Annotated in this window: 88 protein-coding genes (1 of these 88 running past the window's edge); 34 read left to right on the top strand and 54 right to left on the bottom strand. The window is 70.1% G+C overall.

The features are described from left to right. A protein-coding gene (locus D187_RS24370) for a M50 family metallopeptidase (RefSeq protein WP_002623985.1) crosses the window boundary here: on the top strand, positions 1-689 show its 3' portion. Its footprint begins 112 nt before the window's first position; only the last 689 of its 801 coding nucleotides appear in the window; the start codon falls outside the window, past its left edge; its stop codon occupies positions 687-689. On the opposite strand, the gene D187_RS24365 is transcribed toward D187_RS24370, so the two are convergent. Next, on the bottom strand, positions 676-1,209 hold the full coding sequence (locus tag D187_RS24365) for a TspO/MBR family protein (RefSeq protein WP_002623984.1): 534 nt from the start codon (positions 1,207-1,209) through the stop codon (positions 676-678). The two genes, D187_RS24370 and D187_RS24365, sit on opposite strands and share 14 nt — an antisense overlap. 106 nt (positions 1,210-1,315) lie before the next feature. On the opposite strand from D187_RS24365, the gene D187_RS24360 reads away from it, so the two are divergent. Further along, entirely contained in the window at positions 1,316-1,894 is a 579-nt protein-coding gene (locus D187_RS24360) for a DUF924 family protein (protein WP_002623983.1), read from the top strand. A gap of 9 nt (positions 1,895-1,903) precedes the next feature. On the opposite strand, the gene D187_RS24355 is transcribed toward D187_RS24360, so the two are convergent. From D187_RS24355 to D187_RS24330, 6 genes are all read right to left on the bottom strand, one after another. After that, a complete protein-coding gene (locus tag D187_RS24355) occupies positions 1,904-2,659 on the bottom strand; it encodes a ferritin-like domain-containing protein (RefSeq protein WP_002623982.1) in 756 nt (251 codons plus the stop codon). Then, a complete protein-coding gene (locus D187_RS24350) occupies positions 2,659-3,855 on the bottom strand; it encodes a hypothetical protein (protein ID WP_002623981.1) in 1,197 nt (398 codons plus the stop codon). Before D187_RS24350 ends, D187_RS24355 begins: the two co-directional genes overlap by 1 nt. A 239-nt stretch (positions 3,856-4,094) precedes the next feature. Continuing rightward, positions 4,095-5,210, bottom strand: coding sequence for a hypothetical protein (locus D187_RS24345; RefSeq protein WP_002623980.1), 1,116 nt, complete (start codon positions 5,208-5,210; stop codon positions 4,095-4,097). A 32-nt stretch (positions 5,211-5,242) separates the two neighbouring features. Next, positions 5,243-6,202: a ParA family protein gene (locus tag D187_RS24340; protein ID WP_002623979.1), complete on the bottom strand. Its 960-nt coding sequence runs from the start codon at positions 6,200-6,202 to the stop codon at positions 5,243-5,245. Positions 6,203-6,244: 42 nt separating this feature from the next. Further along, the gene (locus tag D187_RS24335; protein WP_002623978.1) at positions 6,245-7,888 is read right to left on the bottom strand and encodes a HEAT repeat domain-containing protein; all 1,644 of its coding nucleotides are present in this window, start codon (positions 7,886-7,888) and stop codon (positions 6,245-6,247) included. Between the two features lie 249 nt (positions 7,889-8,137). Next, entirely contained in the window at positions 8,138-9,022 is an 885-nt protein-coding gene (locus D187_RS24330; protein WP_002623977.1) for a lytic transglycosylase domain-containing protein, read from the bottom strand. A gap of 350 nt (positions 9,023-9,372) precedes the next feature. Here D187_RS24330 and D187_RS24325 point away from each other — a divergent pair, with 350 nt between their 5' ends. The 3 genes from D187_RS24325 (at position 9,373) to D187_RS24315 (ending at position 11,463) form a co-directional block, all read left to right on the top strand. Beyond that, positions 9,373-9,960: an NYN domain-containing protein gene (locus tag D187_RS24325; RefSeq protein ID WP_002623976.1), complete on the top strand. Its 588-nt coding sequence runs from the start codon at positions 9,373-9,375 to the stop codon at positions 9,958-9,960. A 165-nt stretch (positions 9,961-10,125) separates the two neighbouring features. Beyond that, positions 10,126-10,590, top strand: a complete 465-nt coding sequence (locus tag D187_RS24320) for a helix-turn-helix transcriptional regulator (protein WP_081713834.1) — start codon at positions 10,126-10,128, stop codon at positions 10,588-10,590. A gap of 42 nt (positions 10,591-10,632) precedes the next feature. Further along, the gene (locus tag D187_RS24315) at positions 10,633-11,463 is read left to right on the top strand and encodes a helix-turn-helix domain-containing protein (protein WP_002623974.1); all 831 of its coding nucleotides are present in this window, start codon (positions 10,633-10,635) and stop codon (positions 11,461-11,463) included. A gap of 23 nt (positions 11,464-11,486) precedes the next feature. Here D187_RS24315 and D187_RS24310 read toward each other — a convergent pair whose 3' ends face one another. Together D187_RS24310 and D187_RS24305 are read right to left on the bottom strand one after the other, a co-directional pair. Next, positions 11,487-12,821, bottom strand: coding sequence for a sensor histidine kinase (locus D187_RS24310; protein WP_245591815.1), 1,335 nt, complete (start codon positions 12,819-12,821; stop codon positions 11,487-11,489). Between the two features lie 48 nt (positions 12,822-12,869). Then, positions 12,870-13,496: a phospholipase D-like domain-containing protein gene (locus D187_RS24305; protein WP_002623972.1), complete on the bottom strand. Its 627-nt coding sequence runs from the start codon at positions 13,494-13,496 to the stop codon at positions 12,870-12,872. A 143-nt stretch (positions 13,497-13,639) separates the two neighbouring features. On the opposite strand from D187_RS24305, the gene D187_RS24300 reads away from it, so the two are divergent. The 3 genes from D187_RS24300 to D187_RS24290 are packed head-to-tail and all read left to right on the top strand — an operon-like array spanning position 13,640 to position 16,834. Continuing rightward, positions 13,640-15,079 carry an aldehyde dehydrogenase family protein gene (locus tag D187_RS24300; protein ID WP_002623971.1) on the top strand — a complete coding sequence of 480 codons (1,440 nt, stop codon included), beginning with the start codon at positions 13,640-13,642 and terminating at the stop codon, positions 15,077-15,079. 10 nt (positions 15,080-15,089) lie between these two features. Continuing rightward, positions 15,090-15,716 (top strand): phenylalanine--tRNA ligase beta subunit-related protein, encoded by a 627-nt coding sequence (locus tag D187_RS24295; RefSeq protein WP_002623970.1) that lies wholly within the window; start codon positions 15,090-15,092, stop codon positions 15,714-15,716. Positions 15,717-15,742: 26 nt separating this feature from the next. Beyond that, entirely contained in the window at positions 15,743-16,834 is a 1,092-nt protein-coding gene (locus D187_RS24290) for a hypothetical protein (RefSeq protein WP_002623969.1), read from the top strand. Here D187_RS24290 and D187_RS24285 read toward each other — a convergent pair. Beyond that, positions 16,819-17,316: a gluconokinase gene (locus D187_RS24285; RefSeq protein ID WP_002623968.1), complete on the bottom strand. Its 498-nt coding sequence runs from the start codon at positions 17,314-17,316 to the stop codon at positions 16,819-16,821. The two genes, D187_RS24290 and D187_RS24285, sit on opposite strands and share 16 nt — an antisense overlap. Positions 17,317-17,627: 311 nt before the next feature. On the opposite strand from D187_RS24285, the gene D187_RS24280 reads away from it, so the two are divergent. Together D187_RS24280 and D187_RS24275 are read left to right on the top strand one after the other, a co-directional pair. Continuing rightward, entirely contained in the window at positions 17,628-18,989 is a 1,362-nt protein-coding gene (locus tag D187_RS24280) for a serine/threonine-protein kinase (protein WP_245591805.1), read from the top strand. 166 nt (positions 18,990-19,155) lie between these two features. Continuing rightward, positions 19,156-19,926 carry a hypothetical protein gene (locus D187_RS24275; protein WP_155893550.1) on the top strand — a complete coding sequence of 257 codons (771 nt, stop codon included), beginning with the start codon at positions 19,156-19,158 and terminating at the stop codon, positions 19,924-19,926. Between the two features lie 54 nt (positions 19,927-19,980). Here D187_RS24275 and D187_RS24270 read toward each other — a convergent pair whose 3' ends face one another. The 3 genes from D187_RS24270 to D187_RS24260 all read right to left on the bottom strand — a co-directional run bounded on the left by D187_RS24270 (position 19,981) and on the right by D187_RS24260 (position 22,813). Continuing rightward, positions 19,981-21,162 carry a two-component system sensor histidine kinase NtrB gene (locus tag D187_RS24270; protein ID WP_081713833.1) on the bottom strand — a complete coding sequence of 394 codons (1,182 nt, stop codon included), beginning with the start codon at positions 21,160-21,162 and terminating at the stop codon, positions 19,981-19,983. Positions 21,163-21,380: 218 nt separating this feature from the next. Further along, positions 21,381-21,974, bottom strand: coding sequence for an acyltransferase (locus tag D187_RS24265; RefSeq protein WP_081713856.1), 594 nt, complete (start codon positions 21,972-21,974; stop codon positions 21,381-21,383). 101 nt (positions 21,975-22,075) lie between these two features. Continuing rightward, the gene (locus D187_RS24260; RefSeq protein ID WP_043431336.1) at positions 22,076-22,813 is read right to left on the bottom strand and encodes a phosphatase PAP2 family protein; all 738 of its coding nucleotides are present in this window, start codon (positions 22,811-22,813) and stop codon (positions 22,076-22,078) included. A gap of 260 nt (positions 22,814-23,073) precedes the next feature. On the opposite strand from D187_RS24260, the gene D187_RS24255 reads away from it, so the two are divergent. Continuing rightward, the gene (locus tag D187_RS24255) at positions 23,074-23,559 is read left to right on the top strand and encodes a hypothetical protein (protein WP_063725019.1); all 486 of its coding nucleotides are present in this window, start codon (positions 23,074-23,076) and stop codon (positions 23,557-23,559) included. A gap of 37 nt (positions 23,560-23,596) precedes the next feature. Here the strand turns inward: D187_RS24255 and D187_RS24250 are convergent, their stop codons facing one another. Further along, on the bottom strand, positions 23,597-24,295 hold the full coding sequence (locus D187_RS24250; RefSeq protein ID WP_002623961.1) for a class I SAM-dependent DNA methyltransferase: 699 nt from the start codon (positions 24,293-24,295) through the stop codon (positions 23,597-23,599). 197 nt (positions 24,296-24,492) lie between these two features. Beyond that, complete coding sequence (locus D187_RS24245) at positions 24,493-25,905, bottom strand: hypothetical protein (protein WP_002623960.1); 1,413 nt, start codon at positions 25,903-25,905, stop codon at positions 24,493-24,495. A gap of 429 nt (positions 25,906-26,334) precedes the next feature. Between D187_RS24245 and D187_RS24240 the strand changes: the two genes are divergently transcribed. Then, positions 26,335-27,735, top strand: coding sequence for an NAD-dependent succinate-semialdehyde dehydrogenase (locus D187_RS24240; RefSeq protein WP_043431335.1), 1,401 nt, complete (start codon positions 26,335-26,337; stop codon positions 27,733-27,735). Here D187_RS24240 and D187_RS24235 read toward each other — a convergent pair. After that, positions 27,725-28,936, bottom strand: a complete 1,212-nt coding sequence (locus D187_RS24235; protein ID WP_002623956.1) for a hypothetical protein — start codon at positions 28,934-28,936, stop codon at positions 27,725-27,727. The genes D187_RS24240 and D187_RS24235 overlap by 11 nt on opposite strands. A gap of 392 nt (positions 28,937-29,328) precedes the next feature. On the opposite strand from D187_RS24235, the gene D187_RS24230 reads away from it, so the two are divergent. Continuing rightward, complete coding sequence (locus D187_RS24230) at positions 29,329-30,294, top strand: COX15/CtaA family protein (RefSeq protein ID WP_002623955.1); 966 nt, start codon at positions 29,329-29,331, stop codon at positions 30,292-30,294. Between the two features lie 12 nt (positions 30,295-30,306). Here D187_RS24230 and D187_RS24225 read toward each other — a convergent pair whose 3' ends face one another. Beyond that, complete coding sequence (locus D187_RS24225) at positions 30,307-31,134, bottom strand: SIR2 family NAD-dependent protein deacylase (RefSeq protein ID WP_002623954.1); 828 nt, start codon at positions 31,132-31,134, stop codon at positions 30,307-30,309. Positions 31,135-31,233: 99 nt separating this feature from the next. Here D187_RS24225 and D187_RS24220 point away from each other — a divergent pair, with 99 nt between their 5' ends. The 3 genes from D187_RS24220 to D187_RS24210 all read left to right on the top strand — a co-directional run bounded on the left by D187_RS24220 (position 31,234) and on the right by D187_RS24210 (position 35,505). Further along, the gene (locus D187_RS24220; protein WP_002623953.1) at positions 31,234-31,812 is read left to right on the top strand and encodes a hypothetical protein; all 579 of its coding nucleotides are present in this window, start codon (positions 31,234-31,236) and stop codon (positions 31,810-31,812) included. Between the two features lie 268 nt (positions 31,813-32,080). After that, positions 32,081-34,420, top strand: coding sequence for an immune inhibitor A domain-containing protein (locus D187_RS24215; RefSeq protein ID WP_002623952.1), 2,340 nt, complete (start codon positions 32,081-32,083; stop codon positions 34,418-34,420). Between the two features lie 557 nt (positions 34,421-34,977). Beyond that, positions 34,978-35,505, top strand: a complete 528-nt coding sequence (locus D187_RS24210; protein WP_081713832.1) for a cupin domain-containing protein — start codon at positions 34,978-34,980, stop codon at positions 35,503-35,505. Between the two features lie 40 nt (positions 35,506-35,545). On the opposite strand, the gene D187_RS24205 is transcribed toward D187_RS24210, so the two are convergent. Next, positions 35,546-36,163: a TIGR02265 family protein gene (locus D187_RS24205; RefSeq protein ID WP_162159685.1), complete on the bottom strand. Its 618-nt coding sequence runs from the start codon at positions 36,161-36,163 to the stop codon at positions 35,546-35,548. A gap of 153 nt (positions 36,164-36,316) precedes the next feature. Here D187_RS24205 and D187_RS52590 point away from each other — a divergent pair, with 153 nt between their 5' ends. Beyond that, positions 36,317-36,970, top strand: a complete 654-nt coding sequence (locus tag D187_RS52590; protein WP_076606214.1) for a 3'-5' exonuclease — start codon at positions 36,317-36,319, stop codon at positions 36,968-36,970. On the opposite strand, the gene D187_RS24195 is transcribed toward D187_RS52590, so the two are convergent. The 7 genes from D187_RS24195 to D187_RS24165 all read right to left on the bottom strand — a co-directional run bounded on the left by D187_RS24195 (position 36,912) and on the right by D187_RS24165 (position 45,676). Beyond that, a complete protein-coding gene (locus D187_RS24195) occupies positions 36,912-38,396 on the bottom strand; it encodes an ABC transporter permease/substrate-binding protein (protein ID WP_002623949.1) in 1,485 nt (494 codons plus the stop codon). The two genes, D187_RS52590 and D187_RS24195, sit on opposite strands and share 59 nt — an antisense overlap. Beyond that, entirely contained in the window at positions 38,393-39,136 is a 744-nt protein-coding gene (locus D187_RS24190; RefSeq protein WP_002623948.1) for an ATP-binding cassette domain-containing protein, read from the bottom strand. The genes D187_RS24195 and D187_RS24190 overlap by 4 nt, the downstream gene beginning before the upstream one ends. Before the next feature lie 43 nt (positions 39,137-39,179). Beyond that, positions 39,180-40,832 (bottom strand): mechanosensitive ion channel family protein, encoded by a 1,653-nt coding sequence (locus tag D187_RS24185; protein WP_002623947.1) that lies wholly within the window; start codon positions 40,830-40,832, stop codon positions 39,180-39,182. Positions 40,833-40,988: 156 nt separating this feature from the next. Then, a complete protein-coding gene (locus tag D187_RS24180) occupies positions 40,989-41,486 on the bottom strand; it encodes a thermonuclease family protein (RefSeq protein WP_002623946.1) in 498 nt (165 codons plus the stop codon). Beyond that, a complete protein-coding gene (locus D187_RS24175) occupies positions 41,474-42,652 on the bottom strand; it encodes a lamin tail domain-containing protein (protein ID WP_002623945.1) in 1,179 nt (392 codons plus the stop codon). The genes D187_RS24180 and D187_RS24175 overlap by 13 nt, the downstream gene beginning before the upstream one ends. After that, entirely contained in the window at positions 42,652-44,829 is a 2,178-nt protein-coding gene (locus tag D187_RS24170; protein ID WP_002623944.1) for a hypothetical protein, read from the bottom strand. Before D187_RS24170 ends, D187_RS24175 begins: the two co-directional genes overlap by 1 nt. Positions 44,830-44,911: 82 nt before the next feature. Next, positions 44,912-45,676, bottom strand: a complete 765-nt coding sequence (locus tag D187_RS24165; protein WP_245591804.1) for a TVP38/TMEM64 family protein — start codon at positions 45,674-45,676, stop codon at positions 44,912-44,914. Positions 45,677-45,888: 212 nt separating this feature from the next. On the opposite strand from D187_RS24165, the gene D187_RS24160 reads away from it, so the two are divergent. Then, positions 45,889-46,638 (top strand): alpha/beta hydrolase, encoded by a 750-nt coding sequence (locus D187_RS24160; protein ID WP_002623942.1) that lies wholly within the window; start codon positions 45,889-45,891, stop codon positions 46,636-46,638. Between the two features lie 19 nt (positions 46,639-46,657). Here D187_RS24160 and D187_RS24155 read toward each other — a convergent pair whose 3' ends face one another. From D187_RS24155 to D187_RS24145, 3 genes are all read right to left on the bottom strand, one after another. Then, the gene (locus D187_RS24155; RefSeq protein ID WP_002623941.1) at positions 46,658-47,821 is read right to left on the bottom strand and encodes an ATP-grasp domain-containing protein; all 1,164 of its coding nucleotides are present in this window, start codon (positions 47,819-47,821) and stop codon (positions 46,658-46,660) included. Positions 47,822-47,920: 99 nt separating this feature from the next. Then, positions 47,921-49,261, bottom strand: a complete 1,341-nt coding sequence (locus D187_RS24150) for a hypothetical protein (protein ID WP_002623940.1) — start codon at positions 49,259-49,261, stop codon at positions 47,921-47,923. Then, positions 49,258-51,447 (bottom strand): hypothetical protein, encoded by a 2,190-nt coding sequence (locus tag D187_RS24145; RefSeq protein ID WP_002623939.1) that lies wholly within the window; start codon positions 51,445-51,447, stop codon positions 49,258-49,260. The genes D187_RS24150 and D187_RS24145 overlap by 4 nt, the downstream gene beginning before the upstream one ends. Before the next feature lie 258 nt (positions 51,448-51,705). On the opposite strand from D187_RS24145, the gene D187_RS24140 reads away from it, so the two are divergent. Continuing rightward, positions 51,706-53,442 (top strand): S53 family peptidase, encoded by a 1,737-nt coding sequence (locus D187_RS24140; RefSeq protein WP_002623938.1) that lies wholly within the window; start codon positions 51,706-51,708, stop codon positions 53,440-53,442. 1 nt (position 53,443) lies between these two features. Here the strand turns inward: D187_RS24140 and lanM are convergent, their stop codons facing one another. From lanM to D187_RS24115, 5 genes are all read right to left on the bottom strand, one after another. After that, complete coding sequence (lanM, locus tag D187_RS24135; protein WP_002623937.1) at positions 53,444-56,221, bottom strand: type 2 lanthipeptide synthetase LanM; 2,778 nt, start codon at positions 56,219-56,221, stop codon at positions 53,444-53,446. Next, complete coding sequence (locus D187_RS24130; protein ID WP_162159684.1) at positions 56,218-60,015, bottom strand: protein kinase domain-containing protein; 3,798 nt, start codon at positions 60,013-60,015, stop codon at positions 56,218-56,220. The genes lanM and D187_RS24130 overlap by 4 nt, the downstream gene beginning before the upstream one ends. A 73-nt stretch (positions 60,016-60,088) precedes the next feature. After that, positions 60,089-61,534 (bottom strand): SagB family peptide dehydrogenase, encoded by a 1,446-nt coding sequence (locus tag D187_RS24125; protein ID WP_051256500.1) that lies wholly within the window; start codon positions 61,532-61,534, stop codon positions 60,089-60,091. A 37-nt stretch (positions 61,535-61,571) separates the two neighbouring features. Beyond that, positions 61,572-63,821, bottom strand: a complete 2,250-nt coding sequence (locus D187_RS24120) for a TOMM precursor leader peptide-binding protein (RefSeq protein ID WP_002623934.1) — start codon at positions 63,819-63,821, stop codon at positions 61,572-61,574. Positions 63,822-63,849: 28 nt separating this feature from the next. Beyond that, complete coding sequence (locus D187_RS24115; RefSeq protein ID WP_002623933.1) at positions 63,850-64,071, bottom strand: hypothetical protein; 222 nt, start codon at positions 64,069-64,071, stop codon at positions 63,850-63,852. Between the two features lie 203 nt (positions 64,072-64,274). Here D187_RS24115 and D187_RS24110 point away from each other — a divergent pair, with 203 nt between their 5' ends. Further along, complete coding sequence (locus D187_RS24110) at positions 64,275-65,501, top strand: amidohydrolase family protein (RefSeq protein WP_002623932.1); 1,227 nt, start codon at positions 64,275-64,277, stop codon at positions 65,499-65,501. 359 nt (positions 65,502-65,860) lie between these two features. On the opposite strand, the gene D187_RS24100 is transcribed toward D187_RS24110, so the two are convergent. The 3 genes from D187_RS24100 to ettA form a co-directional block, all read right to left on the bottom strand. Continuing rightward, on the bottom strand, positions 65,861-66,463 hold the full coding sequence (locus tag D187_RS24100) for a hypothetical protein (RefSeq protein ID WP_155893548.1): 603 nt from the start codon (positions 66,461-66,463) through the stop codon (positions 65,861-65,863). A 160-nt stretch (positions 66,464-66,623) separates the two neighbouring features. Further along, positions 66,624-67,790 (bottom strand): AAA family ATPase, encoded by a 1,167-nt coding sequence (locus D187_RS54065; RefSeq protein WP_162159683.1) that lies wholly within the window; start codon positions 67,788-67,790, stop codon positions 66,624-66,626. A gap of 78 nt (positions 67,791-67,868) precedes the next feature. Next, complete coding sequence (gene ettA / locus D187_RS24090) at positions 67,869-69,548, bottom strand: energy-dependent translational throttle protein EttA (protein WP_002623929.1); 1,680 nt, start codon at positions 69,546-69,548, stop codon at positions 67,869-67,871. Positions 69,549-69,700: 152 nt separating this feature from the next. Here ettA and D187_RS24085 point away from each other — a divergent pair, with 152 nt between their 5' ends. From D187_RS24085 to D187_RS24075, 3 genes are all read left to right on the top strand, one after another. Beyond that, a complete protein-coding gene (locus D187_RS24085) occupies positions 69,701-70,678 on the top strand; it encodes an ABC transporter ATP-binding protein (RefSeq protein ID WP_002623928.1) in 978 nt (325 codons plus the stop codon). 11 nt (positions 70,679-70,689) lie between these two features. Beyond that, complete coding sequence (locus tag D187_RS24080; RefSeq protein ID WP_002623927.1) at positions 70,690-71,439, top strand: ABC transporter permease; 750 nt, start codon at positions 70,690-70,692, stop codon at positions 71,437-71,439. Positions 71,440-71,532: 93 nt separating this feature from the next. Continuing rightward, positions 71,533-73,086: a serine/threonine protein kinase gene (locus D187_RS24075; protein ID WP_043431331.1), complete on the top strand. Its 1,554-nt coding sequence runs from the start codon at positions 71,533-71,535 to the stop codon at positions 73,084-73,086. Between the two features lie 14 nt (positions 73,087-73,100). On the opposite strand, the gene D187_RS24070 is transcribed toward D187_RS24075, so the two are convergent. The 3 genes from D187_RS24070 to treZ all read right to left on the bottom strand — a co-directional run bounded on the left by D187_RS24070 (position 73,101) and on the right by treZ (position 77,596). Further along, a complete protein-coding gene (locus tag D187_RS24070) occupies positions 73,101-74,171 on the bottom strand; it encodes an ATP-binding response regulator (protein WP_002623925.1) in 1,071 nt (356 codons plus the stop codon). Continuing rightward, positions 74,168-75,643: an ATPase domain-containing protein gene (locus D187_RS24065; protein WP_043431330.1), complete on the bottom strand. Its 1,476-nt coding sequence runs from the start codon at positions 75,641-75,643 to the stop codon at positions 74,168-74,170. The genes D187_RS24070 and D187_RS24065 overlap by 4 nt, the downstream gene beginning before the upstream one ends. A gap of 108 nt (positions 75,644-75,751) precedes the next feature. Continuing rightward, positions 75,752-77,596 carry a malto-oligosyltrehalose trehalohydrolase gene (gene treZ, locus D187_RS24060; protein WP_043431329.1) on the bottom strand — a complete coding sequence of 615 codons (1,845 nt, stop codon included), beginning with the start codon at positions 77,594-77,596 and terminating at the stop codon, positions 75,752-75,754. Between the two features lie 187 nt (positions 77,597-77,783). Here treZ and D187_RS24055 point away from each other — a divergent pair, with 187 nt between their 5' ends. Next, entirely contained in the window at positions 77,784-78,923 is a 1,140-nt protein-coding gene (locus D187_RS24055; protein ID WP_002623921.1) for an AAA family ATPase, read from the top strand. A gap of 116 nt (positions 78,924-79,039) precedes the next feature. Here the strand turns inward: D187_RS24055 and D187_RS24050 are convergent, their stop codons facing one another. The 4 genes from D187_RS24050 to D187_RS24035 all read right to left on the bottom strand — a co-directional run bounded on the left by D187_RS24050 (position 79,040) and on the right by D187_RS24035 (position 86,147). Beyond that, entirely contained in the window at positions 79,040-79,750 is a 711-nt protein-coding gene (locus D187_RS24050; protein ID WP_002623920.1) for a C40 family peptidase, read from the bottom strand. Between the two features lie 255 nt (positions 79,751-80,005). Continuing rightward, entirely contained in the window at positions 80,006-80,800 is a 795-nt protein-coding gene (locus D187_RS24045) for a M57 family metalloprotease (RefSeq protein WP_002623919.1), read from the bottom strand. Positions 80,801-81,099: 299 nt separating this feature from the next. Then, a complete protein-coding gene (locus D187_RS24040; RefSeq protein ID WP_002623918.1) occupies positions 81,100-81,675 on the bottom strand; it encodes a DUF2378 family protein in 576 nt (191 codons plus the stop codon). A 164-nt stretch (positions 81,676-81,839) separates the two neighbouring features. Then, positions 81,840-86,147 (bottom strand): DNA topoisomerase 3, encoded by a 4,308-nt coding sequence (locus tag D187_RS24035; protein WP_043431407.1) that lies wholly within the window; start codon positions 86,145-86,147, stop codon positions 81,840-81,842. Between the two features lie 421 nt (positions 86,148-86,568). Between D187_RS24035 and D187_RS24030 the strand changes: the two genes are divergently transcribed. Beyond that, a complete protein-coding gene (locus tag D187_RS24030) occupies positions 86,569-86,889 on the top strand; it encodes a hypothetical protein (RefSeq protein WP_002623914.1) in 321 nt (106 codons plus the stop codon). A 198-nt stretch (positions 86,890-87,087) separates the two neighbouring features. Here the strand turns inward: D187_RS24030 and D187_RS24025 are convergent, their stop codons facing one another. Further along, a complete protein-coding gene (locus tag D187_RS24025; RefSeq protein WP_002623913.1) occupies positions 87,088-88,377 on the bottom strand; it encodes a pyridoxal phosphate-dependent aminotransferase in 1,290 nt (429 codons plus the stop codon). 223 nt (positions 88,378-88,600) lie between these two features. On the opposite strand from D187_RS24025, the gene D187_RS56415 reads away from it, so the two are divergent. Beyond that, positions 88,601-89,071, top strand: a complete 471-nt coding sequence (locus D187_RS56415; RefSeq protein WP_002623911.1) for a CHRD domain-containing protein — start codon at positions 88,601-88,603, stop codon at positions 89,069-89,071. Between the two features lie 116 nt (positions 89,072-89,187). Then, the gene (locus tag D187_RS24015; RefSeq protein ID WP_002623909.1) at positions 89,188-89,850 is read left to right on the top strand and encodes an AMIN-like domain-containing (lipo)protein; all 663 of its coding nucleotides are present in this window, start codon (positions 89,188-89,190) and stop codon (positions 89,848-89,850) included. A gap of 12 nt (positions 89,851-89,862) precedes the next feature. On the opposite strand, the gene D187_RS24010 is transcribed toward D187_RS24015, so the two are convergent. From D187_RS24010 to D187_RS24000, 3 genes are read right to left on the bottom strand one after another with little or no spacing between them, the layout of a single operon-like run. Continuing rightward, positions 89,863-91,818 (bottom strand): 4-alpha-glucanotransferase, encoded by a 1,956-nt coding sequence (locus D187_RS24010; protein ID WP_043431327.1) that lies wholly within the window; start codon positions 91,816-91,818, stop codon positions 89,863-89,865. Between the two features lie 25 nt (positions 91,819-91,843). After that, positions 91,844-92,173 carry a DMT family transporter gene (locus D187_RS24005; RefSeq protein WP_043431403.1) on the bottom strand — a complete coding sequence of 110 codons (330 nt, stop codon included), beginning with the start codon at positions 92,171-92,173 and terminating at the stop codon, positions 91,844-91,846. 11 nt (positions 92,174-92,184) lie between these two features. Then, on the bottom strand, positions 92,185-93,384 hold the full coding sequence (locus D187_RS24000) for an oxygenase MpaB family protein (protein ID WP_002623902.1): 1,200 nt from the start codon (positions 93,382-93,384) through the stop codon (positions 92,185-92,187). Positions 93,385-93,675: 291 nt separating this feature from the next. Between D187_RS24000 and D187_RS23995 the strand changes: the two genes are divergently transcribed. The 3 genes from D187_RS23995 to D187_RS23985 all read left to right on the top strand — a co-directional run bounded on the left by D187_RS23995 (position 93,676) and on the right by D187_RS23985 (position 96,797). After that, the gene (locus D187_RS23995) at positions 93,676-94,350 is read left to right on the top strand and encodes a response regulator transcription factor (protein ID WP_002623900.1); all 675 of its coding nucleotides are present in this window, start codon (positions 93,676-93,678) and stop codon (positions 94,348-94,350) included. Then, positions 94,347-95,828 (top strand): sensor histidine kinase, encoded by a 1,482-nt coding sequence (locus D187_RS23990; protein WP_002623899.1) that lies wholly within the window; start codon positions 94,347-94,349, stop codon positions 95,826-95,828. Before D187_RS23995 ends, D187_RS23990 begins: the two co-directional genes overlap by 4 nt. Positions 95,829-95,891: 63 nt before the next feature. Next, on the top strand, positions 95,892-96,797 hold the full coding sequence (locus D187_RS23985; protein ID WP_002623898.1) for an SMP-30/gluconolactonase/LRE family protein: 906 nt from the start codon (positions 95,892-95,894) through the stop codon (positions 96,795-96,797). Between the two features lie 59 nt (positions 96,798-96,856). Here the strand turns inward: D187_RS23985 and D187_RS23980 are convergent, their stop codons facing one another. Next, positions 96,857-97,303 (bottom strand): hypothetical protein, encoded by a 447-nt coding sequence (locus tag D187_RS23980; protein WP_155893546.1) that lies wholly within the window; start codon positions 97,301-97,303, stop codon positions 96,857-96,859. An 896-nt stretch (positions 97,304-98,199) separates the two neighbouring features. Between D187_RS23980 and D187_RS23975 the strand changes: the two genes are divergently transcribed. Beyond that, the gene (locus tag D187_RS23975; protein ID WP_281171786.1) at positions 98,200-99,144 is read left to right on the top strand and encodes a DUF2381 family protein; all 945 of its coding nucleotides are present in this window, start codon (positions 98,200-98,202) and stop codon (positions 99,142-99,144) included. 12 nt (positions 99,145-99,156) lie between these two features. Next, complete coding sequence (locus D187_RS23970) at positions 99,157-101,028, top strand: serine/threonine protein kinase (protein WP_002623896.1); 1,872 nt, start codon at positions 99,157-99,159, stop codon at positions 101,026-101,028. A 38-nt stretch (positions 101,029-101,066) separates the two neighbouring features. On the opposite strand, the gene D187_RS23965 is transcribed toward D187_RS23970, so the two are convergent. The 5 genes from D187_RS23965 to D187_RS23945 form a co-directional block, all read right to left on the bottom strand. After that, positions 101,067-101,300, bottom strand: a complete 234-nt coding sequence (locus D187_RS23965; protein ID WP_081713828.1) for an OB-fold protein — start codon at positions 101,298-101,300, stop codon at positions 101,067-101,069. Between the two features lie 84 nt (positions 101,301-101,384). Then, the gene (locus tag D187_RS23960; protein WP_002623894.1) at positions 101,385-103,577 is read right to left on the bottom strand and encodes a DUF4132 domain-containing protein; all 2,193 of its coding nucleotides are present in this window, start codon (positions 103,575-103,577) and stop codon (positions 101,385-101,387) included. A 101-nt stretch (positions 103,578-103,678) separates the two neighbouring features. Further along, entirely contained in the window at positions 103,679-107,473 is a 3,795-nt protein-coding gene (locus D187_RS23955) for a bifunctional serine/threonine-protein kinase/formylglycine-generating enzyme family protein (protein WP_002623893.1), read from the bottom strand. Between the two features lie 39 nt (positions 107,474-107,512). Further along, positions 107,513-107,920 (bottom strand): response regulator, encoded by a 408-nt coding sequence (locus D187_RS23950; RefSeq protein WP_002623892.1) that lies wholly within the window; start codon positions 107,918-107,920, stop codon positions 107,513-107,515. Between the two features lie 199 nt (positions 107,921-108,119). After that, positions 108,120-109,769, bottom strand: a complete 1,650-nt coding sequence (locus D187_RS23945; protein ID WP_162159682.1) for a carboxypeptidase-like regulatory domain-containing protein — start codon at positions 109,767-109,769, stop codon at positions 108,120-108,122. 125 nt (positions 109,770-109,894) lie between these two features. On the opposite strand from D187_RS23945, the gene D187_RS23940 reads away from it, so the two are divergent. Continuing rightward, positions 109,895-110,338, top strand: coding sequence for an HIT family protein (locus tag D187_RS23940; RefSeq protein ID WP_002623889.1), 444 nt, complete (start codon positions 109,895-109,897; stop codon positions 110,336-110,338). Positions 110,339-110,359: 21 nt separating this feature from the next. After that, a complete protein-coding gene (locus tag D187_RS23935) occupies positions 110,360-113,230 on the top strand; it encodes a TonB-dependent receptor domain-containing protein (protein ID WP_002623888.1) in 2,871 nt (956 codons plus the stop codon). A gap of 3 nt (positions 113,231-113,233) precedes the next feature. Here the strand turns inward: D187_RS23935 and D187_RS58075 are convergent, their stop codons facing one another. Further along, positions 113,234-115,135, bottom strand: coding sequence for a serine/threonine protein kinase (locus D187_RS58075; protein WP_245591803.1), 1,902 nt, complete (start codon positions 115,133-115,135; stop codon positions 113,234-113,236). Positions 115,136-115,343: the final 208 nt, after the last annotated feature.

The following is a 115,343-nucleotide window of genomic DNA, read 5'->3' as shown; positions in this document are numbered from 1 at the left end:
TGAGGCTGCTCGTCACGCTCATGCACGAGAGCGGACACGCCCTCACCGCCTGGGCCCTGGGCTCGCACGTGAGCAGCGTCACCATCAGCCCCGCTACCGGCGGCCTCACCTACCACTCCCTCACCGGCTCGCGCTGGAAGGAGATGCTCATCGCCTCGGGCGGCTACGTGGGCTCCTCCGTCGCCGGCGCCCTGTTGCTCGTGGCCGCCGGGCGCATGCGCAGCGGACGGTTGCTGCTCTGGGGTCTCGTCGCGTGGATGGTGGGCGTCGCCGTGCTCTGGGTGCCCCTGCTCCCGCCGGATCCCGGCGGCACCTACGCGCACTTCACCGGCTCCTCGCGCTCGGACGGCCTTTTCACGCTCGGCTTCATCGCCGGCATGGCCGCCCTGCTGGGACTCATCGCGTGGAAGGGGCCGGTGTGGCTGCGGCGCGGCGTGGTGCTGTGGATCGCCGCGCTGTCGTGTCTGCTGGCACTCCAGGACATCAAGGGTCTGTTTGGCTTTGGCCTGGAGGTGGGCGTCTCGGATGCCCACGCCATGGCCCAGCTCACCTGGCTGCCCGCGCCCTTCTGGGCGGCGGTGTGGATGGCGCTGTCGCTCGTGGCCATGGGGCTCGGGCTGCGCTCCATCCTCCGGCGGCGCGAGCGGGTGCGCTCGCGCATGCCGTTCGGTCAGTTCAGCGGGGGTTGAGCCGGACGATCTCCTCGTTGAGCGCGCTGGCGAAGCCCACCCACGCGAGATAGGGCACCATCATCCACGAGGCCCCCCGGTCCACCTGGCGCGCCGCGCCGGTGTACGCGGCGAGGCTCACCCCGAGCGCCGCGATGTCCAGGAGCGCCGTGCGCGGGCGGTGCTTTCCGAAGAAGAGGGGCGACCACAGGGCGTTGAAGCCCAGCTGCACGCCCCACAGCGCGAGCGCCCAGGAGCGCCGGGGTCCCGCGGGCCGGTTCCACACCCGCCACGCCGACAGGGACATGAGGCCGTAGAGCGTCGTCCACACCGGGCCGAACACCCACGCGGGCGGCTGGAAGCGCGGCTTGCGCAGGCTCCGGTACCACACCTGGGTGCTGCTGGAGGAGCGCGCGCCCAGCAGGGCCGCCCCCGCGGTGAGTGCCCCGAAGGTCCCCAGGGCCGCGAGGGACTCGTTGCGCAGCGTCGGGTTGCTCAGCGTCGACAGCGAGGGGCTGTTGAGTGCGTGGTGCTCCGTCATTGTCCACCTCCAGTGTGCAGTGCCGCGCAAAGGTGCGGATGCTGCCTCCCGGGGGCCACCCCCACGCGGGCGGGGTGCTAGAAAGGAGTCCCTTCCAGGAGGCTGCATGGCCCGCGTGGATGACGTTCTCGGCTTCTGGTTCGGCCCGCCGTCGGAGCCCGCCCACCTTCGGCCGAGAGGCTCGTGGTTCGAGCGCGACGAGTCCTTCGACGCCGAGTGCACCCGCCGCTTCCGGGAAGCGTGCGAGCAGGCGGCCGCCGGGGAGCTCGACTCCTGGCGCGACGAGCCCCGGGGCGCCCTCGCCCTGCTGCTCTTGTTGGATCAACTCCCGCGCAATGTCTTCCGGGGTTCACCCCGGGCCTACGCCACGGATGAGCGGGCGCGCGAGGTGGCGCGGCGGGCGCTCGCGCGCGGGCTCGACGTTCCCCTGCCTCCGGTGTGGCGGTGGTTCTTCTACCTGCCCTTCATGCACAGCGAGGACCTCCAGGACCAGCGGCGGTGCGTGGCGCTGACCGAGCCGCTCACCTGGGAGAACGCGGACAGCGTCATCACGTACGAAAGCGCCCGGCGCCACCACGACATCGTGGCGCGCTTCGGGCGCTTCCCCCACCGCAACGCCGCGCTGGGCCGGGAGTCGACTCCGGAGGAAGTGGCCTTCCTCCAGGAGCCGGACTCCGCGTTCTAGCGGGGCTGGCTACGCCGGGGCGCCGGCGGCCTCCTCGCCGACGCGCGCCTCCAGCATCGTGCCCGTGGAGATCCAGCTGCGCACCAGCGCCAGGTGCTCCTGCTCCACGTCGAGCGCCCGCTGGAACTGCTCGGCGATCTCCGTGTGCCCCAGTTGCTCCGCCAGCTCGATGAGCAGCTCCCAGCTCGCGTTGTCCACGAGCTCGGCCGTCAGCAGACCCTCGAGCGACTGCAGCAGGTTGACGTGCGGATCCACCAGCATCCGGGGCACGCCCTCGGACATGTTGGCCTGCAGCTCCGCGGCGGGCGTGAGCGCCGTGGCGTCGCCACCGAGCTGCTCGATGGTGCGCACGACGAGCGCGAAGTGCGCCAGCTCATCCAGGCGGATCTTCTCCAGCTCGACGCGCGAGGGTCCCCCCTCCCACGTGCCGAACACGTCCAGCTTGGACAGCGCCGCCTCGTACAGCCGCACGCCGGTGCGCTCGAAGCCGGCGCGCTGGCCCAGCTTGTCGATGAAGACGGTGGCCCGCCCGCCCTTGAGCAGGTCCACCGCCGCCTTCACCATGCCCTTGGCCGTGGGGGGCGGCACCGAGCCGAAGTTGCCCACCTCGCGGGCGAACTCCTGGCGCACCCGGGCGATGGCCGTGGCATCTCCGATGCTCGTGGCCCCGCGCTTCTCCGCGCCCTCGATCTCCTTGGCGCTCTCCACCGGAGAGGTCTTGATGCCGGTCCGGTTCATCCCCATCTCACTCGCCTTGCGTTCCATTACTGAATCCTCCCTTCGGACACGACACCCTCACGCCTGGCCTCGACAGACAGCTCGGTCCCCGGACGCCAGATGTAGCCGGCGGAGGCGATGTCGGACGGCGAGCCGTCCATGTTGAGCTGCTCGCGGTAGAGCAGCGTGCGCTCGGCCTCCTCGGCGCGCGGCACGAACTCGGTGCCCCTGGCGCTCAGGCCCTCCTCGTCGCGGAGCACCTTGCGCACGAACTGACGGTGCTCGTGGAAGCCGATGGGCTCGGGCAGCTCCTTGGGCAGCACCTCGGCCGCGTCGCGGCCCTCGATGCGCTGGAAGAGCTCCTTCACGTAGTGCAGGTGACCCAGCTCGTAGTCCACGAAGCGCTGCCACACTTCCTTGAGGACGGGGTTCGTCTCGGATTGCAGGCAGCTGTAGTAGTTGTAGACCTCGTTGGCCTCGTGCAGCAGCCACTTCTCCAGCCACGTCTCGCTCGGGTCGCACAGCGCCTCGTATTGCGTGACGTGCTGCTCCTCGATGGCGGCGATCTCCGCGTAGAGCATGCGCGCCACCGGATCCGTGAACTGCGGCCCGATGTTCATGTAGTACGTGTGGACCTGGTTCTCGGCCGACACGATGGTGAGCGCGTTGAGCTTGGAGATGGGATCCGCCGTGCGCGCGGCATAGGGGCGGCGCACGTCATCCAGCGGGTGGCGGTGCTCGAGCACCGTGGGCCGCGCGGGGATGATGTCCGTGTAGCTCTGGACGATGTAGTTGGGATCCTTGCCCGTCAGCCGGTCATACAGCGCCGAGTAGCGGTAGAGGTGATCGAAGTCCTCGAGCATGCCGAAGCGGTAGGTCTGCGCGAGGTAGGGATCCGGCTCGTGCAGGGCCACGCTCGCCGTCACCTCGATGGCCGTCTGCTCGTAGCCGAGCGTGGTCTCGAGGGGCGACTGGTTGCCGGGGTTGAGCCAGTTGACCAGTGTCTGCTGGAAGTGCTCCACCCGCCGGATGAGCGCCAGGGGCTCGCGCAGGTCGAGGTTCATGCGCGCGCACGCATGGCTGAAGCGCACCGATTCCGACTCGATGCCATTCATCAGGATGACCCGCACGCGCGTGAACGCGTCGTCATCCAGCTTGCTGATCATCCGCCGCGTCAGATCCTTCCAGGTGAACTTCTGGCGATCCAATGGAACGCCTTTTTCCTTCAAGAGATCCAAGCCCACGTGTAGCTCCTTCGCGCCATGGGGGTCGGTGGGCCCGGAACGGCCGCTCCCCCCCCTTCGCGTCGCGGGTAAAGCTCCGGCGCCCCCCGGGTTCCGGCAACCGGACCCGGGGCCAGGGGGGGTTTACGCTCGTGGGGCGTGTGGAGTCGCGAAGGCTCGACTGGCCGCCCGCCTCGGACGGCGGACCCCTTCCCGCCCGGAGTCGAGGGCCAGGCGGGAGGGCACGGCGCGCGAGGGGCTCAGCGCGCCACGGCCTGACTGAGGGCGCGGTGCACGGCCTCGAGCGCCTTGCGCGCCTCGAGCAGCTCGGCGCGCTCGGCGGTGAGCGAGGCCACCTGCTGGGCCAGCACGTCGCGCTCGCCCTGGAGCGTGTCGACGGTGCGGCGCATCAAGGCCACCTCGTCCTTGCAGTCCTCCAGCTCGCCGGCGAGCCGCTCCTCCTCGGAGAGGCTGTCGGCGAGGGCCTTCTTGGCCTCGGTGACGGCGGCCTCGAGCGTGGAGCGCTCGTCGGCGGCGGCCTGCATGGCCTGGCGGGCCTCCTGCAGGGACAACAGGGCCTCGTCGCGCTCGCCCTCGAGCGCGGCCAGCTCACGCTCCAGGTCGGCCAGCAGCTTCACCCGGCCCTCCACCTCGGTGGCGAGCCGGCGCGCCTCGTCCATGCGCAGGCGGGCCTCCTCGGTGGCCTTCTCCGCCTGACGCCGGGTGACTTCCAGGTCCTGGGTGAGCGTGAGGTTGATGGCCTTGACCTTCACCAGCTCGGTCTGGAGGGCGGAGATGCGCTCCACCGCGCGCATGCCCGCCTCGGCGACGCTGGCGGGCAGGGGCTCGGGGCGGGGGTTCTCGCGCACCGCCTTGAGGCGCTCCTTGAGCCGCTCGCGCCGGGCGTGCGTGTCCACGTCCTCGCGGGGCGGGGTCGGCGTCTGCACCTCCACCTCGGGCTCGGGCGCCTCGACGCGGGCCACCGGCGCGGCGGGCGCCTGGGCCACGGCGGCGACGGTCACCCGCGCCTGGGTTTCCTCCTCGTGGGTGTCGCGGCCCGGCGGGGGCGGGGTGGAGGCGCGCAGGGCGGCGTCGAGCACCTCGGCGGCGGTGGGACGGGGGGCACGGGCGCGCTCGATGCGGGCGCGCACCTCGGCCGACAGGTCATGGGCGGCGGGCACGGGCTCGGGGGCGCGCACGGGCTCCGAGTCCAGGGCCCGCTCGGGCTCGGCGGCCCGGGCCTGCTCGAGCTCGGCGCTGGAGCCCTCGGAGCCCTCGGCCCCGTCGGGCGCCGCGGGGTCGACGGCGCCGGTGAAGGCGCCCAACCGCAGGCGCGGCTTGGCGCGGGACACGTTCTGTTCGAAGGCCTTCTTCATGGGCGGACTTGAAAGCGGAAGAGAGGAGGACGTCAACCGGCCTGCTGCGCACCCGTATCGCTACCGGGTGCCGCGCCCGCCCGCAAGCGCGGAAGTACGTGCTGGATGAGGGATTCGATGTCCGTGGCCCCCTTGGAGCTGGGGTCGGCCACGAAGATGGGGCGGCCCTCACTGGCGGCCTGCGCGAACTTGGTGCACTGGCGGATGATCGTGGGCAGCAGGTACTCCGGGTAGTGCGTCTGTAGCGCCTCCAGCGCCTCCTTGGCGAGCCGGAAGGTGGCGTTGAAGGAGTTGACCACGATGAAGACGTGGTCCAGCACGTGGTTCAGGTCCTCGTCCAGGCCCTGCACCGTCTCGAAGAGCAGCTTGAGGCCGTGGAAGGACAGGAAGTCGGCCAGCACGGGGACGAACAGATCGTTGGCCGCCATGAGGGCGTTGAGGTTGAGCAGGCCGAAGGAGGGCGGCGCGTCGAAGACGATGACGTCATAGCGGCCCTCCACTTCCTTGAGGGCGTTGCGCAGCTTGAACTCGCGCCCCGCCATGGGCATGAGCGCCAGGTCCACCGTGGACATGGTGAGGTTGGAGGGGACGAAGTCCAGGTTGGGCAAGCTCGTCTTCTGGATGACCTCGGACAGGGGCGCCTTGCGCACCAGCACGTTGAGCAGCGTCTGGTCGAAGTCCTCGCCCTCGTAGCCCAGGCACTTGGTGGCGTGGCCCTGGCTGTCCAGGTCGATGATGAGCACGGTGTAGCCCAGCTCCGCCAGGCGCCAGGCGTAGGAGGTGGACAGGGACGTCTTGCCCGTGCCGCCCTTGAAGTTGAGGAAGAGCTGCTTGCGCCGGCCGAGCGGCGCCGGAAACAGCCCGAGCTGCTCGCGCAGGGCCCACACCTCGGCACCGGTGTAGCTGTCCTGCTTGAGCGCCGGCGTGAAGGACTTCAGGGGCACGCCGAGCATCTCGGCGACCTGCTTGGGGCTGTACGTCGGCGCATCCATGAAGAACCCTTCGTCGAATCCGGGGGGGTCTCATACCTTGCCCTAAGCGGCGAAGTATTTGTGACCCCGACGTATGACCGAGCCCCTGGCGACCAGCAGGGCGAGTGCCTCCTGGGCCAGCTCGGTGGTGGCCCGGATGCCCGCGGCCAGCTCCCCCAGGGAACGGCCCCGGATGGCCGCCCGGACCTCGGAGAGCAGGGGGCCACAGAGGGCCTCCACGGGAGAGGCGGCCGCCCGGGCCGCGGCCCTCGCGGAAGCGAGGGGAGTGGGGGCGGGGGCGGTCGGCGGCGGAGCTCGGGGAACGAGCCGGGGAGACGGCGCGGGCGCGAGAGCAGGGGCGGGAGCGGGCACGGGGGCCCGCGCGGGCGGCGGCCGGGCCGAGAGCGAGGCGCGCACGGGCTGGACGGGGAGCGTGGCGAGCCGGCGGATCTCCCGGCGGCGGCGGCCCTCGTCCAGGTCCACCACGGCGGAGACGTCCTGGCCGAGGATGCGTCCGAGGCTCTGGGAGGCGGAGCGGCGCACGCGCACCTCCGGGTCCTTGAGGGCCTCCAGCAGCAGGCTCCGGGCGGACTCGCCACTGCCCGCGCCGAGCGCCAGGGCGGCGAGGCTGCGCACCTCGGCGTCGGGGTCGTGGATGGCCTCCTCGCCGAGCCGCCGCGCGCTCTCCCCCTCGAGGCCGAGCGCGAGGAGCGAGGCGCGCCGACGCACGCTGCGGTCCGGATCCTTCACTGCCTGGGCCAGGTGGGGCGCGGCCTCCTGGGGCGAGAGGGTCAGCAGCGCCTTGAGGGCGGCGATGCGCACCTCGGGCACGCTGGAGGACAGGAGCGGGGACACCACCGAGACGCCCTGCTCCTTGCCCACCTCGGCGAAGGCGGCCAGCAGGGCCACCTGCACGCTGGGGTCGTCCTCGGCGTGCAGGGCGGTGGCCAGGGCGGGGGCGGCGGCCGGCTGGGCGAGGGCCTTGAGGCGCTCGGCGGCACGCACGCGCGAAGTGGCGTCCGGCGCGGACAGCTCGCGCACGGAGAAGCCGAAGAGCGACTCGTCTCCACCCCCTCCACCCCCGACCAGCTCCGCCAGTTGCCCGGCGCTCACCGCCAGGCGGCCCTCCTGCTGCAGGCGCCAGGCGTGCTGCACCACGGGCGAGGCGGTGGAGGAGAGGGTCGAAGCCGCGGCGGGGCCTCCCACCACGGCGAGCGCGGGCACGGTGTCCGAGGCGGGCACGCTCTCGCCCTGCGTGGGCCAGGGGAAGGCGGGAGCCGGAGGCGCGGAGCCCGCCTGCGCCGGGCGCTCGAGCACCTCGCTGCGCAGTTGGGAGATGAAGGAGGCCAGATCGATGCCCAGACCGTCCTCGTCGTCCTCCTCGCGCTCGGGCCGGTCCGAGGCGCGGATGCGGCTGGCCTCCAGGAGCTTGCCGAGCAGCTGGCCGCGCTCGGTGCGCAGGGCCTGGTTGAGACGCAGTAGCTCCTCGCGCTCGGTGCCCAGCCGGCCCATGCGCACCTCGAGCTGCGCCACCTCTCGCCGCAAATCCAACTCGCGCTGCTCGGACAGGGTCAGCTCGCGCTTGAGGTGCTCCAGCTCCTCCCGCGTGGACGTCAGCTCGTGGTGGAGCTGCTCGGCACGGGCCTCGAAGTAGACAATCTTCTCGAGTGCGCTCTTGAGCAGCGCGTCCGGACGCTCGTCACTCACGACCTGAACAGCCCTCCCTCGTTCCGGGGCATACCGGGTCGTCTGGTCCGTGCCTGGGAACACGGGGGACCACCCGTTTCCCGGCCATGCCGGGAGCGCGCAACCTATGTCAGAACGATCCGCGAGGTAAACCCCTGAAATGGTTGGGGGTTTTCCCACGAAGCGCCCGGTCGGGGATTGACAATCGCGCCGGGGCCGAGTTTTCGGCCCTCGCGGCGCTCAGCCCACCCCCGCCCGAGGGGGGTGCTATCAGGGAGGCAGCGTGCCGTTGCCGGACTCGATGATGTTCCAGAAGTTGGACACCTTGTCCACGTAGGTGGCATCGCCGGTGCCGGCGGGCAGGGCGTTGAGGTTGCTCTTGTCCACGCCGTTGGGGCCGGAGTTGTAGGCGCGCAGGGCCGTCTTCCAGTCGCCGAACTGCTCCTTCATGTCCTTCATGTAGTAGGCGCCCGCGAGGATGTTGTTCTCGGGGGAGGACAGGTCCTTGCCCTGGAGCTCGGGGTGCTTGGCCTGCAGTTCCCCGTAGGTGTTGGGGTTGACCTGCATGAGGCCGGTGTCCGTCAGGCCATTGCCGCCGTTGGTGGAGACGGCCGCCAGGTTGCCGCGCGACTCCTGCCAGATCTGCGCCGCCAGCATGTTGGCCGGCACGCCCGTCTTGGCCGAGGCGGACTCGATGGCGCCGCGGTACGGCTCGAGCTCCTTGGGCAGCCCGGGGCCCAGCTTCGATGAGCCGGAGCCCTCGGTGCCCGGGGTGGCCGACACACCGTCCGGCGTCGTACCGCCCGGGATCTGGCCCTGGGGCGGGGTCGGACCGGGGCCACCCTCGGGGCCACCCGGCGGGCTGAACAGATCCTGCGGCGTGCCGCTCGGATCGCCCAGCTCGGGCGCCAGCAGTTCCTGGAGCTGACCGAGCGTCTCCATGAGCTGATTGGCGGTCTGGAGGAACTCATTCCACTGACCCCCCTGCGCGCCGTCGGTGAAGCCGTCGTTGAACAGGGAGGGCGGGTTGGACTCCAGCGGCGTCGGGGGAGGCGTCGTGGGGCTCGACGGGCCTTCGGTCTTGCTCTTCTCGGCCAGAGCGATGAGCGCCAGCAGGGCCGCGGCCTTGTTGCCTGAAACGGAGGAGACGGACATGGAGGTATTCCTGGGCGATGGAGGGATGACGTACTGATTCATACCACAAACCAGACATGACAGCTATAGGGGCAGGTAGGAAAAACACATTATTTTTATCCCAGACATTGAGACTCAGATTCAGAAGTTGAGAATCCCGGTCCCTCGGGCCGCATCGGGGGAGCGCCCTCCAGGAGCGCCATGGCCAGCCATGCCGGGCTCCAAACCAGACACGCCAGGCGCGGTGTCTGTCTCGGAAAGCAGGGGCCGCCCCCACCCTCTCACCCCGGGTCCGTTCGTCCTTGGACTCCAGGCGCGGACGGCAAGAAGTCCAACGCCGCCGGGGGCAACCCCGGCTATCTTCCCCCGCCATGACCACGACCCGACCCGCAGCCGCGTCCTACGTCCTCATCGATGCCGAGAACATCGACTGGGCCGTGTCCAACGTCGTGGGGCGCAAACCCGAGCCCCAGGACCGCGTGCAGTTCGACCGGCTGGTGGCCTTTTGCGAGAGCCGCTTTCCCAACCCCGTGCGCTGCATCGTGGTGCTCAACGCGCGGGGCGAGCAGTTGCCGGACATGATGATCGGCTTCGTGCGCGCCCTGAAGACCGCGGGGTGCGAGGTGGTGCTGCTGCACGGCCGCCCCGAGCAGAAGGTGGTGGACATGGGCATCCTCAAGCTGCTGGAGGCCATCCGCCAGCAGCGGCCGGGCGCCGCCGTCGTGCTCGCCAGCCACGACGGCAGTGACTTCGCCGCCGCCCTGCGCCCCCTGCTCGAGGAGAAGCGCAAGGTGACGCTGCTGGGCCTGCGCGAGTACGTGAGCCAGCGCTTCCGCGAGTTCGTTCCCGCGGGCCTGGAAATCCTGGACCTGGAGATGGATGCCAAGGTCTTCCAGCGGCCCCTGCCCCGCCTGCTGCCCATCCGCGTGGACGAGTTCGACCCCGCGCCCTTCCTGTAAGCCCTCCCCGCCTTCCCGCTGCCCCCCTCCGGGTGTCCGCCACCCCAGGGGGGCTTCTTCTTTCCGCCAGCCCACACTCGACCGCACTACTTTTGAAGTTAGTCGCTGACACCTGACTTCATGAGTCATATAACCTCCAAAGTCGTATGGAGGCGAGGTCGAGCCATGGCGTCGAAGACTACTTTTCCAGGCCCCCCCGAGAAGACCACCCCACCTCGGAGGTGGTCTCGCGGCAAGGAGGGGGCTCCCCGAAGCAAACAGGAAACCCGGCAGCACCTGGCGAAGAGCCTGGGTGACACCGCGCGTGAAGCCCGCAGGCGCGAGGGGCTGACGCAGGCGGACGTGGCCGAGCGCATCGGCGTGGCCACGGAGGTGTACGGACGGCTGGAGCGCGGACTGCTCATGCCGAGCGTGCCCACGCTGCGGCGGCTGTGCGTGACGTTGCGGCTGGCGGCCGACGCGCTCCTGGCGCTCGGCCCGGCGGAGCCCCCCGCCTGGGCCCGGGCAGAGCCCCCGCCCGAGCAGGAGCCCCCCCAGTTGCGGCGGCTCTTGCGCCACCTGCGCAAGCTCAACCCCGAGCAGCTCCGGGCCCTGAGCAACGTGGCCGCCACGCTCCGACGTCAGGAGTGAACGGTCTCCAGACGAACCGGGCCCTCCGGCTCGCGGAGCGGTATGCTCCGCGCCGTGCGCTCCGCGGATGGACTGGACGACTACCTGCAGGATCCCATTGGCCGCTACTTCGTGGGGGAGAGCTTCCTCCACTGGTACGCCTCGCCCGACGTGTGCGGCTTCACCGTGTGGGGCCGTCCAGGCGAGGCGCAGATCTCCCGGCTCACCCAGGTGCTCAACGTGGAGCTGGCCCCCGCCGCGCCCCACGTGTCGCTCGTGGACGCGCGCCGCGTCGAGTCCCCGGACGCCAACGGCCTGTCCGTGCTGGTGAAGTACATGGCGCCGCGCATCTCCGACTTCTCCCAGACGGTGCGGCGTCAGGCGCTCGTGCGCCCCGAGGGCATCGCCGGCGCCGTCGTGGGCGGCTTCTACAGCCTGGTGAGCTCCAGCTACCCCACGCGCGCCTTCGCCGATCCCCTCGAGGCCCTGGGGTGGCTCGGCCGGCCCGAGCCCGAGGCGCGCACCCTGCTCGTGGAGCTCAACGAGCTGGTGATGCGGCAGCAGGGCCAGTCACCGCTGCTCGGCGAGCTGCACCGCGTGCTGCGCACCCGGCTGTGCGACGAGCTGGTGCTCGCGGACATCGCGCGGGAGATGGGCATGTCCGAGCGCACCCTGCAGCGGCGGCTGCGCGAGTCGGGCACCTCCTTCCAGTCCGAGCTCAACACGGTGCAGGTGCGCACCGCCCAGGCGCTGCTGCTCGACAGCGACGCCAAGCTCACCTCGGTGGCCGCCGAGGTGGGGTGCGCCTCGCTCCAGCACTTCAGCAGTCTGTTCCGCAAGCTGACGGGCGAGTCCCCCAGCGCCTGGCGCGCCCGGCACCGCCAGGGCCCCTGAGCGCCCCTGAGCACTTCCCGGCCTCACGCCAGCGCCGCGGCGGGCGCGCGCACCACGGGCAGCCGCAGCACGAAGCGCGCGCCGCCTCCCGGGCGGTTCTCCGCGTGGAGCGAGCCGCCCGCGCGCGACACGTACTCGCGGCACAGCGCCAGCCCCAGGCCGGTGCCCCGGCCCGGCGGCTTGGTGGTGAAGAAGGGCTCGAAGAGCCGGGGCAGCACCTCCTTGGGAATGCCCGGGCCGTTGTCATCCACCTCCACGCGCACCCCCTCCTCCACCTGCCACGCGCGCACGGTGATGTGGGCCTGGCACGTGGGGTCCGCCAGCTCCACCGCGTCCGCCGCGTTGAGCAGCAGGTTGAGCAGCACCTGCACCACGCGCCGCTGCTCCAGGCGCACCGCCGGCAACCCCGGGTCCAACGCCAGCGACACCTCGCCCCGCTCGCGCAGGCGCACCGACGCCAGCCGCCGCGCCTCGAGCACCGCCTCCTCCAACACCGCCCGCGCCTCGTCCCCCCCGCTGCCCGCGCGCGAGAAGTCCTTCAGGTCCGTGACGATCTGCTGGATGCGCAGCACGCCCTGCTGCGTCTCGGCGATCACGCCGCGCAGCTCGTCCCGGTCCAACGGCCGCTGCGCGTCCTCCACCTCGCGCTCGAGGAAGCACAGGTTGGCCTTCACGTAGGCCAGGGGGTTGTTCACCTCGTGCGCCACCCCGGCCGCCAGCTGTCCCACCATGACGAGCCGCTCCACCTCCGCGCGCTCGCGCGCCGCGTCCCCCCGCCGCCGCTCGCTCTCCGCGAGCTGCTCGAGCGCCACGAGCCGCGCCTGATGGGCCACGCGCTGCGCCTCCGCCATGCGCCGGTAGGTGCGCGTGCCGAAGAGCGCCAGCCCCAGGAGCATGGCGAAGCCCACCATCTGCAACACGATGGTGCGCGAGGGCACTCCGGCCAGCACGTCCACCACCGCCACCGCGCCCAGCGTCACCGCGCCGCCCACCAGCGTGGGCAGGAGCGTGGCGGGGGTGAACATGGCCAGCAGGAACGGCAGGGCGGCGAACACGTGGAAGTAGGGGCTGTCCGGCCCGCCGCTGAGGATGACGAACACCGTGGCGCCCAGGATGGCGAGCACCGCGGCCACCGAGTCCATGACGCGCGTGGGGACGCGCCCGGAGCCCAGAGCCCACGCCATCACCCCGAAGAGCGCGCCCACCGCGAGCTGCGACACGACGAGCCCCACGGGCAACGTCCGCGTCACCAGGCAATGCACCAGCGCCACCGCCGGGAGGAACGCTCCACAGACGAGGTAGTTCTTCCGATCCGCGCGCAGCAGGGCCTTGGCGTCATCGGTGGCGTTGCCCATCATCACGCCGGGAATCCTACCCCAGCGGCCCGGGCCGCACGGTGGGTGGCCCTACCGGGAGGACTTCGCGCCCCGGCGCACCAGACGCCGGGCCTTGCCGAGCTGGACTCCGCCCGGCGCGCCCTTCACCGTCCGGGACGCGCCCGCGGGCAGGATGGGATCCGGACACACCTCGCGCAGCCGGCAGCCCCGGCACGACGCGCCGCTCCATACCGACTCGTAGAACGCCGTCACCCGATCGATGACGTCGAAGTCCTCGGTGACGAAGCCCAGCTCGAAGTTGCGCGCGTGCTCCCCCTTGGCCCCCAGCCCCGCCCCGGTGAGGTTGGCGCTGCCCAGGTAGGCCCACGCCCCATCCACCAGCACTGTCTTGAAGTGAACACGCGGGCACACCTTCAACTCCAGGCCCCCCTTCACCAGCCGCGCCCGCCGGTCGAACTCCTCCCGGAAGGGCCTGCTGGGCAGCTCCGCGTGCAGCAGCCGCAGCGCCACCCCCCGCGCCGCCAGCCCGTCCAGCACCTCGAGCAGCGGCACGAAGCGCCCCGAGCGCTCCACGTACATGGCCTTCACGTTCGCCGTGGCGATCCACACCGACTCGCGCGCGTGCGCCAGCTTGCCGAGCACCACTTCCCGGTACAACGCGCCGCCGTCGAGCAGCTCCGCTTGGATGGGACGCATACCCACATGCTCGCACACCGCCCCGTCCACGTCCAGGCGTGGACATTGTCCTCGCGGGCCCGAGCGGGGGACGGGAGGATGACGTAGAGGCTGCGAGGCGTTGAAGCCAGGACGGCCATGGGCGCGGGCCCGGGAGGCAAGCGATGCACGTGGTGAGCAAGAGCGAGGCGAGCCGGACGAATCCCTTTCAGGAGACCTTCGAGCGGCTGCGGGCGCGGCGCTGGGAGCAGGCGCACACGAGCGCCAAGGAGCGCGTGGCCCGGTTGCGCAAGCTGCGCGAGGCGATCGTCGCGCGGCGCGAGGAACTCTATCAGGCGATGTACGCGGACTTCCGCAAGCCGGCGGCCGAGGTGGAGAGCACCGAGGTGCTGGTGGTGCTCATGGAGCTGGACCACGCCCTCAAGCACGTGGCCCAGTGGATGAAGCCGCGCCGGGTGCCCACCCCGCTCTTGCTCGCCGGCACGCGCGGCCAGGTGCGCTACGAGCCCAAGGGCGTGGTGCTCATCATCTCGCCGTGGAACTACCCCTTCCAGCTCACCCTGTCCCCGCTGGTGGCGGCGGTGGCGGCGGGCAACTGCGTGTGCATCAAGCCGAGCGAGAAGACGCCCCACACCGCGCAGGTCATGGAGCGGCTCATCCGGGACGTGTTCGACCCCTCCGAGGTGGCGGTGGTGCAGGGCGGCGGAGCCGAGAGCCAGGCGCTCCTGGAGCTGCCCTTCGACCATTTCTTCTTCACGGGCGGCGCGCGCGTGGGGCGCAAGGTGATGGAGGCGGCGGCGCGGCACCTGGCGGGCGTGACGCTGGAGCTGGGGGGCAAGTCGCCCGTGGTGGTGGACGACACGGCGGACCTGAAGGCCACGGCCGAGCGGCTCGTCTTCGGCAAGTTCATCAACGCGGGGCAGACATGCGTGGCGCCGGACTACGTGATGGTGCCCGCGGCGCGCGAGGAGGAGCTGCTCGGACACCTGCGCGAGGCCATCGAGCACGCCTACGGCAAGACGGAGGAGGCGCGCCGCGCGAGCCCGGACTTCTGCCGCATGGTGGATGACGCGCAGTTCGGCCGGGTCAACGGGCTCCTGGAGCGCTCGGTGTCGCAAGGGGCGCGCGTGGTGCTGGGCGGCACGGTGGACGCGGACAGCCGCTACATCGCGCCCACGGTGCTCGCGGACGTGAAGCCGGAGACGGCCATCATGGAGGAGGAGATCTTCGGCCCGGTGCTGCCGGTGCTGCGCTACGACACCCTGGACGACGCGGTGCGCTTCATCCGCGAGGGGAGCAAACCCCTGGCCCTGTACATCTTCAGCCAGGACAACGCCACGGTGGAGCGGCTGCTCGCGGACACGACGGCGGGCGGCACGTGCGTGAACACGGTGGTGATGCACCTGACGAGCGCGGAGCTGCCCTTTGGCGGCGTGGGCGAGAGCGGCCTGGGCAACTACCACGGCGAGTTCGGCTTCCGCACCTTCAGCCACGAGCGCGCGGTGCTGCACCAGGGGCCCCTGTTCCTGCTCAAGAACTTCTTCCCGCCCTACGCGGGCCGGGCGGGCAAGCTGGGGCGGGTGGCCAGCCGCCTCTTCGAGTGAGGAGCCCGGCGTGTTCACCCAGGACGCCCATCCCCTGCTGGAAGCGGTGGCCTTCGAGACCCGCTTCCCCACGCCCCTCTCCCAGCTCCCCTCGCCCGAGTGGCTGGTGGCGCTGCTCAAGCCCGACGCCCCCGCCCCGCTGAGCGCCGACGACGCCGTGCGCGGCGCGGTGCGGGATTTGCTGCGCCACGGCGGCTACAAGCCCACGGGCCGGGGCAAGCCGGCCTCGGAGTACCTCGTGCGCGCCGCGGGCGAGGGCGTGCTCGGCGCCATCAACGCCGCGGTGGACGCCTGCAACGCGGTGTCGCTGCACAGCGGGCTGCCCATCAGCGTGGTGGACCTGGAGCGGGCCCAGCCCCCGTTGCGCGTGGGGCTCGCCCCCGAGGGCGCGAGCCATGTCTTCAACGCCTCCGGCCAGAGCATCGACGTCGGGGGCCTCTTGTGCCTCTTCGACGCCGAGGGCCCGTGCGCCAACGCGGTGAAGGACGCGCAGCGCACCAAGACGCACGAGGGCACGCGCCGCACCTTCACCGTGCTGTGGGGCACGCGCGCCCTGCCCGGCCGCGCCGAGCGGGCCTTCTCCTGGTACCGCGAGCTGCTCGAGCGCATGGGCGCGGCGGTGGAGCGCGCCCCCTGAGCACGCCGGAGCAGTTCGCGGACCTGTTGACGCGGGGCGCGCGGGCCCTGTCGGCCGTCTGGAGCCGGCCCGTCCTGCTCACCGCCCCCGAGCTCCTGGAGACGCGCCCCGGGTTCACCCTGGTGCGCGCCCAGGTGCGCGGGGGCCCGGTGCCGGGCGTGCTCCTCAAGTCCTTCCCGAACGAGCCGGTGCGCGGCTTCGACGATCGGGCGGGCGCGGAGTTCCTCACCCGGCGGGGCCTGGACGCCTCGCCGCCCTTCCTCGCGGGCGACGTGGACGCGCGCCTCTTCCTCCTGGAGGATCCCGGGCCCGGCCGCACCCTGGAGGCCCTGCTGCGCGCGCGCGACGCACGCGCCGCCACCGCGGGGGTGCTCGCCACCGCGCGGCTGCTCGGCCAGCTCCAGGCGCGCACGCTGGGCAACCCGTCCGAGTATGAGCTCTTGCGCCAGTCCCTGCCGCCCCGTCCCGGGCGCGTGCGGATGGAGGAGGCGCGCGGCCTGCTCGAGCACGAGGAGCGGCTGACGCGCTGGCTCACCGCGGTGGGCACGCGGCCCTCGCCCGGCACCCACGAGGAGCTGGAAGCGGTGGCGCGCGCCCTCGCGGACCCCGGCCCCCTGCTCGCCTTCACGTGGGGACACCCCTCCCCGGCGGGGGTGTGGTTCACGCTCGGGGGACCGCGCCTGCTGGACCTGGGCGCCTCCGGCATGCGCCACGCCCTGTGGGACGCCCTGCCCTGGCTCGTCTCCCTGCCGCTGCCCGAGGAGCTCACGGCGCGCGCGGACACCACCTACCGCCTCGGCCTGTCACCCCAGTGCGAGGCGGCCCAGGTGGACTCGCGCTGGGCCCGCGCCCGCGCCACGGTGGCCCTCGCCCGCACGGTGCACGTCCTGCAAGGCCTGCACCCCCGCGTCCTGGAGGAGGATCGCCCCGGCGCCTTCCCGGAGCTGTCCGCGCGCGCCACCCTGCTGCACCACCTGGCGCGCTGCCGGCTCTGGCTCGCCCCCCTCGACGACTTCCCGGGCCTCACCCGCGCGCTGGAGGAGTTGGAGACGCGGCTGCGCGAGCGCTGGACGCTCGCCCCCTTCACCTGGCCCGCGCTGCGTCAGACGGACGGCTGAAGGCCCAGGCCCCGGAGCACGCGCGCCACCACCTCGTCCGGCGGCACCGACACCTCCACCGAGCAGACGCCCTCGGGCTCTTCGAGCACCGCGAGCTGGTTGTCGAGCTGGCTCGGCGGCATGAAGTGATCGCGCCGGGAGGAGAGCCGCTGGGCGAGCACCTCGCGCGAGGCATGCAGGTACACCCAGCGCTGCCGGGCCGGCTCCACCGTCAACCGCTCCCGGTAGGCGGACTTGAGCGCCGAGCACGCCAACACCAGCCCCTCGCCCGACTCCAGCGCCCGCTGGACGACCTGACGCATGCGCTCCAGCCACGGCGCCCGCTCCGCGTCCGTGAGCGCGCCACCCGCGGCCATCTTCGCGATGCTCTCGGCCGAGTGGAACTCATCCGCGTCCCGGAAGCTCCACCCGAGCACCCGGGCCAGCCGCGTGCCCACCGTCGTCTTCCCCGCTCCGGCCACTCCCATCACGATGACCACCACGCGCGCTACCTCCCAATGCTCCTGCCCATGCTCCTGGATGCGCGTGCACGTGCGACGGATGCGGCACCCAGGTCAGAAGTTCCATCAAAGCCGTGAAAGGTGGAAGTTTTGAGCAATTCCTGTCTCACCGACTGAACGAATTGAACATTCCGTACAACACTTCTCGGCCCGTCCAGGAGTGGACGCTCCAACTCCGCGTCTTCACGAGGCTGGAAAGGGGGACTGCCCTCCAGGACAGTGCATGGGGATTGCAAGGCGTTGACTGCTCCTCATCTCCCACCTGGCCGACACTCATGAATCGAGAGCTTTGTTTGTCAGAAGACGCGGAGTCGACATGGACGGGGGCCGACATCACGGATCAGATGTCGCGCCGTCAGCCCAAGCTGAGGCCGGCCCGGGTGGACCTGTGTGGACGCATGCTCGGGCACTACCGGCTGATGGAGCCGCTGGGCAGTGGGGGCATGGGCACGGTGTACCTCGCCGAGCAGCGCATGGGCGGGCGCCAGGTGGCGGTGAAGGTGATGCACCCGGAGCTGGCGCGGGACGAGTCGCTGCGCGCGCGCTTCTCCGCCGAGGCGCGCACGGTGAACCTCATCGGCCACCCCAACATCGTGCGCATCTTCGAGATCGACGAGTCGCGCGAGGGCCTGAACTACTTCGTCATGGAGTACCTGGAGGGCACGCCCCTGTCGCGGCTGCCCCGGCCCATGGAGCCGAGCCTGCTCGCGTGGCTGCTCGTCCAGGCGTGTGACGCGCTGGAGGCCGTGCACCGCAGCGGCGTGGTGCACCGCGACCTCAAGCCGGACAACCTCCTCATGGTGGAGCGCCCGGGCGAGGCCCCGGTGCTCAAGGTGCTCGACTTCGGCGTGGCCCACGCGCGGCACGAGCCCCCGCCTCCGCTGGGCCACCTGAGCGGCCAGGTGATGGGAACGCCCGCGTACATGGCGCCGGAGCAGTGGGTGGGCGGGCAGGTGGATGGGCGCGCGGACATCTATTCGCTCGCGGTGACGGGCTACCTGCTCGCCACCGGCCAGCTGCCCTATCCGCGCTGCCAGCTCGCGGAGCTGGTGCTCGCGCCGCGGCCGCCTCCGCCGCCCATCGCGCCGCATGAGCTGGCGCCCGCGGTCCCCGAGGCGCTGTCACGGGCGCTGCTGCGCGCCCTGGCGCGGGATCCCGACGCGCGCTTCGCCAGCGCGGCCGAGTTCAAACAGGCCCTGTTCGCCGCCGTGAGGACGGCGCCCCGCCCCACGCCCCCCGTCCCGCTGCGCCCCTCGGGCCGCCTGCCCATTCCCACCTTCCCCGCGCGACCCGAGCCCAATGATCCCACCCCGCCGCCCACCTGGACGGCGCGCGTGCACCTGGGCAGCGGCGCCAACCAGGTGGTGGTGCACTGCAGCGAGCTGCACCACGACGGCCTCTTCATGTGCTGCGCCGAGCCCCTGCCCGCGCTCGCCACCCGGCTCGAGTTCACCCTGCAGATGGGAGGCGAGGAGGTGGAGTGCGTGGGCGAGGTGGTGCGGCAGGTGGACCCGCTCCAGGCCCGCTCCCGCCGCCAGCCCCCGGGCGTGGGGCTGCGCTTCCTCCATCCCTCGCCCCGGCTGCGCGAGCTGCTCACGCGCCTGGGTCCTCCCCGCCTGGCGTCCCCCCAGGAGCTGCGCTCGCGTTGCTCCTGAATCCCGCGCGCTGTCCGCTTTCCATCACTCGGCCCCCCGGAGGGTGTCTGGCGTGGCACCGCGAGCGGCAGGGAAAGGGCGGTCCGCGAAGGCAGGGGTTACGCTCCTCTCCGACATGATGCACGGCGCGGCTGAATCAATCCGATGGGGCTGGAGACTGGTGCTCGTGGGCGCCGTACTGTTGGGGGCCTGCCGGGATCCGGCGAAGGCCTCGGGGACGGCGCTCTACGTCACCACGGAGTTCGATCCCTCGCTGCTGCTCACCCAGGTGCGCGTGTGGGGAGACGTGGATGGGCAACCCCACTTCGGCCCCCAGGTGCTGCCCGAGAAGGCCCAGCGGTTGCTCAACAGCGGGGAGACGCTGCGGGTGCTGCTCGGGGACGTGCCCAACGGCGTGCGGGCGGAGGTGAATGTCGAGGGACTGCGCGACGGCGCGGTGGTGGCGCGCGGGACGGGCGGCGCGGACATCCGCGATGGGTACGAGGTGGAGGTGTCCCTGCGGCTGGAGCCCACCACCCCTGATCCCGGCAGCTTCTGCGTGGGGTGCGAGGGGTGCTGCGTCCAGGGCCAGTGCACCCCGTCCACCTTCAACACCTGTGGCACGGGCGGCATCGCCTGCACCGCGTGTGATCCCAACTTCGCCTCGCACTGTGACGGCCGGGGATTTTGCGCGTGTGGCGCCAGCCCCGCCTGCTCGCCCCGGGCGGCGGACCGCTGCCTGCTCGGGCAGTGCCGGTGTGGCAACAGCCCGGCGTGCGGCCCGGGACAGCAGTGCGTGAATGGCCAGTGCCTCTGCTCGCCGGAGAGCTGCTCGGGCTGCTGCGCGGGCAACTTCTGCGACGTGGGCACCACGCTGGACCGGTGCGGCCGGGGCGGAGTCGCCTGCCAGAAGTGCGACAGGAAGCAGAGCTGCACCGCCGAGGCCGCCTGCGGCTGAGCGGCGCCCGCGCCGCCCCGCGAGGACGTCCTTGGACTTTCCTTGGGGCAGTCTTCAGGAGACGCCGGGCAGCGTCACCCGGAACGTGGTGCCCCGGCCCCGAGACGACGTCACCTCGATGTCCCCGCCGAGCTCGCGCACGATGTCGCGGCTCACGGAGAGCGCCGGCCCCGAGGCGTGTCCGCCCCCCTCGGGAAAGAGCGGCTCGAAGACGTGGGGCAGCAGCTCGGGGGCGAGGCCCGGGCCGGTGTCATGCACCTCGATCACCACGCGGCCCTGGCCGTCGTCGCGGGTGACGAGCCGCACCTCGTGCGCCTCGGGGTCCTCCCCGTCGTCCGGCAGGGACAGCACCGCGTGCAGCACGAGGTTGAGCAGCGCCTGGCGCAGCGAGCCCCCGCCTCCAGGCACGAGTGAGCGGGCGCCATGGTCACGCACCAGCCGGCCCCGCGAGCGCAGTACGCTGGACACCAACTGCCCCACCGTATCGAGCAGCAGGTTCACGTCCACCGGGCCCTGGCCCGGCTCGGGCCGGAAGCCGCGCAGGTGGCCGAGCGTGCGCCGCAGCCGCTCGGAGCCCTCGATGATCTCCTCCACCGCCTCGCGCCACGCGGCCACCTCGGACGCGGGGGCTCCCGCCGCGCTCGCCGGGCCCATGCTGGTCAGCAGGTAGTCGAGGTTGGCGGCCATGAAGGCCAGCGGGTTGTTCATCTCGTGCGCGAAGCCCGGCACGAGCATCCCCAGCGTGGCCATGCGGTCCGCCTGTTGGAGCCGGGCCTGGAGCTGCCGGCGCTCGGTGATGTCGGTCAGCGTGCCCAACAGCTCGCCCTGGCCAGTGGGTGAGCTGAAGGCGGCCAGCTCCACCCACTGCGTCCCCCGCGACGTGAGCAGCCGCACCTCGAGCCGGAAGGAGGCCTGCACCCGCGCGGCGATCGACTCCAGCAGGCGCTGCACGTCCTTCTGATCCTCCGGGTGCACCCCCTGCATCAGGGACTGGCCGAGCGCGCTCTCCACCGACACTCCCGTGAGGGACGTCCAGGCCGGGCTCAAGAAGGTGAAGTGCCCCTGGCGGTCAAGGTGGAACACCACCTCGTTGAGCCGCTCGGCCAGGAAGTGGTAGCGCAGCGCGTCCGCGGACAACCCCGGGCGGGGACTCGTGGCGGGTGCCAGCCGGGCCCGTCGCGAGGACTCCCGCGCCTCCCCGATGGCGGTGACTTGAGACGGTTGCGGGTATGACATGACCTCGCTCCTTTTCCCCAGTGAAGAAGGGGGACCCCCCGTGAGCCCACGCCGCACCCCACACCCCCCGCGGCCGCGGGCGCTCAAACTCCCCGAAGAATAAGTCCGCCCCCGGAAAACGCGCCTTTCCGGGGAAAAATCCCGGCTTCCGGACACGTGAGTGGACAGAAGGACGAGGGCGCCCCGGAGATCCAGGCGCCTGAGATGTCCAGTGGTGGTCACCCGTCGTTGGAGTCCCCGGAGGAGGGGCGCTCGCGGCGATCACCGATGACGCGCGCGGGAGCGCCGGCGACGATGGCCCAGGAGGGCACGTCGCGGGTGACGACGGCGCCCATGCCCACCACGGCGTGATCGCCAATGCGCACCCCGTCGGTGATGCCGGCGTTGGCGCCCACCCACACGTCCTTGCCCAGCACGATGCCCCGGGAGGTGACGGGCTGGGAGCGCACGGGCCGGTCCGGCGCCAGGCCATGATCGAAGGCGTAGAGCGTGGCACCGGTGGCGATGCGGCTGCCCTCGCCGATGTGGATGCCCGCGGCGCCCCCATCCAGGCTGACGCGCGCGTTGAGGCTCACCCCGGCCTCGAGCACCACCGGGCCGTGCACGAAGGCGTTCGCGGCGATGCTCACCCCGGGGCCGGTGAGGCGGATGGGCCGGCCCGGCTCGGCGAACAGCCGCGCGTCCGGGGAGATGAAGCAGCCCTCGGCGATCTCCACCGTCTCCAGCTCGAGCAGCCGCGCCTGCACCTCGCGCTGCCAGGCCTCGGCCCAGACGCGGTGGCGCGGCTTGAGCGTGAAGTACAACCACGGCATCCAGGAGAGGCGCTGCTTGTGCTGCTCGCGCCGGAGTGCGTCCAGTTCGTCCACGGCCCCTGCCTACCATGAGTGGCCACCCAGAGCGGCACGCGGCGGGCTCACGACGGAGCGGTGTCGCCGCGCGCCTCCTCGCGCAGACCGGCGCTCCTGCGCCGCGCCACGCGCGCCACCAGGGCGGCGACGATCGCCCACGCGAGGCCGGCGATCCACCCGCCCACCACGTCCGTGGGGTAGTGCACCCCCAGGTACACCCGCGTGAGCCCCACGAGCAGCGTCAGCCCGAGCGCCACCGTCAACAGGTACACCTTGAGCCAGCGCTTCTCCACGAGCTCGGACAGGATCGCTCCCAGCGTCAGGTAGACGATGGCCGAGAGCATCGCGTGCCCGCTGGGAAAGCTCTCCGAGAGCACCGAGGTGAGGTGCGGCACCACCGAGGGCCGCGGCCGGGCCACCAGGTTCTTCAAGAGCGCGTTCACCCCCGTGCCCCCGAGCGTGGAGCCGAGCACCAGGGCGATGGTGCGCCAGCGCCGCACGAGCACCAGGAAGCCGCACACGGAGATCACCACCAGCGTGAGCACCGTGAGGCTGCCCAGCGCCGTCACGTCCCGCGCCGCCTCGGCGAGCCACCGCGGCCCGAGCGGCTCGGCCGGTTCGTCCGCGCGCCGCAACGCGCGCAGCACCTGCTCGTCGAAGGACTGGGTATCCTGTTCGCGCACCTCCTCCAACAGGGTGAGGAAACCGCCGCCCAGCAGCAACAGGACGAGCAACAGTCCGAACACATCCGTGCCGCTCCACCGCACCAGATGCGCCCGGAGTCGATGAAGCGTGGGTCGCATACCCACAACACCCTAGGCGCCCCGCCATCCCGGAGGCGGACGGGTCCACGGAGTGTCGGCGGGCCAACGCGCGGGGCGTGCACCAATGGACATTGGCGCGGGGCCATTCGTGTTCCCGGAGGCAGAGAAGGCTGGAGGGCCTTGGGGAAGGCCCGGGGGCACCCCAGATTGCCGTCACCCTGTCGTCGCCGTGCCGGGCGCGTCAGCCCGCTCGAAATGCTCTTTCGGGCTCCCGTACGGCCGTTCTCGGAGTGATGGTCATGTTCGCTACCGCAACCACTACTACCACTGCCACCGTTGCCCCTCCGAACTACAAGACAGCCCTCATCAATCGCGTGTTCTTCATCCGGTGGGAGCAGCCGCCCAGCGCCCAGGACATCCAGTTGGTGACGGCGCGCTTCCGCGAGGCCTACGAGGCGCACCGCCAGCAGCTGTGCGTGGTCATCGTCACCGGCGCCAAGGCGCGCGTGCCCAACAGCGAGCAGCGCAAGGCGCTCTTCAAGATGCTCGAGGACCACCGCAAGTACATCTGCGAGCTGCACCTGCTCATGGAGGGCAACGAGTTGCAGCACAACCTGCAACGCATCATCGCCTCGGCGCAGCTCATCGTGACGCGCATCTACGACAGCAACTACGCGCGCCTGCACAAGACGCCCGATGCGATCGCCCCCTTCCTCACCAGCCGCCTGAAGGCGGACGGCAACCGCATCATCAACGACGCGCGCCTGCTCGGCGTGCTGCACTGACGCCCCGCTCGGGCGTCAGGCCGCGAACGCGAGGGGCTCAGCGCGCCATGCAGACGTAGTAGTTCTCGCCGTAGTAGTCGTCGTTGTCCGCGGCGATGAGGCGCGAGAAGCCCAGACGCCGCAGCGTCTCCACGAGCGCCTCGGGCTCGAAGAACGTCACCATCTCGTTGGGGTCCGTCACCAGCCGGCGCGTGAGGTCCACGTGGTAGGCGGTGGTGGCCTGGAGGGCCTCGTCCCAGCGGCCCTCGGCCTGCCATTCCTCGATGGACTTCGTCATCACCTTCTGGAGATCCGGCCGCTTCCGGGGACCCGCCGAGATGAGGCGCCCGCCCGGCCGCAGGTGCGCGAGGCTCTCGCGCAGCACCTCCTCCGGCTCGCGCACGTAGAAGAGGACGTTGTTGAGCACCACGGCATCCGCGAGCGCCGGCACGCCGGGGGGGAAGGAGCGCACATCGCCCTCCAGCACCGTCCAGCGCCGGCGCTCCTCCACCGGACGGGCCGCCTGCTTGCGCAGGGCGAGCGCGAGCATGCCCGGGTTGTTGTCGAAGCCCACCACCGAGAGGCCGCGCGAGACGAGCGCCTGGCTCACCAGTCCCGTGCCGCACCCGGCGTCGATGACGGTCTCGCACCCCTGGGTGTCGCGCAGAATCTTGTCGACCATCCGCCGGTAACAGTTGAGCTGGGAGCAGATCGCATCGTAGCTCTGGGCGAAGTCCGTCCAGATGTTGTCGACCATGGTGGCAAGGCTCTCGGTGCCGCCCGGGGGAAGTCCCGGAGCGCGGGCCCTCCTCTATGGCACGAGTCCCCCGCCCAACGCCCCGGGCAAGGCGCGGTTTGGTCGGAAAGACAAAAGACGGAAAAAAACGAGGGGCCCCGCGCATGGCGCGGAGCCCCGGACCGGCTCGGAGACCCCGAGGGCCCCACGCCCGTCTGCTAGTGCTTCTTCATCCACTTGTAGATGGGCTCCCACACCTTGCCCTTGGCGTCGCTGGCGAGCCACAGGTCCGCGTGGCCGTACTCGGCGGCGCGATCCAGGTCGCGCTGGGCGCGCAGGATGGTCACGTCCTTGCTGCCCAGCAGCGTCTTGGCCGAGTACTCGCCGTAGGCGCCGAAGCCGCCGGCGGCGCCCACGTAGAGCACCGGCACCTTCACGTCCTTGAGGTGGTCGTCATAGGGCAGGCTGCTCGTGCCACACTGCAATTCATCCCCCTCCACCTGCTCGCGCAGGCTCTGGTAGGGGTTGGCCGAGGCGAGGAAGTCGAAGAACTGCGGCGCCGACACGTAATGCAGCCCCACGAGCGAGCCGTTGGTGAACGTGCCCGCGGTGAAGTGGTAGTAGGGCACGGGCGCGGAGATGAAGGAGTAGGTGGCCGCGCCCAGGGTGAGGCCGAGCTGTCCGTAGGGCAGCGGCGGCAGCGGCGCCTGGGCCGGGGCGTCGGGCGATTCCAGCGCGCCCTGCCCCACGGCCAGGATGGCCAGGCCCGCGCCCGGACCACCCAGGTTCCCCTCGTAGCGGCCCTGGGCGAGGATGGCCTCACCCGCCTGCGCGCGCGTGCACGCCGCCTGACGCTCGGCCTCGGCCTCGGGGCCGAACTTGAACACCATGTCCACCGGGATGAAGCCGCGCACGTGGCGCTGCGACGCCGGCTCACGCGTCTCCGCGCTCATGTAGGCGTAGGCCACCTGCGCCCCACGGCTCCAGCCCAGCAGGTTCATCTTGCCGAAACCGCTGCCCGTGAGGGTACGCACCCGGCGCGCCACCGCCATGGCCTTGCCCACGTCCTGCGCGTGGGTGCCCAGGCTCCACTTCTTCATGAAGGAGAAGTCCGTCGTCTGCAGCGGCACCTGCGTCCAGCGCAGATCGATCCCCCACACGTCCACGTCCTGCTCCGCCAGGTACACGGCGAAGGACTGCTCCTTGCGCACCGCGCTCGTCAGCGTGCTGGCCATGAACGCGCCCTGGAAGTCCCACGCGTCCCCGTGCACGAGGAAGGCGGACTCGGGAGCGGACACCGGCTGCCACGCGAAGTGCTCCCGCACCACGCGGTGCAGGCCGATGATGTCGTGCCGCGCGTCCGGGCCCACCTGCACGCGCACGCTGTAGTGGTAGATGTCGCCCGTCACGTGCTCGCGCGTGAAGTCCCCCAGCAGGCGCACGTCACCGGCCTCCACCAGGAAGTCGAGCAGCGGCAACCACCGCATCGACAACGCCTGCTCCTGCTCTCCGACCTGCTCCTGCCGCCCGACTTCGCTCCCCACCTCCGACTGCTCGGGCAAGGACGACTCGACACCGCATCCCGTCGACAGCAGGGCGAGGGGGAGGATGTGGCGGAAATTGAAACGCATGGGTCCCTCTTCAAGAAACTTTATGAACAAAATAAGCAAAACAGATACCACCCGCCCGTCCTACCTCGCCACCCAACAGAATGGAGACAAAGCAGGAAACAGGCCAAGCCGATAAGCCCTCGGAAGAAGGGAAATACCTCAAAAAACTCACCGTCAGCGGTGAAACATCACCGCCGCATCAAACAAAAGAAAGCCCTTTTGTCCGAGGAGGCCTCGCGGGTACGTCAGAAGTGAACTCCTGGATTCAAAAGTGAAGCAGAAAACCCGCGTTTCCCGGCGAGCACGACATTTTCGTCAGGGCATGAGGACGATTTCGGCCTTCCCTGCGAAACCCGGACGTCGGACCGTGAACGGGGCGGGGCACGAACGCCTTGTCGGCACGCGGAACGGAGACCCACACTCCGAGCCCCCTCCCGCCAGGAGCGCCACCTGCCCTTCGCCACGATTGATCCCCGCACCGGTGAGACGCTGCGCACCTTCGCCCCCCATGCCTGGGAGGAGGTGGAGGAACGGTTGGAGCGGGCCGAGCAGGCCTTCCGAGCCCTGCGTGGCACCTCGTTCGCCGAGCGCGCCGGGTGGATGCGGCGGGTGGCCGGGCTGTTGGAGGAGGAGGCGGAGCGGCACGGGCGGATGATGACGCTCGAGATGGGCAAGCCACTGGAGGCCGCGCGCGCCGAGGCGCTCAAGTGCGCCGCCACCTGCCGCTACTACGCGGAGCACGCCGAGCGCTTCCTGGCGGACGAGCCCGTGGACACCGCGCCCGACACGAGCTTCGTGCGCTACCAGCCGCTCGGGGCGGTGCTGGCCATCATGCCGTGGAACTTCCCCTACTGGCAGGTGGTGCGCTTCGCGGCGCCGGCGCTCATGGCGGGCAACGTGGGCCTGCTCAAGCACGCCCCGAGCGTGCCCGGGTGCGCGCTCGCCCTGGAGGAGCTCTTCACGCGCGGGGGCTTTCCCCCCGGGGCCTTCCAGACGCTGTTCGTGGAGGTGGCCGAGGTGCGCCGGCTCATCGAGGAGCCTCGCATCAAGGCGGTGACGCTCACCGGCAGCGAGGGCGCGGGGCGGGACGTGGGGGCGCGCGCGGGCGGGCAGCTCAAGAAGGTGGTGCTGGAGTTGGGCGGGAGCGATCCCTTCGTGGTGCTGCCCAGCGCGGACCTGGACGCGGCGGTGGAGACGGCGGTGAAGGCCCGGCTCATCAACACCGGCCAGTCGTGCATCGCCGCCAAGCGCTTCATCGCCCCCGCCTCCATCTACCCCGAGTTCGAGCGCCGCTTCGTCGAGCGGATGCGGCGCGTGGTGGTGGGAGAGCCGCTGGAAGCCGGCACCGAGGTGGGGCCGCTGGCGCTCGCGCACATCCGCGACGGGCTGCACGCGCAGGTGGAGAAGAGCGTGGCCGCGGGCACCACGCTGCTGCTGGGCGGACAGAAGCCCCCGGGGCCCGGCTTCTGGTACCCGCCCACGGTGCTCGCCAACCCTCCCCCCGGCTGTCCCGCCCACCGCGAGGAGCTGTTCGGCCCGGTGGCGGTGCTCTTCCGGGCGAAGGACACCGAGGACGCGCTGCGCCTCGCCAACGACACGCCCTATGGCCTGGGCGCCACGGTGTGGACGCGGGACGAGGCCGAGCAGCGGCTCTTCATCGACGGCCTGGAGGCGGGCACGGTGAGCGTCAACGGCTCGGTGGCGAGCGATCCCCGCCTGCCCTTCGGCGGGGTGAAGCACTCGGGCCACGGGCGGGAGCTGGCGCGCCACGGCCTGCTCGAGTTCCTCAACATCAAGACGGTGCGGGTGAGCCCGTCGCGCGCGCCCGCCAGCACCCAGGCTAACGAGTAGGCACGCGCCCCCGGGGGGCCCCCAGGGGGTCGCCGGACGGCTCGCCGTGGACCTCCTCCAGGGCACTGGCCACCGCGTCCATCTCCAGGCCGAGCTGCTCCACGCTCCGGCGCAGGCCCGCGCCCGCCACGTCCGCGCTCGCCGCGTCCGCCGAGCGCACCCGCAGCACCTGCGTGTAGAGGTTCTCCAGCGTGTAGAACAGGCGCATGTGCTCGGCCTCCAGGCGCGAGGCCGCCGTGGCCAGCTCCGCCCGCTGCTGGCGCTGCTCGTCGAGCAACCGCAGCGTCTTCTCCAGCCGCTCCTTCACCACCGCGTCCGTCTCGGACTCCACGCGCGCGCTCAGCCGCGCCCGCTCCTCCTCCAACCGGCGCTCCTCCTCGGGCGGGGAGAGCGAGCGCAGCTCCCGCTCGCGGCGCGCCAACTCGTGGCAGCTCTTGCGCAGCCCCTCCACCGTCTGCTCCGGCTGGTGCACCACGTCGCGCAGCACCCCGGGCCCCGAGCGCAACTCCCCGAGCAGCTTGTCGCACAGCGCATCCACCCGTGCCCGGCGGGGATCCTCCCCCTCGCGCGCCGGCTCGGGGGCCGCGGCACGCACCGGCCCGGCCGCGGACGCGCCCTGCTCCAGGCCCTCGCCCAGTTGAGCCCGCCGCGCCACCTCCAACCGCCGCGCCCGCCAGAAGGTGCTCGCCGCCGACGAGCCGAGGCCGAGCGCCACGAAGACGAGCCACCACATCTCCTCGAAGGAGTAGATCGCCATCCCGACCATCACCAGCGCGGCCAGCGCGAACACCGCCCCCTGGAAGGGGTTGGCGAGGGCCTCCTCCCGGCGGCGCTCCTTGCGCGCGCGCTCCCGCTCCCGGCGCTGCTCCCGCCGCTCGCGGCGCAACTCCTTGCGGCGATGCTGGCGCTCCACCCGCGAGGCCCACTTCTCCGCGCGCTTGGAGTTCTTCTCCGCCCACGCCTCCACCTGCCGGGCCTGGCGCTGCGCCCACTGCTCCACGCTCCCGGCGTACCGCTCCGCCCGCTTCTCCCAGTCCGCCCCGCCCTCGCCCTCCAGGCGCTCCCAGCGCGCCCGCTCCCGGGCTTCCATCCGCTCCCACTTCTCCAACCACTCGGCATGACGCTTCCGGCCCTCGGCGAGGGCATCCATCATGCGGCGCAGGTGCTTCTCGATGGGAGACTCGGGGTGGGAGGGAGCCATGGGGCTTTCATCCTGCCCAAGCGGCCCCGCGTCCACCAGATGCGCCGACGCACCGCGCGAGCCCTCGGCGCGCCGCGAAGCCAGAACACATCCAAGCCGCTCGGGAAAAAAGTGCGCCGTGGGCCGAGGTGGGGGGGATCCTCGGCCCACGAACGCTTCGAACGATACTCCGTCCGAACCTGACAATCCGTGCGCCCAGCGCCTCCAGGCGACGACTCAACATACCCCGACATTTACGGCTTGGCTACACATTTTTTTATCAATGCTGTTAGCCCCGCCGGGAGGGAGGGCGGGGAGGCGGACGAGCGGAGGCGCGCGCCGCGGGCGCAACCCGGGGCGAAGTGGGCTAGGGAGGAATCCTCCCCCCGCCGAGCCAGGGAGCTTGATCGTCGATGAGCGCCACCGAGTCGTCCCGTGCCTTCCGAGTCTTCAGCTGGTTCTGCCTGGTGTGCACCCTGGGCGTGGTGCTGTGGGGCGCCTACGTGCGGGCCACGGGCTCGGGCGCGGGGTGCGGGGACCATTGGCCGGTGTGCAATGGCCAGGTGGTGCCGCGCGAGCCCAGCGTGCAGACCCTCATCGAGTACACGCACCGGCTGACCAGCGGGCTGGTGATGATCTTCGCGGTGGTGCTGTGCGTGTGGGCCCTGCGCGCGCACGCCAAGGGCCACCCGGTGCGCCGGGCCGCGGTCTTCTCGCTCGTCTTCATGCTGACGGAGGCGGCGGTGGGCGCGGGGCTGGTGCTCTTCAAGATGGTGGCGCACAACGAGTCGATCGCCCGGGCCTTCTGGATGGCGACGCACCTGCTCAACACCTTCCTGCTGGTGGGCGCGCAGTCACTGACGATCTGGTGGGCCGGGGGCCGGGAGCGGCTGGTGCTGCGGCGCCAGGGCCTCACGGGGTGGCTTTTGGCGGGCAGCCTCGTGGGGCTGCTGGTGCTGGGGGTGAGCGGGGCCATCGCGGCGCTGGGGGACACGCTCTTTCCGGCCACGAGCCTCACCGAGGGCCTGAGCCAGGACGTGTCGCCCACGGCGCACATCCTCTTGCGGCTGCGGGTGCTGCACCCGGTGCTCGCGGTGCTGGTGGGCGCGGGCGTGGTGTTCTGCGCGGCGATGGTGGCGCGGCTGCGGCCCTCGCCCTCGGTGCGGCGCTCGGCGTGGCAGCTCGGGGTGCTCTACGGACTGCAGCTGTTCGCGGGCATGTTCAACGTGGTGCTGCTCGCGCCCGTGTGGTTGCAGCTCGTGCACCTGCTGCTCGCGGACCTGGTGTGGATCGTCCTGCTGCGGCTGGGCGCGGCGGGGCTCGCGTTGGGCGCGCCCCGGGCGGACGTGAAGGTGCGCTCGGTGCTCTCCCCCAGCTGAGGCCCCGCGGGCTCACCCCCGCGAGACTTCCTCGTCGAGGGCGCGCAGGGCCTCCAGCGCCCGCAGGGGCAGGCCGATACCGCCCTCGGGCACCTGGGGCTCGCGCACGTTGACGCGCAGGAGCGTCCCATACCGGTCCGCCGCGCGCTCGCAGAAGCGCCGTACCGAGGGAACCGCCGTGCCCGCGCCGCACTCGACCACGGCGAGCGAGCCGGGCTCCACCCCGCCCAGCCACCGGGCCAGCCGCGCCTCCTGCTCCCGGGTGCGTGAGTCGTCCCACTCCCCGTCCCCGAACATGAGGATGTTGGGCCGCAGGAGCGCCCCGCAGCGGGAACAGGTGGGCAGCGCTCCCCGGGCCCGGAAGGACTCCGGCTCCACGTCGACGGAGAAGGACGCGGCGGACTCCACCCCGGCGCAGCCCTTCAGGCACTGGGTGAAGTGGATGGAGCCATGCACCTCGAGGACACGCTCCTCGGGGAAGCCCGCCTTCTGGAACTGGCCGTCGACATTGGAGGTGAAGACGAAGGCGCCGTGGGGCATGCGCTCGGCCCAGGAGCGCAGGAGCGCGAAGCCCGGGTGGGGCAGCGTGTCGCGGTACAGGTGGAGCCGGTGGCCATAGAAGCCCCAGGCGAACGCGGGATCCTGCTCGAACCAATGCGGGTTGGCCATGGAGGCGAAGTCGAGCCCGAGCTTCGCGTACGGGGGGTAGGCCCGCCAGAAGCCCTCGGTGCCCCGGAAGTCGGGCAGGCCCGAGTCCACCCCCATCCCCGCCCCCGCCCCGATGAGCAGGGCACGCGCGGAGCGGAGCACCTCGGCGGCACGGCGCAGTTCCTGGTTCATGTCACCAGTGTAACCCCCGAGCGCTCCACCACCCAGCGCCGCGGGCTGAAGACAGGCATGCTGTGAACCCCTGGGAAGGTCCGCACGCGGGAGCACTTCATGTCGACGGATGACAAGCACACCCTGGCGGCGCCCGGGTCCGGTCAGCGCCTCGCGGTCCCGCGCTGGGCGGAACTGCTCGCCGTGCACCACGCCGCCCTGCGCCGCTGGGAGGAAGTGCTGACCGGCCCGGACGACTCGCTGCGCCTGACGGTGCTCACCCTCTACGTGAAGCTCGAGCACCTGGGCTTGTGGGGCTTCGTCGGCGAGCCGGTGCAGAGCACGGGGGGTGGCCGGCTCGAGTTCAGGTGCCCCGACGTCCCCGGTCTCAAACAGGCCCTCCGGCTACGGGAGGACTTCACCTCTCCGGAGGACTCTCCCAAGGACTGGTCCTGCCGTGAGCTGAGGAAACGGGGCTCGCTCCACTTCAAACACTTCAGCGGGTGGACCGACGAGGTGGTCCAGGCCCACATCGACAAGGAGGGCCTGTACCTCAAGGGGTGGCGCAACCTCTTCCTCCCCATCCAGGCGGTGCTGCACCTGCTCGACGCGCGCGCCAATGGCTATACGGATGTCTTTGGCATCCGCGACCTCCTGCTCGCGCAGGGCCTCGATCCGGTGGTGCTGCGGGGCAGGTGACGGACAGCGCTCCCCGAGCGTGACCCCGCACGTCTGTGATTGAAGACCTGGCGGGCCCGGACAAAAGAGAAACAAGGAAGCATTTCCTGTTCTCCCCGCCCCCCTCCTCCCCATTCCTCAACTTTTCCCAGACACCAAGAAAACCTCCGTGCTTCGCGCGAGGAGGATTCGCCGTGGTGCCCTTCAAACAGCCTGGGTTTTCCGTTATAACTATCATCTTCCCGGCGCGTGCCGGGATGGCTGTCTTGAAACATGGGAAGGAGCAGCAATGCGGAAGCCCCCCTCCTGGCTGGCCTGGAGTCTCGTCGCGTTCACCGCGCCCGCCGCGTACGCGGAACGAGCCTGGTATGAGAAGCCTCAACCCGATATCGCACCGCCATCCACGTTCCTGCGCAAGCAGGCCGAGGACCTCTCCGACAACCTGCCCCACCGGCTGGGTGAGCAGCAGAAGGAGCTGCGGGCCCAGGCACTGAAGGAGCGCCTCTCGGGCCGCGGTCAGGGCAAGGTGCACCGCGTGGGCCGCGGCAAGTTCGTGGAGCTGGAGCTGGAGCGCACGGATCGGGTGTTCGTCATCCTGGTGGAGTACGGCACGCAGGTGCACCCGGTGCTCGGCGACCCCGCCACCAACCCGGGCGGCGACGCGCCCGGACCGGTGCACAACCTGATTCCGGCGCCGGACCGGGCAAAGGACAACACCACCATCTGGCAGTCCGACTACGACCGCGCGCACTACGAGAAGCTCTACTTCGACTCGACCCCCGGCGTCGACTCGGTGGCCAACTACTACAAGGCGGCGTCCTCGGGCCGCTACACCATCGAGGGCGCGGTGTCCGACTGGGTGCGCGTGCCCTACAACTCCGCGCGCTACGGCAACAACCTGTGCGGCTCCACCAACTGCTCCAACTCCGTGTGGCCGCTGGTCAGCGACGCCATCAAGACATGGACGCAGAACCAGCTCGCCTCGGGCAAGACACCGGAGCAGATCAAGGCCTACCTGGACACGTTCGACGTGTGGGACCGCTACGACTTCGACGGTGACGGCGACTTCAACGAGCCGGATGGCTACATCGACCACTTCCAATTGGTGCACGCGGGCTCGGGCGAGGAGACCGGCGGCGGCGCGCAGGGCACCAACGCGGTGTGGAGCCACCGCTGGTTCGCGTACAGCACCGGCCTGAGCGCGGACGGCCCGGGCCCCGGCTACAACCCGAACGGCGGCACGCGCTTCGGGGCGGGCATCGACAAGTGGGTGGGCGACTACACCATCCAGCCGGAGAACGGCGGACTGGGAGTGTTCGCGCACGAGTACGGCCACGACCTGGGCCTGCCGGACCACTACGACGGCCAGGCGGACAACGGCACCGGCTTCTGGAGCATCATGTCCAGCGGCTCGTACCTCAACGATGGCACCCAGGACATCGGCTCGCGACCGGGTGACTTCTTCGCCTGGGACAAGCTGCAGCTGGGCTGGCTGGCTCATGACGAGGCCAGGGCCGGCAAGCGCTCCAACCACAAGCTGGGCCCCACGGAGGTGACGTCGCGCCACGCGGCGCAGGCGCTGCTGGTGAGCCTGCCGCCCAAGCCCCGGCCCCAGGTGACCACCCCGCCCTTCGCCGGCCAGTACGCCTGGCAGGGCGGCGCGGCCAACAACCTGGACCGCACGCTGGTGAAGACGCTGAAGCTGCCCTCCAAGACGCCCATCACGCTGTCGCTCCAGACGTGGTTCGACATCGAGGAGGACTGGGACTACGGCTACATCGCCCTCGCCGTGGACGAAGGTGACTTCATCCACCTGCCCAGCGGCGTCAGCCGCACCACGAACCCCAACGGCAACAACCTGGGCAACGGCATCACCGGCCTGTCCGACGGCTGGGTGCCGCTCACGTTCGACCTGAGCGCCTACGCGGGCAGGAAGGTGACGCTGAAGCTGCGCTACAAGACGGACGGCGCGGAGTTCGGCAAGGGCTTCCTGGTGGACGACGTGCGGGTGACGGCCAGGAACAAGACGGTGTTCGCCGACGGCGCGGAGGACGGCGCGGACGCGTGGGACGAGTCGACGTTCTTCCTCCACGACGGCGCGCACATCTTCCATGACCACTACTACCTGGCCGAGTACCGCCAGTACCGCGGCTACGACGAGGGTCTGTTCACGGGCCCCTACAACTTCGGGTTCGCCGCGGACGGCCTCCCCGACTACGCCGAGCGCTACGCCTACAACCCCGGCCTGCTCATCACGTACTGGGACACGTCGATGTCCGACAACCGCGTGTCGGTGCACCCGGGCGAGGGCCGCATCCTGCCCATCGACGCGCGTCCGCGACCGCTCGTCCGCGGGGATGGCCGCTACTGGTCCGGCCGCGTGCAGACGCATGACGCGACCTTCGGCCTGGAGCCCAGCTTCCCCCTGTCGCTCAAGCCCAGTGGCCAGCCGCGCGCGGACTACCCCTCGCAGCCCGCGGTGCGGGTGTTCAACGACCTGAACACCTTCTGGTACCCCGAGCAGCCCTACGCGGGCGTGAAGGTCCCCCCCACGGGCACCCTCATCGAGGTCCTGAGTGAGAAGGACGAGGCGACGGTGCTGCACGTGCGCGTGCGTCCGGTGGACTGATTCGTCACGGGGGAGCGGGGCGATGACGTGGACCCTCGCCTCGCGCCCCCACCTCTCTGGGTAGAATCAACCCCACTTCCCTCGCCGTCCAAGGCCCGCCGCCCTGCTTGTCTCCCCAAGGGTGTCCAGGGTCCTGCCGCCGCCCCCGTAAACTTCCAGGCGAGGGGCGCCCTCCGCGCAACGCACCTGGTGAATTCCATCTCGAGCGTGCGAGGCCGACGCGAAGAGCGCGCCCCAGCGCGGCGCCTGGGTACGGATGACCTCAGGAAGCCCCCCCGGAGGCATCTGGACCCCCCCTCGAACCCTCCCCGTCCCCCAACCGCTCGCGCCATCTCCCGCCCCCGGAAACGAGGGGAGCGCTCAACCAGACGTGTCCGGGACGACCCTGTAAAAACTGGAATTCTCCCTCTGAAGAAAAGGGAGTCCCGGACGGGATGCCCGGAGGCGAAACCGGAGCGGGAGGCCCGCCCGACGCACGCTCAGGCGCCAGGGCTGCAACGCTCAGGCCCGGCTGTTGCAATGGAGCCTCGCCAACGCTTCACCACCGGAGAGACTCCATGGCTCATCAAACTCGGCGCGCAACCTGGCTCGTGGCTCTCTACGGTTCCGCCCTCCTGAGCCTCGTGAGTTCGTGCGGTGGCGTCCCGGAGCAGGAGTCCGCTCCCGCCGCGCAGACCCTGGCCGCGCGCGCGGCGGCGCTGGGGGCGCCCTCGATGCTCGTCTACAGCCCGGACGACAGCATCGATCAGTCGACCCTCGCTCCCCTGGGGGCCCCCGAGTCGCTGGGGGGCCGGGTCCTGCAGGGCTCCCCCACCCTCTCCGCCCGCGTCGACTACAACGCGGGGGGCATGTCGGCGGGCATCTTCAAGGCCACCACCGGCCGCATCGAGATCACCTTCCCCTTCAGCGAGCACGCCACCATCCTCGTGGGCGAGGTCACCATGACCGACGAGTCGGGCCAGTCCCACACCTTCAAGAAGGGGGACAGCTACTTCATCCGCCAGGGGCAGGTCGTCCTCTGGGACGTGCGGACCCCGTACGTCATCAAGAGCTTCTTCAACATCACCGAGCCGACCCAGCCGTGAGCCGTCTCCTCCTGGGGCGCCCGAGGCACGGCACGCGCCGTCACCAGGAGCACTCCAGGTCGAGGCTGAGCGGGCCCGTCCAGCGCGCGCGGATGCTCACGGGCGTCAGGCCCATCCGCCGGGAGATCGCCTCGATGGACCCCTCGTGGTACGCGAGCGGCATGAAGGAAGCCTGGACGGAGAGCACCCCCTGGTCCAGCCGGGGGAAGGACAGCACGGGCTTCCCATAACTCGTCAGGCCCTCGTAGAGCGTCTGCAGCGCGAACATCAGACGCTGCGGACGGGTTCCCGTCTGTTGCAGCACCGCGCGCCCGACCGGGGTGTCCATGTAGCTCTCGCCCCCCCTGGCGCCCATCTGCCGCAGCACCTCCTCGACACTTCCATACCGGCCACTCAGGGCCTCGGCCGCGGTGGAGATCAACAACAGGAGCGAACGGGTGGGATAGTGGAAGAACTCCACGAAGGACGTCTCCCCACTCGCCTCCAGGCAGCGCCGCACCACCTCGTCGTCCCCGCCCAGCTCCTTGACCGCCTTCAACATGGAGGAGAACAAGAAGCCACGCGTCGTGAACTCCGGCGTCGCGAGCCGCAACCGCTCTTGGAGATCCTGCGCCGCGGTCTGCGCGGAGTCGCTGCCCGAATTCGATCCGGTACTCATGTGCACGGGGGCGGCACCCAGGAACCAAGCGGTGCCACCGCCCCGGATGCTACTACGAATCCGCGCGCCCCTCATCTACCGCCGAGGGCCGGGCATATCCAGCGGGGAGGGCATCTTCCCCCCCACCTGCTGGGTCCTATAAAATGCGTGGCAATGCCAACAGCGACGAAGAGCCCCCTCCGCTCCAAGAGCACGGACAAGCCGCCGAGCCCCCGCTCGCGCCAACGGACCTTCGTCGCCATCGACTTCGAGACCGCTGACTACTTCAGGGACAGCGCATGCGCGGTGGCGCTCGTCCGGGTGGAGGGAAACAAGATCGTCGCCCGGGAACACCACCTCATCCAGCCCCCCCGGAGCGACTTCAAATTCACACACATCCATGGCATCACCTGGTCCATGGTCGCCCGGGCGCCGACCTTTGATCGCGTGTGGACCAGGCTGAAGCCCCTGCTGAAAGGGGCCGAGTTCCTGGCGGCCCACAACGCGGGCTTCGACCGTTCCGTCCTCAATGCCTGTTGTCTGGCGACGGGACTGAAGCCTCCCACGCTGGACTTCACGTGCAGCGTGCGCCTCGCGAAGCAGACATGGGCGCTCCAGAAGGCCTCCCTGCCGGAGGTCTGCAAGTTCCTGAATATTCCTCTCGAACATCACAATGCCATGTCGGATGCGGAGGCCTGCGCCCGCATCGTTCTGGCGGCAGCCATCACCGGAGGAGAACCGCCCGCGGGTCGACAGACTCAGCAGCCCGCTAGTGCCGCAGTCCCCGGGGCACCACCACCCGCTCGACGAGCCCGAACAACCCGCTGACGAGCAGCGCCAGCCCCGCGGCGGGAATGGCCCCCTGGAGGATGAGCCCGGTGTCATCCAAGCGGATGCCGGTGAGAATGGGTTGGCCGTAGCCGCCCGCGCCGATGAGCGCGCCCAGCGTGGCGGTGCCCACGTTGATGACCGCCGACGTCTGGATGCCCGCGAGGATGGACGGGGCGGCCATGGGCAGCTCCACGAGGCGCAGCCGCGCGCCGGACGGCAGGCCGAGCGCCTCGGCGGACTCGCGCACCTCCGGGGGAATGCCCGACAGCCCCGCCGCCGTGTTCCGGATGATGGGCAAGAGGCTGTAGAGGAACAGCGCCACGATCGCGGGCCGGGCCCCGATGCCCAGCAGCGGAATCATGAACACCAGCAGCGCGAGCGAGGGCACCGTCTGGATGATGCCCGCCAGCGCGAGCACGCCCCGCCCGAGCCTCGGCCGGCGCGCCACCAGCACCCCCAGCGGCACCGCCACGGCGATGGCCCCGAGCAGCGACAGGCCCACGAGGAACAGGTGCTCGCGCGTGTGCCGCCAGACATTCAGCAGCACGCTCTCCCCCCGCACCGTCACCGCGAGGCCCAGCTCGCGCTCGAGGAACGTGGCCGCCACCTGGCGCTCGGGCACCCGCTGGAGCTTCGCGCTCGCGTTGAGCGCCACCATCTCGGACGCGGAGACGCGGCCCGCCAAGCGCTCGAGCGCGGCCACCACCTGCGGGGCCCGCTCCGCGAGCTCCGCCCGGTACAGCAGCACGGCGTCATAGGCGGGGAAGTGGTGCAGGTCGTCCTCCAGCACACGCAGGCCGTAGTAGGCGATCTCCGCGTCGGTCGAGTACAGGTCCGTCACCTGCAGGGCACCGCTCTCCAGGCCCCGGTACGCCAGGTCATGGTCGAGCCCGCGCACCTCCGTCTGGGGCAGCGCGTAGCGCGCGCGCAGCGAGGGCCAGCCATCGGCGCGGTCCATGAACTCGTTGCTGAAGGCCAGACGCAGCTCCGGGTGCTGGCGCAGGTCCGACAGCGTGCGGATGTTCAGCCGCGCGGCCTCCTCCTCCTTCATGCCGAGCGCATAGGTGTCGTTGAAGCCCAGGGACACGCCCAGGCGCACCCCCTCGGCGGCGAGCGCCTCGCGCAGCGCCTCGTCATTGGGCAGGGCACGGCCGGCGAACAGCTCCTGGCGCAGCGTGCCGGTGTACTCGGGGTAGACGTCGATGTCTCCGCGCCGCAGGGCCTGCCAGAGCACCTGCGTCCCCCCGAGCTCACGCCGGTGCTCGACCCGCGCGCCGGTGCTCCGGGCGAGCTGCGTCGCCATGTCTCCGAGGATGACGGACTCGGTGAACTTCTTGGAGCCCACGCGCACCGTGGGACCGTCCGCGGTGGCCCCCGAGCACGCGCACAGCACCAGCAGCACCCACGCGGCGAGCCACCTCATCGGGAGATGCCCTCGAGCGGCAGTCGCTGGGCCTGGAAGAAGCGGGTGACGAAGGGATCCGCCGGCGCACTCGCCAGCTCGGTGAGCGGCCCCTGCTGCACGACGCGGCCCTCGCGCAGCAGCACCGCGTGCTCGCCGAGGAAGGCCCCCTCCGCGAGATCATGCGTGACGAGCACCACCGTCTTGCCGAGCCGGGAGAAGATGTCGCGCAGGTCCTCCTGCAACTCATGGCGGATCATCGGATCCAACGCCCCGAGGGGCTCGTCGAGCAGGAGCACGTCCGGCTCGAGCATCAACGCGCGCATGAGGCTCACGCGCTGGCGCTGGCCTCCGGAGAGCTGGCCGGGGTAGCGGCCGAGCGCCTCGGCGGGAAAGCGCGTGAGGGCCACGAGTTCCTCCAACCGCTCGCGCACGCGCGCCTGGGGCCACTTCAGGTAGCACGCCATGAGGGTGGCATTGCCCTCGGCGGTGAGGTGCGGGAAGAGGCCGCCGCCCTGGAGCACGTAGCCGATGCGCCGCCGCACGACGAGCAGGTCCTCCTCCCGCAGGGGCTCGCCCCGGAAGAGGACGCGTCCCGAGTCGGGGCGCAACAGCCCATTCATCAGCCGCAGCACGGTGGACTTGCCGCAACCACTCGGGCCCAGGAGGACGGTGGTGCGCCCCTCGGGCACCCGCAGATCCAACGGGTGCAGGGCCCACGTGTCACCGAAGCGCTTGGAGACCTGCTCGAGCTGAAACACACGCCACCCTTCCGCGCCCCAGGCAGGGGCCCATGGCCGTGTGTTACTCCGCGCGTCCCCCGGGGGCCACCACGTTCCGGCCTCCGGTCGAGGGAAGCACCGGAGCCGTTCGGGACTCGACGGCCTCCGCGGGGAAGAGCGCCTCGGCGCGCACCACGGGCAGACCCGCGGGCTGGCGCTGGAGGTAGGCGATGAGCCGCTCGCGCACGAGGCATCGCAAGTCGAACGCCTTGCCCGAGTCCGCCGCGCTCACCAGCGCGCGCAACGTCATCGTCCGCTCGCTGAAGCCCGTCACCTGCAACCCCTGCACCTTGCCATCCCACAGCGCGCGGCCCTCGTCGTGGAGTATCCGCGAGAGTTCGGCCCGCACCGCCGCCACGTCCGTGCGGTAGTCCACGTACAGCTCCGCCGTGCCGAGGATCTCCGGCGACACCTTGCTCCAGTTCTGGAAGGGCTTGTCGAGGAAGTGCGTCATCGGCACCACCAGCCGCCGCAAGTCCCACACCTTCACCACGACATAGGTGAGGGTGATCTCCTCGATCCATCCCCACTCGTTCTCCACGATGACGGTGTCGCCGATGCGCACCGGCTGGGTGAGGGACAGCTGGATGCCCGCGAGCAGGGTGGAGATGGACTTCTGCGCCGCGAGGCCCAGCACCAGGCCGGCGATGCCCGCCGAGGCCAGCAGCGACACGCCCACGTTGCGCACGGCCTCGAACTGCAACAGCAGCAACGACGCGGCGATGACGTAGGTGGCCGCCTCGATGATCCGCCGCATCACCACGAGCTGGGTGCGCAGCCCCCTCGCGCGGCCCACGTCCTCGCCCGCCTGCTCCACCACCTTCTGCTCGAGGAAGCCCGCCGACAGCTTGACGAAGCGCAGGACGAACCACGCCGCCGACACCAGCGCGAGCGAGCGCGCCCCCAGGTCCACCGCCTTCTGCGCCGGCGGCGGCAACAGCAACAGCCGCGAGCCCGCGGCGCCCAGCAGCGCCACGAGGGCGAAGCGCATCGGCCCCCGGCCCGCCGTGAGCATCTGGTCATCCCACCCGGACTTCGTCAGCCGCGCCGCGCGGCCTCCCAGCCAATGCGCCCACTTCTCCAGCACCTGGCTCGCCAGCAACACCACGCCCACGAGCAGCACGAGCCCCAGCCACTGCCACAGCTCCAGCACCCAGACCGGGCGCACGAAGAAGAACGACGGCAGGCGCTCGAGCAGTGGCGAGCCATGCTCCTCGAAGAGCGCGTCGATGGCGCGCACCGTCCCCTCGCTGAACACCCAGAGGGGCGCCCCGTCCGGCCCCTCCACCCGGCGCAACCGGATGTCGCGCGTGCCCCGGCCCAGTGGAATCTGACCCAGCGACACACTGGTCGCCCCGGGCGCGTCCCCCAGGGGCTCCTGGCCGATGCGCGTGAAGTCGAACCACATCGCCCGGTCCAGCACGAACATCAGCCGCCGCCCGAGCCGCTCGCCTTCCGCCCGCTGCTGCTCGGGCGGCAGATGCGACAACCACAGGTAGTGCGGCAGCAGCGCCATGTACCGGGCATGCGCGGCCTCCAGGAAGCCCGTCACCGTGGCCGAGGGCGTCTGCCGATCCACCTCCGGCGGCGGCTCGCCGAGCCCTTCGTTGAGCCCGCCCGCGAGCGCGGACACAGACGACAGCAGCACCAGGAGGACGAGGAGGTTTCGGTGCATCAGGGTTCCCAGGACAGGGCCTCACGGGAAGGAGCCACCACCGCGCCCCTTCCACCGACAGCGTTCCCCTCCCCCTTAAACTAGTTTGAGGGCAAATAAAACCCGAGGTCACCCGAACGGTCCGCCGAGTGGGCGGGCCGGCATGCGTCTCGCCGCTCACTCGCACGCGACCCGGGCGCACTCGCCCCACATCCCCCGCCGGGCGCGCCGGGCCGCCGACTCGAGCGCCTGGAACTCCGAGCGCCGCGAGCCTCCCGCCGGAGGCACGTAGAGGACGCACGCATAGCCCTCCTGGGCGAGCACGCTGTTCACCTCGCGCCCGTCCACGCTCACGTAGGCGAGCAGCCGCCCATACCGATCCGTGCAGGCCTCCCCGTACGTCAGCCGGACCACGCGTCCCTCGACGAGCGAGCGGTTGAAGTCCCGGGACTCGGCGCCGAAGCAGTCGTGCTTCCCCCCGGTGCTCTCCGGCGTGTCCACGAGCAGGTAGCGCACGCGCTCGCCGCTCTGGAGCACCACCGTGTCCCCATCCACCACGCGCGACACCACGCCCCCGCCCGGGCCACAGGCGGACTCCGAGCCGCACCCGCTCCACGCCCCGAGCCCCCACACCAGCACTCCCAGCCGGCTCCACCGTCCGCTCACGGCGCGCATGGAAGGTTCTCCTGTCCGGGCGTGCCCCGCTCCCCCGCCGTGCCATGACGCGCCCCCTCTGGCGCCAGGCACTCGCGCGTGCCCTCCCACTGCCTGGACACGCCCGGCACCGCGGCCCCCGTCCACGTCGCCTCCGCCAGCACCGCTCCCTCCAGCGACAACCGGAGCGCATGCGGTCCCGCGGTGTTGCTCAACCCGAAGCCGAAGGTGCCCAGCACCGGAGGCAAGCCCCCATTGAGCGAGGGCTCATCCCCATGCGCGAGCACGGCGTAGCTCCCGGCCCGCATCTCCAGACACCTCGGCGGAGCATCGAGCACGCTCCGGCCACCACTCTCGTTCGCGAGCGTCACCCCATTGAGGTCCACATCACGCCGCGCGTACACCTCCACCCATTCACCCTGCGCATCCGCGACGGCCTTCGGGTCGGCCATCACCTCGGTGAGGACGAGGTCCCCGGGAAGGGGTCGCGACACACTCCTCGACAGGCCCGTGCGTGGGGACAGACACGTCCCCGTCGACACGCCCGCGTCCGCGCCAGACAGTTCCGGGCAGGCGGCGTTGGGAGCACCGGGGCTCGCCCGGACACCGCCATCCGAGGACGCTGGCGTGTCACACCACCCGTCCGGCGCGTCGTTGTCGAAGGCATCCGGGACACGCCGGCCGTCATAGCCACGCGACACCCCGGCCCGGCCGCTCTTGGAATAGCGCACCTCATCCACCACGACCTCCGCGCACCTCAACCCCACGACGCCCCCCGCGTTGCCCAGCACGCGCAGGGCATCGCCATACGAATGGTCCACGTGCACCGGCAGCTCCCCGGCCCGCACGTCCCCGAGCACCACGTAGTCCTTCGCGGCCACCGGCACGGACTCCTCGAAGAGGTACGCCCGCTCCTGGGTGCCATCCACTCGCGCCGAGTAGAGCATCAACCCGCGCAGGTCCACGGCGGTGCGCCCGGGGTTGTACAGCTCCATCCACTCCTGCCCGGTGTCCGTCCCCTCGGGATTCGGCAACAGCTCGGTGATGACGAGGTCTCCCGGGCGCCAGCCCTCGCACGCGGGCTCCTCGCTCCGCGAGGGCTCCTCACACGCTCCTCCCACGAGCATCAGGGCCGCGAGGACCCACGTCCCGCGCGGGGCACACTTCCTCGGCTCCAGGGGCGTCATCAGAAGCTGCCCTCCATGTCCAAGCGGACGACGTGCCACGGAGACTCGGGAGGAGTGACCGCGCCCACGGGCGACTTCAGGTCCAGGACCACCTCGTATCGGACGCGCGTGCTCCACCCGGACAGCAGCGCCCAGGCCACCTCCAGTGACGTGCGCAGGGTCTGGGACAGCCGCGTCGCCTCGGCGAGATCCTCGTCCCGCCAGCTCACGCGTCCATGCAGTCGCAGCGAGGACACGGGACGCACACTCACGTCCACCAGCGCCTGCCCATCCTGGCGCACGCCCTCGGGGCGTTGGCGACTGCCCATCCAGGTGTGCTGGTACTGCGCCGCCAGGGCCCACTCCTCGACGGGCGCGAACCGCACCCGGCCCGCGATCCGGGAGCGCTCCCCCGCGCAAGGTATCGGCTCACCGTCCGGTGATGTCCCCTCGTCGCCCTCGAAGCACAGCCCGGGGCCATCGCGGCCCAGCGCCTTGTTCTGGTGCTCCACCCACACCGAGGGCCGCAGCTCCGGCACGCCCTGGAAGTCCACGCGGACCGAGCCCCCGTGATGCACCGGCTCGGGAGTGCTCCCTCCAGGCGGTCGCGTCCACACGTCCCACTGACCCACCAGCCGCCACGCGTCATCCGCCGTCGAGAAGAGGGAGCGCAGCCGGGCCCCCATCTCGTTGCTCGCGCGCAGTCCTCGCCACTCGTCGGGGCTGGAGAGGGCACGGCCGTAGGGATTGTCGAAGTCCCGCCCGTAGTAGCGCAGGGACACCTCCAACTCCCGGGAGCGCTCCCCGAGCACCGTGCGCTGGAGCACCCCAACCCCACCCGCTCCCCCGGGGCCCGAGAAGCTCCGAGCGCCCTCGAGGAAGAGGTTCACCGGCCCCGTGCCCCAGGCGGCATCCACGCCCAGCGCGCCGTAGGCGCCTCCCCCGGGATAGCGGGCCTGCTCGCGGAAGTCGGGCGACAGCCCCGTCACCGCCCATCGCGGCCAGGCGCCCCACCCCGTCACGCCCACGTGTGCTCGCGGCGAGAACCCCACGCGGGCATGCCCTCCTCCCGCCAGCTCATGAAAGACATCCGGCAGCGTGCGCGAGACGAAGCGCGCGGTGCTGGACGTCTTCATCCCGGGCAGTGAGGCCCACACGTCCGGGGCCTTGCACGCGCGCGCGTCCTTCGTGGACGGACACGTCCTCGGCTCGAATAGCTCGTATTGGGAGAGGCCTCGCGACTGGTAGGAACCGAAGCCCGTGAACGACAGCGTCACGTCCTCCACCCGCCCCTGAACATGGCCCACCGCGCCCCGGAAGCCCTCCGTCCAGCCGAAATCCGGCGTGACGCGCCCCTGGAACTCCTCCGCCTCGCAGGCCCCCGGCCCCGTCAACACACACCGCCGCTCGGGCGCACCGGGAGCAACGAAGTCCTCATCGGGCACGAAGCCATCGGGTGCCGGGCGGCCCGTGGTGTCCAGCGTGAGGCGCTGGCCGAAACCCAGCCGGTACGTTCCCACCAGCACCGAGGCGTGCGCGCCCTCCCACCGCGCATACAGCTTCGGCAGTCGCATCCCCACCGAGGGCAACTCCGCCACCAGGGCCCGGCGCTTCGAGTCGTAGCGCACGCCCTCCAGGTGTCTGCGCGTGAGCGAGACACCCCCTCCCGCGCGCAGGCCCCAGGGTCCGTCCACCCGGGCGAGGAGCAACAGCGGCGGCACCCACGCATCCGCCGCGCCATGGGCTCCCACCAGACGCACCCGCCCGGAGACCTCCCGCGCACCCCGCTCCGGCTCCACGAGAAAGGCCCGGAGCTGGCGCAGCCGCGCGGGCGTCAGGAGTCCCGCCTCCACGAGCGCCGCTCCCTCCATGGTGCCCCCGCCCTCCCGGTACGCGAGCAGCGCATCCACCTGCGCCCACGTCATTCCAGGCAGGGCGAACAACACCTCGCGCGAGGCCGTGCGGAGATCGACCCCCGTGCGCAGCAGCTCGCGCAGCGCCTCGAAGTCCTCGTCCGCGAGGACCCCCTCCTCATTCAGCGCGCGCAGCGCCGCTTCGTCCTCGATGGGACGCGCGTCCGCGTACGTCTCGGCGGAAGCGCGTTGGGGAAGGAGGGAACACCACGTCGTCACCAGGAGCAGGAAGTGGACACGTCGCACGCGGGCGGCGCTCTGCACGAAGGAGACCAGCGAGGACACCTCGGCGACCCCACCTCCGAGGTGTCCCGCGCGACGTCATCCCGTCCAGCCCGCGGACGCGGGAGGCGGAGCGACTACCGGCTCAGGCGCCCACGCCTCGTGACAGCTCGCTGCTCAGCACCGGGCGACGCGAAGGGGCTCTCGCCGCCTCCTGGGCGGAAGGCTCGGCCTCGCCCTTCGTGGTCAGCTCCCGGGCCAGCCGCCGCCCCAGGATGATGCCCAACGTCAGGCTCACCAGCAGGCCGCCCACCGAGGCCACCGTCGTCCACGTCTTGCCCTGGCTCAACGAGCTGCCGAAGGACGTGGTCAGCAGGGTACCCGGCACACTGCCCACCACGGCGCCCAACGCCAGCGGCCAGAACCGGGCCCCGGCGGCGGACGCGGCGGCCAGCATCACGTCCGCGGGGATGATCGAGTTGATGCAGGCGAGGAAGCCCACCTGGAAGCCATGTTTGCGGGCCGCGCGTTCGATGCCATCGTGCCGGTGCCCCGCCAGCCGCTTCATGGGCCCCCGGCCAAAGCGGCTCGACAACAGATGGATGAGGGCGGTGGCCAGCAGGCTGCCCACGAGCGCGTAGACGGTCCCCATGAGCGTGCCGAAGAGGATGCCGCCCACCGCCGCGAAGAGTTGTCCAGGCAACAGTGTCACCGGGCGCGCGCCCAGCAGGAGCACGAATACCAGGGGGGCCCAATGTCCCAGGGGCCGCAACACCCCGGACAGGTGCTGTTGATCAAGGTACTGGGGCCCTACGATCCGGAGGGCGACGAGCAGACCAACGGAGATGCAGAGCGGGGCCACGAGCTTGAGCCCGAGCTTCAACTTCCCGCCCTTGGTGTGTCCGTGCATGAGCATGGCGCTAAGGTGGCGGCCCTTCGCGCCCCGGGCAATTCCCACCCTCCGAATGATCGGATGCCGGGCAACCGGGCGTCTTCCCCGGGCCTTGCGTCGGGTGCCGTTCATTTGCCGCACGGAGACTTGACGACTCGACCGGAAGTGTTTGACGCGGAGTTCGACCCATCTATCGTGAATGTCCCCCTTTTCACTGGTGCCCTCGCCCCATGGGTCACGTCCACATCATTCGCGACTTCTACTCTCCGTCGGAGGGCTTCTCCCGAACGGTGCGCATCTACACGCCGGATGGTTACGACCAGGGTTCTGCCCACCGCTATCCCGTGCTCTACATGCAGGACGGGCAGAACGTCTTCGCGCACCCGGAATCGGCGCGCTTCGACACCTGGTGCGCCAACACGGCCCTGGAGCAACTGGTGCACGAGCAGCGCCTGGAGCCCTGGCTCATCGTGGGCATCGACTCGGGCATGGGGCGCCTGGACGAGTACTCGCCCTGGAGCCGGGGTGATGCCTACGCGCGCTTCCTCGTCGAGTCGCTCAAGCCCTATATCGATGGCACCTACCGCGTGCGCCACCAGCCCGAGTGGACGGCCGTCATGGGCTCGTCCCTGGGCGGGCTGATTTCCCTCTATCTGGGCATGCGCTACCCGGATGTGTTCGGCCGCATCGGGGCGCTGTCGCCCTCGGTGATGTGGAACGACTACCGGCTCTTCCAGCACTGGACGGCCCACACCCACCGCTGGACGCGCATCTACCTGGACGCCGGCACCCACGAGTGGATCAACCCCGCGGGCACGCCCCTGCCCTACGGCGAGGCCACGCGCGACTTCTACCTCCACCTCAAGCGGCTCGGGTACGCGGACCACGAGCTGCGGCTGGTGTTGGACGAGAACGGCATCCACCACGAGAAGGACTGGCAGCGGCGCCTGCCCGACGCGATGCAGTGGCTGCTGAGCTGAGCACCACCCGGGTGCCCGCTCAGATGGTGGCCTGCACCAGGCGCACCGCCGCGCGCACCGCGTCCAGGTCCTCGTGGCGGGTGAGGTACATCTCGTTGCCCATGGCGGCGTGAAAGACGGCGGGCATCTCCTGATGCATCAGGAGCGAGCCCCCCAACCGGGACACCAGCTCCGCGTGCGAGTGACGGTATTGACGCATGGCGCGCCGGGAGCTGTGACAGACATGGTAGCGGGGCGAATAGGAGAAGCCCCGCACGTCGTCGCCGGTGAGCAGCCGGGCCCAGAGCCGGTACACGTCGATCTCGCACGCGTAGTTCATCATGTCCGTCATGAAGGCGCCGGGGGGACGCAGGTTGGCCTCCAGGACGACGAAGCCGCCATCGGACAGGCGGAAGAACTCCAGGTGGAACCAGCGCTCGCGCAATCCGAGCGCCTGCACGGCGCGGCGGCCGAGCGCCTCGAGCGCGGGGGGGATGTCCCGGAGGCTCCAGAAGGAGATGTCGCGCTGCTCGAGCACCACCTCCATGACGCCATCGCTGTATTCGTGGCTGAGGCGGAAGATGATTTCGCCGTCGCGGTCCACGAGTCCGTCATAGGTGACGATGGCGCCGCGCACGAAGGCCTGGGCGACGTAGCCGGTGAGGGCGGAGCCGGAGAAGGCGTGGTCGACGTCCGCGTCGGAGTTCACCTTGAAGGTGCGGGCGGCGCCGACGCCCACGTCGGGCTTGAGGACGAGCGGATAGCCGACGTCGCGGGCGAAGGCCTTCACCCCGGCCGCGTCGCGCACGCGGATGCAGCTCGGGTGGGGCACGCCGGCCTGCTTGAAGACATCATGCATGCCGAGCTTGCTGCGCAGCCGGTCGATGTCGGCGGGACGCAGGCCGGGGACATTGAAGTCCTCGCGCAGTTGGGCCTCGATGCCGAGCCACGTCTCGTTGAGCGAGTCGATGCGATCGATGCGGCCATGGCGCCAGGTGAAGTAGGCGATGGCGCGCAGGACGGCGTTGGGGTCGTGGAGGTTGGGGACGAAGAAGTACTCGGAGAGGGCCTTGCGCAGCTCGGGGCGGAGGGTCTCCTGGGGGGTGTCGCCGAGCCCCAGCACGTTGACGCCGCGCTCGCGCAGGGCGGTGACGAAGTGGAAGAACTGGGGCGGGAAGTGGGGCGAAATGAAGACGACGTTCATGGGCGGGCAGGGGCGGAGGACGCGCCCCGCGACCATAGCGCAACCCCGCCCCCGGCCTACTTCCCCGCGGGGCAGCTTGGGGGTGAAAGGTTGACTACTTCAGCTCCGGTGCCGTTCGGCGACGCGGTAGAGCCAGGTGAGGGAGTAGTCCAGCAGCGCCTGTCTCGAGCCCATGTAGTGGCGTGCCCGGACGAAGGGAAACCACACGCGGTTGCCCACGAGCACCTGGGCCTCCTCGAGCTTCTCGCGCGGTATCCACCTCCCTCCCAGGTGGCGTACCAGCACCTGGCCGAGGTACGCGCCAATGGCGGGTATCGCGTATTGCTCGATGGCTTCCGGCAGACGGCTCTTCGGGAACTCCTCGCGCCAGAAGTAGAAGTCGACCTCCGTGAGCGACTCGGGCGTCTCCTTGAAGACGGAGGGGACCTCGGTGTGCAGCAGGGCCACGAGGTGCTCGGCGAGGGTGTCGTAGTGCTCGCGAGCTGCTTCCGGGTCCTCCACGTCCGAGGGTAGGGCGGAGTCGACGGGGCGCCACTCCTCGGGCTCGGGCGGGCGCCAGGCGTTGAACTCGGCGATTCTCCGCTGGCGCTCGTGGCTGGCGGCGCGGTCCACCACGAGGGAAAGCAGCGGCGCCATGTCGGGGTCGAAGCGGGGCTCCACGGGAGCGAGCATGGCGCTGCGCTCCTGGAGGGTGCGCAGCACGGTGTCGAAATCCAGGTCGGGCCGGAGGTGGACGTGGGCACGGGCCTGGGCGAGCCGTGCCTCGGGGCTGGCGAAGTCGGTCACCGTGGGCCATGTCACCAGGAGGATGGAGCCGTTGGGGAGTTCCTCCACCCGGTGGGCGGGCGTGGACAGAACGCGCTCGCGACCGACGGTCTCCACCAGTTTCGGACCGAAGACGTTGAGCCAGAACACCTCGTAGATCTTGTCGAACCCGTCCCTGCGTCGAGTCTCGTCGTCACGGCCGAAATTGGGAGCGGCCGTCAATTCCTTGTCATCGGAGCTGTGGGCCGCGGCATGAGTAACCACGTAGTGAGAAGCCCAGGCGCGCACCATCTCCACGAATTGGTGACAGCGCTCCACCTCCGAGAAGAAGGAGAGTGGTTTTACACTGACCATGATGTCCAGCATGGGAGGGAGAGGCGGCAAATTGATCCCGAGAAACATGTCCAACGCGGGCCACTTTGTGCGATAGAAGCCACAAAATGTGTATCTTTCGTAGCCCCGCTCCTCCAAGGCCTTCCAAACGGCAGCAGTGGTATATTTGCGTCGCCGCTTGCCATTGACGACATCCGGCATCCACTCGCCAGCGTACTCTTCCAACGTTTGGAGAAAGGGACGTAACTCGCGTTGCAACTCTGTCTGCCGAGCGAAGGCAGCTTCAAAAGTGAGGTCGAGGCTATCCTCCGGCTTCACGCCATGAAATTCCAGCACTTTCATTGCAAGGACACCTCCACGCCCGGAACGACTTTCCGTGTCGCTTCCACCGCTGCATTCAACACGCCCACCGCCTTGGGCCTGAGGTCGCCACCCTCGTAGATGAGGCGAACCCGTTGAACTGGCACCTCACTGCCCTCGCGGAAAAGAGGCTGGAGGGAGTCTCGGCGGATGTCCAGGGTCTCGCCGTATTTTCGCAGAGCCTCCTTCGCATCCACAGTCATCTGCGCCGCCAGGGCATCCCGCTCCAGCCCTGAAAGATTTCGGCTCTTGAAGCTCAACGTCTCGACACGACGTGGCCGCCCGGCGAGTTCACCTTCTTCGACAATCAGTACGTCCGCGTAGCGCAGGCCGGTGCCTGGCTTTCTCACACCCACGTAACTTTCGATCCGAGGCTTGTCGAAGTCCCCGAGGAATCGGCGCTGTGTCCGAGGCAGCTTCGCGTCGGCCCTCAGCAACTTCACCATGAACCGCTCGAAAACCAGTCCCCGGGTGAATCCATTCCACATCGTCTCATAGGCAGCCCAGCGCAGCGGCCCCTTGACCGTGTTGCCCTCCTTGAGTTCCCCCATCCGTCGCTCGTAGTAGGCGACATACTCGCGCCAGCGCGGATTGTCCTGGGCCCCAGGCGGCGGAGCATCGAGGGTGGGGCGCTGCCTCTCCAGCACCGCCACGTCCACTGTCAGGCGCTGGCTCGTGGATTCAAGCTCAGCCGCCGCGAGCTTGGCCTCCACCACCTGCTGCGTGAGGCCAGCCTCGTGGTCCACCAGCGAGGTCAAACTTCCGGAGTGCTCCGCGGCACTGACTGTCTTCAGTCCAGGGCGTGAAGATTCGCCCACCACGCGGGCCCCTTCCCCTGCCCTTTCCGCCGCACCACTCTCCACCGCCGAGGAGACAGTGCTCTCGGGTCTGGCCTTGGACATCATCGCCTGGGCCCTGGCCACATCGCCCCGGGCCTCGCGAAGGGCCAGGGCGGCGTCCACTCCCCCCACGGCCACGAAGCGGCCCGCCTCCCGGCTGGCCTGAATGTCCCGAGCCAACTCTCGCAGGCCGTCCACACCCAGTCTGGCCTTCCACTGCCGCGCCAGTTCCTGGAAGCCCTTGACGCGTGACTCCATCACTTCCAACCCGCTCGGCACCCGCGTCCCAACCCCCGCACTCCCCCGGGCCTCGGACAGGAAGCGCGCCCCCTTTCCCCCCGCGTACACGGTCACCAGCAGGACCGCGGGCGTCAACTCACGCACGGCCTGCTCGTAACGGCCCTGCCCCAGCACATACACGCCGTGACCCGTTCCGGCCACCAGGCTGTAGAAGCCCAGCGGAACACCGAAGGTCATGTGGTCCAGCAAACCCACCGCCAGGTGGCCCTTCGAGAACCGCCGCGCGAGCTGCTCGCTCTCCACCACGTCGAGCGCCTCTTGATAGGGCGGCGGCAACTGGGCCCGAATCGTGGAGAGTTCCATGAGCCGCGACTGGGCTCCGTCCACCAGGGGAATGGTGGACAGCGCATCCTTGCCCGCGCGGGCCAGGCCTCGGCCCACGTCGCTCCATTGGAAGTCCCGCTCCGCGTGGGCCGAAGGCTTGATTTCCCTCTCCTCCAGCGCCGGGCCCAGCGAGGGCAACAGCTCCAGCACTTCCTGGAGCCGCTTGTCCCGAGCCAGCAGGGAGAGGATGTCGCGCAAGTCGTCGTCATGGGACGAGTCGAGGACGAAGTGGGCGAGAACCTCGGCATTGGCCGCGCCATAGCGCTCGGGAGACTGGAGCAGGAAGGAGGTGCGCTTGCGGTTGAGCAGTCCGGCGGCCTCCTCGCGCACTGGCCCCAACGAGCCGAGCCGTACGGCGCGCCAATCGTCCAGCCGCATCACCAGCCGGGGCATGTCCACGCGCTGCTGCAAGGCGAGGAAGTCGGCGGGGGAGGAGCAGGCGAGGAAGGGCGCCAGCAACTCCTGACGGTCATCAGAGGAGAAGTCGGGCCAGCCTGGAGGGAGGACCTGTCCCGCACAAGAGGGCACTGTCCCCGGCATGTCCGCCCTGGAGGACGCGGCCACCTGCGCGGGCAGAAGCAGGAGCCAGGCCAGTGCGAGGAACGCCAGGCCAACGCCTTGCGCGGTGAAGCAACGCCTCACCTCGTGGCCACCGAAGTGGAAGAACCGGGACGGAAAGCGGGGCGAGATGAAGACGACGTTCATGGGCGGACAGAGGCGGAGGACACGCCTCGCGACCATAGCGCAACCCCGCCCCTGGCCTACTTCCCCGCCGGGCATCCTCGGAAGGAAGGGTTGACTTGTTCAGCTCCGGCGCCGTCCGGCGACACGGTGCGAAGTTCGCATATGCTCGCGAGCATGGCACCTCACGCATCGCGGACCCGGGCTGTCATCGGCCCTCAACACAAGCTCGCTCTTTCCTCGAAGCTCCGTCCTACCGGTCCACGGTCCACGAAAGAGGCAGTGGGTCTGAGCCAGGAGCGCCTCGCCGTCCGCCCTTCGCCTGACGCGCAAGACACCCCGCCCATCACGGTGACGTTCATCCTCCGCCGCCGCAACCAGGTGCCCGCCCTCGTCGAGATGGAGCACACCCTCCCGGCGCAACGAAAGTACCTCTCCCAGGAGGACATCGTGACGGAGTACGGAGCCACGCACGAGGACATCCTCCGGGTCATGGGCTACGCGGTCGCCGCCGGGCTCAAGGTCCTGGAGTGCAGTTGTCGAGGCGCTTTCGTCAAGGTATCCGGCAACGTGGAAGCCCTTCGGGCCGCGTTCCATGTCACGGAAGATGCGCGGGGGTTCTTCACCTTTCATGTTTCCGCGGACGTCAGTGAATGCGTGCGGTGGATCCTCGGACTGGATGACCGGCTCATCACACGTCCGTCCTTCCACTACAGGGCCCCGCCGCACACCAAGAAGACCGCCGCGCCTTTGGAAATGGAGGCCGCCCTCGATTCCATGGAGTGGGCCCCCGATCCGCTCCAGCCCATTTCCTATACGCCGTCCGAGGTCGCCAAACTCTACCAGTACCCCCCCTTGACTGGCGATGGACAGTGCCTGGGCATCATCGCGCTGGAGGGGAGCTACTCCGACCAGGACATGAAGGCATACTTCATGGCGCTTGGGGTCGAGATGCCGAGGATCATCAAGATCGGCGAGGACACACCCGACGACTCCTGGCTGCCCAACGCGGAAGTGACCCAGGACATCCAGATCGCGGCGGCGCTCTGCCCCCAGGCGGACATCGCCGTCTACCATGCGCGGGGCGCGGGGTTCCGGGAGTACTTCGACATCCTCCAGTGCGCCATCTTCGACTCCAAACACAGGCCGTCCGTGCTGTCGGTGAGCTGGTCCTTCCCCGAGGTGGATGGCCGGGGGCCCACCCCCGAGGAGGCCGAGATCTTCGACGAGCTGTTCCGGCTGGCGGCCCTCCAGGGAATCACCATCTGCGCCTCCTCCGGTGACTATGGCTCGGTGACGCCCGTCATCCAGCAAGGCAACCCCTGCATGACGCCCGCGGCCAACTTCGCCGCCACCAGCCCCTATGTGCTGGGCTGTGGTGGAACGACCCTGCATGCGAGTCAGGGCCACATCCTGGAGGAAGTGGTCTGGAACAGGCTCCACGAGCACACGCTCTGGAGCGCCGACGAGGAGCAGTGTGACGCCATCCACTTCTCCATGGCGAGCGGTGGAGGCATCAGCAAGATGTTCCCGCTCCCCAACTACCAGCGAAACGCGCAGGTGCGACCCACCATCACCCGGCGGTGGAACAAGTTCACCCTCGCCGAGACCAGCAGCTACGCGGGCCGCGGCACGCCCGACGTCGCGGCGAACGCGGACATGCTGACGGGCTACCAGATCTTCTTCGATGGCCAACCCGCCGTCGGCGGTGGAACGAGCGCGGCGGCGCCCATGTGGGCGGCCCTCGTGCTGCTCATCAACCAGGGGCTGGCCCTCAATCACGGTCCGGATGTGCGCGTGGGCTGGCTCAACCCCCTGCTCTACTCGCTCTGCGTGACGAAGAAGCTGAAGGTCATCCGGCCGGTCACTCAAGGGAGCACCGGTGGCTACTCGGCCTCCAGCAAGACTCCCTGGAATGCTTGCACCGGCCTCGGAACGCCCATCGGGGATGCACTGGCGGAGGCCCTCGGCGCCTGGCCTCTCGCCGGCACACGGAAGCACGCGAACACGGGGAGCTGACTCAAGGCGGCGCGAGCAGCCGCGGCGAGGGCACCCGAGGCTCGTGCAGGCGCAGGAAGGCGTGCGCCACGGCGGACAGCCCCCAGATGGCCGAGAGCTGATGCACATCCGCCTCGAGGCGCTCGGGGAACCAGCGCCCGCGGAGACGGCGCCTCGCGAGCAGTGCGGCCCCGAATCGCCGTGCGCGTGAGGTGAGCGCGGCGTCCTCCCACGTCTGGGCCGCGTCCAGGGCGAGCTCGATGGCATCCAGCTGGACGGCCACCGAGGACGCGGCGTGAGCCTCCTCGAGCGCGCGCAGCACTCGAGGACGGAGCGAGCCGCCGGGTTGTCCTTGTTCGCGCGCCATGGCGAGCCGGGTCAGCAGGGCGCCGAGGGTGTCACGCTCCCGTGGCGCGAAGCGCCGCCACCGCGGCGCCGAGCCGAGCCGCTTCTCCACACGTCCGGCACACAGCTCCAGGCCTTCGGCCAGGGGAGGCAGTCCGTCCAAGGTGCCAGAGCCCGGCCACGGCGGAGGCACGGCGCCCGTCGCGAGCCGCTGCTCCAGCACCTCGACCACGAGCCGAGCGGCCCCGAGTTCATCGGAGGCGAGCAGGACCAGCAGCAAGCCCGTCATGCCCGACACCACGTCGAGAGAGGTCCTCGCGAGGAGTGCCTCCAGCGGAAGCGCGGCGAGACGAGTCCTCGCCAACGCCTGAAGCTCCGGCGCCTCCAGGACGATGCCGCATTGGTGCAGCGCATGGAGCTGTGCTCCAAGGCCACGGAACGCACCGGTCTCGATGAGAGGCGCGGTGGAGGAGCCGGCATGTGCAACGGCCCACCGCACCGGCTCGAGCGCTCCAAGTGCCGCGGCCCGGAAACGCTCGAGGCCACTCACCCTGTAGAGGTTCGCGAGCACGAGGGCGATTCCCGCCGAGCCCGTCAGCAGGTCCGCGGGCAGGACATCCAACTGCCAGAGATCGTGGAGCGGCTGGTATGTCATTCCCAACCAGGCCAACGCGCCCCCCGCGGAGATCGCCTCACCCAGCAGGGTGTCCCCGACGCCGATGGCCTCCGCCAGCCAATCCGGGGAGGACTCCTCTTCGGCCCGGACCGGATCCAAAGGAGCCAGGGCATGCCGTCCGGTCGCGAGCGTCGAGCGCAGCAAGTCCTCATGCCGCCCGAGCGGAAACACATCCAGTTCCCGGATGCGCCGCCGCAGACGAGAGAACGCATCGCCTTCGAAGAAGCCCGCCTGGAGCAACTGCCCGTCGGCGCCCAGCAGCGCATCGCTATCGGCATGACAGAGGAAGTAGGGCACGTCCAGCCAGCGCATGGCGTCCACCTCCGCCCGCACCACCCGGCCTTCCGCCTCCGCCTCCGGGTGGGCACGGGCCGCGCGGAGCAGACTGGAGAAGGCCTCCTCGCGGCGCTCCTGCTGGCTCAGCAGCGCCGGTGCCAACCCGGCCTGGATGAGCCGGTGACACGACCAGGTATCCCGGTGGATGTACCGGACGGGCGGCCCGGCCATCCGCGCGAGCGGACTTCCGGCCTCGAGCAACTCGTGGCGGCTCGCGAACAACCGGGCGTGCATCGCCCGGTACCCATCCAGGAGGGCCTCGAGGTGCTCCACGGCCCTCACGGGCTCACCCGCCAGCATCGGAGCATGCGCATCGTGCGTCCAGCGGGCGTGGCCCCGCCGTAACGGGCTCATGAAAACGCGTGGCGTCGCCAGCGCCCCGACATCCTCCGCGGGGACACCCGGAGCAATGGCCAGAGGCGCGGCGAGGATGCCGAGCAGGGCCACCGACTCGTGGAGGCGCTCCTCCGCCAACCTCGAGGCCAGCGGCTCCGCGGACATGCGCCGGCGGGGTTGAAGCACCATCTCCAGGTCCACGAGCACCGGGAACTCCCCCGCCGCCACCACGTTGTCGAGCCAGAAGTCCCGCCCCTCCAACAGTTGCAGCAGGCGCACGAGCATTCCCATACGGAAATAGAACCGCCCGGCCGCGGCGGCGCTCTCACAGGGCCCCGCCGGAACGAACTCCTCCCACGTGTAGCCTTCACGGCAGAGGACCTCGCGGACGTGCAAGGACAGGGGCAGCCCCCGCTCGTTCAGGAAGGCGCAGAACTCCTGGACCCCGCGCGTGATGCGCAGATCCTTCGGCTTGTAGACGGCGCGAAGCCCTCCCTCGAACTGGAGGACCGCCACCGAACGGCCACCGTGCAGGTCGCCGAGATCTCCAAGGACGCCAGCGAGCACCGGCACGGGAGCACCGTGGAAGAGCGTCCTCCCCAGCAGCTCCGAATCCACGGCGAGCCGCGACAGCATCTCGCCGACATGCACCCGCCAATCCAACATGCGCCGTGTCAGAAGAGCGGCGAGGACGGGGTACGCCTCCAGCCGCTGCAGCCACCCCATCGTGCTCGCATCGAGCGGAGCGGGGCCACCGGACACGGCCTCGATGGCCCGGCGCTCGTACGCCAGCACCTGGGCGCACGCGGCCACGAGACGGCGGGAGAGGAGCCCCACGAGCGCCCCATGCGCGGAAGGGAGCATTCTCACGTCCACGTGCGCGAGCTGGCGCGTGAGGGCCGCACCAGCGGCGACGAGGAGCGGTCCCAGCGCGGCCTCTTCCGGGCTGGCGTTCCAGGCCATGACGGCCTCGCCCTCGGCCCGCGAGGCCTCCTCCAACCAGAGCGCGAGTTCACGCTCCCACCCCGGCACGGCACCCGCCGGGGCCACCCTGGAGGCGAGTCGCGCCACCCGGGCATGCAGCGGAGCCGTGGGCTCTTCCCTCATCGCATGGAGAAGCCGGGTGCGAACACGTCCACCCAGCGCTCGGCGTGGCGGATGCCCTGCTCATGCATCACGGCCTCCGCCTCGGCGACGAGCGCCCGCCCCTCGTCTCCGCCGAGCAACCGCCCCTTGTGCCAGCACGCGCAAGCGACATGGAGCGCCATGTCCGCCTCGGTGAAGCCCGCGATCGCCGCCTCCAGCTCACGGAGCGCCTCCTCGGGCTGTCCCCGCGTCATGGCCACGCCGGCCTGGAGGAGCGCGGCCGACGCGCGTGAGTAGTGCCGGCCCTCCTGCCGCAACTGCTGCGTATCCTGGGAGACGCTCGCCAGCATCCGCTCCCGCTCCGAGGGCCGCTGACACGCCAGCGCCAGCGCGGCTCCCGCGTGGAAGTGCAGTCCCTGCACGCGGGTGAACTGCCAGCCCATGGCATTGGCGGCGAGCGCCGTCTCCCACGCGCCATCCAGGACCTTCCAGGCCGCGGCGGCATCTCCCTTGTACAGCTCGCACTTCGCCGAATCCACGACCCCATACAGGTTCTGGGGCGTGAACAACTCCGAGGACCACTTGGAGAGCGCTCGCCGGAGCTGCTCGAGCGCGGCCTCCGGCTGATCCGCCGCCAGCAAGGCATCGCTCGTGTGGATCTCCAGCGAGACCCCGCCGAACAGATCCCCCGTCTCCTCGGCGCTCCTCAGCCAGCGATTCCCCCGGCTCGCCGCCTCCCGGAGCAATCCCAGCTGGGAGAGCGAGTAGACGACGCACATGCGTGCCTGGCTGAGCTCCCACGCGATGCCCGCGCAGCGCTCCTGCAAGAGCTCGTCGCCCTCCGTGAGCAGGCGCTCCGCGACACGCCAGTGACCCAGCGACATCTCCGCCGTGCCACGCGTCACCTTGTACAAACCCGTCAGATACGGCTCGTCGCCCAAAGCGCGCAGAAGGCGCTCGCCCTCGGCGAACATGTGGTTGCCCGCCTCGACATCCGCGGGCGTGGCGCGCGCCACGGTGACCAGCCCGAGAATGGCCAACCCGCGCGCGGTGCGCCGGGCGTCTCCCGCCTGGGCGGAGAGCAGCGTACTGCGAGTGCTGTAGTAGCCCCCTCGCAGGATGTCCACCGAGCCCAGGCCCTTGGACGCGCTCCAGGCCACATCCGCCTGGCGCAGCAACGACGGCGAGCCCGCTCCGTCCGGCTGCTCCTTGAGCCGATAACCTCCGCCCTGCAACTGGATGGAGTGCTCGATGATTCCCTGCAACGCCTCCTGGATCGTCGCCGGGTACGGCAGCCCCAGCTCGATCACCAGCGGCCTGAGGACCTCGGTCCCCTCCCGCATGCACCCGCTGATCAGGTACTGCTCGGCGGCGCGTCGGCGCAACTCGAGCGCCTCCTCGGGTCGAGCATTCCGCGCCGCATCGAGATACAGCGGCGCGGCCTCCGCGCACCGGCCCGCGTTGACGAGCGCGTCCGCCCGCTTCTCCACCAACGCCGCTTCCCCGGGCAGGCACTCCAGCGCGTCCCGGTACAGTTGAGCGGCGCGCTCGAACGCGAGCGCACTCGCGGCGCGATCGCCAGCCATGGCCGCGTAGCGCCCGGCCTTCTCGCGTACACCGGCGCCCCGGAAGTGCAGCGCCAGGATCTCCGGCTCCGCCCCTCCCCTGTTCTCCAGGAGCGTGGCGAGCTTCAGGTGGTGCCCCGTGAGCACCAGCGCCGGCAGGTGGTTGGAAACGCTCTCACGGATCCGATCGTGATAGCACTCCACCAGATCCTCCGCCCGCGCCCCCCGGGTGCGAACCAGGTTGGTGGAGCGCAGGAGGGTCCATGGGGCCTGCGGGTCCGTTTGAATCCCGGCCGCGTCCGACACGAGCCCCTGCTCCACCGGCCTGCCCGCCACGGCCACCAACTCCAGGAGGCGGCGCACGTGCTCGGGCAGTTGCGCCACCCGGCTCAGCACCACCTGATCCAGCGACACCGAGGCCAGCTCTGGCCCCTGTGCGCCCCGCGAGCGCGTGTACTGAACCAGTTCCTCGACGAAGAAGGGGCTCCCGTGCGCCTCCCGGGCGATGGCGTGAACTCGGGGATCCGTCACGTCCACCTGAAGCAAGGTGGCCGCGAGCTGACGCGATTGCTCCTCCGTGAGGGGACCGAGGACCACCTCGCGCACATCGAGCGGGTTCTCCAACACGGCGCCGCGTGCACGGTGCGCCACGAGCAATCCCGCGGCCTCCCCTTCCCCCGTGCGGTAGCCGCACAGCAGCAGCAGCCGCGGAGCGTCCGGCGGATCGATCAACTCGCCCAACGCGATGATGCTGTCCTGATCACCCCACTGGAGATCATCGATGTGGAGGACCACCCGGTTGTTCTGGGCCAGGCGCGCCAACAGCTCCTTGAATCCGCGGAAGGCTCGCAGGCGGAGCTCTTGTTGATCTCGGCCCGAGTCCGTGGGGCTGGGCTCCACGCGAGAGAAGGCCTCCACCTGGCGCAGCACGGGAAAGATGCGCAGCAGCTCGGGGAGGTGCTGGGGTGCCAGCGCCTGAGCCTCGGCCAGGGGCAGGGTTTGCAGGTAGCGGGCGAGCGCGTCGATGAGCGGATCGAATGCCTTGTAGGGGACGGATTCGCGCTCGTAGCACCGCCCGCTGAGGACGATGGCGCCCCGCTGCTCGCCGATGGCCGCGAAGAAGCGGTGCACGAGCGCCGTCTTGCCCATGCCGGACAGGCCGTGGACGTGGACGACGACCGTCCGACCGCCGATTCCCACGGCCGTGTAGGCGTCCCACAGGGCGGCGAGGTGCTCCTCGCGGCCAATCAAGCCGCCGTCCCGAGACGCCGCCTCGAGTGGCGCGCCCGTGGCCTGCCCCAGCAGGGCCAGCACCTCGTGCCCCTTGGGCCGCAGGGAGGGGTCGCGCTGCAGCAGCGCGCGGCACAGCGTGCCCAGATCCTCCGGCACCTCATTCGAGGGAGGAAGGGACGGCGGCTCGCTCAGGGCCTTCGCCCCCATCAGCCGGCTGCGCGAGAAGGCCTTTCTCCCGGTGAGTGTCTCGTAGAGCATCACCCCGAAGGAGAACCAGTCGCTGGCTTCGGAGGCGGGCAGCCCGGCGATCTGCTCGGGTGAGATGTAGGCGGGGGTACCGGCCAGCTCGCTCACACTCGGCTCCGCGCGGTTCTTCGACAGGCCAAAGTCCACGAGCACCACCCGCCCGTCGCGCGCCAGGAGGACGTTGCGAGGCTTGATGTCACAGTGGAGCCGCCTGGCGGAGTGCAGTGCGTCGATGGCGAGGGCGATCTGCCGGAAGATGTGCCGGATCTCCTCGGCTGGCAGCAGGGGCCGGGGCGGAGCCTCCGCGAACGCCGCGGCGCCCGGGCCGTTCTCCGAGCCGGGCGAGGACTCCGGGACACTCGCCATGGTGGCGGTCGCGTCCTGGTTGAGGTCCTTCACGGAGGTGACCGTGTGGGAGGGCGGGAAGGCGGTGGCCCCTGCGTTCTCCTGGACGGCCCGCTGCAGCCGCACCCAGAAATCCTCCCCGTCGATGTACTCCATGGTGAAGAACCAGCGATCGTCCACCGACATCAGCTCATGGAGCGACACGAGGTTCGGGTGGTTCACGTTCGCCATGAACCGGAACTCGTTCTTCAGCCGCAGCAGCGCGCCTGGCTCCAGCCGGTGCAATGTCTTGAGCGCCACGATCGTGCCGCGCTCGGTGTCACGCGCTTGATAGACAACTCCCATGCCGCCGACGCCCACGCGCTGAAGAATCTCATACCGGCCGAGCCGGTATCCCGGCGGGAAGATCTCGTCAGGCGTGCTCACGTTGCTGGAACTGGCAGCCTCTCCAACGCTCCCCGCGGTCATCGGTCTCTCCGTTGTTGGGCGGCGCCGGACGTTAGGGCCTGGAGTGAGGCTCTGCCAAGGGCCGCCCCTCGGGAGTACATCCGTGGATCGCGAACTCCGCGACCGAGGACTCCGCCACGCCCTCCGTCGCGGCAGCGTGCTCGAAAAGTTCCGGGTTACCACGCCCCACCACACAGGCGGCGAGTCCCATGGCCGTGGCGGCCAGTGAGAGGGACTGGAGCAGGACGCCCGCTTCCTTGAGGATGAGCGCGTAGGCGATGGACTCGTACTTGAAGGAAGTCCGTGCGAACCGGGCCGCGAGGATCAACAACACCCGCGGCGGATGCGAGCCCACCTGGGCATCCGCCAGCAGGGCCCGCACGGTGGGAGTCATCCCGCCGCGCTGCTCGAGCCGGTGACCGGCGGCATCATGATGATAGAGGCCGGGCTCCAGCCCCTCACACTGACCCACGACGACGTAGGTCTCCAGGGGATAGCGGGCGCCACCGGAGGGATGGGGACGACTGGACTCCTCATCGCGCTCGCCTGGACGCACCTGCCTCACACGCGCGCACCGGAACAGAAGCTCTCCCAGGTGGGCGAGCGTGACGCCCCGCGCTCCAGGCTCCCGGTGGGAGCGGCGGCGCTCCATGGCCTCGACGAGGGGTGGATCACTCCGCGCCAGCAGCGCGAGATCCGGGCGGGGCAGCGCGATGGCCGGCTCGGAGGGAGGAGGGACCGCGGGAAGCGGGGCGACCGTACCCGCCAGACGGTAGGTGCCGCCCACGCGCCGCCCGTAGAGCCGTCGGCGGGAGCCCGCATGGAAGAGCAGATCGTGAAACTCCCAGAGGGCCAGGGCGGGGCGGCGCTCCTCCTCGGTGCTCCCATCGGACTCCGCGGCCAGGACGAAGCCCGTGCGGAAGAGGAGTTCCAACAGGGTCAGGGCGGCGGGGACTTCGTGAGGAGCGAGCCGCTCCACCGCGGCGTCAGGCGTCGTGGGCATCGCGAGCCCGGCCAGGAGCGCCAGGGCGGCCGCATGGCCAAGCACCACCCGGCCATGAGCACGAGGGCTCTCGAGGACCAACGCCTCTCCATCCCTCCGGACATGCGCGAAGCGCGAGAGCCGGAGCCGCCGCACCGAGGCCAGCGGCTGGGACGACAGCTCGAACCGAGGAGAGAGCGGCTCCAGGGTGGCGAGTGTTCCCACGGGACCCTGGACGAGATAGCGAAGAGCGCCTCGCCGCGCGAGCTTCGCCAGGATGACATGCAGGAACACCACGGCCTGGAATCCTCCCGCCCGCTCCACCTGCCCGACGAGTGCCTCCTCGGAAACGCTCCCTCCCACGAGCAATGTGAAGGCATCCCAGATTGCCCGTGGCAGGACCCCCAGGGCGAGGGGTTCATCCTGAGACCAGAGCCGAGGACCGTCCTCGCCCTGTTCGATGCGGAGTCCAGCGGAGAAGGCAACGTGGAGGAACGAGGAGCTGGAATCAGACATGGCCTTCACTCGGATGACTGCATTCAGATGACTGCATTCAGATGAAGATACCCACCGGATTGAGCTGCTCCTCGGGGGTGGGCTGGGACAGCCATCCCAGACGCACGGGGACATCATGGAGACGCCCGGGGCCCAGCCGTGGCCACATATGGCGCAACCCGGGCACGATGACCCGGACCACCGAGAGACCGACATCAGGCCGTGTCTGGTCGAGCACCAGCGTCTCCAGCCCGAGCCGCCGCGCCCTCTCGACACAGTGCTCCACGTCCTCGCGAAGATCCTCGCTCCCGGGTTGAGCCCGGTACGCGGCGGTGTCCGCGAGCGCCCCCTCCGAGGGAGCCAGATACGGGTGCTGGGCCAGGGTGGCCGTCTCGAGCCACCGGGTGAACTCGGACTCGCCAGGAGAAGCGCCCGCGGCCGAGAGTTCCAGCAGCGGGAGGAACTGGTTCATCTCGGTCAACGCCCGGAGGATGCCGAGACGGGCCTCCAGGTGGGCGCCGAAGCCCATGCTGATCCGCTCGGGCGCACGAGTCATATCGCGCGAGAGGGCCGCGAACGTGGGGATGCCCAGATCGGTCGTGAGGTCCAGGACCCAGAACTCGCGGCCCATGCGCTGGTAGGACCTGGCCAGCTCGTGGAAGTACGGCTCGTCGAAGTCCTCCAGGCGAACGAGCGGGCGGCGCACCCGGTTGTACCACCAGAGGGCCACCCCATCCCGCTCCGCCAGCTCGAGGAAGCCCTGGAGGATGGCCTCTTCCAGGCTGTTGCCAGCGGCGCACCCGTTGGAGTCCGCCCAGCAGAAGGCGGGAGCGCCGTCCGAGTAGCCGTAATAACAATAGGCCGTGGGCACGTAGCGCCGCCTCCGCTGCGTCAGGGACCACACGGGCGACCATTCCACGCGCTGGCCCTCATCGAAGGGGTGGGGAACCTGGTGGATGCGCGAGGCGCTCGTGGCGTTCCATTGCTCTCGGAGGCGGTACTGCCGCTCGCTGAAGCCGAGCAGTGGCTGGGGATGGAGCGCCTCCTCCCCGAGTCCCTGGAACGTGTCCCAGTGCCGGGCTTCATCTCCCTGGAACACGCCGCAGTAGCGCTCGATGGCCTCGCACAGCCCGCTGGCCCGGGCCTGGGCCCACGTCTTTCCCTTGCCAGTGCTCCGGTTCCGCAACGTCTGTTTGAGCAGCTCCAATTCCTGGCTACGACGGGCGAAGTTGGGGCCAGAGTCGATGATGGGCGCGAGCTCGCCCTCTCCGGTGTGGATGGGTTTGAGCTGTTGGACCACCCCGGTGAGCCGGCTGACGTGGTGTTGGTGGAGGCGCAACGTCTCCTCGGGGCTGATGAGTCGGTGCCCCCCATCCTGGGTGAAGCGCTTGCGCTGGGATTCGAGCTGGAAGGGGCGGAGCTGCCGCTCCTCCATGAGTCTGGGATTGCCACACGCGGGGCACTGCGGACGGCGGACCACCGCGTGGTGCTCCGTCTGGAGCGCCCTCGTGTCCAGCGTGACGAGCACATCCTCGAGCCCACTCTTCTCGGTGACGAGGCCTCGGACCATGGCCATGGCCAACAGGGAAGCCGCCGCGCGCAGGGAACTCTCGCTGGAGCCACGGCCTGGCTGGGACAGGAAGCCTTGGCCGCGGCGCTCCTCGATGAACTTGAGGACGAGGCGGTTGGTGCGCAGGCGCTGGGCCAGACACTCCCAGCACGCCGTCTTCCCTGGCACGAAACAGGGGCCGAGCCAGGCCACCTTGCCCGTGAGCCGGGCCAGCACCCAGGGCCCGCCGGAGCGCAGCGCCTGCTGGTTCAGCGCCGCGAGGGAAGGATTCAAATAGTCATCGGTGACGACGAGGGTGAGGCCACCCCCATGCTCGACGAGCGGGATGCCCGCCGCCTCGAGCGCCTCCTCCAGGACCGTGTCGAGCGTTGCGTTCCCGGACCGCACCAGGGACACCCGCGACGAAGCCAGGGCCCTGGCTCCGCTGGCGGCGTCCACTCCCAGTCCATTCCAATACTCGACGTCCTCGGGAGGGATTCCAGGAGCCGCCTCGACGAGCCAACCCTTCCGTGTCAGGCGTTCCAGCGCGTAATACACCTTCGCGGCCGTGTAGCGGGGCTCCAGCACCGCGACGATATCTTCCGGTGACCGCTGACCATCGGCCAGGGGCACCAGGGCCTGATAAAGCTCACCGCCAAGCCAGACGACATCCTCATCGGTGATCAGGAAGACACCGACGGATTCGATGGACTCGACCTGGAGGTGTCGACTGAAGACAGGAATCCGAGGAACAGCCATGCGGCGAGGATACCACCCGCGACAACCCTCAAGCCGTGCTCGAGTTGGCGCAGCTCGTCCTCTCGGCGTACGAGGAAAGCGTCTCCAGGCTCTCGTCCTGCAGATCCCCCGGCTTCGGAGGAATGCTCAGAACCACGGAGATCACCGAGGCGGGATTATCGTAGACGACGACCTGATACGCGGCGTCTTCGATGATGGGCAGGTCATACTCCTTGGCCACACTCAGCGGATCCCGCTTCAGCCGTTCCATGAAAGCGTCGTCTGCCCATGCCCTCGCCACGATCTTGGGCCACGTCCGCTTCCAGGATGCATTCGCATCCGACACGCTGCGATCCGTCATCTGACCACCGTAGAGGGTAGCGCGAGAGGACCCGACCTAACCACGCCCTCCCCCTACCTGTCAACGCGGGAAAACTTGAGCTGTTTTCGCGTGCGGTCGAGGAAACTCAAGTCATGGCATCTCAACTGCCCATCCTGGATTCAGAAGCACACGTGATTGAACCCCTGGACCTGTGGAACAAATACCTGGAGCCCGCCTTCCAGTCGCGCGCGCCCACGTTCCGCGAGGCTCGGCGCTCCCAGGGAGAGGAGGGGATGAGCGACGTCGTGAACCAGGCGCGTTTCCATTATGCATGTGCCAGGCAGGGGCTCTCCCCCGAGGCGGTGCAGCGGGCGCTCGACCTGTCGAGCCCTGGCTTCCACAACATGGAGATCGACGGCGAGCTGCTGCTGGGACCCGTGGCCCAGCGTGTCTGGCATCGCGGCGCCATGCAGGCGCTCGTGCACTATCTGCCGCAGATGTTGGCGGGGTATGACGCGGCCTCGCACGTGGACACGCTGCGCGCCATGGGCGTGGAGCGTGCCTATCTGTACCCGACGAAGGGGCTCTTCCTGTTCGCCGTGGACTCGTTGGAGCCGGCGCTGACCGCGGCGCTGGTGCGCGCGTACAACGACTGGCTCCGGGAGTTCAGCGCCCATGCTCCGGAGTTCCTGCGCGGGGTGGGGGCGCTGTGCCAGCATGACCCGGAGCAGATGGTCTCCGAGCTGGAGCGGATCGCCTCCTGGGGCTGGAAGGCCGTGATGCTCCGTCCCAATCCCGTGCGGGGGCGGATGTTGAGCGATCCCGCCTACGAGCGCTTCTGGACACGCTGTGAAGCGCTGGACGTGGCGGTCGGCGTGCATGAGGGAACCCACGCCCGGGTGCCCACGCTGGGGAGCGAGCGCTTCCAGACGCACTTCGCGAGGCACGTCTGCTCCCACCCGTTGGAGCAGATGACGGCCCTGCTGGCGCTCATCGAGGGGGGCGTGCTCGAACGCCATCCCAGGCTTCGCGTCGGGTTCCTGGAGGCGGGCTGTGGTTGGCTTCCCTATTGGCTGTCACGCCTCGACGCCAAATACGCAGACGTGAAATGGGAGGTCCGCGACAACGTCCGGATGAAGCCATCGGACTACTTCCGGCGGCAATGTTTCATCACCTGCGAGGCGAGCGAGCCGGGAATCGAGCTGGTCATCGACATGGTCGGCGAGGGGTGCGTCCTCTTCGGCTCGGACTACCCCCACGTCGATCATCCCCCCCGCATCCGCGAGGACAGCGCCCTGCTCGTGGAGCGGCTCACTCCCGCGGTCGCCAGACGGGTCCTCTGGGACAACGGCTGCCGCTTCTACGAAGGGCGGAGCTGAAGCGTCCGACTCAACTCCAGACACGCCCCCCCGGCCCCTCCCCCCTCCGGGAGAGGAGCCATGGCCCCTACCCCGCTCAGCTCTTGGTGAGCGGGCGGTAGCGGATGCGGTGCGGCCATGGCGCCAGGTGAAGTAGGCGATGGCGCGCAGGACGGCGTTGGGGTCGTGGAGGTTGGGGACGAAGAAGTACTCGGAGAGGGCCTTGCGCAGTTCGGGGCGGAGGACGCGCCCCGCGACCATAGCGCGACCCCGCCCCCGGCCTACTTCCCCGCGGGACAGCTTGGGGGTGAAAGGTTGTAGAGCCGGGTTTGGAAGTCCCGCGAGAGGAAGGCGAACGCCTTGCTCGGAGAAGGAACTCCTCACGGGGGCGAGTGAGATCCGGGTGCGCGGTGGCCACCCAGGACAGGGACAAGCCGTTCACGAACGTCCTGGAGATAGGCCGCGAGACCCGTTTCGCGTCCAAGGGTCGACAGAGTGCCCAGGGGAGTCTCCTCCAGACACACGCGCTCCCGCTCCGGCTCTCCTCGTGTCAGTGCATCCAGGACCTTCTTCGCATCCGTCTTGGCGCCGTGCTCACTCGCAGTCAGTTTGTGCGCGCCACGAACAGGGTGGAATGAAAGCCTCCGCTCTTCCTTTTGGAGTTGCGCCTTCTCATCCTCGGTCCTGGGCTCGAAGCCCGCGAGGACCCAGCACTCGCGCTTGGGCTCGGCCAGGCCGATGACGACCGGGAAGGGCCACTCATACGAATCCCTCGCCTGTTCGAGCCCGGAGCGGCGCTCAAGCTTCCCGTCGCTGTCACGAACCAGGAGCACGGCATCAGGGCGTTGCCCGGACGAAGCCAGCAGCAGGAGCGCGCGCCGCGCGGCGTGAGCATCGAGTGCTCCAGGCTGTCCGCTGAACTTGCCGAAGATCCCCTTGATGCCCGTGCGCTGGAACTCCTCACGCACGGAAGCCCACTTCAAGAAGGGCTCTTCCGATGTGCGGCCCCTCCACTTCCGGCAACTGTCCAGCGTCTCGGGCGCGAGCCAATCCACCTCCTCGAGAAGTACACGATCCGCGAGTGCGCACGCGGAGTCCCGGTCGGCCCTGGCCTCGCATACCACTCCGAACTCATGAGCGGCCTCACTCATTGCCCGCCGGAGTCTCCACCCTCTCCATCCATGACTCGCCCACGGTGCTCCAGAACTCACCGGGGCTCATGAGGTCCTTCCAGCGCTCGAACTCGGGGTGGGCCGTGAGCTTCTCACAGCGGGCGAAGCCATTTTCCGCGAGGAAGGTCATCCTGACTTCCTCGGGCTTGAGGTAGTTCAGGATGAAAGGTGAATGGCTGGTCGCGATGATTTGCAGCTCAGGATCACGCTTTTGGAGCGTGCGCAGGGTCTCGATGAGCTTGCCTTGCGCCACGGGATGAAGATTCAGCTCGATATCATCCAGAAGAACCAGCCGAGGCTTGCTCGGCCCCATCAAGACGGTGAGCAGCCCGAGCACCATGAGGGTGCCTTCGCCAGCGGAATCAGCGGCAACGCCCTTGGCCCCCTTCATGTCCAGAACGACCCTGTTCCCCCAGAGGGTCTGCTGCTCGGGAATCTGATGGCGTTGTTCATCCAAGGCAATGGTCCTGAGCGTGGTTCGCTCGACCGCAGCACGTTCAATCCGAATGCGACGGACCGACGGCACGATTTGCTTGAGCGCCTGTTCAATGCCGTCGAACACCTCATCCTGGCTCAACTTCAAATAAGCCAGGAGCGATGCCAGACCGTCTCCACGTCCGTCGATCTCAGGTATCTGCTCCTCGCTGTAAGAAGCTTTCGCAAGGGCTTGCGCCTCGAATCGGAGAATAGACGTCGACAGCAAAGCGTCCTGAAAATCCGGAGGCCCCTCACCGCCAGGAGACTGAGAAAACATTCGTCCAAGTACTAACTGTCCAGCTGTAGGTTCATCCAAGCCCATCTTGGCTTGAAAATTCACACCCGCCCACTGACCTGTCACTGTGGCATCTTTCGCAAGGGGCTCGACCGAGGCATGCACAATCCCTGCCGTACCGCCCCACACTCCAGACAGACTCCATTCAGTTGGCGCTTTTGAACCGTACGAAGACAGCGCACTTCGCTCGACCGGATCTGACAAGACACCTTTTCGATTCCCGGCCAAGCTCGCCGCGAGATGCAGTCCCTGCAACAGCGTCGTCTTGCCGGAAGCATTGGGGCCCACCAGCACGGTGAGCGGCTCCAGCTCCAAATCAAGCGAGCGGTACGCCTTGAAGTTCCGGAACGAGACCTTCTGGATCACGACCACCCTCCCACCTGGAGCGAACAGCCCACCCGGCCCCTCCACCATCCGGGAGAGGAGCCGTGACACCCACGCCGCTCAGCTCTTGGTGAGCGGGCGGTAGCGGATGCGGTGCGGCTCCAGGGCCTCGGGGCCCAGGCGCTTCTTCTTGTCCGCCTCGTAGTCCTCGAAGTTGCCCTCGAAGAAGAACGCCCGGCTGTCGCCCTCGAACGCCAGGATGTGCGTGGCGATGCGGTCCAGGAACCAGCGGTCGTGGCTGATGACCACCGCGCAGCCCGCGAAGTTGAGCAGCGCCTCCTCCAGGCTGCGCAGCGTCTCCACGTCCAGGTCGTTCGTCGGCTCGTCGAGCAAGAGCACGTTGCCGCCGCTCTTGAGCATCTTCGCCAGGTGCACCCGGTTGCGCTCGCCGCCCGACAGGTCCTTCACCCGCTTCTGCTGGTCCTGCCCCTTGAAGGCGAAGCCCGCCAGGTACGCGCGGCTCGGCATCTGTCCCGCCCGGCCCAGGTCCAGGAAGTCCAGCCCGCCGCTCACCTCCTCGAAGACGCTCTTGTCCCCATTCAGCGCGTCGCGGCTCTGGTCCACGTACGCCAGCTTCACCGTCTCGCCGATGCGCAGCTCGCCCCCGTCCGGCTTCTCCGCGCCCGTGAGCATCCGGAAGAGCGTCGTCTTGCCGGCGCCGTTCGGTCCGATGATGCCCACGATGCCGCCCGGCGGCAGCTTGAAGTTCAGGTCGTCGATGAGCAACCGGTCCCCGAACGCCTTGCGCAGCCCCTTGGCCTCCACCACCAGCCCGCCCAGCTGCGGCCCGGGCGGAATCGTCACCTCGCCCGTCGGGTCGCGCTTCTCCTGCGACTGGTTGAGCAGCTGCTCGTACGCCGAGATGCGCGCCTTGCTCTTGGCCTGACGCGCCTTCGGAGAGGCGCGCACCCACTCGAGCTCGCGCTTGAGCGTCTTCTGCCGCGCGCTCTCCGTCTTCTCCTCCAGCTCCAGCCGCTTCTGCTTCTGCTCCAGCCAGCTCGAGTAGTTGCCCTTCCAGGGCACGCCCTCGCCGCGGTCGAGCTCCAGGATCCACTCGGCCACGTTGTCGAGGAAGTAGCGGTCGTGGGTGATGCAGACGATGGTGCCCTTGTACTCCTTGAGCGCCTGCTCGAGCCACGCCACGCTCTCGGCGTCCAGGTGGTTGGTGGGCTCGTCGAGCAGGAGCAGGTCCGGCTTCTCCAGGAGGATGCGGCAGAGCGCCACGCGGCGCTTCTCACCACCGGACAGCTTGCTCACGTCCGCGTCCCCGGGCGGCAGACGCAGTGCGTCCATGGCCATCTCCAGGGTGCGATCCAGCTCCCAGCCGTTGCTCGCGTCGATGGCGTCCTGCAGCCGGCCCTGCTCGGCCAGCAGCTTCTCCATGGCGGCGTCGTCCATGGGCTCGGCGAACTTCGCGCTCACCTCGTTGAAGCGGTCGAGCAGCACGCGGATGGGCTTGAGGCCCAGCTCCACGTTGCCCTTCACGTCCAGGGTGGGGTCGAGCTGCGGCTCCTGGGCCAGGTAGCCCACGCGCGCGCTGGGGTCCGGCTTGGCCACGCCGAAGAATTCCTTGTCCACGCCGGCCATGATGCGCAGCAGCGTCGACTTACCGGACCCGTTGGGGCCGATGACGCCGATCTTCGCGCCCGGGAAGAAGGACAGGTAGATGCCCTTGAGGATGTCCTTGCCTCCCTTGACCTTGCGCAAGTCCTGCATGGTGAAGATGAAGTTCTGGGCCATCGTGCTCTCTCGCTCTCTTGCGGCTGGGTGACGGGACGCTGGCGGATACTAAGGAGCCACGGCGGGCGCAAGACACTCGGCGGGGTCATGGCGTCCAGCGACATCAAAACGCTGCCAGGACGCTCGGTCAGGGTGCTAAAGCCCCTGCCATCATGTCCTCGCCTCCCGCGCTCGAGCTCCGAGGTCTCTCGAAGACCTATGGCGACAACAAGCTCACCGCCCTCTCCGATGTCACCCTCAGCATCCGTCCCGGGGAGATCTTCGCCCTCCTCGGCCCCAATGGTGCCGGCAAGACGACGCTCATCGGCTCGGTCTGCGGGCTGGTGAAGAAGACGAGCGGCAAGGTGCTCGTCTTCGGGCACGACCTGGACGAGGACCCGGTGCGGCCGCGCTACCAGATCGGCCTCGTGCCCCAGGAGGTGAACTTCGATCCCTTCTTCACGGTGGCCGAGTCGCTCTACATCCAGCAGGGCTACTACGGGCAGCCGCGGGACGAGGCGCGGGTGAAGGAGGTGCTCGCCGCGCTCAACCTGTCCCACAAGGCGGACGCCATCACCCGGGCGCTCTCGGGCGGCATGAAGCGCCGGTTGCTCATCGCCAAGGCGCTGGTGCACAAGCCGAAGCTGGTCTTCCTGGACGAGCCCACCGCGGGCGTGGACGTGGAGCTGCGGCGCGACCTGTGGAACTACGTGCGCCGGCTCGCCGCCGAGGGCACCACCATCGTGCTCACCACGCACTACCTGGAGGAGGCAGAGGAGCTGGCCGACCGGGTGGGCGTCATCAACGAGGGCAAGCTGCTGCTCGTGGAGGACAAGAGGACGCTGTTGCGCCGCCTGGGCGAGAAGAACCTCATCGTCACCTTCACCGCGCCGGTGAGCACGCCCCCCGAGGCCGCGCGCCAGGCGGGCGCCACGCTCTCCGCGGACGGCCTCACGCTCACCTACCCCGAGCGCGAGGGCGGTCTGCCGGGCAATGACGTCCTGCGCCTGCTGTACACGCAGGGCTTCCCGGTGGGCAACGTGGAGACGCGCAGCTCCCGCCTGGAAGACATCCTCATCGAGATCCTCCGCGGCAAACCCGCCGCCAGCGCCGCCGCCGCGCTCAACGCCCTCCCCCCCGCCACGCCATGAACACGACTGGGATGAAGACCCTGTTGGTGAAGGAGGTCCGCCGCTTCATGCGCGTGCCGGGCCAGACCGTCCTCTCACCGCTCATCAGCACCTCGCTCTACTTCCTCGTCTTCGGCTACTCGCTGTCCGGACGGGGCGCCCACGCGGTGGAGGGGGTGCCCTACCTGGCCTTCATCGTCCCGGGGCTCGTCTTCCTGGGCCTGGCCAACAACGCCTTCCTCAACAGCTCCTCGTCGCTCTTCATCAACAAGATTCAAGGCACCATCGTGGACCTGCTCGCGGCGCCGCTGGGCCCGATGGAGCTGATGGCCGGCTTCATCGGGGGCGCCATGGTGCGCGGGTTGCTGGTGGGCCTGCTCACCTGGGCGGTGGCCATGCTCTTCACCGGCTTCCAGTTGGCGCACGCGCTCGCCACGCTCCTCTTCCTGCTGCTGTCCTCCTACACCTTCAGCGTGCTGGGCGTGCTCGCGGCGGTGTGGGCCGAGAAGTTCGAGCAGATCAACTTCTTCCCCACCTTCGTCATGCTCCCGCTCACCTTCCTCGGCGGGGTGTTCTACTCGGTGCGCGAACTGCCTACGCCCTGGAACCACGTAAGCCTTTTCAATCCCATCGTCTACATGGTGGAGGGGCTGCGCTACGGGATGCTGGGGAGCAGTGGCTTCTCGCCGCTGTGGGGGGGAGCCATCCTGCTGGGGGTGGCGCTCGTGGCGACGGGCCTGGCCTGGGCGGCGTTGCGCTCTGGTTACAAATTGAAGGCCTGAGGGCTCGGTGGTGGACGCTCCCCTTGCTCCGCCGTACGAGGAGCGAGCGGGGGCGTTCGCGGATTCTAGGAAGCCACGCTATGTTGGCGAAGCATGGCGGTACCCCTCGGTAAATACCATTTGCTGCGCAAGATAGCGTCCGGCGGGATGGGGCAGGTGTTCCTGGCGCGCGAGCACAGTGGGGGGATCGAGCGGCTGGTGGTCATCAAGCGGGTGTTGCCCCACCTGGCCGAGGACGAGGAATTCCTGGCCATGTTCCAGGAAGAGGCGCACCTGGTGGCGGGGCTGCGCCACCCCAACCTCATCACCCTCCTCGAGTGGGCGCAGGTCGAGGGCCGCTACTGCCTGGCCATGGAGTACGTCCAGGGAGAGGACGTGCGGCGGCTGGACAGGTTCGCGCGGGCGCGAGGCACCCCCGTGCCGGTGGGGCTGGCGCTGCGCATCGTGGCGGAGGCGTCCGCGGGGTTGCACTACGCCCACCAGGCGCGCGACGCCGAGGGCCGGCTGCTCCACCTGGTGCATCGGGACGTGTCGCCGCAGAACATCCTGGTGGGCTTCGATGGGGGCGTGAAGGTCATCGACTTCGGCGTGGCCAAGGCCGCCGGGAGCACCTCGACCACGGCCACCGGGGTGCTCAAGGGCAAGTACCCCTACATGTCGCCCGAGCAGGCGGATGGCCGGCCCGTGGACGGGCGCAGTGACTTGTTCGCCCTGGGGGTGGTGCTGTGGGAGCTGCTCACGGGCCACCGGCTCTTCAAGGGTGAGTCGGATCTGATGACGCTGCGGCTGGTGCGCGACTGCCAGGTGCCCCCGCCCTCCCTGCTCAACCCCGCGCTGCCCGCCGGGCTGGACGCGCTCGTGCTCCGGGCGCTGGGCCCCACGCCCGAGGCGCGCTTTCCGGATTGCGGCGCGTTCCGGCTGGCCATCGAGGACTTCATCGTCCAGAACCGGCTGTCCGCCAGCAGCGCGCACCTGTCCGCCTGGCTGCGGGAGCTGTACGCCGAGCGCATCGCCAACGAGGCCAACCCCGCCTCCCTGGACCAGCTCACCGAGGACTCGGACCTGGACGCCCGGTCCAACACCTCGCGCAGCGGCAGCGACGCGCGCTCACTGTCCCTGACGATCGCCCCCCTCACGCCCACCACCCACACCGGCGAGTCCGGCAAGCGGGTGTATGTCACGCGCACCGTCTCACCCGAGGCGCCCCGGCGGCGCGTGAGGTGGGGTTGGGCGGCGATGGGACTGGGCGTGTCGCTGCTGGTCGGCGGAGCCGCCGTCATCCTCCTGCGCCAGGAGAAGCCCGCCCCGGTGCCTCCGCCCATCACGGCCTCGGCCCCGCCGCTCGCGGTGCCTCCCGAGCCGCGGCCACGGCCGGTGAGTCTCACGGTGCGCTCGGAGCCGGCGGGCGCGCGGGTCGAGGTGGAGGGGGCGCCCTACGGCGAGACGCCGCTGGAGCTGCCCCTGGAGCCGAACGCGCCACCGGTGACGCTGGCCCTGACGCTGGAGGGGTATGAGCCCACATCGCGGCGGGTGTCCGCCGGAGACGCCCCCGAGCTGTCCGTGAAGCTGCGCCCCCGGCAGGCGGCGCAGAAGCCCCCGCGCCGGGGTACGTCCGCGCCCCCCCTCGACATCAAGCTGGGCCGCTGAGCGCCACGCGCGGCCTAGCGCAGGAGGGGCAGCCGCAGGCTGAAGGTGGAACCCTCGCCGAGGCTCGACTTCGCGCTGAGCGAGCCTCCGTGTAGCCGGGCGATCGCCGAGGCGATGTACAAGCCCAGTCCGTGCCCACTGCCTCCCGAGCCCTCCGCGCGGTGGAAGCGCTCGAAGATGTTGGGCACCTCCGAGGCGGCGATTCCCTGGCCCCAGTCGCGCACGTGGACGACGACGAGCCCGGGCGAGAGCGCCAGCGCCACCTCGACATGCTTGCGCTCGCCCCCGTACTTCACCGCGTTGGACAGGAGGTTGTTGAGGATGTTGCGCACGCGCTCCGCATCGAAGGAGAGCCGCAGCGGCTGCTCCGCGCCCACCAGGGAGAAGTCCACCTGGGGCTGCAGTTCCCGCCACTCCTGCACCACCCCCTGGAGGAACGAGGCGAAGTCCCCGTTCTCCTGGTGAATCATCAGCTTGCCATCGGAGAGGCGGGCCGCATCGAGGATGGAGGTGACGAGGCCGTTCATCCGGTCGAGCTGCCGCAGGATGACCTCGGCGTGTCTGCGCTCCTCGGGGTCCGCTCGCGCCGACTGCTTGCGCAGCAGCATCTGGGCATTGAGCCGCGCGGAGCTCAGGGGCGTCTTGATTTCATGCGCCACCCAGTTGAGCATCTCCTCGCGCAAGACGCTGTCGGGGTTCACCGCGCGGGCCTTGGCCTCCGGTTCCACGTCCGCGGGACGCACGCGCAACACCTGGCGCACGGCGGTCTCGAAGGTGTCGAGGTCCACGGGCTTGGCGAGAAACGCGGTGGCCTCTTCCAGGCCCGGCGGGCGCGCGGCACTCAAGAGCAGGAAGGGCACCTCGCGCAGCACCGGGTCCGCGCGCAATTCGCGCAGCAACTCCATGCCGGTGCGCCGGGGCATCATGTGGTCGCTCACCACGAGATCCGGCGGCTGCGTCCGGGCCAGCAGCAGGGCCTCTTCTCCGTTGTGGGCCCGGAGGGCGCGGTGGCCCATGTCCTCCACGATCTGCGCGAAGATGTCGAGCATCGCGTCCTCGTCCTCGGCGATGAGGACCAGGCTCATGACGACACACCACCAATGCTCGTGCCCACGGCTCGGGCCTGTCCCGTCAACAACCCCTCCGCCGAGCGCATGGGCGCCAGCACCCGGATGCCCTCGTCGCGGATCTCGAACTCGCGCAGGTCCCCGTCGTACCGGCTGTCGCGCATCTTGAGGATGGACAGGACGCGATGGATGCGCCCGCGCAGCTCCACGTAGCGCAGCAGCACCAGGTTCTCGCCGAGCAGCGCGATGGGCGAGTCATTGAAGTCCAGCTCGGTGCCGGCCACCTTCGACACCTCCTTGGTGAACAGGGACGTCACGCCCGCGTGGCGCAGGTGCACGCTGAGCGCGGCCATGAAGATGTGCCGGCGCTCGGGGTCGCTGATGGACCGCTCCAGCTCCGACAAGCCATCCACCACGAGCCGCTGCACGCCCAGCCGCGCCACCTCCTCCAGGACGCGATGGGCGATGGCATCGGCTTCCAGCTCGGAGGGAGGAAGGTGGAGCATCTTCAGCGCCCCGCGTGACAGGTCCTCCGCCACCTCGAGGCCAATGCGCCGCGCCCGGGCGACCAACTGCACCGGGGGCTCGAAGAAGGACACGAAGAGCGTCTTCTCTCCCTGCCGGGCCCCTTGCGCGGCGAAGTGCGTGGCGAGCAGCGTCTTGCCAATGCCCATGCTGCCGGCGAGCAGCGTCGTGCTGCGCGCGGGCAGGCCCCCATACAGGAGGGTATCGAACTCGGGCAGGCCAAAGCTGGACCGGGTGGAGGGCGGGGCGACCTCGAGGTCGGAGGGCACCTGGGTCTCCAGGCGGGGGATGACCTCCACGCCCTCGCGCCCCAGCCGCATGAAGTGCTCACCGGTCAGGTGGTCCCGGCCGCGCAGCTTGACGACCTCCATCCGGCGCAGGCGGCGCCCCCCCTGGCGCAGGACATCCAACGCCACGATGCCATCCACCGTCGTGGCCTCCGGCAGCGCCAGCAACTTGTCCAGGGCGTACTCGGTGGTGAACAGCCCGATGCAGTCCATCGCGGCCAGCCCGATGCCCAGCTCGTAGAGGAACTCGCGCAGCTTCGCCTCGTCCTGCCACAGGTCTCGGATGGAGCGCAGTCCGTCGATGAAGAGCAGTTTGGCGCCGCGCTCGCGCACGGTGTGCAGGAGGATGTCGCGTGCCTCCTTGGCGCCCTTCTTGAGCGAGGCGTAGGCGCTCACCAGGAAGAGCTTGTCGCCCAGCAGCCCGCCATCGAAGAAGGAAAAGCCGGAGAGGGCCTGGACCAGCTTGTCGTGGGGCTCGGAGGTGACGGTGGCCAGCACCACGGGGATGCCGCGCGCGGCGGTGCGGAAGGCCACCTGACCGCACAGGATCGTCTTCCCGCTGCCGGGGTTCCCGGTGATGATGATCGACTGGCGCCGGGGGATGCCACCGCCCAGCAGCAGATCGAAGCTCGGAACGCCAGAAGAGAAGATCTGCTGGTTACTGGAGGTATCCATCATGGCTTGCTCGCCGCGAACAGGAAGAGGGCTGCCGGGCTCCAAATCTCCTAGCATGGAACAACGCTGCTCCCATGCCCGTACACGCCTGCCCGGCCCCCCTCCTCGCGCTCACCCCTCCAGACGAACCAACGCGGCCGAGGGCCCATCGAGACGGAGGACTCCACCGCTCAACGGAGAGTGCGTGGAGGCGCCACCAAACCGGGACTCCTCGCTCCACAACGCCAGGCGCGCGCCGGCGGGCAGGCGGTGCTCCAGGCCGCCCTTCACGTTGACGATGACCTGGAGCGCGCCTCCCGGTCCCCGGCGCTCCAGCACCAGCGCGTTCTGCCCCAGGGGCCTCGCGTCGAAGGAGCCCCGGCGGTTGGCCTTGAGGATGGGCTCCTGGGCACGCAGGCGCAGCAGCTCCCGGTAGAGCGCGAGCACCCCGGCGTGCTCCGGCTTGCTCGCCTCGTTCCAGTCGAGCTTCGAGCGGGTGAAGGTCTCCAGCGCCTGGGGATCCGGCACCTCGTTGCCCGAGAACTTCGAGAAGCCGGCGAACTCCTTGCGCCGCCCCTCGGTCACGAGCTTGCCCAGCTCGGCGTTGTGGTCGGTGAAGTAGAGGAAGGGCGTGCTCGCGTTCCACTCCTGCCCCTGGAAGAGCAGGGGCGTGTAGGGCGAGAGCAACAGCAGCGTGCTCATGGCGCGGAAGGCCGCCGGGGAGACATCCGCGCCCAGCCGCTCGCCCTGCGCCCGGTTGCCGATCTGATCGTGGTTCTGGATGCAGTGCACGAAGTGCCACGGCTCCAGCTCGCTCGCGGGCGTGCCCCGGGCCTTCTTGTGCACCTGGGACGTCTGCCCCTCGTAGAACCAACCCTGACGCAGCGTGCGCGCGATGTCCTCCACGCTGCCCGTGTAGTCCGCGTAGTAGCCCTCGCTGTCACCGGCGAAGGCCCGGCGCAGCTGGTGGTGGATGTCATCCGCCCAGATGCCATCCAGCCCCAGGCCCTTCTTCTCCACGGGCCGCGCCAGGCGCGTGTCGTTGCGATCGTCCTCGGCGATGACGACCACGCTCCGGCCCCGCGCCGCGGCCCGGGCCCGCCGGGGAATCTCCTCCAGCAGGTGCGGCGAGCTGTCGTCGATGATGGCGTGCGCCGCGTCCAGGCGCAGGCCGTCCGCGTGGTAGTCGCCGATCCACATGTCCACGTTGGAGAGCACCAGCTCGCGCACCACGTCGGAGCCCTCGCCGTCGTAGTTGATGGCGTTGCCCCAGGGCGTGTGGTGGTGGTCGGTGAAGTAGTGGGGCGAGTAGCAGCTCAGGTAGTTCCCGTCCGGACCGAAGTGGTTGTAGACGGCGTCGATGAGCACCCCGAGCCCGTGCGCGTGCGCCGCGTCGATGAAGCGCCGCAGTCCCTCGGGGCCGCCGTACACGGCCGAGGGAGCGAAGAGCGACACGCCGTCATAGCCCCAGTTGCGCGTGCCCGGAGCGCTCGCCAGCGGCAAGAGCTCCAGCGTCGTCACCCCCAGCTCCTTGAATGCGCGCAGCCGGGGGATGAGCGCGTCGAAGGTCCCCTCGGGCGTGGCCGTGCCCACGTGAATCTCGTAGATGACCTGGGACTCCGGGTGGAGCCCCTTCCAGTCGCCGTCCTTCCAGGCGAAGTCGGGCACCACCACCTCGGAGGGACCATGCACCCCCTCGGGCTGCGAGCGGCTCCAGGGATCCGGGAAGGGGCCCTGGCCATCCACCCGGAGCTTGTAGCGCACGCCGGCTCCCTTTCCAGCGAGCGTGGCGGTGAAGAAGTCACCGCTCTCACGAGTCATCGGCAGCGTGTCGCCTGGCTGCCCCTGGGGCCCGAACAACACCACCTCGAGCTTCTGATGTCCGGGAGCCCAGACCCGCCACCGCACGCCCGCCCCCTGCTCCACCCACGCGCCCAGACGAGGAACCGCCGTCCGCGCCTTCGTCGTCTTATCCATGGAGAGCTACTTACCCACCCGCTCCGTGCATGGAAGGCCCGAACGAGTCCATCCGCGTGGAAGATGTTCACTGGTGACCCAGGAAATCGTCCGGTGGATGCCCCCTCCGAGAGCGGGCGGGCACTGGCGGCCAGAGCAGGCAACGCTTGTCGCCGACGGGGCCTACCGGAAAGATGCCGCCCACCGCATGAGCCTCCGCCCCGAACGTCGAGTCCTCCCCTTCGAGCCCAATGAATCCGTTCGCGATCATGTCGCCGCCCTGGAGGTGCTCTCGCCCCGGGACATAGATCGGCGCCTGTCCGAGCTGGGCTACCGGGGACAACAGGAGGCGCGGCGTGCGGCCGCGGTGCTGGCCTACCGGCACCTGCAGCGGCTGCGGCGCATCCACCTGGAGGGCATTCCCCCCGAGCCGGGGATGCGCGAGAACTGCCTGTTCCTCGGGCCCACGGGCAGCGGAAAGACGTTCCTCGTGGAGCTGCTGTTCCGGGAGATATTGGGCGTGCCCACCGTCATCGTGGACGCCACGCAGTTCTCCGAGACGGGCTACGTGGGGGACGACGTGACCACGATGCTCTCGCGGCTGTACGAGGCGGCGGGCGGAGACGTGGAGTGGGCGGCCTGTGGCGCCATCTGCATGGACGAGTTCGACAAGCTCGCCACCAGCCGCTCCGACGCGCGTTTCGCCGGGCAGCAGACCACCAAGGACGTGAGCGGCTTTGGCGTGCAGCGCAGCCTGCTCAACCTGCTCAGCGCGCCCCGGGCGGACTTCCCCCCGGACTTCGGCTTCACCAGCCGCACGCCGCCCGTGCCGCTGGAGCTCTCGGCGCTCACCTTCATCGCGTGCGGGGCCTTCAGCGGGCTCAAGGGCACGGCGGAGGAGATGGGCGGCCAGAAGGAGCGGCTGGGCTTCGGACGCGAGGCGCGCAAGCGCGAGGCGGCCATCGCGGAGAAGGTGACCGAGGAGCAGGTGGAGCAGACGGCGGCCTTCGCGCGCTACGGCTTCATTCCGGAGCTCATCGGCCGCTTCAGCCGCATCGTCTCCTTCGCGCCCCTGGACGAGACCACGCTGGGCAGCATCCTGGAGGACAACGTGCTGCGCGGCTACCAGCGCGAGTTCTCCCACGAGGGGCTGGAGCTGGTGGTGGACCCCGCGGTGCGCGAGTGGGTGGTGGCCCGGGCGCTCAAGCGCGAGACGGGAGCGCGCGGCCTGCGCGCCGCCCTGGTGCCCCAGCTCGAGCGCGCCGCCTACGAGCACTTCGGCGAGCCCGAGGTGTCCACCGTGCGGCTGGTGCTCGAGGGCGACCAGGTGGCGGTCGTCACGGACTGAGCCCCACCTCCCGAGCCCCACCTCCCGAGCCCCACCTCCCGAGCCCCTTCAACGACGACGCGGTGCCAGGGAGGCTCCCCGGCACCGCGCGAGTCCTTCCAGACCGTGGGCTCTTCTCAGCCCTGGTACTGGTGGATGGACATGATGGGGTAGTTCATCGACGACATGGTGATGCGCTGCGAGCCATCGCTGTTCACGTTGTTGGAGCCGATGAACTGGGGCTTGCCGTCCTTCATGCCGGCGTACATCACCACGTGGTGGCCGCCCGGGGTCTTCATGCTCACCACGTCACCCGGCTTGGCCTGGGCGAGCGACACGCGCTTGAAGTTGGGATCCCGGTCCAGGTTGCCCTGCAGGCCCACCACCGAGTTGTGGTGCTGGCCGTTCTTGATCTGCCCCGCCTGCTCCAGGCACGCGGAGACGAAGTTGGCGCAGTTGACGTTGTTGGGCACCCAGTCATCCATGTCCGCGCCCACGCCGTTCTTCTCCAGCTTGAGGCTGCCGGCGTTCTTCTGCAGGTGCGACTTGGCGATGTCGAAGGGGCTGCCACCCGGACCGCGCGTCGCCGGGCCCGTGCCGCCCGTGCCCTGCGCGGAGCCCGCGCCACCCGTGCCGCCCGTCTTTCCGCCCTTGGCCGGCTCGAAGCTGTCCACCCGGCCCGGGATGTTCAGGGCCTTGCCCGCGTAGATCTTGTTCGCGTCCTTGATCTGCGGATTGGCCTTCATGAGCGCGTCCACCGTCGTGCCGTTCTTCTTGGCAATGCCCGACAGGGTGTCGCCCCACTTGATCTGGTAGTTCTGCGACCGGACAGAGGAGATGGAGCTCATGGACGTTTCCTCAGAAAAGGGGGTTCAAATTCGCAAACTCGAAGAAATTATCGAGACCCCCGGGCGGAAGTTGCGGCCCCCGGCTCCAAATTCCCGACATGCCCCCCCACGCCCCCCGTGACGCGGCGCGGCGGAGAAACCCCGCAAAGACGAAGGGCCGGAAGGCCCCGCGCCCCGTACTGGGAAGCGTGAACCCCTCCGGCCCTCGTCATGTCCCGTCCTCATCCCGAGCGGGAGGAGGAGCTGGGGACGGGCTTACGGGTAGAGCGCGCGGGCGCCGGTCTTGTCCGAGGAGGTCAGCACGAGGTCACCCGTCTGGGTGCCCCTGCACTGGGGGTAGTGCATGACGGAGGACGAGTCGTAGCTCGTCAGCGCGCGCCAGCTGGCGTCCTCGTAGCAGCCGGTGCTGGAGAGGCGGGTGTGCTCGTGGCGGAAGCCGAGCGTGTGGCCCAGCTCGTGGCGCAGCACGCCGGTGAGCGTCCAGACGCCCATGTTGCCGAAGGCGCTGCTGTCGATGAGGACGTTGCGGCTCGAGCGGCTGGAGTTGGGGAAGAAGGCGCGCGCCGTGTAGGACTGGCCGCTCACCATGCGCACGTCGAACACCACGCCCGACTGCGACGCGGTGCAGTTGGTGTCGTAGGTGCTGCTGTGCACGAAGTTGACGTTGGCGGTGGCCTCCCAGGCGGCCGCGGCGCTGTTCATCGCGCTCACCACGGTGCTGTAGCGCGTGCCGAACGAGGACTGGCTGATACAATAGGTGATGTTGCGCGCCGCGGTGGAGCTCCACTTGATGTCGCTGCCGGTGTTGTACACGGCCAGGCCACCGGTGCTCTCGCCCACGTCACCGCGCGCCACGACGGAGTCGTAGTACGCGCGCAGGTCCTCTACCGCCTCGTCGCCATTGACGATCCACACATTGCCCTCGTCCTTGATGGCCGAGGCCTGAAATTCCTCGAACGACGGAATGCGAGCGCTCTCCTCGACCGTCTCGGGACCGCCGCAACCAACGAGAGCCGCACCAGCCAGCAACGCCATGGAAATCTTGCGCATGAGCTTCCTCAAGGGGGACAACGAGGGGGCGCGAGCCGCCGGAGGTCATCCGCCGCGGCTTCGCGCCCCTGACCCTGAGCAACTCGCGGGCCAACGCGCCCTCCCCTCGGAGAACCTCCTGTCCTCCCACTTTCACCGGGTAAGCCTGGAGTACTCATGCTCCAGGAAAAACCCCCAGAGCTGTAAAACCCCCTGACATCGCCCGTGCGGCGGGTCCACTTTCCGGGGGGTTGGAGGGCTCCCTCCGCATTGTCCGGAATCCGGACAGGGGCGTACGACTTTCGGGCAGTGGAGGATTGTCACCCGAACAATGCGCGGGCAGGGGCGTCGCGCCAGCGGATGAGGAAGGTGCCGGCGGTGCCATCGAAGGACCACACATCCACGAACACGTTGCGCGCGCCGGCCATCTGCTGGGCGCGGAGGATGAGGCCGGCGGCGAAGGAGGAGTAATCGTCGAGGACGTCGTTCATCCACAGCTCGACGTAGCGGGGGGCGTGTTCCACGAGGCGCACCTCGCTGAAGTTGTTGCCGCTGCTCAGGTCCGTCCCGATGCGCTCGAGCATCCGGCGGGGGCCGAGCATCGGCGCCAGTTCCGCCAGCACGCGCCCCATGGACGTCTGGAGGTAGCCTTCCACGAAGTGGATGCCCATCCACCAGTGGGCCTCGGCGGCGGGCAGGTGCGGGTAGAGCACCTGGGCGGCGATGTGCAGGAAGACCTTCCACTGCGCCAGGGGGTAGGCGACCTCGAGGGGCTGCTCCAGGTCCAGCCCCACGTCGCGCAGCAGCCTGCGGCCCACTCCCGACAGGGTGGCGCCCAACTCGCGCACGAACAACGCCTCGACAGCGGTGGCGAACACCAGCTTCTGCAGCGGCATGGACGGCCTCCCTGGCACTCCGGCGGCGCTCCGCCCGGACAGAAAAGCGGATCCCCGGTGGAAGTGCTCCCTCTCTCACCGGGCCGATGCTCACTTTCGCATAGAGACGCGCCCGTCAGCGGCCCTCCCGTCCCGGCACAGGACACATGGCTCCGACCGGAGTCTCAGCCGGGCATGCGCCCCACGAGCGCGAGGATGGTCTCGCCATAGCGCTCGGTGAGCGTGGGACCGACACCATGGATGCGCTGCAGGGCGGCACCATCCTGGGGACGGGCGCTGGCGATGGCGCCGAGCACCCGGTCGGTGAGGATGCGGAAGGCGGGCACGCGGCGCCTGCGCGCCTCGGTGAGACGCCAGGCCTTGAGCGCCTCCACGAGCTGGGGCGGGGCCCCGTCCACGCCCGTCCCCGCGCGCCGCGAGCGCGAGCGCTCCAGGGCCCGGGACAGGGCCTCACGGCCGCGAGGGGCCTGGGGGGTGGACGGCTCGGCCGCCTCGTATTCGAGCTCGGGCCGGGCCGGGCTCTTGCGGCGCGAGCCCCGGCGGCTGGCCCGGGGCTTCCTGGCCGGGGCGCGGGAGTCCCGGCGGCCGCGAGCGGGGGCCTCCTCGGGAGGCAGCGGCAGTTGCACGAGGCCCGCGGCGGGAGCATGGGTGCGGCGGCCCTCGGGGGTGAGCGCCACGCGCTGGAAGGTGATGCTCTGGCCGTCCTTGTCGAAGGTGTCCTCGGACAGCCGCACGAGCCCGGCACGCACCAGGCCCCCCAGCAGGCGCTCGAAGTCGCGGCGGGGGAGCGCCTCGCCGAACAGCTCCCGGTGGAGCCGGCCGGTGGCCTGGGCATCGCGCTCGTGGAGCGCGCCGAGGATGCGGGTGAGCGCCTGGGTCTCGGCGGCGGAGGGCGCGCCGAAGCGCAGGGTGGCGCACGCCTGGGGAGCGCACACGTCGCACAGGCCGCAGGCGGCGCCCGAGTCCTGCACGTCACCGAAGTGCGCCACGAGGTGTTTCATCCGGCAGCCATGCGCCTCGGCGTAGCGGGCCATGTGCTCGAGCTGCGCCTGTTTGTGCGCGCGCTGCGCCGAGTACGACGTCTTCCAGCCGGGCTTGCCCTGGCGCACGGACTCGTCCGGGGACAGCTCCAGCCCGCCGTGGATCCACAGCTGCTCGAGCGCCTTGTCGAAGACGTCCGACTCCATGCGCACCCGGGCCGCGAGCGCCTCCTTGGGCTCGGGCTCCTCGCGCGCGGCGCGGTAGAGCCGCTCGAGCACGGCGGGCTCGGGGTAGTCGCGCTGGTGGAAGAACTCGTGGGTGCGCCGGTCGATGAAGCCGTGCAGCAGCACCGCGCGCGAGGGCAGACCATCGCGGCCCGCGCGGCCCAGTTCCTGGTAGTAGCCCTCGAGGCTGGCGGGCAGCGCGGCATGCACCACGGTGCGCACGTCCGCCTTGTCGATGCCCATGCCGAAGGCGGTCGTCGCCACGATGACGTCCAGGCGGCCGCCGAGGAAGGCCGTCTGCACCGCGTCGCGCTCCGAGGCGCTCATGCCCGCGTGGTAGGTGCCCGTGCGGAAGTCCGCGCCGAGCCGCTCCGTGTACTGCTCGGCGTGCTTGCGCGTGGCGGCGTAGACGATGGCGGGACGGTGGGAGGGCTCGGCGAGCAGCTCGCGGATGGCGTCGGAGCGCTGGCTCGGGTTGAGCTCGCGCACCTCGATGGCGATGTTGGTGCGCCGGAAGCCGTGGATGAAGGTGCGGGCGGGCGCGCTGCCGGCGCCCTCGAGGCCCAGTTGCTGGAGGATGTCGCGCTGGACGTCGGGGGTGGCCGTGGCGGTGAGGGCGATGACGGGCGCGGGGCGCAGCATGGGCAGCCGGGCGCCCAGCAGCCGGTAGTCGGGGCGGAAGTCATGTCCCCACTGGGAGATGCAGTGCGCCTCGTCGACGGCCACGAGCGAGGGCGTGCGCCGGGCCAGCAGCTCCACGAAGCCCGGCACGCCGAGCCGCTCGGGAGCGATGAAGAGGAAGTCCAGCCGGCCCTCGAGGTAGTCCGCGCACACCTGGCGCGAGGAGGCGCGGTCGCGTCCGGAGTGGATGCGATCCGCCGCGAGCCCCAGGGACTGCAGGCGCGCCACCTGGTCCTCCATGAGCGCGATGAGGGGGCTGATGACCAGCGTCGTCCCGGCGCGCGCGAGGCCCGGCAACTGGTAGCACAGCGACTTGCCCGCGCCGGTGGGCATCACCAGCAGCAGATCCTTGCCCTCGGTGGCCGTGCGGCACACCGCCTCCTGGTACGGGCGGAAGTCCGGGAAGCCGAACACGGCCTTGAGCAGGCCACGCAGCTCGGAGGGAGGAGTGCGTGGACGCACCGTGCGCTCGGGCCGGACGGTGCCGGGCAGGGCGAGCGCGGGTTGCCGGAGCGGGGAGGACGCGAGGGACTCGCCCGGGGTGCTCGTGCGCTTGCCCTTCTTCACGGGGGTCGCTCTGGGAGCTGCTTCGGAGGCCACGGCCGGGGCGGGGCGCGATGGAGGGGAGATGGCTCCGGGCGGCAGGGAGATGGACGGGGGCACCTTGCCCACCACCTCGATGACATAGGCCTCGATGCCGCGCAGGAAGGAGTCGAGGTCTCCGCTGCCGCCCTCGATGCGCCGCAACCACGCTTCCCACTGGCCCGTCATCGCCGGGCTCTTCACGTCCGGGTGCACCACGCGGATGAGGCCGATGCCCTTCTCCGTCGCCTCGAAGGACTTGCCGCGCCGCACGAGGTAGCCCCGGTCCAGCAGCGTCTCGATGATGGCGGCGCGCGTGGCGGGGGTGCCCAGACCCGACTCGCGCATCGCGTCCGCCAATTCCTTGTCGTCGAGCGTGCGCCCCGCCGTCTCCATCGCCGTGAGCAGGCTCGCGTCCGAGAGCCGGGGGGGAGGCCGCGTCCGCTTGGACACCGGCTTCACCTCGCGCACCGTGCGCGCCAGTCCCTTCACGAGCCCCGGCGGCAGTTCCTGCTCGTCCTCCGGCTCCTCCGCCTCGGCCTCGCCATCCTTCTTCGCCTTGGCCGGCTCGCGGGGCTTGGGCGCGCGCTGTCCGCCGCCCACGTCCAGCACCTTCCAGCCCTGACGCTCCACGAGGGTGCCCGCGCTGTGGAAACGGTCCACCGTGGGCACGGCGGGATCCGCGCCCGGCGAGGTGACGGCGGTGATGACGGTCGTCACCGACCAGACGAAGTCCTCGTGCCACGCCGCGAGCAGCCGCCGGCAGACGAGCTCGTAGATGTTGCGCTCCTCCACGGACAGCCGCGCGTCCCCGGGCGGGGTCGTGGTGGGGATGAGGGCGTGGTGGTCCGTCACCTTCGCGTCGTCCACGAAGCGGCGGCCGAGCGCCCGCGTGCCGGTGCCCGGTGCGAGCTGGGCCTCCCACGGGGCGCGGATGGCGTCCACCACCTGCGGCAGGGTGCGGGCGATGTCCTGGGACAGGTGCCGGCTGGAGGTGCGGGGGTAGCTCAGCAGCTTGTGCTTCTCGTAGAGCGCCTGCGCCAGCTCCAGGGTGCGCTGGGCGCTGTAGCCATACAGGCGGTTGGCGTGGCGCTGCAGCTCGGTGAGATCGTAGAGCAGCGGCGGCGCCATGCGCTTGGTCTCGGAGGTGATGGACTCCACGACGGCGCGGCCCGTCTTCACGCGGGCCACCACCGCGCGCGCCTCCTCGCCGTCCGCGGGCAGGCGCCGGGCCTCGCGCGCGTCCCACTCCTTCTGCTTGCCGGGGAGCGCGGGGCGGAACCAGGTGCCCTGGTAGCGGCCCGGCGCCTCGGGACCCGCCGGATCGAAGGTGGCGAGCACCTCCAGGTACTCCTGGGGGACGAAGTCGCGGATGGCCAGCTCGCGCTCCACCAGCATGGCCAGCGTGGGCGTCTGCACCCGCCCCACCGAGAACGTGTCCCCGCAGGCGAGCGTGTACAGGCGTGACAGGTTCATCCCCACCAGCCAGTCCGCCCGGCTGCGACCCCGGGCCGCGTCCGCCAGGGGCTCGTAGTCCCGCCCCGGCTTGAGCGTGCGGAAGCCCTCGCGGATGGCGCCCTCCGTCAGCGAGGACACCCACAGGCGCCGCACCGGCTTGCGGCACCCGGCCGCCTCGTAGATGTAGCGGAAGATGAGCTCGCCCTCGCGCCCGGCGTCCGTCGCGCACACCACGGAGTCCACCTCGGGGGCGTTCATCACCCGGCGCACCACCTGGAACTGGCTCGCCGTCTTCTCCTCCACCACCAGCGGCCAGTCGCCCGGCAGCATGGGCAGCAGCTCGCGCTGCCAGCGCTTCCACTCGGGCCGCATCTCGTGCGGCTGCGCCAGTCCTACCAGGTGGCCGATGGCCCACGTCACCACGTAGCCGTTGCCGCGAAAGCACCCCTCCCCCTGGTCGCGCGCGCCCAGCGCCCGGGCGATGTCGCGCGCCATGGAGGGCTTCTCCGCCACCACGGCCAGCACACCCCGCGCTCCATCACCCATGCTCATCCCACCTCACTCGCGTCTCCCACCGGCGTCCCGGTCCTCCGACCATACCCCGCGCCGCCCTCTTCCACCTGCAAGTCCGTTCAGCCCAGGGGTCTTCCCGCTGCAGGGCAGGCAAGCAGGCCGTCGAGGATACACTGAGAGTGGAAAACCGAGGGCCCCACCCCTCCAGGATGGCGCTTGGTTCCCGGGTTGGCGCCTTCGCGCAAGCGGTTGTCGTCCGCGTGGAAAACTCGCCGGCGCATTTTGGCCAATATCCGCCCCTGTCACCAACGCGCTCACGAGCAAGCCACGGGGTCGGGACACCATGCAGCTGCAAGTGGAACTGGGGATGGGGGCTTCGCGTCACGCAAGCCACGGGGTGGTCGAGGGTAGGGCGGGAGGCGTGCTGCATCGGGGGGGTGAGCATTCCGCGTCGGTGGCGAAGACTCTGACCCGGCTGTCCTGGACGGCCGGGAAACACGAGCCCGATGGGAGCCATCGGCTGGAGGTGTCGGCGCTGGTGTCCTTCGCGGGGGCGAAGCGACGCCAGTTGGCGGCACTGACAGAGGCCGAGGTGATGGCTGGACTGCGCGGCGTGGTCACGGGGGTGACCTCTCTGGCGCGGCTCCGGTCTCAAGCACCGCGGCTGGCGCTGGCTCCCATCGTGCTCGTCAGAGAGCGTGGCCACGGCCCGTCCTCGTTGGAGCACGGTGCCGGGATTCACGAGGTGGACGAGGGCGGTATCTACAGCTGGTAGAGCCTCCCACCACCAACGACATATGCCGTACCAGGATGCCGTCAGGAGGACCCGCGGGGGCGGGGAGTCCTGGCGGATGACCCAACGATGCTCGTCCGCCGCAAGGGGGAGGATGGAGCGGTCGGGGTCAAATATGGTGGGGGGTGTCTCGCTTTCAAACGAGGCACCCCCCATTTTTTTCCGGGCTCCGCGTGGGGCCTACTTCACCGCCTCGCGCAGCACCGCCTCCACGCGAGGCAGCGCCGCCTGGATGTCCTCCACCGACACGGCCCCGACCGACAGGCGGAACCACCCGGTGTCCTCCATGAGGCCGAAGGCCTGGAAGGGCACCAGCGCGAAGCCCGCCTTCTCCAGCAGCAGCTTGCGGATGTCGGTGTTGGTGCGCAGCCCCGCCTTGCCGAGCAGCTCGAAGCGGACCGACAGGTAGATGGCGCCCTGGGGAGGGATGGAGAGCACGGGCAGGCCCGCCGCGCGCATCGCGGAGAAGCCCTGGTGCAGCGCCGTCAGCCGCTCGTCCACCCGCCGCCGCATCGTCTCCAGGTAGGCCGACACGGCTGGCGCGTCATCCAGGAAGCGCGCCACCGCCACCTGCTCGGCCTTGGGGGCCCAGGCACCCACGTGGCCCAGCACGTCCTTCATTCGCGAGATGATGGACGGGGCTCCCACCGCCCAGCCCACGCGCACGCCCGTGGAGGCGAACGCCTTGGAGATGCCGTCCACGAACACCGTGTAGGGCGCCAGCTCCGGCACCAGCTCCACCGGCGTCACGTGCCGCGACTGGCCGAAGGTGAGCGTCCAGTAGATGTGGTCGAACAGCACCAGGAGGGGCCGGGCGCCCCGCGCCTCGCGCTGGCGGTTCTCCTCCACCACGCGCTGGCCAATGGCCTTCATGGCCTCGGGGGAGATCATCGTCCCCGTGGGGTTGAGCGGGCTGCACAGGCACAACAGCCGGGCCTGCGGCAGGTGCGGCGCCAGTTGCTCCACCGTGGGCATGAAGCCGTGCTCGGCGTCCGTCTTCACCTCCACGGGCCGCGCCCCCATCATGTGCACGTAGTGGTTGTTGTTCCACGAGGGCACCGGGTAGACGACCGTGTCGCCCGCGTCCAGCACCGAGCGGTAGACGCCATAGATGATGGGCCGCGCGCCCGCGGTGATGAGCACGCTCTCCAGCGGGTACTTCAGGCCCAGCGCCCGCTCGTAGAAGCGCTGCACGGACTGACGCAAGGCCGGCATGCCGTCCGAGGGCGGATAGTTCGTCTCGCCCGCCTCGAGCGCCTGGGCGATGCCCTTGCCCAGGGAGGCGGGGATGGGAAACTCGCGGGGGCTGAAGTCGCCCACGGTGAGGTTGCACACCTGTTTCCCCTGGGCCACCAGTTCGCGGATCTCCGCCGCGATGCGGAGGATTTCACTGCCCTGGAGTCCTCGCGCCATCGTGCCGACGGTGTCGTCCCGCCGGGGGCCAAACAGGGGATTGAGATCAAGAGCCATGGGTTTCACACTCCAGGGAAGCGCCAAGCGCGACGAGTCGCGGCGACGGTATACGCGCCACGTGGCCTCCGCCCAAGCGGTCCGTGCGCTACCGGGCACTTGCCTGCACGCCGAATCGATGCGAGCCCAGAAGTCCTCTAGACACGGACCGGCACACAGGGTCAGGGTCCCCAGCCCATCCCGGGCACCCGCCCGGACCCTGGTGGAAGACAGAGGAGAAACCATGAATATGCGTTACACGATGCGTCAGGCGGTGCGGATGCTGGTGGGAGTGGGCCTGGTCGGGCTGGTCGGCTGCGGAGGGGCGCCCTACGTCGCCACCGCGCAGTTGTCGGGAGCCAACGAGGCGCCCGCGGTGAACACCAACGCCTCGGGCGTCGCCACCGCCGAACTCGACGGCAGTGAACTCAAGGTCACGGGCACCTTCAGCGGCCTGTTGAGCGACCTGCACGAAGTGTCTGGCAGCTCGGTCCACATCCACCAGGGCGCGCCCAGCGTGGCGGGAGGCATCGTCTTCGGCCTCCAGGTCACCACCGGCACCGACCTGCGCATCGGCAGCTTCTCGGGCACCCGGAAGCTCAGCTCCGAGGAGCAGGAGGCCTTCAAGAACGGGCAGTTCTACGTGAACGTCCACACCGTGAACAATCCGGGGGGCGAGATCCGCGGCCAGTTCGTTCCCCGCCAGCAGGACTGAGTCCCCCTCCGGCGGAACGGGCGTCAGGCCCGTTCCGCCTTCCTTGCTGGCCCCCGGGCGCACGCCGTGACACACCGGGCCTCCACCCGGCCCCAGGGGCCACCAGGAGGACGTGCATGAAGCGCAGGGGATGCTCGCTGTCGGCCGTGGGACTCGCGGCCTGTCTCACACTCGTGGGCTGCAAGGAAGCGGCGCCTCCCGCCCCCGCGACGCCTCCCGCGAAGGCCCAGACACCTCCCTCCCCCACGACACCCCCGCCGGACGCTCCCACCCCAGCCGCCGAGCCCACCTCCGCCCCGCCTCCGTCCACCCCATCTCCCGCCACGCCACCCCCGGCGAAGGAGCCCGAGTGGATCCAGGCGAAGACGAACGTCCCGCGCTCCGGCCAGAAGGCCGCGACGCTGCGCGAGGTGCGCGCCGCGCGCAACGAGGGCTTCGACCGCGTCGTCTTCCAGTTCGACGGAGAGACGCTGCCCGGCTACCGCGTCGAGTACCTCGACGGGCCCGCCATCCGCTGCGGCTCCGGAGACCCCACGGAAGTCGCCGGACAGGGCCGCCTGCAGGTGAGCCTCCAGCCCGCCCAGGCCCACGACGAGAACGGCCAGGTCACCATCGCCAGCCGCGAGCGCACCGCCGCCCTCCCCGTGCTCCAGGAGCTGGAGCAGACGTGCGACTTCGAGGGCGAGGTCACCTGGGTGCTCGGCGTGAAGCAGCCCCAGGCCTACCGCGTCCTCGAGCTGCACGCCCCCACCCGCATCGTGGTGGACGTGCGCTACTGAGGGCGCTCCGCCCTACCCGTGCCGCAAGCGCGCCGCCAGCCGCTCCAGGTTCTCGATGAGCGGCTGGTGCTCCGGCTTCACCGCGCGCAGCGCCAGCGCCAAGGCCCCGGGCAGGTTCAGCGCCTCGTCGCGCCCGAGCTTCTCCCCATACTCGCGCCGGTACTCCTGGGGAATGCGCAGACTCCAGTTCTCGTCGCTCACCGTGCCGGGCGCGTTGTACGTCTCCTTCAGCCCCAACAGGTCCGAGAAGAACACCATCACGTTCTCCGCCCGGCTGACGAACAGGTCCGCGAACTTCGCCTGCACCAGCATCCCCCGCTCCTCCACCAGCCGCCGGGCGAACTCCTCCCTCCCCTCCTCCTCGGGATGCAGCCGCCACGCCAGGTAGTCCGCCTGCGCCCGCGCCTCGCCCACCGCGAACCACCGCTCCGCCAACGCCCAGATGGACTTCGTGTCGTGGTTGCCCAACATGATCCAGTCCGCGGGCGCCGCGTTCTCTCCCCGGTACACGTCCCGCGGATTCGTCAGGTCCGCCTTCTGCGTCACCCGGAAGCGCCCCAGTCCGTACTGCTCCAACACCCGCTGCAGCGAATACGGCATGGTGCTGAGCACCTCGCACAGCAGGTCCGACACTTGGCGCCCCTGCGCGTGCACCGCCGCGATGATGGCGTCGAAGAGCGCGCTGTAGCGCGTCACCTGCTCCGGCGTCAGCTCGCGCACCCACCCGTCCGCGTAGCGCGCCACCGAGCGGTCCAACCCCTCCGGCGGCACGAGCGCGTAGCGCGCCAGCTCCGGATGATCCGCCAGGTCCGGTGACGCGAACAGCCGCGCCCCGTTCTGCACCGCGCGCACCGGCTCCAGCTCCCCCGCACGGTACACCCAGGGACACACCAGCCCGTGCGGATGATCGATGCGCAGCCCGTCGTACTCGGCCAGCATCTTGTTCACCCGCGCCGCCATGAACCACAACACCGGGCCGGGCTTCGCCACCGGCTCGTAGGCATGGGGCTGCCCGGGCGGCTCGTGGTAGCGCGAGGGATCCAACACCGGATAGTTCCACGGCTGTCCCTCGGGATTGGTGCGGCTGGGCGGCGCTCCCATCAGATACGAGCCCAGGAACAGCCCCTGCCACGCCCACGCGTCCCGCGGCGAATAGCCAATCTGCAAATCCCCATACAGCTTCAGGCCCCACTCCGCCGTGCGCTCGCGCAACGCCCGATGCTGCTCATGCACGAGGAACTGCCGGAAGGCATACGCCTCCACCCGCGCCGCGTGCTTCGCGAGCAGCACCTGCCGGCGATGGGCGAACGCCCCCTCCTCGCTCGGACGCGGATTCCACAACCGCCGGTCCCACTCGCTCGACCACTCCCGCCAGTACGAGCGGCCATGCTCCAGGCACAACACGTCGTAGAGCGCATCCCGCTCCAGCCACTGCACATGCTCGCGCTGGAAGTCCTCGAAGCGCTCCGCCACCCGCGCGATGACACTGCCCGGCTGCGCCTGGGCGCGCTTGAACCGGAACGTCTCCCACGCCTCCTCCAGCGCCTCCTCCTGCACCCGGAAGACATGGCGGTGCGGGACGCGAGACTCCCCGCCGGGCCGGGACGCGGCGACGGCGCGCACCCGCTCGGGCCGCAAGAGCGCCCCCCAGGACTCCTCCCGCACGAGCTCGCCCAGCGCCACGTTCAACACGTTGCGCGAGAAGAGCGTCCCGTCATACGGCGAGGCATTGTCCTCCGTCGTCTGCCCCTGCGGGCCCAGTTGGATGCCGGTGAAGCCCAGCTCCCGCGCGAACTCGAAGAAGCGCTGCCCCCCCGCCGCATAGGGCGAGCCCCGGCCCACGTCCTCCCCGGGCGCCCCCGGCAGGCTCGGGTCGTGCAGGCTCAGCACCAGATTGCGCACGTCGAGCGCGGCCAGGGCCGCCGTCACATGGCGTCGGTAGTCTTCGGGAAGAGTCACGGGAGGCATGGGGGCGCGAGAATACACCGCCCGCTCAGTGCCGCACCGTCCCCCCCACGTTGAGCACCACCACCCCCGCGATGATGAGGCCAATGCCCACCAGCCCGCTCCAGTGGAACGCATCCCGGAAGTAAAACCAGCCAATCATGGCAGTGAGGGCCGTGCCCACGCCGCTCCACACCGCGTACGAGAACCCCAGCGGCAGCGACTTCAACGCGTGACTCATCACGTAGAAGGCCGTGCCATACCCGACCACCACCACCACGCTCGGCACCAGCCGGGTGAAGCTCTCGCTCGCTCGCAACGAGGAGGTCGCCACCACCTCCATGAGAATCGAAATGCCCAACAACACATAGGGGTTCACGACATGGGGGTTCACGCGGACGATCTCTCCAGCAGGGATTCGGGCTCCTCGCGCATCCTCGCACGCTCCTCGAGGCTCCGGACCCGCCAGGACTCCTGCAGCACCTCCGGAATGCGGAAGGGCGGCCGGCTGCCGCTCCGGCCCATCCACACCAGGCCCTCCACCAGCTTGCGGCCAAACAGCTCGCACATCCTCGCCGTCAATTCACTGCACTCGCTGCCCTCCACCAGCCACCCCAGCAACCACAACGGCTTGAGCACCGAGTGCGACCAGTCCGAGGGCGGCACCGCGAGCAGATCCGCCGTCTCCTCCCCCACCAGGTGGCGGATGAGCGTGGCCGCCAGTCCCTCGAACACCTGGCCCGGCACGAGGTGATCCAACCGCTCGATGAGCACGCGCGTCATCTCCCGGCCCTGCGCGCTGGGGGCGAACACCCGCCCGAAGATGGCGTCCGCCAGACGCTCGCCCTCCTCGAGGCTCGCGGGCAACAGGCGCTCGTCCACGCCCATGAGGAAGCCCACCACCCGCCACGTGTGGTAGTACGCCTGCGCCTCGCGCGCCGAGGGCGTGTAGCCCAGCTTCCTCAACGCGCGCAGCGTCACCACCGAGAAGGTGAACAGCGTGCCCGCCATGTCCTCCTGGTTGACGGGCTGGCCCCACGCGTCATCCCACCGGCCACTCCGGCGCACCAGATGGCGCACGGCCGCATGCATCAGCCGCACCCGCTGCGCGTCGCGAATCCCCCACCCGTCCTCCTCCAATCCCCCCGGGCCCATCACATCCACCACCATCTGCGCCGTCTCCACGATGCGGCGCAGGATGTCCGTCTCCATGCGCGACGTCAGGTGCAACACCTGCACGCCCTGCGCCCCCGCGTAGCACGTGGGCAGCGCCGCCCCCACCAGCGCCACCACCGCCAACGGCCCACACCGGTGGAACAGCGCCTGGCCCTCGCTCAACAGCTCGCGGTCCACCCAGGCAGGCAACCGCCCGCTCCGCTCGAAGTAGCCCCGCAGCGGCTCGGGCACCCGCTCCATCCCCGCCGCGCCATGCCTCATCAGATAGGACATCCACACGTTCGCCGAGCCCACCTCGCCCCGCGCGAACAGCTCCTGGATGACCTCGTCCGCGAGCGGATCCACCTGCGCCCTCATGGCCTCCAGCAGTTGATTCGTCTTGTGTACGTCCATCATCTGGATGTCCGTCGACATGGCCCGGCCTCCTCGCGGAAGGAGAATTGAGGGAAAAACGACGTTGTCAGTGTGACATAGCCCTCCAGGGCCCTTTGTCCGGAGCCGCACATCAGCGGGGGCTTTCCTCGCGAACTCTTCAATCCCTTACACTCGCCAACAAACGGTCATGTCCGCGCCCGGAGCCGCCGGGCTCGTCTCGCCTCATCCCCGAGCCCTCCGCCCGGGGAGCACCTGCTGGCCCCGTCGGAGTCCGACCGCAAGCGCGGCCTTAAGATTCTCTTACGACTCGTCCGCTAGGAGACAGGACCCATGGGAGAACGACTCCTGCTCATCGAGGATGATCCCCAACTGGGCACACAGATCTCCGGCTGTCTGGAGCGCGCCGGCTTCGAGCCCACCTGGTGGACCGTGGGCCGCCCCCTGCCGCCCGGCGAGGCGTCCACGTATCGCCTCGTCATCCTGGACCTCATGCTGCCGGGCACCTACGGCCTGGACATCCTCCGGGAGCTGCGCGAGGGCGCCTCGGACGTGCCGGTGCTCATCCTCAGCGCGCGCAACGACACCGCGGACAAGGTGCGCGCCCTGAAGCTCGGCGCCGACGACTACATGACCAAGCCCTTCTGGCCCGAGGAGCTCGTGGAGCGCGTGCGCGCCCGGCTGCGCCGGCCCCTGCTCCAGCGCCAGAGCCTCGTGGAGGCCGGCTCGCTCCAGGTGGATCTCGACTCGCGCGAGGTCCGGGTGCTCGGCAAGCCCGTGGAGCTCACCCGCGTGGAGTTCGATCTGCTCGCCGCGCTGGCCCGGCGGCGCGGCGCCTCGGTGACGCGGCAGTGGCTCGCCGAGCACGTGTTGGACCCCGAGCGCGAGGGAACCGAGCGCACCCTGGACGTGCACGTGTCCCGGCTGCGGCGCAAGCTCGGCCCCGGCAAGCACATCGAGACGGTGTGGGGCATCGGCTACCGGCTCGGCGAGGGAGACGACGCGTGAAGCTGCGCATGCGGCTGGCCCTCACCACCGTGGCGGTGGCCATCCCCGTCGCGCTCTGCATGGGGTGGATCCACCTGGTCCTCGAGACACGCGCCGTGGAGACCGCCCTGTCCGAGTACGCCCTCGCGCACATGGCCGGCGAGGGACGCGAGCAGTGCGAGGCCGCCCCTGACACCTGGAGCCTCGAGGGCTCGCGCGCCCGGCGTCCTCCCCCGCCCGAGCGCCCCAAGGGCCCTCCTCCCGAGAGAGGCTGGGGTCCCCCACCCCGGCCCCGCGAGCCCCGGGGAAACACGCGGCTGTTCGCGTACGACCCGGACCTCACGGCGCGCAACCCCCAGGCGCCCCCGTTGGAGCCCTCGCTCGCGCGCGCCATGCGACAGGGTGAGGACGTGGCCGGCCAGGCCCTCGGCTGGGGAGGACCCAATGACGCCCGGGATGTCCTCGTGCGCATGCCCTGGAGCAGCGGACCGTGCGCCTTCGTGCTCGTGCGGATGTCGGGGCGCCCCGGACCGGGACCTTCCTGGTACTCGCCCATTCCACCGGAGTTCTGGCTCCTGCCCACGGTGATGTCGCTCGTGGGCGTGCTGCTCGCGCTGGGGCCGGTGGTGCGCCGCCTGCGCCAGCTCACCGGGGAGGTGAAGGTCTTCGTGCGCAGCACCTACCAGGGCCCCATCACCGTGCACGGAGACGATGAGATCTCCGAGCTGGCGCTCGCCTTCGACGAGGCGGGCCGCGCCATCCACGCGCAGATCGATTTGAAGGAGAAGCGCGAGCAGACGCTGCGCTCCTTCCTGCAGAACACCACGCATGACGTGATGATCCCCCTCACGGTGCTCCAGGGGCACCTGGCCGAGATGCAGCAGCGCGCGGCACGGGGCGAGCCGGTGGAGCGCGAGGTCATCGCGGCGGCCAGCCAGGAGGCGCACTACATGGCGGCGCTGCTGCACAACCTGGGGGCCGCGGCCCGGCTGGAAGCGGGCGAGCCCGGGATGCAGCGCGCGCCAGTGGACCTCAACGCCCTGGTGGGCCGGTGCATCGGCCGCCACCGCCCCATCGCGCGCCAGCAGGGCGTGCAGTTGGAGCACGCCGTGCCCGAGCCGCCCGTGCTCGTCCTCGGGGATGACACCCTCATCGAGCAGGCGGTGAGCAACGTCATCTACAACGCCGTGCGCTACAACGCGCGCGGGGGCCACGTGGCGGTGGTGCTCGAGCGCGAGCCCGGCGCCACCTTCCGGCTGCGCGTGCTGGACGACGGGCCCGGCATCCCCGAGCACGAGCTGCCCCACATCCTCGAGCGCCACGTGCGCGGCGACGCGGCGCGCACCCGCGGGCCGGGAGGACACGGGCTGGGGCTCGCCATCGCCTCGCGGGTGACGGTGCTGCACGGCTGGAGCCTGAAGCTGGGCCGCTCCGAGTACGGAGGACTCCAGGTGGACTTCCTCGGCGAGGAGTCGGCCCCCGGACAGAAGGACGCGTGAGCGGCGGCTCGCCGGAGCGGGCCGATATAACCGGGCGCTCAACCCCTTCGCGAGAGGCGCGGGATGAGTGGAACGAGTCAGGTGCGGCGCGTGCTTCGGGCCCGGGCCCTCAATGGGGAGAGCCCTGTCTGGGATGAGCGCTCGGGCCGCCTGTTCTGGGTGTGTCTGCGCGAGCCCGCGCTGCATGCCTTCGATCCGAGGACGGGCGAGGACACCGCCTGGAAGATGCCCGCGTGGATCGGCTGTCTGGGGCTGACGCCCACCGGAGCCGTGGTGGCGCTGCGCACCGGCTTGTTCGAGTTCACCCTGGGCGACGGCTCGCTGCGCTTCCTCGCGCCCACGCCCTTCGATTCGCGCCGCTTCGTCTTCAACGATGGAGGGGTGGATCGGCAGGGCCGCTTGTGGGCCGGGCCCATGTACGAGCCGCTCGAGCCCGGAGACGCGAGCGACGCGCCGCGCGCCCTGCCCTTCTGGCGCTACGACGGCGCGGGGAAGTGGCACCCGGGCACGGCGCCCGTGCAGACGGCGAACTCGATGACGTGGAGCCCGGACGGGCGGACGATGTACCACGGCGACACGTCACAGAAGACCATCTGGGCCTCGGACTACGACACGGAGACGGGCACGCCGTCGAACTTCCGCGTCTTCGCGCGCATCACCGAGGGCACGGGTCCGGATGGCGCCACGGTGGACAGTGAAGGCTTCGTGTGGTGCGCCATCCACGGCGACGGGAAGGTGGTGCGATTCGATCCCTCGGGCCGCGTGGAGCGCGAGGTGCGCATGCCGGTGCAGTACCCCACCATGCCCACCTTCGGGGGCGAGGGGCTGCGCACGGTCTTCGTCACCTCGGCCAATCACACGCTGAGCGAGGAGGAGAAGCGCCAGCGGCCCGAGGAGGGCAACCTGTTCGCCTTCGAGGCTCCCGTGCCGGGCGTGCCCCGCGCCGACTTCCGCCCGCCCGGGACGTGAGCGCCACGGTGGGCTTGCCCTGGTTACGTGGCTCTCCCGCAGTGGAAAGCAGTGCTGATTCAGATTACCAGCGCATCATTGGGCACGAGAGATTGAGCCGCGTCTACAACTCCCACGAGGAGGTATGTGAAGCACCTGAGCACCTTGTACTTGACTCGAACGAAGCGGTCACCGTCTGGATCCATCTCTGCCGCGGCAAGCCTGTGGAACTTCGCAGCCCGGTCGCGCAACATTCGCGTAATCACAGGGGCATAGTGAGCCATCGCTTTTTTCGTGAGGTTTGCGAAGAAGCTCATGACCTCAGCCGGTAGCTCAGCCGGTAGGTGACGGAAATAGAGCTGCATCCACACGGCGCCACAACAGGTCAATACACCCCCAATGAGCGTTGCGAGGGTTTTATCCAGAGACGACTGTCCGGCTGGTTCTGCGGGAAGTGCGCGGGCGAGGTTTACAAGCGCGCGAAGAATGATGAAAAAGCTGAGGACATATTCGGTATCAATGTTCATGATATATTGTTTTCTATACAGGTAAGGGCGCGATCCTCTCACGTTGGTGATGGATGGCACCGTCGAGGGGCTCAGGTCCTTCAATTAGTGCTGGTCTATTAGTGAGGTCGCTGTGCGTATACGAGCTTGGAGCACTTCAGGCGTTCGAACTGCACAGCACCTAAATGGCATTAGGCGGTGCTGGCGTGAACTGGCTGTTCTACCGGAGGGTGTAACCCCCAGAACTCCTGGATCAGCAGGGCGAGCAGACGACGACAAAGGGGCTCCTCCATCCTATGAGAGGCCCTATTTCCCGTTGTGCAGCATTGGGGTGTTCACATGAAAAGCTGCAAGTCGCATCAATATCAATAACCATGGCTTGCCTGCTCAACACTATACGCAGGGAAGGGTGCGCTCCTCTCACGTTGGTAATGGATGGCACCGTCGAGGGGGTAGGTTCTTCTACTGGCGTGGGACTATTAATCAGGTCGCTGCGTATGCGACTTGGGGCATTTCGGGCGTCGAACTGCACAGCATCTAAAAGGCATTAGGCGGTGCTGGCGTGAACTGGCTGTTCTACCGGAGGGTGTAACCCCCAGAACCCATGAGTCAGTAGACGAGCAGGCGACGACAACGGGGCTCCTCTGTCCTACTGGAGTACCTATAACTCCCGTCGTGCAGTGCTGAGGCGCCCACGCACCATGACGAGTTGCAGCGTGCCGGGTGCTGCATCTGCTACGGTGGACCTTGGAGGCATCCTCCCGGCCCGACATCTCCCGTGACTGCCCCTCGCGCTCTTCTTGATGGGTTCCACCACGGCGATTGGTGCTGGGCTTCTCTTGGGAGGGGGTGAGTCTCAGAATTCCCTTCGGGTGTAGGGGGTCAATCCGCCGGGCCACTTTGACCCACATGTCGAAGTGGGCGTCGCTAGCGACGTACGTCTGCTACGGTGGACCTTGGAGGTATCCACCCTGGCCCGACTTCTCCCGTGGCTACCGCTTGCGCTCCTCTGGATGGGCGCCGCGGCGGCAGCTCAGCCCCAGCCCCCCACCCGCGAGCGCCAGGAGCGGCGTGTCACCCTGCCCAGCAACCCCGAGGAGCCGGTGCCAGAGGTGCGCGTGGCCGCCGGCATCGCCACGTACCTGCGCTTCGACATGCCCGTGGACAGGGCTGCGGTGGAGGTGGAGGGACGCCCCGTCCGCTTCAAGTGGGTGGAGGCAGGAGACACCCTCATCGGCCTGGAGCCCTCGGTGGACTTGGGCGCCGAGGAGAAGCTGGTGGTGCGCGTGCGCTACCGGGACGGCGCCTCCCCAGCCCGGGCCACGCTCGCGCTGGTGACACGACCGGGGGTGGTGGACAAGGAGGTGGAGGTGGTGCGCCGCCCGCGTACGCTCGAGGCGCTGGAGGCCAAGCTGGTGGAGAAGGAGGCGGAGCTCGCGGCGCTGAAGGCCCAGTGTGGGGCGAGCGGGCACGCTGGACTCATTTTCTCGGGGCAGCTCGACGTGGAAGGTGTACGGGCCCGACGCCTCGAGGGTGGGACGACAAGCCCCCAGAATGGCCTGAAGTACTTAGGAGGAGAGGCGTACCGCGCCGACCGCTGGGCGCTCGCCGTCGTCCGCGTGCGCAACCTGCCAGGCCAACTACCCTGGGTGCCCGGCACCGCGCTCCTCACCCGAAAGGACGGCACCTCGGTGAAGGGGCTCTCCATGGCCATGGACAAAGTGCAGCTCGCTCCCGGCGAGGAGGGCCTCGTGGCGGTGGAGACAGAGGCGCACCTCTGGAGAGCGGAGGACGTTCTCCGCTTGGAACTCACAGACAAGAGCGGCCACCGGCACCTCTCCATTCCCAACGTCAAGCTGTAGGAGCGACGACGCATGACGACGCATGCCCTGCACCCGGACCAGCTCAAGCCCGGCGACATGGTGGGGCCCTGGCTCATCACCCAGGTGCTGGGCCGCGGCGGCTCCTCGCGCGTCTTCAAGGTGGAGCGCGACGGCCAGCCCTACTCCATGAAGGTGGCGCTGCGTCCCCTCTCCGATTCCCGGGCGCACCTCTTCGAGGACAAGTACCCGGAAGAGGCGTACGTGGAGGAGAAGAACACTTACCGTCGGCTGGCGCGCGAGGCCGCGGCCCTCTTCACCTATTCCTCCCACCCCAACCTGCTGCGCGTGTACGGGGTGGACTTCTGGCCCAGCCCCAGCACGGGCTACCCCTTCCTCGTCACCGACTACGTGGACGGGGACACCTGGCACGAGTGGCGTTGGCGTACGCCCCCGCACGCCCTCCGGTTGGTGCGCACCTTCAGTGATGTGGTGCGCACCGTGGGCGCGCTGCACGCGCGCGGCGTCTACCACCGGGACTTGAAGGCGGAGAACATCCTCATCCGCCGCGCGGACGGCCGCCCCTTCCTCATCGACTTCGGCACCGCGCGCCTGCCCGGTGCCCTCACTCAAACCATGGGCCTGCCCGAGGGCGTGCTGCACCTGCTTCCGCCGGAGCTGCTCGCCTACGCGCGCACCGAGGCGTGGAAGCGGGGCCAGCCCTTCCAGGGCGGTGCGAGCGCGGACCTGTATGCGCTGGGAGTGTTGCTCTACCAGGCCCTCACGGACCTGCACCCCTTCAACCCGGAGCTGCCGGACAAGGAGTTGGTAGCGGCCATCGCCACCGTCCCTCCCATGGCCCCCCACCTCCTCAACCCCCTGGCACCGCGCGCCTTGAGCGACATCGCCATGAAGCTGTTGGAGAAGCGGCCCGAGGACCGCTACCCCAGCACCCAGGCGCTGCTCCAGGCGTTGGAGGAGGCCGCCGAGAAGGGGAGCTCGTCCCCCGCCTGGAAGGTGCCGCTCTTTCCCGCCGAGGAGGGCCTGGAGGATCCACCACCCCAGGAGGAAGAAGAAAGGGTGCCTTCACCGGGGTGGCCGGAGCCGGAGCCCGAGGGGCCTCAAGAGGTACAGCCGCCTGGCGAGGACAAAGGGCCGCAGCCGCAAGCCGCGAGCGCGGCTCAGGGCGCGCCCCCACCTTCACCTGAGGAGCCGGCACAGCAGGAGCCTCCCGCCGCTGCCGACCCTCCGCGCCGCGCCTGGGGGTCCCGGCTCCTCTTCGGAATGGTGGGCCTGAGCGTGCTCGGCCTTGCCTTGGGGTTGGTGCTCGCCACACTCGCGCCCCCGCCCGCGGCGCTGCCGCCCGGGCTTGGCCGCTCCGCGAAAGGAAGTCCCCCCATGTCCACCACCTCTCCCCGTTCCTCTTCCTCGAGTCTCCTCGCCGCTTGGTTGTGCGCCACCGCCGGACTGGGGTGCCCCGCTGTGCAGGTGAAGCCTCCGGAGTCCGCGGACTGCCCCCAGGAGGCCACCGAGGCGATGGAGGCGTTGGAGCTCCGGACGGGCAGTCGACTGGAGGCGATCATCGACATCAACCAGCCCGGTGAATTCGGTGAGGCAGGCGTCTACCAGGACGGCCCCGTCATCAGCCGCATTACCCGGGGAGACGACAGCAACCTGCCGGAGGGGACGCTGCTCCACGGCCAGCTCTGGACGGGCCCCAGCATCGACGAGGTGTGGGGGGAAGAGAAGCGGCCAGCCGTCATGGGCCGCTACACCCAGGCCGTGCTGCCGGATGGCCGGAAGTACCCGGTGTGCATCGTGCTAGGCGACCGGGATGGACGCATCGCCGGAGAGGAGGGCTCCAAGCCGGGGGCCTTCATCCTCAGCCGAAACGTGCCGGTGAGCGCCGTCTGGCGCTGGCCGTGAGCGCCGCCACGCGTTGAGGCCGCGCCCGCACATGGGCGCTACTGGCCGACGAGTTCGCAGTCGCGTACGAGGACATCCATCATCAGGCCCGCGACGCGGCCGCGGATGGTGACGCGCGCGCCCTTGGAGAGAGAGGCCGCCTTCGCCGCCTGGACTTTCCCGAGGGCGCACTGCACCCGGACGGCTTCGAACGAGGCACCGTCGCTGAACACCAGGTAGGCGTCGTTGAGCATGTCCTTCCTGATGTAGGTGATGGTGCCGGTCGTCTGGATGAAGTGCCCTTGAAGGTGCTGTCCTCGCGGAGTTCGTTGTCGCGGTACTCCCCGAGGAGCGTGCGGAGCTCCACCTGCGCCGTCTCAGGGCGTGTCCGCCTGGAGCGCCAGCGAGCGCATCACTTCGAGTAGACACGCGCACAGCACCGGCGGCAGTTCCCCGAGCGTGGGCTGGCCCTCCTGTGCGAGGCCGTGGCGCTGCCGGTACTGCGGCTCGAGCGTGTACTCGAGTTGCCCCAGTTCCACCCGCTCTTCCAGCTCGAACCGCCGCTGGATGGGGGAGTGGAGCACGCGGAAGGCCACCCCGTGGTTCGGCAGGGCGCGCGCGTGCTCGTGGAGCATGCCGCTCTCCCCCACCGGGGCCCTGCACCCGAGCCGCTCCAGGGTGTTCCTCAGCCGGCTGGCCCACAGGGACACGCCCTGGAAGCGGATAATGGCCGTGGCCCCGCGCTCCGCGTCGGTGGGCCGGAGGGCCTCGCGCTGGAGCTGGCGGAAGGGCTGCACGAGCCGGTAGTCCGCCAGGTGCTCCCCCCACAGCGCGTGCGTGCGCGCATCCTCCAGCACCGGGTGCCAGAGGCCAACGCGCTCGGAGGGGTGCAGGCGCACCTCCGCGTTCTGCGCGTCCACCAGCGTCCCGTCCTCCGCGACGCGGAACGAGCCCACCACCTCGCCCGTGGGCGTGAGCCGGGACCAGAGCACGGGCTGGATGGCGAGCCGCAGCACCGGGTGGCGCGGGAAGAGCCGCTGCCAGCGCTCCCGCGGGTAGTCGTCCTGGACGAAGAGCACCTCCTCGAGCCGCGCGAGCTGCGCCTTCAGCACCGGCTGGAGGTTCTTGCGGAGCACGTCGAAGCGCTGCTTTCCCTCCGCGTGCTTCACCGGGTCCTCGTCCTTGCGGAGGGCCGGGAAGGACTGCGTCACCCTGCCGCCCTCGTGGTGCACCTCCAGCGAGAGGTCCGCCCGCACCTTCACCCGGAGCCGGCGGGGGCCCAGGTCCGCCACCAGGCCTTCCAGCGTGAGGCCCAGGTCCGGCACCAGCTCCTCGCGCAGCTGCTCGGGTGTCAGGCCACGCACGGCCGCGGCCTCCGCGAGCCCCTCGCGTGCGTTCTGCACGAGCGACTCGGTGTACCTCCCGCCCGCGGAGGCGATGCGCTCCAGTTGCGAGAGGGCGAAGACGGTGCCCATCCTGCCGAGGGCGCGGATGGCGGTGTTGGCCTTGGGCTTCTGGTGGCGGCGCCACGTGTCAATCTGGCGGCAGAGGGTCGTCACCGCCTCGTCCCCGCCGTACTCCGCGATCAGCGAGAGCATCCAGGCGGCGCCCGTCTTGCCCTTCACCGAGAGCCAGCTCTCCAGCGCGTGCCGCCCGAGCGAGGGGAGTGCCTGAGGAGGAAGGTGTCGCTCGAGCAGGTGCCGGAACGGGCGGGGCAGCCGCGCCTCCCCCAGCTCCCTGGCCTGCGTGAGCAGCCACCGCACCGGTAGATCCCCGAGCGGCGCGAGCGCGGTGACGAGTGGGAGCCCGCGAAGGTCCTTCGGCACCACGTCCGCGCCCTCGACCCGGGCGAGCTCCGCCCAGCCCTTGAGCGGAAGCGTGCACTCCCGGTCCAGAAGGGAGACGTCCTCGCCGAGCGCCTCCAGCCGATCCAGGAGGAGGCCCCGGTCCAAGGCCGTCAGCTCCGGCCGCGTGCAGAGCTGCCGGAGCACCTCCACGGCGCCGTCCACGCGCGAGCCGCAGAGCGCCTGGAGAACCGCGCGGCGGACGCGGGGGGGCGCATCCGTGGCGAGCCCCGCCTCCACCACCTGGCGCGGCGCGGCCCGGGCCAGGAACGTCTGCACGGTGCGGATGGGCTCGAGCGCCTGCGTCGTCGCGAGGAGCGCGCGGACTGCCGGCACCAGGGCCGGCAGGGACTCCGCGGGCAGCGCGGCGAGCGGGGAGCCGTCGCGGACATACGTCGAGGTCGTCTGCGCGAGCAACTCCGGGTGGAGCGTGAGCGCCTCCAGCGCCAGCGGGCGCAGGCGCTCACGCTCCGCGCCCGCCTCCTCCCGGGACTCCGGCACCCCGGCCGTGCGCGCGGCCAGCGCCGCGTCCTCCACACCCGTCAGGACGGCGTGGACGGCCTCGAGCCGCCTGAGCAGGGTGAGCGCCGCCACACGCGAAACCGCCGCCTCCCCCCGCAGCTGCTCGCCCAGTTGCACCGTGGAGAGCCGAGAGAGATCGGTGTGCTCGGGCTCGGAGGAAGGCGCGCCGGGGATGGGAGCAGGAACGGGAGTGGGGGGGAGCATGGGGGACCTCCGCTCTTATACCAGCCGGGCGGGGGCCCCCTGGACGGCGGCACTCTTCACTGGGCTACGTCAGCTCATGCGCCTGATCTGAAACAAGCGCATCAACCGCCCGGGGGCACGTCGGCGCACACGCGCAGGCCCACGGTGATGTCCCGCAGGGTGCGCTCGGGCAGCTCGCGGTTGGCCACCCGCGCCGAGCCGGCGGCGAAGTAGTACGCGCCGCCCCTCGCCACCACGCGCCCCGGCTCCACCGCCGAGCGCGTCCACTCGAAGGCATTGCCCGCCAGGTCCTCCACCCCGAAGGGACTGCGCGACGCCGGGTGCGAGCCCACCTCGTCGGGGCCAAAGCCCCCGGGCTCCTTGCCATACGTCATGTCCACGTTGGCATCGTCCGGCGCGAGCGCGTCCCCATGGGGGAACTCGCGTCCGTCCTCGCCCCGGGCCGCGCGCTCCCACTCCAGCTCCGTGCACAACCGCGCCCCCGGCACCCGCCCCGTCCGGCCCAGCCACGCCACGTACGCCTCCGCGTCCTCGAAGGAAATGCCCGTGACGGGAAAGCGCAGCCAGTCCTGAGACATCCGCCGCTCCCGCTTCGCGTAGAGCAGCCGTTGTCCGGCACGCACCCGGTACGGCACTCCCCCCGGCTGGAAGTCCAGACGCCAGCTGCCCCCCACCCACTCCAGCGCGAGCCGCCCATGGTAGGCCGTGCTCGTGTGCGGCAGGCGCCGCGCGCGCTCGCCCGGAGGCAGCGCGGCGAGATACTCCATCCACTCCGCGTACGTCGTCTCGTGCCGCGCGATGAGGAAGTCCTCCGTGTGCTTGGGGTGCAACGGCAGGGCGTTGAAGAAGCCGCGCACGCTCGCGTCCGCCGCGCTCCCGAACAGCACCCGCCCCGCCGGCACATGGAGGAACCCCCGGGGCAGGCTCGCCTCGGGCAACAACCTCGGCGTCAGGTGCCGGCGCTCTCCCCGCGCCAGCCGCAGTGGGAGGATCACCGGCTCGTGGCCCCGCGCCCGCACCACCAGCCGCCAGTCTCCCGGGGTGATCTCCCGCTCCACCCACGGCCCCGGCTCCACCGGCACCGGCTCGCCGAGCACCTCGCGTCCCTCCACGTCCCGGGACACGGGCCGCAACTCCACCACCGCCCCCTCCACCGGCAGCGTGAGCGTCACGCGCGCGGGCGCCGTCCAGTGCCGCCAGCGCTCCCCGTGCGCGTCGTACAGCCGCAAGCGCTGCAACAGCGCCGGCAGCGCTCCCTCCTCCAGCGCCTGCTCGGCATGGAAGGCCCGCTCCAGGAGGAAGTCCGCCAGGGCCTCGCGCACGTCCTCGCGCGATGGATCCAACACGAGCGCGTGCTCCAACTGGTCCCCCACCTCGTCCAGGCGGCGGTGCAACGCGGCCTCCGCCAGGAGCGAGCGCGCCCACGCCGCGTCACCCCGCTCCCGCTCCCCGGTGTCATAGAGCTCGAAGGCCTCGCGCCGCGCGCCGGAGAAGACGTCGCGCTCGTGCCGCGCGGCCTCCAGGGCGCTCGCGGCCTCGTCCAGCCAGCCGCGCACCACCGCGTTCCGCTCGCTCACCTCGCGCAGTTGCAGGCCCGCGTACACGAGCACCAGCGAGAGGAGGAACCCCACGGCGAGCGCCCGCCGCAGGTGCCGGCTGCGCACCAGCGTGCGGCGCGAGGCCTCCAGGAAGGCGCGCTCGCGGCGGGTGAGCTCCGCGGGCTCCAACAGGCGCGCCTCGGCGAGCTGCCACGAGCCCCAGAGCAAGTCGCGCGCGTGGCCCACCTGCTCCCAGTGCGCGGAGTCCGCCTGGAGGCGTGCCTGCACCTCGCGGCGCTCGGCCGCCTCGGCCAGCCAGCGCGCGAGCATGCCCCAGTCACTGAGCAACACCTCGTGGGCCACCTCGTAGCTCGTGCCCCCGTCCACCTCGCGCGCCACGAGCAGGCGCGCGCGCACCAGCGCCTCGAGCACCGCGCGCTGGCGGGGATCATCCCCCACCAGCTCTCCGTCCGTCTTGCGCGCCCGGGTGCCCTCCGGGGTGATGAGGCGCAAGAGCACGCCCCGCGCCACCGCGCGTTGATCCGGCAGCAGGCGCGCCACGGCCGCGTCCGCGTGCCGGGCCAGCGCTCCGGCCACCCCGCCCAGGCTGTCGAGCGCCGCCTGGGTGATGACGCTCCCCTCGCGCGCCTCCCACAGCTCGGCGAGCGCGAACTGCAACAGCGGCAGTCCGCCCTCCGTGGCCGAGATGGAGGCCACGAGCGCGTCCACCAGCGCCTCGGACTCGAAGTGCACGCCCTTGGCGCGCGCGGGGCCCACCACCGCCTCGTGGCTCTCCTCGGGGCCGAGCGCCCGCAGGAGGTAGAGCGCCCCGGGCACCGCCGCGCCCAGGCCCGGCACCGCCGTGAGCCGGGTGAGGAAGTCGCTGCGGCACGTGGCGAGCAGCCGCACCCCGGGCACGCCCTCGGCCAGCTCCCCGAGCGCGCGCCCCACCCGCGCCGCCTCCCCACCGTCCGAGAGCGTCACCAGTTCCTCGAGCTGATCCACGTAGACGGCGAGCCCCTGGTCCGAGCTCAAGCGCACGCGCAGTTGGCGCGCCAGGCCCGTGGGGTCCGCGCGCAGCAGGTTGCCCAGGGCCTCCTCGCCCATGGCGAGCGCGGGAGCGAGGGCGACGGTGAGCGCGGTGAGAGGATGCCGCCCCGGAATCACCCGCACCCCACGCCAGCGCCGCCCATCCTCCAGCGCGCCCTCGCCCAGGCGCGGCAGCACGCCCGCGAGGCACAGCGAGGACTTGCCCACCCCGGAGTCGCCGGTGATGAGCAGGAAGGGCTCGGCGCGCAGCCGCTCGAGCACCTCGCGCTGCTCGCGTCGGCGGCCGAAGAAGAGCGCGCGGTGCTCGGCCTCGAAGGGTTGCAGGCCCCGGTAGGGGTTGCCCTCGGGCAGCGCGTCCGCCGCCTCGTCACGCGCGAGCTGCCCCAGCGCGTCCAGCAGCGACACGGCCGAGGCGAAGCGCTCCTCGGGCACGAGCCGCAGGCACCGGTCCACCACGGCCGCGAAGTCCGCGTCCACGCCCGGCACGGCCTCGCGCAGGGGCCGGGCGTCCTGGGTGCACACCGCCAGCGCCAGCTCGCGCGGGGGCACGTGGCGGAAGGGGCCCTGGCCCGCGCACAGCTCGTAGAGCACCAGGCCCAGCGAGTACACGTCGCTGCGCGCGGTGAGCTCCATGCCCGCCCAGGCCTCCGGGGACATGTAATAAGGAGTCCCCACCAGCATGCCCTCGGGCAGGGATGGCAGCTCCACCCCGTCGAGCGAGCCCGCCAGGGCCTCGGGCGGCAGCTCCAGGGCGGCGAGCGCCCCCGGCTCACGCGGCGGCGGCGTGTCCTCGCGCGGGGCTGGGCCCTCGTCCAGCAGCTTGGCCAGCCCGAAGTCCAGGAGCTTCACCTCCCCCGTCTCGGTGAGCAGCGCGTTGGCCGGTTTGATGTCGCGGTGCAGCACGCCCCGCCGGTGCGCGGCTCCCAGCCCCCGGGCCAGACCCCGCCCGAGCGCCAGCACCTGCTCCCAGGGCAGCGGCTTGGGGAGCCGCTCCAGCGAGGAGCCCCGGACGAACTCGGAGACGAGGAAGGGATGGTTGTCCAACTGTCCCACCCGGTAGAGGGTGACGACGTTGGGGTGTTGGACGCGCGCCGCGGCCCGGGCTTCCACGAGGAAGCGGCTGAGGGCGCCGGGGCCCAGGGCGCGCACGAACTTCACCGCCACGGGCCGCTCGAGCAGCGTGTCCTGGGCGAGGTACACGCGTCCCGTGGTGCCACGGCCCAAGAGGCGCACCAGCCGGTATTCGTCGAACGCCTCGGGTGGACTCCACCCATCGGCGCTCTCGCGCGAGGTTGGAAGGGTGCCCACGGACTGTCCTCGGGGACGACGAGGGGAGGGCCGGGTGGATCAGGGCTGGTTCTTGGACTTGCTCGGCTTGAGCATCCGGCGGATGCGGTCCTCCAGATCCTGGGGGAGGCACGGCTTGGCGACGAACTCGTCCGCGCCCGCCTGGCGCGCCTGCTCGGCGTTGCCGGCCAGCACGTGGCCGCTGAGCGCCATGACGGGGATGTTGCGGGTGCGTTGATCCTGCTTGAGCCGGCGCGTGGCCTCCCAGCCATCCATCACCGGCAGGGACAGGTCCATGAGGATGATGTCGGGGAGAGCGCCCTGGGCCTTCTCCACCGCCTCCACCCCATTGCGGGCCACATCCACCTGAAACCCAACGAATTCCAGGTACTCCGCGTACATCTCGCGGGCGTCATCGAAGTCATCGACCACGAGCACCCGCTGGCGGTGCGTGAGGGGTACAGTCATGGCGCGGGGCCCTCGTACAAGGTGGGAACGCCACACCATGCTATGCACGCCCCCGCGGATGCGCTCGTCCCCCCCGGGTTTCGTCGAGCCTCCGCCACGCCCCGGCTGTTGGCGTGCGAACACTCCCCGAACGACGAGAGTGACTCACGACCTCCGGGCTGCCGGGGGTGTCCCGGAGGTCGGTGCGACAGGCGCGTGGTTAACGCACGGGCGGCGTGAGCACCTTCTCCAGCACGGTCGTGGAGGGCACGGGGGCGCCCCACGCCGTCTCGTAGTACAGGGAGAAGTCCTGCTGCTGGAACTTGCTGAAATCCACCCGGATGCGCGCCGTGGTGCTGTTGGGGTTGATGGGAGGCAGGTTGGGTTCGGCCGGCGTGCCATACGTGAAGTAGAAGCGCGGGGTGGCCTGGAAGCTCACCGTGTCGATGGGAATCTTCGTGCCCTCACTGCCGAAGCAGGCCGTCACACCGCTGGGGTAGGGCGCCGGCTGGGGCTTGACGGGCTTGGAGTCCGTCCCGTTCAACAGGAAGGCATCGAGCTGGAAGGAGGTGGAGGTCACCACCTGGTTGAAGGTGAGGATGATGCACTCGCCCGGATCCAGGACACCCGCCGTCCCGGTGGCGCCGTCCCTGAAGGTGACGGACTCGAGTTGCAGCGGGCGCGGGGTCTTCACGTCGCCGCTGACGAAGTAGCCCTTCCACGTCTGCATGGCACCGGAGTAGGCCGAGGTGGCGCGCAGGATGAGGTTGTACTCCTGGCCCTCGAGGGTGCTGTTCGCCGCGGGGGTGAGCATGTACACGTCGCCCGTTTCGTTGGGCGTCACGGTCAGGTCGATGGCGGTCTGCCCGGACTCGCTGGTGAGGATGGCGATGAGCGAGTCACGCGCCACGGGCTGGCTGAAGCCCAGGACGATGGGCTCGCCGGGCCGCAGCAGGTTGCGCAGGGGCTTCCTCGCCTCCGCGGGCGACACGGGCGTCAGCTGGAGGCTGGGCACGTTGGTGGCCACCAGGCTGAAGGTGGTGGAGCCGCCGCTGTTCTTCGCCGGGTTCAGGGTGATGATCTGCGAGCCCGACTTGAGCAGCACCGCGGCACTGATGGGGGCGGCATAGCCACCCGAGTCGATGACGCCATCACCGTTCACGTCGACCGGGTCCACCCAGAGACGGTAGGACGCCGTGCCATCGGGGGTGGTCGACCCCGTCACCGGGGTCCCGATGCGGGTGAGCTCCGAGGGCGAGGGCACGTTGTTGAAGGTGACGACGCCCATGGCGTCCGCCACGGCGGGAGTGGCGGTGACCGTGCTGGTGGCCTGGACGGTGGTGCCCGCGGCGGAGATCAATCCGGCGGGATAGGCCTCGAGGAACGCCTGGGCGCCCACCGCGGGCTGGCCCTTGTCCGTGAGCAGCGTGAAGCTCACCTTGCTCTGGGTCTTGGCGAGCATGACGAGGCCGAGGCTCGCGTTGCCGTCGTTGATGGGGATGTTGCCCGCGCTGGAGGGCACGACGGCGCTGGCGCGCAGGGTGGCGTAGCCCTCCTTGGCGATGGTCACCAGGACGGTGGAGCCGGCCGGCACGTTCTTGATCATGAAGTTGCCCAGGCCGTCGGTCTGGACGACGTACTTGCCTTCAGCGGTGTCGCTGCCGATGGTCAGCCGGATCGAGGCGCCCGCGAGCGGCTGCATCGCGGTATCGAGCACCTGCCCGGAGACGGTGCCCTTCGGATTGGCCGGAGCCACCACCGACACGGAGTCCGGATCGCGGACGCCATCGGCGATGCCGTCGCCATTCTCGTCCTTGGGTCCGCACGCCAACACGAGGAGCGGCAACACGACTGCCCAATGCTTCTTCATCTGTCCACCTTGGAATGCAATGCTTGGAGTTCGCCCGCGCGTGGCGGTAACGAGACAGTCTCCGACCGGGCCCATTGACGTCAAGCGGACGGCGGCGGATGGGCGTCCTGATAGGCTGGGGCACCATGAGTGACGTGGACGTGAACGACCCCTGCCGGGGCTGTGCCCTCGTGAGCGGCAGCCTCCACCCCGTGGGGGGTGTGCTCGCCCGCTCGGCCGGGCTGGTGCTGCATGGGCTGGCGGGGCCGAGCCCCCTGCCCGGCTGGGTGGTGCTCACCAGCGTGCGCCATGCCCGCGCGCTGTACGACCTGGACGAGGAGGCGGCACGGGAGCTGGGCCCCTTCGCCGCGCGGGTGATGCGCGCGCAGCGCGAGGTGCTCGGCGCCGAGCACGCCTATGCGTTCGCCATCGGGGACGTGCTGCGCCACTTCCACCTGCACCTGGTGCCGCGCTACCGGGACACGCCCGCACGGCTGTGGGGGCGGGGGGCCTTCGACGCCGCCCCCGGCGACTTCCGCCCGGACGCGGAGCTGGAGGCCGCGGCGCGGGCCCTCGCCGCCGCCCTGTGATGTGAGAGGATGGAGCCGCCCATGCGCGTGTTCCGACTCGGCCTCCTGCTGTCGCTGCTGTTCGGACCGCCGTGCGCATGGGCTGGCAACACCGCGGACGAGGCGGACGTGGCGTTCGAGCTGGGCAACGAGGCCTATGCCCGGCGTGAGTATGTCCAGGCGCTGCGCTCCTACTTCGCCAGCTACCGCCTGGTGCCCAACCGCAACGTCCTCTTCAACATCGCCCGGTGCTACGAGGCCCTGGGCCGCTACAACGAGGCCTACCGCTACTACCACGACCTGGCCCTGGAGGATCTCCCGGAGGCGGACGCCACCAAGGTGAACCACTCGCTCACGCGGCTGCGTCCCAAGGTGGCCCTGGTGCGTGTCACCACCGAGCCGCCCGGCGCCGAGGTGCTCGTGGACCGGGAGGATCTGGGCAGCCGGGGCCTGTCGCCCCAGACGCTCGCGCTGCCCCCCGGCGCCCACACGGTGGTGGTGCACAAGAAGGGCTACCGCCGCGCCGAGGCGACCATCCAGCTCACGCGGGGCCAGGCGGTGGTCCAGGCCTTCACGCTGGAGCTCATCACCGGCACGGTGCGGCTGTCGGGCACGCCCGGGGGCGCCGAGGTGCGCGCGTCGCCGGAGGGCCCCGTGCTCGGACAGGTGCCCGGGGACTTGCGCTTCACCCCGGGGCCGCACGTGCTCCACGTGAGCGCGCCCGGCCATGTCCCGGCCCAGTTGCTCGTGGACGTACCCGCCGATGACGAGGTGACGCTGGGCGTGGCGCTCGCCCCGCGCGAGGAGCCCACGGGACGTCTCATCATCACCGCCAACCGCGACAACGCCTCGGTGCGCGTGGATGGCCGCCCCGCGGGCTTCACCCCCACCGTGCTCACCCTCCCCCACGGCGAGCACACCCTGGAGGTGGAGAGCCCCAACCTCAGCGCCATGCGCCAGGGCGTCTACGTGGTGGCCAACCAGGAGACGCGCATCCACGCCGAGCTGCGCTACCTGCCCCCCTCCGTGCGCGCCGCGTCCAAGAACCTGGTGTCCGTGGACGAGGCCCCCGCCTCCACCACCGTCATCACCCAGGAGGAGCTGCGCGCCTTTGGCTACACCACGCTCGCCGAGGCGCTCGCGGCCGTGCGCGGCATCTTCGTCTCGGATGACCGGACCTATACCTACCTGGGGGTGCGGGGCTTCGCTCCCCCGGGTGACTTCAACACCCGCATCCTCACCCTCTGGGACGGCCACCCGCTCAACGACATGGTGGCGGGCCAGGGCCACGTGGCGAGGGACCTGGCGGTGGACCTGGAAGAGGTGGAGCGCATCGAGGTGGTGCGTGGCCCGGGCAGCGCCCTGTACGGCACGGGCGCCTTCTTCGCCGTCATCAACGTGGTGCCGCGCGACACGCTGGGGGGGGATCAGCACGTGGAGGTCACCGCCGGGGCGGGGGCGCTGGGCACCACCCGGCTGCGCGTCACCACGGCGTGGGAGTCCGGTCCCGGCTCGTTCCTGCTGTCCGGCGCCTGGGTGGGGATGCGAGGCGCGGAGGTGACGCGGCTGGGCGAGGACCTGCCCGCGGTGGTGGGCCTGGATGGGGAGCGCGCCGCCACCGCCTCGCTCCGGGCGCGCCTGGGCGGCCTCAGCTTCCACGCCCAGTTGCACGGCCGCACCAAGGAGAGCCCCGTGGGACCCTTCGGCACGGAGCTCGGGGTCCCGGGCACGCGGATCCAGGACGTCCGCGGCTTCGCCGAGGTGCGCTACGACAAACAGCTCGGCGAGCGGGTGAACCTGTCGCTGCGCGGCGCCTATGACGCCAGCCGCTACCAGGGCTACTGGATGTACTCGATGCCCACTCTGGCCGGGGAGCGGCTCGACACCGACGCCGCGCGCGCCGACTGGCTGTCCGCCGAGACCCGGCTGCGCCTGCGCTTCCGCGACACCCACCACTTCACGCTGGGCCTGGAAGGCCAGGCGCAGCTGCGCGTGGAGCAGGAAGTCGACCCCCTGGGCTCGAGCCTCGTGCTGAGCCAGCCCCGCGGCAACTTCTCCGCCTATGTCCTGGACGAGTGGCGGTTGCATCCCCGGCTGAGCCTCAGCGCGGGCCTGCGCGTGGACCGCTACTTCAACAATCTGAAGACGCTGCCCTTCACGCCGCGCCTGGCCCTCATCGGACGCCCCTACGCGCGGGGCCTCACCAAGCTGGTGGTGGGCAGTGCCTTCCGGGCGCCCACCCCTTTCGAGCTCGACTATCAGGACAACGGCAGGACCCAGATCGCCGCGGGCACGCTCGAGCCCGAGACCATCTCCACCCTGGAACTCGAGCACGCGCACAACCTCACGGACGAACTGCGCCTCACCGTGGCGGGCTACGCCAACAAGATCCGCCACCTCGTGGCGCTCAGCGAGCAGCCGGGACCCCCCCAGTGCACGGGAGGCCCCCTCGGCTCCATGCCCTGCATCGTCTTCGTCAACCGCCCCGGGGAGACCAGCGCCTTTGGCGCCGAGGCGGGCCTGCGTTGGCAGCCGGGACGCTTCATGCTCGTGGACCTGAACTACTCCTTCGTCACCCTGGTCAATGCCGCCGAGGAGGAGGCCGGCGCCACCCCGACGCACCTGGCGTCGGGACGGCTGCTGCTGCCCCTGGCCGATGGCAACCTGCGCCTGGCCACCCAGGCCACCTACCAGAGCGCTCGCGGACGACCGAGCGACGACGGCACCGCGTATGGCAAGGCGCTGCTACTCGACGTGGGCCTGTCCGGGGAGCTGCCCTACCTGCGCTACTTCGCCGGGGTGCGCAACCTGCTGGATACCCAGTACGCCCTGGCACTCGGAGACGAGCGCGCCGCGGGGCCCGTGCCCCAGTACGGGCGTACCTTCACGCTCCAGATCTCCGGCTCCTTCTGACGCTCACAGTTGCTTGGCGGGGAACTCCCGCTGACCCTCGGCGCAGAACAAGCCCAGGCGATTGTTGCCCACGAAGGGTACCTCGCGCTCGCCCTTCTCGAACTCGCTCAGGAGGATCTCCCGCGAGCCCCCGGGTGCCATTCCTCCGAGCTTGAACACCTCCCGGCCCCGGGCCACGAGGATGCAATCGCTCCAGATGAGGCTGTCCGTGTTGGTGAGTTCAATCTTCTTCATGAATGCGACGCCCCTGATCGCGATGCGTCCACTCAACTGCCGGGGTTTGGCGGGCACCGCCGGTTTGGAGGGTGCCGCCGGCTCGGCCTTGGTGCTCGGGATGGGGGCCGCCGTGGAGGGTTTCGCGACGGCCGCCTTCCGCTCGGGCACGGAGGGAGCCGCCGTGGAGGGTTTCGCGACGACCACCTTCCGCTCGGGCACGGAGGGAGCCGCCGGCTCCTGGGCTGGAGGCCCACCGGAGGGGGGTGGCGGCTCGAACGAACCGGGCGGAGGCCAGCGAGATCCCAGGGGTCCGTGATGCTCACGGGGCCCTCCGAACGGAGGATGCTCCGGTCGGTGATGAGGCCGGGCCTCCACGATCTGCTGCTCCTGGTTCGTCATCACGACGGCGGTGATACCCGCCGAGGCTCCGACCAGGCCGAGCGCCGCGAGGGAGAGCGCCACCAGCCACCCCTTGCGGCTGGGACCCTGGAGCTGGAACGCCTCGGTAGAGGCCCCCACGGTGGGCACTTGGGTGCTGCTCGGCCGCATCAGGGTGTCCGCGTAGCCCTGCGCGGGAGGCAGGGTCATCGGCATGAGGGTCTGAGAGGCGACCCCGTCCGCGGGCGGTGCGAACTGAACCCCCGTGTTCATGGGCAACACGACGGCCGGAGGCAAGGGGGTGCGGCGGGTGCTCGCGGCGGTGGCGAGTCGGCTGATGATCTCTCGCTGCGAGGCGAAAGCCTCGGGACAGATCTCCCGCACGAAGTTGCCCACCTCCTCGGCGCCGACGGAGGAGCCAGTGCGCAGGAAGTGCTCGTTGAGGGCACGGGCGAAGTCGTCCGCGCGGGCATAGCGCTCCTCGGGTGAGGGGGCCAGGGCGCGGTGGACCACGGCGTCGAGCGCGGGGTCCACGTCCGCGCGCAGCTCGCTCAACGAGGGCACCGCGGGCTGGTTCATGGCGGCCATCATCTCGCCCACGGTGCCAGGGGCGATGAGCGGCCGTCCCGCGAGCAGCTCCCACACCACCACGCCGCACGAGTAGAGATCGGTGCGGTGATCCACCGACTCGGCGCGGACCTGTTCGGGAGACATGTAGCCGAGCTTGCCCATGACGGTGGCGGGCAGCGTGTACTTGCTGCGCGCGGCGCTCTTGGCGAGGCCGAAGTCGATGACCTTCACCTCGCCCTCGTACGAGACCATCACGTTGTGGGGAGACACGTCCCGGTGGACGATCCCCAACGGCGCCCCGTCCGGGCCCATCTTGCGGTGGGCGTAGCCGAGCCCCTCGGCGATGCGCTGGCCGAGGTAGAGCGCCACCGGAACGGGGATGGACTTGCCCTGGGCGCGCGCCTGCTCCAGCAGATAGGCCAGATCCACGCCGGCCACGTACTCGAGCGCCATGTAGTAGGTGCCCTCGGCCTCGCCCATGTCGTAGACCTGCGCGATGGACGAGTGCGCCAGGTGCACCAACACCTTGGCCTCATGGTGGAAGCGATCGAGGAACTGCCGGTCCTTGAGCAGGGCGGGCAGGACGGTCTTGACGATACAGGGCTTCTCGAAGCCCGCCGCGCCGGAGATCTTGGCCAGGAAGACCTCCCCCATGCCGCCCTGCCCGAGCAGTTGGACGAGCTCATAACGTCCGAGGGCACGAGGGGCGGGCGCGGAGAAGTTCGAGAGGGAAGAATCCATGGCGAGGTGCGCCATTGTAGCCTGGGAGCCGCGAGGCGGGGGGTGGGGCATCCTCCACCCGTCGGAGATCAGGCGGGCGGGCTTGCGGGAGGAGGGGTCTCCTGGAGTAGGGTCTCTTCCATCCGCGGGTTGTCCGCGGGAGGTGGGGCGGTCAATCCGTCCACGGGGCAGGACTGTACTGAATATTTGTACAGCCCCCCCCCCCCCC

It is taken from the genome of Cystobacter fuscus DSM 2262 (assembly GCF_000335475.2).
In the GTDB taxonomy this organism is placed as follows: Bacteria; Myxococcota; Myxococcia; order Myxococcales; family Myxococcaceae; genus Cystobacter; species Cystobacter fuscus.
Note: the sequence above shows the minus strand (reverse complement) of the source record. Positions and strands in the feature narration are given on the sequence as shown.

Excerpts from the sequence above, each read along its gene's own strand:
- D187_RS24365 (WP_002623984.1), bottom strand. The coding sequence starts at position 1,209 with ATGACGGAGCACCACGCACTCAACAGCCCCTCGCTGTCGACGCTGAGC.
- D187_RS24360 (WP_002623983.1), top strand. The coding sequence starts at position 1,316 with ATGGCCCGCGTGGATGACGTTCTCGGCTTCTGGTTCGGCCCGCCGTCG.
- D187_RS24355 (WP_002623982.1), bottom strand. The coding sequence starts at position 2,659 with ATGGAACGCAAGGCGAGTGAGATGGGGATGAACCGGACCGGCATCAAG.
- D187_RS24345 (WP_002623980.1), bottom strand. The coding sequence starts at position 5,210 with ATGAAGAAGGCCTTCGAACAGAACGTGTCCCGCGCCAAGCCGCGCCTG.
- D187_RS24340 (WP_002623979.1), bottom strand. The coding sequence starts at position 6,202 with ATGGATGCGCCGACGTACAGCCCCAAGCAGGTCGCCGAGATGCTCGGC.
- D187_RS24330 (WP_002623977.1), bottom strand. The coding sequence starts at position 9,022 with ATGTCCGTCTCCTCCGTTTCAGGCAACAAGGCCGCGGCCCTGCTGGCG.
- D187_RS24325 (WP_002623976.1), top strand. The coding sequence starts at position 9,373 with ATGACCACGACCCGACCCGCAGCCGCGTCCTACGTCCTCATCGATGCC.
- D187_RS24320 (WP_081713834.1), top strand. The coding sequence starts at position 10,126 with ATGGCGTCGAAGACTACTTTTCCAGGCCCCCCCGAGAAGACCACCCCA.
- D187_RS24315 (WP_002623974.1), top strand. The coding sequence starts at position 10,633 with ATGCTCCGCGCCGTGCGCTCCGCGGATGGACTGGACGACTACCTGCAG.
- D187_RS24310 (WP_245591815.1), bottom strand. The coding sequence starts at position 12,821 with ATGATGGGCAACGCCACCGATGACGCCAAGGCCCTGCTGCGCGCGGAT.
- D187_RS24305 (WP_002623972.1), bottom strand. The coding sequence starts at position 13,496 with ATGCGTCCCATCCAAGCGGAGCTGCTCGACGGCGGCGCGTTGTACCGG.
- D187_RS24300 (WP_002623971.1), top strand. The coding sequence starts at position 13,640 with ATGCACGTGGTGAGCAAGAGCGAGGCGAGCCGGACGAATCCCTTTCAG.
- D187_RS24270 (WP_081713833.1), bottom strand. The coding sequence starts at position 21,162 with ATGTCATACCCGCAACCGTCTCAAGTCACCGCCATCGGGGAGGCGCGG.
- D187_RS24265 (WP_081713856.1), bottom strand. The coding sequence starts at position 21,974 with ATGCCGTGGTTGTACTTCACGCTCAAGCCGCGCCACCGCGTCTGGGCC.
- D187_RS24260 (WP_043431336.1), bottom strand. The coding sequence starts at position 22,813 with ATGCGACCCACGCTTCATCGACTCCGGGCGCATCTGGTGCGGTGGAGC.
- D187_RS24255 (WP_063725019.1), top strand. The coding sequence starts at position 23,074 with ATGTTCGCTACCGCAACCACTACTACCACTGCCACCGTTGCCCCTCCG.
- D187_RS24250 (WP_002623961.1), bottom strand. The coding sequence starts at position 24,295 with ATGGTCGACAACATCTGGACGGACTTCGCCCAGAGCTACGATGCGATC.
- D187_RS24245 (WP_002623960.1), bottom strand. The coding sequence starts at position 25,905 with ATGCGTTTCAATTTCCGCCACATCCTCCCCCTCGCCCTGCTGTCGACG.
- D187_RS24235 (WP_002623956.1), bottom strand. The coding sequence starts at position 28,936 with ATGGCTCCCTCCCACCCCGAGTCTCCCATCGAGAAGCACCTGCGCCGC.
- D187_RS24230 (WP_002623955.1), top strand. The coding sequence starts at position 29,329 with ATGAGCGCCACCGAGTCGTCCCGTGCCTTCCGAGTCTTCAGCTGGTTC.
- D187_RS24225 (WP_002623954.1), bottom strand. The coding sequence starts at position 31,134 with ATGAACCAGGAACTGCGCCGTGCCGCCGAGGTGCTCCGCTCCGCGCGT.
- D187_RS24220 (WP_002623953.1), top strand. The coding sequence starts at position 31,234 with ATGTCGACGGATGACAAGCACACCCTGGCGGCGCCCGGGTCCGGTCAG.
- D187_RS24215 (WP_002623952.1), top strand. The coding sequence starts at position 32,081 with ATGCGGAAGCCCCCCTCCTGGCTGGCCTGGAGTCTCGTCGCGTTCACC.
- D187_RS24210 (WP_081713832.1), top strand. The coding sequence starts at position 34,978 with ATGGCTCATCAAACTCGGCGCGCAACCTGGCTCGTGGCTCTCTACGGT.
- D187_RS24205 (WP_162159685.1), bottom strand. The coding sequence starts at position 36,163 with ATGAGTACCGGATCGAATTCGGGCAGCGACTCCGCGCAGACCGCGGCG.
- D187_RS52590 (WP_076606214.1), top strand. The coding sequence starts at position 36,317 with ATGCCAACAGCGACGAAGAGCCCCCTCCGCTCCAAGAGCACGGACAAG.
- D187_RS24195 (WP_002623949.1), bottom strand. The coding sequence starts at position 38,396 with ATGAGGTGGCTCGCCGCGTGGGTGCTGCTGGTGCTGTGCGCGTGCTCG.
- D187_RS24185 (WP_002623947.1), bottom strand. The coding sequence starts at position 40,832 with ATGCACCGAAACCTCCTCGTCCTCCTGGTGCTGCTGTCGTCTGTGTCC.
- D187_RS24180 (WP_002623946.1), bottom strand. The coding sequence starts at position 41,486 with ATGCGCGCCGTGAGCGGACGGTGGAGCCGGCTGGGAGTGCTGGTGTGG.
- D187_RS24175 (WP_002623945.1), bottom strand. The coding sequence starts at position 42,652 with ATGACGCCCCTGGAGCCGAGGAAGTGTGCCCCGCGCGGGACGTGGGTC.
- D187_RS24165 (WP_245591804.1), bottom strand. The coding sequence starts at position 45,676 with ATGCACGGACACACCAAGGGCGGGAAGTTGAAGCTCGGGCTCAAGCTC.
- D187_RS24160 (WP_002623942.1), top strand. The coding sequence starts at position 45,889 with ATGGGTCACGTCCACATCATTCGCGACTTCTACTCTCCGTCGGAGGGC.
- D187_RS24155 (WP_002623941.1), bottom strand. The coding sequence starts at position 47,821 with ATGAACGTCGTCTTCATTTCGCCCCACTTCCCGCCCCAGTTCTTCCAC.
- D187_RS24150 (WP_002623940.1), bottom strand. The coding sequence starts at position 49,261 with ATGAAAGTGCTGGAATTTCATGGCGTGAAGCCGGAGGATAGCCTCGAC.
- D187_RS24145 (WP_002623939.1), bottom strand. The coding sequence starts at position 51,447 with ATGAACGTCGTCTTCATCTCGCCCCGCTTTCCGTCCCGGTTCTTCCAC.
- lanM (WP_002623937.1), bottom strand. The coding sequence starts at position 56,221 with ATGAGGGAAGAGCCCACGGCTCCGCTGCATGCCCGGGTGGCGCGACTC.
- D187_RS24125 (WP_051256500.1), bottom strand. The coding sequence starts at position 61,534 with ATGTCTGATTCCAGCTCCTCGTTCCTCCACGTTGCCTTCTCCGCTGGA.
- D187_RS24120 (WP_002623934.1), bottom strand. The coding sequence starts at position 63,821 with ATGGCTGTTCCTCGGATTCCTGTCTTCAGTCGACACCTCCAGGTCGAG.
- D187_RS24115 (WP_002623933.1), bottom strand. The coding sequence starts at position 64,071 with ATGGAACGGCTGAAGCGGGATCCGCTGAGTGTGGCCAAGGAGTATGAC.
- D187_RS24110 (WP_002623932.1), top strand. The coding sequence starts at position 64,275 with ATGGCATCTCAACTGCCCATCCTGGATTCAGAAGCACACGTGATTGAA.
- ettA (WP_002623929.1), bottom strand. The coding sequence starts at position 69,548 with ATGGCCCAGAACTTCATCTTCACCATGCAGGACTTGCGCAAGGTCAAG.
- D187_RS24085 (WP_002623928.1), top strand. The coding sequence starts at position 69,701 with ATGTCCTCGCCTCCCGCGCTCGAGCTCCGAGGTCTCTCGAAGACCTAT.
- D187_RS24080 (WP_002623927.1), top strand. The coding sequence starts at position 70,690 with ATGAAGACCCTGTTGGTGAAGGAGGTCCGCCGCTTCATGCGCGTGCCG.
- D187_RS24075 (WP_043431331.1), top strand. The coding sequence starts at position 71,533 with ATGGCGGTACCCCTCGGTAAATACCATTTGCTGCGCAAGATAGCGTCC.
- D187_RS24070 (WP_002623925.1), bottom strand. The coding sequence starts at position 74,171 with ATGAGCCTGGTCCTCATCGCCGAGGACGAGGACGCGATGCTCGACATC.
- D187_RS24065 (WP_043431330.1), bottom strand. The coding sequence starts at position 75,643 with ATGATGGATACCTCCAGTAACCAGCAGATCTTCTCTTCTGGCGTTCCG.
- treZ (WP_043431329.1), bottom strand. The coding sequence starts at position 77,596 with ATGGATAAGACGACGAAGGCGCGGACGGCGGTTCCTCGTCTGGGCGCG.
- D187_RS24055 (WP_002623921.1), top strand. The coding sequence starts at position 77,784 with ATGAGCCTCCGCCCCGAACGTCGAGTCCTCCCCTTCGAGCCCAATGAA.
- D187_RS24050 (WP_002623920.1), bottom strand. The coding sequence starts at position 79,750 with ATGAGCTCCATCTCCTCTGTCCGGTCGCAGAACTACCAGATCAAGTGG.
- D187_RS24045 (WP_002623919.1), bottom strand. The coding sequence starts at position 80,800 with ATGCGCAAGATTTCCATGGCGTTGCTGGCTGGTGCGGCTCTCGTTGGT.
- D187_RS24040 (WP_002623918.1), bottom strand. The coding sequence starts at position 81,675 with ATGCCGCTGCAGAAGCTGGTGTTCGCCACCGCTGTCGAGGCGTTGTTC.
- D187_RS24035 (WP_043431407.1), bottom strand. The coding sequence starts at position 86,147 with ATGGGTGATGGAGCGCGGGGTGTGCTGGCCGTGGTGGCGGAGAAGCCC.
- D187_RS24025 (WP_002623913.1), bottom strand. The coding sequence starts at position 88,377 with ATGGCTCTTGATCTCAATCCCCTGTTTGGCCCCCGGCGGGACGACACC.
- D187_RS56415 (WP_002623911.1), top strand. The coding sequence starts at position 88,601 with ATGAATATGCGTTACACGATGCGTCAGGCGGTGCGGATGCTGGTGGGA.
- D187_RS24015 (WP_002623909.1), top strand. The coding sequence starts at position 89,188 with ATGAAGCGCAGGGGATGCTCGCTGTCGGCCGTGGGACTCGCGGCCTGT.
- D187_RS24010 (WP_043431327.1), bottom strand. The coding sequence starts at position 91,818 with ATGCCTCCCGTGACTCTTCCCGAAGACTACCGACGCCATGTGACGGCG.
- D187_RS24000 (WP_002623902.1), bottom strand. The coding sequence starts at position 93,384 with ATGTCGACGGACATCCAGATGATGGACGTACACAAGACGAATCAACTG.
- D187_RS23995 (WP_002623900.1), top strand. The coding sequence starts at position 93,676 with ATGGGAGAACGACTCCTGCTCATCGAGGATGATCCCCAACTGGGCACA.
- D187_RS23985 (WP_002623898.1), top strand. The coding sequence starts at position 95,892 with ATGAGTGGAACGAGTCAGGTGCGGCGCGTGCTTCGGGCCCGGGCCCTC.
- D187_RS23980 (WP_155893546.1), bottom strand. The coding sequence starts at position 97,303 with ATGAACATTGATACCGAATATGTCCTCAGCTTTTTCATCATTCTTCGC.
- D187_RS23970 (WP_002623896.1), top strand. The coding sequence starts at position 99,157 with ATGACGACGCATGCCCTGCACCCGGACCAGCTCAAGCCCGGCGACATG.
- D187_RS23960 (WP_002623894.1), bottom strand. The coding sequence starts at position 103,577 with ATGCTCCCCCCCACTCCCGTTCCTGCTCCCATCCCCGGCGCGCCTTCC.
- D187_RS23950 (WP_002623892.1), bottom strand. The coding sequence starts at position 107,920 with ATGACTGTACCCCTCACGCACCGCCAGCGGGTGCTCGTGGTCGATGAC.
- D187_RS23945 (WP_162159682.1), bottom strand. The coding sequence starts at position 109,769 with ATGAAGAAGCATTGGGCAGTCGTGTTGCCGCTCCTCGTGTTGGCGTGC.
- D187_RS23940 (WP_002623889.1), top strand. The coding sequence starts at position 109,895 with ATGAGTGACGTGGACGTGAACGACCCCTGCCGGGGCTGTGCCCTCGTG.
- D187_RS23935 (WP_002623888.1), top strand. The coding sequence starts at position 110,360 with ATGCGCGTGTTCCGACTCGGCCTCCTGCTGTCGCTGCTGTTCGGACCG.
- D187_RS58075 (WP_245591803.1), bottom strand. The coding sequence starts at position 115,135 with ATGGATTCTTCCCTCTCGAACTTCTCCGCGCCCGCCCCTCGTGCCCTC.